The following is a 113,556-nucleotide window of genomic DNA, read 5'->3' on the forward strand; positions in this document are numbered from 1 at the left end:
TGTAGACGGCGAGATAGCCCTTCAGGCCGTTATGGTCGGGCACGTAATTGTACTTCTTGGAAAACTTGTCGCGGAACGCCTTGATCAGGTCGACCGGCGCGTCCGTGGTGAGGCCGACATGGCCACGCGCGCCGTTGGCGGCATCGCCGGCGAGCTCGATCACCTTCTGGCCGATCAGCGTAGTCTCGCCCATCAGGGGCGCGGTGACGCCCTGGCGCTTCAGCTCTTTCAGGATGCGCGCGCTCTCTTCTTCATTCAGGTAGACGAACACCGCATCGGGGTTGGCGGCCTTGATCTTGCCGACGTCGGCGGCGAAGTCGGCTTGTCCCGCTTCGGTCGAGAGATCGGCGACCACCTTGGAGCCAAGCCGGTCGAGTTCCTTCACGACGACGTCGCGACCGCCGCGGCCGAAGTCGTTGTTGACCCAGACCACCGCGACCGTCTTCGCCTTCATGTCGTCGTGGATGTATTTTGCGACCTTCGGCATCGACGATTGCTGGCCGAACGAGGTGCGGAACAGGAACTTGTTGCCGGCTTGCGTCAATTCGGCGGCTTCGCCGCCCATGATCTGAGCGATGCCGGCTTCGGCCGCGAGCGGCGCCGTCACCTTGACCGAGCCGGAATAGCCGGGCCCGAGCAGCACATAGGGCTCGGCGTCGAGCGCCTTCTGCACCTGGGCGCGGGCAACGCCGGGGTTGGACTGCGAATCGGCGTGTGTGACCTCCAACTTGCGGCCGAGCACGCCGCCCTTGGCGTTGATCTCTTCGATCGCGAGGTCGATGCCGTTCTTCCAGTTGGTGCCGACGGTGGCGCCGCCGCCCGAGAGCTCGGCGACGTCGGCGAGCTTGATCGCCTGCGCGTGGACGCTGGTTGCAGTCGCGAAGGCAAGCAATGCGCCTGCCACTAGGGTCAATTTCATGGTCACTCCTCCCATTTTTCGTTGATATTGTCCGCGGCCTTGTGTCCGGCCGCTTCGGTTACGCGGCGTGATAGGCCGCGCTTCGCGCCGCCATCACCTCGTCGAAAGCCTCTCCCATGACCTCGGTCGATGGGGCAAGGCCCGTGAACAGTTCGAAGGCATCGGCGGCCTGGTAGATCGCGAGTTCCCGCCCGGTCATGATCCGCGCGCCCTCGGCCTGTGCTGCTGCCAGCAGCGGCGTGATCAGCGGCGAATAGACGGCGTCCGCGACCCACATTTTCTCGTGCAGCAAGGTCGCCGGGACCGGCATGCCCCGGTTCGGCAGCATGCCGACCGGCGTGCCGTTGACGAGGCCGGTTGCGCCATCGAGCGCGTCCTCGACGCTTTTCGCCACCGTGGCGCCACCGTGCCTGGCAAGCAATGAAGCGAGCTTTTCGGCGCGCGCCGTCTCGCTGTCGAAAATGCGGAGGCCGGAGACCTTCAGGCTCGCCAGCGCAAAGGCGATTGCCTTGCCGACGCCGCCCGTTCCGATCACGGCGACTGCATTTCCGGACGGTGCCAACAGCGGCGCGACCGCGCGCGCAAACCCGGTCGTGTCGGTGTTGTGGCCGATCAGCCGGCCGTCCCTGACGACGACGGTGTTGACCGCGCCCATGGCGGCCGCGCCCGGCGCCAGCTCGTCGAGCAGCGGGACCACCGCTTCCTTGTAAGGGTAAGTCACGTTGACGCCGGCAAAGCCGAGCCGCCGCACGCCCTCGAGCATCATGCGGAGCCCGGCCGCATCGGCGCCGGCGACCTCGATGAGCTGGTAGTGACCGCGCAGGCCGAGCGCCTCGGCGGCCCGCTCATGCATGGCAGGGGAGGCGGAATGCGCGATCGGCGCCCCGATCAGGCCGGTGAGAAGCTTCTCGCTGGCGGCGTATCCGCGCTTGGACATGGTTGGCTATCGTCTCGTTGGGAGCGTTGGGTCCTGGCCATTAGCGGGGAAATCCGCACAATTCCAAGGGGGCTTCCAGTTGCGACGATAGCCTTTCCCGTGCCTAACACAATTACCCATTTATTGGGCAAACCTGACATAATGTTATTTCTTCCGCGCGCGTGCCGGGGCGGCGTTGCCCTCGCTGCGGGACGGCTCCACCGCGCGCATCTCGGCGCGCAGGGACTCGATGAAATACTCGACATGGAGCGACAGTGGCGCGCCGCGCTTCACCGCAATATAGGTCTCGAACCGCGTCGGCTCGGTGATCTTCAACAGCTCGATTCCCGGATAGCCGCCATGGGCCACCGTGAACTGGTCGATGATGGCGATGCCGAGCCCTGCCTTCACCAGCGCACACACCGTGGTGCCGAAGCGCGCGCGGATCGTGATGTTGTAGTCGAGCCGGTGGCGCGCAAAGATCCCGGCCATGATCCGGCCGTAGGGATCGTTGGGATCGATGCCGATCAGCGGATAGCGGGTGATCTCGGCCGCCGAGACCTGCTTGCGGCCGGCAAGCTCGTGACCCGGCGGCACGATGCAATAGAGCTCACCCGAGGCGAGCGGCATGAAGTCGAGCCCGGAATGCTCGAGCCGATAGCTCATCGCCACGCACTCGCCGCGGCCGAGCAGGAGGTAGTCGATGGCCTCCTCGAGCTTGAGGATGTTGATGTCGATGCCGAGATCCGGATAGCGGCGCCGGACGCGCTCGATCGCGCGCGGCACCATCACCTGGGAGATGCTCGGCACCGAGCCGATGCGCAATTCCGACAAACCGCCGCGGCCGATCTTGGAGATGAGCTCGGAGAGGTCGTCGACCTTCTTGTAGACGCCGTTGATCTGCTCAAAGATGTTCTCGGCTTCCGGCGTCGGGAAATAGCGCCCGTTCTGGCGCTGGAAGAAGCGGATGCCGAGCGTGCGCTCGGTGTATTTGACCAGCCGGCTGATCCCCGGCGCTGACACGTTGAGCAGCTTCGCCGCGCCGCCGATGGTACCCGTCACCATCACGGCACGGATCACTTCAATCTGGCGCAGCGTCATCATGTCGTGGGCATCCCAAAGAGGATCGTGGTGGCGATCATCTCACGAGAGCCGTGATGTCATCCAGCGGCAAGTGTGATGTGGGCGGAGCGGGCGGCGCTTCACCCTCCCCCTCCAGGGGAGGGTAAGAGCGCAGCTCGCTCACCGGCAACAATTGCTGATTAACTTCGCAGTCAGAATGTTTCGGCCAAAATCGGCACGTTCGAATGGAAGGGCGCCGCTCGCGCAGAACGTACGCCTCACCTGTAACCGCGTTCTAGCTCGCCGGGCTCTCGGGCGACGCGCTGCCGGGCCGCTCCGCGCGTTCGCGCTGCAGCACTTCGCGCGCGTACTCGATGATCTTCTGCTTGTTTGCCGTTTCGCGGACGGCGAAAAACACGCGGTTGAGTTCCAGGCCGAGCACGCTGTTGAGGGCGATGTCCTCGTCTTCCATCGTGATTTTCCCGCTTCAGACGCCATAGGTGTAACTTGACGTCACTTCCTCCACAAGTAGATTAAATCTCGGGTGCAGACGAGGGCCGGTAAACTACGGAAGCAGCGAATTGAGGCAGCTCCCAAATACGTGCTATACCTACGGCGAGGCTCAGGAAACGTACCGATGTCCGCCGTAGACGCCGTAGATTATGGCCGGGAAGCGCTCGACTTCATCGAAGGCCTGGGGACCTATCGCAAGGTACCGGACGCCATGAATGCGCTTGAGGCGGCGTTCGGTCGCTTCGGCTTCGAGACCATCATCGTGACGGGGTTGCCGAATCCCGATCAGCGGTTCGCGCAGATGGTGCTCGCCAAGCGCTGGCCGGCAGGATGGTTCAATCTCTACACCCAGAACAATTACGACCGCGTCGACCCCGTGGTGCGGCTGTGCCGGCAATCGGTCAATCCGTTCGAGTGGTCGGAAGCGCCCTATGATGCCGAGCTCGAGCCGAGCGCGGCCGAGGTGATGAACCGCGCCGGCGATTTTCGCATGTCGCGCGGCTTCATCGTGCCGATCCACGGGCTCACCGGCTACGAGGCGGCGGTGTCGCTCGGTGGCGTCCATCTTGACCTCAATCCCCGCAGCAAGCCGGCACTGCACCTGATGGCAATGTATGGCTTCGACCATATTCGCCGCCTGCTGGATCCGGCGCCGCATCTGTCGACGCGTCTCACCCCGCGCGAGCGCGAGGTGATCGCCTGGGCCTCGCAGGGCAAGTCGGCCTGGGAGATCGGTGAGATCCTGCACATCACGCAGCGCACTGCAGAAGAGCATCTTGCAACCGCCGCGCGCAAGCTCGGTGCCGTCAACCGTACGCATGCGGTTGCACTGGCGATTCGCAACAAGCTCATCAATCCCTAAGCGACGTACTGGGAAATTTCCCAATATCGAACCTGCCTCTTTTCGCAGAGGCTGCCCCTCATTCCGGCTGAATGGGGGTTTTCATGATTCACGCAATTTCTTCGGTCAATCGCCACCTTTACGAAGACGTACTCGAGCAGCACTTCCGACTACGCCACGACATCTTCGTCGAGGAGCGGCACTGGGAGACGCTGCGCCGGCCTGATTGCCGCGAGGTCGATTCCTACGACGACGAGGACACTGTCTATCTGCTTGCGCTGGAAGGCCGGCGCGTCGTCGGCGGTCACCGGCTCTACCCCGCCACCAAACCCTCGATGATGAGCGAGGTCTTCCCGCATCTGGCATCGGTTCGCGGCTGCCCTGCGAATCCGCTGGTCTGGGAATGGTCGCGCTACTTCGTCGTGCGCGATCGCCGCGACGGCACTCTCAACCTGCAACTGATGGCGGCGGTGCAGGAATTCTGCCTCGATCAGGGAATCGCGCAGGTCAGCGCGATCATGGAGACCTGGTGGCTGCCGCGCTTCCATGAGGCCGGCTTCGTCGTGACGCCGCTTGGTCTGCCCGAGCTGGTGGAGAACGCCTGGACCATGGCGGCGACCATCGACATTCGCCGCGAGACCCTCGATGCCCTGCATGATCGCATCGGCATGGATTCGATCGTACAACAGGACGGCCCGCGTCTGGACGCCGTCGCCCGTGCCAACCTCTGCGGCCTTGCTGCCGCGCAACGAAAGAGCGCCTGAAATGTCGAACATGATGCGGGACAGCCAGATCATGGCGCAGACCAAGGACGAGAATCTCGGCTACATGTCCGACATGGCGCTCGAGCTGGCGCAGATGGCGGAAGACACCGGATTGGCAACGCTCGCCTATCTGTTCCGGATGGCGGCGCTGGAAGCCTCGACGGCCAACAGCGTGCTGGCCGAGCCGGATGATCTTCCCCGGCAGATGACGTCGCACTAGACGCCTTCTCCTACTTCCGTCGACCTTCGCGCCCTCTCCCAGGCATGCCTGGGGGAGGGCGATCGTTTGGGTGCGGCAGGTTGACCCATCCTGTGCGGCAGCCTTCTTGCAGGGCCAATTTCGATCGCATGCACCGGCATGCAACAAAGTGCATGTCTGGTGTTGAATCGCTCTTGCCTCGGAACGATACTGCCATTACCCATTTTTCCGCCTTGAAGAGGCAGGGGGAGCTCTTTCACTGATGGCGACCGTGTTCGAACATCGGCGCGACACCGCGTGCGCCTGAAAGAGTTTTGATGCTGCTCGTCGTCGAACAGTTCTTGAACGGATTGCAGTTCGGCCTGCTCCTGTTCCTGCTCGCCGCCGGCCTGACGCTGGTGCTCGGGATCATGGATCTCGTCAACCTCGCGCACGGCTCGCTCTACATGATGGGCGCCTATTTCGCCGCGACCTTTGCGGCCTGGACCGGCAGCTTCCTGCTCGGTGCGCTGATGGCGTTAGGGGCGACTTTGGTGCTCGGCATCGTGCTGGAGATGTCGGCGCTGCGGCATCTCTACGGGCGCGATCATCTCGACCACGTGCTCGCGACCTTCGGCCTGATCCTGTTCTTCAATGAAGCGGTGCGGCTGATCTGGGGTCCGGCCGGGCTTGCGCTGCCGCTGCCGGCCTGGCTCACGGTGCCGGTGCCGATCCTGCCCGGCATCCACTATCCCGCCTATCGTCTCGCCATCATCGTGGTGGCGCTGCTGGTCGCGCTGCTGCTCTATCTCGGCGTGATGCGCACCCGCATCGGCATGCTGATCCGCGCCGGTGCCTCCAACCGCGAGATGATCGGCGCGCTCGGTATCAACATCAAGCTGCTCTACACGCTGGTGTTCGGCCTGGGCGCCGCGCTCGCCGGCCTCGCCGGCCTGATGCAGGCGCCGATCCTCACCGTGCAGATCGGCATGGGCGAGAACATCCTGATCCTCGCCTTCGTCATCATCGTGATCGGCGGCATCGGCTCGATCCGTGGCGCGTTCCTCGCCGCGATCTTCGTCGGCATGATCGACACGCTCGGCCGCGCCTTCCTGCCCAACCTGTTGCGGCAGGTGCTGAGCGGCGCCGCCGCCTCCACCGCCGCGCCCGCACTGTCGTCCATGCTGATCTATCTGCTGATGGCGATCGTGCTGGTGGTGCGGCCGGAGGGGCTGTTTCCGGCCAACCGTCGATGAAGGCTTTCACTGTGCGCAAGGCCGTCACGGCCCTGATGCTAGCGGGCCTCGTGCTGCTGCCGCTCTATTCGCAGCTGTCCGGCAACATCTTCATCCTGACGCTGTTTACCCGCATCGTCATCCTGGCGCTGGCGGCCGCGAGCCTCAACCTCATCATGGGTTTTGGCGGTATGATGAGCTTCGGCCACGCCGCCTATCTCGGCATCGGCGGCTACGCGGTCGGCATGCTCGCGCAGGAAGGCGTCGGCTCCGGCTTCATCCAGTTCTCGGTCGCGCTCGCAGCTTCCGCGATCTATGCGCTGGTGATCGGCGCGCTCTCGCTGCGTACGCGTGGCGTCTACTTCATCATGATCACGCTGGCGTTTGCGCAGATGGCCTATTACGTCGCCTCGGGCCTCGCGCGTTACGGCGGCGATGACGGTCTCACCGTCTACAAGCGCAGCGACTTCTCCGGCCTGATCAACCTGTCGAACCGCACGCAGTTCTATTATCTCTGCCTCGCCTGCCTGTTCGCCGTGATCGTCCTGATCTGGCGCATCACCAATTCGCGCTTCGGCCTCGTCTTGCAGGGCCTGCGCTCCAACGAGCAGCGGATGCAGGCGATCGGCTTTCCGGCAAAACGCTACCAGCTCGTCTGCTTCGTCATCTCCGGTATGATGTGCGGCCTTGCCGGCGCACTGCTCGCCAACAACACCGATTTCATCAGCCCGGCCGTGATGTACTGGACCCGCTCCGGCGACCTCATGGTGATGGTGATCCTGGGGGGCATGGGCACGCTGTTCGGCCCGGTGATGGGCGCGGTGGTGTTTTTGCTGCTGGAAGAATTCCTGTCGCAGATCACCGAATACTGGGCGCTGATCATGGGCCCGCTCTTGCTGCTGATCGTGCTGTTCGGCCGCGGCGGCATCATGGGCCTGCTCGGGAGGCTCAATCGTGGCTGAACCGCTGCTCCGCGTCGAAAAACTGGTGCGCCGCTTCGGCGGCATCGTTGCGACGGACAACGTCTCGCTCGACGTAGCTAGCGGCGAGCTGCACGCTATCATCGGCCCGAACGGTGCCGGCAAGACCACGCTGATTAGTCAGCTCACAGGGCACCTCGAACCGCATTCCGGCAGCGTCTCGCTCGGCGGTCGCGACATCACCTATCTGCCGGCCTATCGCCGCTGCGCGCTGGGGCTCGCCCGTTCGTTCCAGATCACCTCGCTGCTGCTCGACTTCACCGCCGCCGACAATGTCGCGCTGGCGGCGCAGGCGCATGCCGGCCACTCGTTCCGCTTCTTCGCCAATGCGCGCAAGGAGAAGGGCCTGCGCGATGCCGCCCATGCCGCGCTCGACCGCGTCGGGCTCGGCCATCGCGCCGATGTCCTGGTGTCCAGGCTCAGCCATGGCGAGCGCCGCCAGATCGAGCTCGCGGTCGCGCTCGCGAGCAAGCCGAAGCTGCTGCTGCTGGACGAGCCGATGGCGGGTCTTGGCGTCACCGAATCCCAGCGCATGGTGCAACTGCTTCAGGAGCTGCGGAAGGAAGTCTCGATCGTGCTGGTCGAGCACGATATGCCGGCGGTGTTCGCGCTCGCCGACCGCATCTCGGTGCTGGTCTATGGCCGCGTCATCGCCTCGGGCGATCCAGCCGCGATCCGCGCCAACGAGGACGTCAAGCGCGCCTATCTCGGCGACCAGCACGTGGTGACGCACCATGTCTGAAAAGGCGACGGCTGACACGCTGCTCGACGTCGACGGCATCGAGACCTGCTACGGCCTCTCCCAGGTGCTGTTCGGCCTGTCGCTGTCGATCAAGCCGGGCGAGATGGTCTCGCTGATGGGCCGCAACGGCATGGGCAAGACCACCACCATCCGCTCCATCATGGGCCTGACACCGGCGCGCGCCGGAACGATCCGCTTCGCCGGCGCAGAAGTGCGGCAGCTTCCATCCTACAGAATTGCAAAACTCGGCGTCGGCCTCGTCCCCGAGGGACGCCAGATCTTCCCGAACCTCACCGTGCGCGAAAATCTCGTCGCGGCCGCCGCCGATCGCTTCGCTAGCCCCAATCCCTGGACGCTGGCCGCGATCTACGTGATGTTCCCCCGCCTTGCCGAGCGTGCCTCCAACATGGGCAACCAGCTCTCCGGCGGCGAGCAGCAGATGCTCGCGATCGGCCGCGCGCTGATGACGAATCCGAAGCTGCTGATCCTGGACGAAGCGACCGAGGGTCTTGCGCCGCTGATCCGCGAAGAAATCTGGAACTGCCTGTCGCTGCTGAAGCGCCGGGGACAGTCGATCCTGGTCGTCGACAAGAACGTCGACCACCTCGCCCGCATCTGCGACCGGCACTACATCATCGAGCGCGGCAAGACGGTGTGGAGCGGCACGTCCGTCGAGCTGATGGCGGAGCCGGATCTGCAGCATAAATATCTGGGCATCTGACGCGCTCCTGGATCTGGTTGCCGTATCGTCCGTGCAGATCGCCTCGCGCGCAGAACCTCGTCGAGGACGTCAGTTTCGAAGCTCTCCAAACTGCGCGCAGAGGTCTTGAGTGCGCCGCCGCCAGCCGCCAATGTCGCGGCCTAGCGGATTCGATGCAGGACTTTTACAATCAAATTGCCGGACGGCCTGACGACGACATCATCGGCTCCGCACAGCGAGGCGCTTCGACAGCGCCTCAGTGGCTGGATTTCCCGGGCTGTGTGTTCATCAGAGGTGAGTTTCGCGCCGATCCCGATCGGCCGGCGATCGCAGGGCCGGGCTTGTTCATCTCCGTTGCGCTCGATGAAGGCGCAGGCCGCGGCATTCTGACGCGCACAACCGGTGCAGGGCAGATGACGGCGATTGCCGTGCGCGAATCCGTCGCCCTAGGAGGCTCGGTTCGCTGCGGCGAACGTCCTGCGATCGGCCTGGCGCTTCCCCAAGCCTCCATCGACGGGCTCGGACTCGGCGACGAGGTTCGGGCGCTGTTCAAGACCGACGCGTTGGGCACGGCCATCGTCTCTCTCCCGGCGTCTCCGCGCGTGCAGGCCCTCGCGGCAGAAATGTTCTCGCCACCGGTGGCCGGAAACGCGACGCAATTGCTGCTGTCGGCGCACGCCGCCGAGATCGTGGTCCACGCCTTGTTCGGCGAGCGCGGGATCGCGCTCGATCCTGCAGCCGACCTCCAGCGGGAGCGGTTGCAATCGGTCAAGGCGCGCATGGATGCCGATCTCGCTTATCCCTGGAGCATCGACGAACTGGCGCGGAATGCGGGGCTGAGCCGCCGGTCCTTCAATCAGAAATTCCAGATGGCGTATGGCGAGAGCGCGATCGACTATTTGCGGGCCCGCCGACTCGATGCCGCACGTGACCTTCTGATTCATCAACGGTTGTCGGTCACCGAGGCGGCCTTTCGGGTCGGCTATGCCCATCCGGCCAATTTCGCGACGGCGTTCCGCAGGCACTTCGGCTATTCGCCGAGCCGCTGTCAGTGAACTTGAACGCCTCCACGTGCGATCAAAGGTGATTTGCGCGCGCGCAAAGGCGGTGTGCGCCTCGATCTGGTTACTCCCGGGTTGTTCGAACACGGAACTCGGGGAAGACAATGACGCGCAACGACGGGCGGACGCTCGGCTGGGAACGGATGGCGAGAACTGGTCTGGGAGCGGCCGGCCTGGGAATAGTCCTGCACGCAACGCCGTCGGTCGCACAGACCGCCGGGACCAATTCGACGTCGACGGCGACGACATTGCCTCCCGTCACGGTGGAGGCACCGATCCAGGCGCGTCCACGCACCCAGCCCGCGCAGCGAGCTTCGCAGTCGTCGCGCGGCCGCGTCGCGACGCAACGCAATGCCGGGCCCGCGCCAGCCAGAAATCCGGGCGTGCGCGAGGCCGGTGCCGGTCGCGCCAACGCGTCGAGCGAGAGCAGCTATGTTGCAGACAGCAGTTCGGCGGGTACCAAGACCAACACGCCGTTGCTCGAGACGCCGCAGTCGATCTCGGTCGTGACGCGCAAGGAACTCAACGACCGCGCCGTCCAGACGCTGACGGAGGCGGTTGGCTATGAACCCGGCGTCCGCATCGATGCTTCAGGCTACGATCCGCGTTTCGACGCGATCGCGATCCGCGGCTTCGACATCACCTATAACGGCGTTTATCTCGACGGCTTGCGCCTCGTGGGAGCCGGTCTCAGCGTGTTCAAGACCGAGCCTTATGGGGTCGACAGCATCACTGTGGTCCGCGGGCCGAGCTCGGCACTCTACGGGCTCGGCTCGCCCGGCGGACTGATCGACCTGTCGAGCAAGCTGCCGACCAGCCAGCCGTTTCACGAAGTGCAGACGGTGTTCGGCGACCGCGATCGCGTTCAGGGCAATTTCGACCTGTCGGGCCCGGTCGATGCCAACGGTCAGTTTTCGTATCGGCTGACCGGCGTGATGCGCGACGCGAACGTGTTCGTGCCCGGCGGCAAGGATAACAGGACCTACATCGCGCCCGCCGTCACCTGGAAGCCGGATCAATCGACGACCCTGACGATTCTCGGGTCCTATCAGAAGTCGAAGACGCCCGGATCCATGTTCACCTACTCCACGGGCACCGGCACCGCCACGGACATCTTCACGGGCAGTCCGTCCTACAATTCGCTCGACCAGGAGCAGGGACGCGTGGGCTACCTGTTCGAGCACGCGTTCAACAACGACGTGACCGTCCGCCAGAAATTCCGTTACGTCGATGTCGACGCGGTCACCCGCTATGTGGGCTTTCTCGGCGCGCCGGTGGGCAATGTCGTCTCGCGCTACACCGGCTACGTCCACGACACGCTGCAATCGGCCATCATGGACAACCAAGTCGAGGCCAGGCTATCGACCGGGCCCGTGCAGCACACACTCCTGGTCGGCACCGACTACACCTCGTCGAAGTTCAACGACAAGCAGGGATTCGGCTTCGGCGTCTCCGATCTCAACCTGGCTGCGCCGGTCTACGCGCCGGAATCCATTCCCGATCCCGCGATCTCGTCCTCGACGGCCCAGCGGCAAACCCAATCCGGCGTGTATGTTCAGGACCAGGCTAGGCTCGATCACTCGATCCTGACATTGAGCGGCCGCAGCGACTGGGTCAGCACCACAGGTGAGGATCTGTTCGCGCTGACCCGGCAGACGCAGTCCGATCAGGCCTATAGCGGGCGAGCCGGGCTGACCTATGTGTTCGATTCCGGTGTTGCGCCTTACGTTGCCTATTCGACCTCATTCTTTCCCAATCTCGGTGTCGATCCGTCGGGCGCCTTCTTCAAGCCGACCACCGGCAAGCAGACCGAAGTCGGTGTGAAGTACCAGCCGCAGGGAACGAGGAGCTTCATTACCGCGGCGGTGTTCGATTTGACCCAGGACGGCGGCCTGGTCACGACGGGGACGGGCGTGACGGTCCAGCGTGGCGAGATTCAAAGCCGCGGCTTCGAATTGCAGGCGCTTGCCAGCCTGGGCGGTGGTTTCGACATCACCTCGTCGTACACCTATCTCGACATGGTGACCAAGCAGGCCGCTGACGACTCGCTGATTGGCAAGTTTCCCTCGGGCAATCCCCCGCATACCGCGACGCTGTGGGCGAACTACGCCCTGCCGCTGGCCGGACCGTTTGCAGGATTGAGCGTCGGTGGCGGCGCGCGTTACATGTCCTGGAGCTACGGCGATGATGCGAACACGTTCAAGAACAGCTCGGTAACCCTGATCGACGCGGCGCTGAAATATGATTTTGGCCAAGCGATGAAGGAGCTGAAGGGCCTCCAGTTCCAGGTCAATGCCAAGAACCTGTTCAACCTGCACTACACCACGTGCCAGGTCGGTTATTGCTACCGCGGCGCGCCGCTGACCGTCATCGCAACGCTCGGCTATCGCTGGTGAACCAGCTTGCGCCTGAGAAGCCCGGTTATCCGGTCAATATGTCTTACCCAAACCGCTGGCGCCGGCGACTAACGCGCCAGGTGGTGGGTACCGATTTCAACCAACGTGGTCCGGCAGGACAGGCGGTAGATCAGGCTGAACAATTGAACCCACATGATCGAACTCCACTGTTGATCACATGCAGGATATTAGGCCCCCAGTCTTTCCGGCCGTTTTCGAGGGACAGGGAAAATGGCTTCGTCGGCGAGCGCCGTGATGTCGTCGGAACAGACCGGACGAAGTCGCCTCACGCGGGCGTGAGACGTATCTCCGTCAAAACACCTCGAAATATTCGCGGTGCTCCCAGTCGGTCACCTCTGACAGGAAGCGGTCGATCTCGGCATTCTTGATGTGGGTGTAGTAGTCGACGAACTCAGGCCCGAACTTCTCGCGGAAGAACGGATCGTCCTTCAGCGCGGCGACCGCATCGCGCAAGCTCTTCGGCAACGGCGGCGCCTTGGTCTCGTAGGGCGTGTCGGCGGACGGGCCGGGGTCGAGCTTGCGGTCGACGCCGTCGAGGCCCGACAAAATTTGCGAGGCCATGTAGAGATAGGGATTGGCGGCGGGCTCGCCGATGCGGTTCTCCAGGCGCGTTGCGGCATCATTGGCGCCGCCGAGCACGCGGATCATCACGCCGCGATTGTCGCGGCCCCAGATCGCCCGGTCCGGCGCCAGCGAATAGGAGCGGTAGCGCTTGTAGCCGTTGATGGTCGGGGTGGTGAACACGGTCGAGGCGCGGGCATGGTCGAGCAGGCCGGCAAGGTACGCCCGGCCGAACGCGCTGAGCGGCTCGCTGCCGTCTTTCGCCATGAACTGATTTTCGCCAGACGCGCGCGAGACGATCGACTGGTGCAGGTGCCAGCCGCTCGCGAACACGTTCGGCAGTTTCGGCCGGCACATGAAGGTGGCGTGATAGCCGTGGCGGCGCGCGATCTGCTTCACGGCAGAGCGGAACAGCACCATGTTGTCGGCGGGCTCCAGCCCCTTCTTCGGTGCGAAGGTGAATTCGCACTGGCTCGGTCCGAACTCGACCTCGACCGAGCGCAAGGGCAGTCCGAGCGCGACGATATCGCGGCGAAGGATCTCCAGCACCGGCTCCATCTGATCGAAGCGCTGCTCGGTGAGGTATTGATAGCCGTGGCTGAGCAGGCTCACCGACGGCGGCGTCCCGGGCTGGCCGGCATCCTCGGGCCGCATATGCGCGTCGTCGAGCTTGAAGATGTGGAATTCAACCTCGAGGCCGGCGACGAAATCGTGGCCGCGGCCGCTGAGATCATCGAGCACCTTGCGGTAGAGGCCGCGGGTCGCGAATGGCACGGGACGGCCGTCGCCAAAATAGAGATCGCAGAGCACCCAGCCCGTCGCAGGCGCCCATGGCAGCACGCGGAACGTGGTTGGGTCGGCGACCATCAACACGTCGGCCGCGCCCTCCATCTCCTTCATGCCGAACCCGCCGCCTGACGTGAACACCGGAAACACCGTGCGGTGCGAGGTATCCTTGGCGAGCATGGTCGTGGTGATGGAGCAGCCGCTCTCCAGCGAGGCGATCGCCTCGGCGGCGATGATGGTCTTGCCGCGCAAAATGCCGTGCTGGTCCGGGAAGGCGAGGCGGATGACCTCGAGGTTCTTTTCCTCGACGATGCGGCGCAGGCGCGCTGCGGCGTCCCTCTGCTCATCCGACCACAGCGCATGACGCGCGACGAAAGTCACTCGGTTGCTCCTTCAGTCCGTGCTGTCATCGCCCGCGAAGGCGGGCGATCCAGTATTCCAGAGACGGCGACGTGTCCACGAGAGGCCGCGGCGTACTGGATGCCCCGCCTTCGCGGGGCATGACAGTGGAGTATGTGCCGCCTGCCGCTGATTGACGGCATTATCACTCCGCCGCCGTCAGCCGGTGCACGTTGTCGGCGATCTCCTTCGGCACCGGCGCGGCCCAAGGTGCGCCGCGGCGGCGCTTGACGTCGACCTCCATCCAGTAGAGCTCCCAACCCTGGGTCGGCCCGATGCCGTCCATGGTGGCCGGTCCCTGGATGCTGCGCGCCCTGCTCTCGTCCAGGAACAGCATCGGCTTTTCGCCGCCGCCGACCTTTTCGATCTCAGCCCGCAAAAGGCGGCGGTACTGCACGATCGCCTTGTCGCTCGAGCCGAGATGCTCCTTGGTGCGGTCCTGGATCGCGCCCATCGATTCCACCGCCCACTGGTCGTGGACGTTGATGTCGGTGCCCATGCCGGTATAGGTCGCGGTCGCCTGCTCGTGCGGATCGAAGCCGTAATCGTTGCCGCTGTTCTTGCGCGACTTGTAGTCGGGCAGCTCATAGAGCTCGAGCCGCTGATCGCGCATCTTCTGCTTGTCGACCGGGTTGGTGTAGCTGGTGAAGATCGCGTACCAGTAGCAGTTCTCGTCGTCGACCGGCACGTGCCACTGCGTGATCGTCATTTCCGTGCTCATGGGGATGACGAAGCCGTGCGGGAAGAGCTGGTTGGTGACGCGCACATGGGTGCGCTCCTCGTCGATCTCGCGCAGCGCGATCAGCCGCAGGCCATATTCGGTGTGCTCGACATTGATGATCGGACGGTCGTATTCGCGCAGGATCTTTGTCATCGGCAGGTCGCTGCCGGCGGAGGCGCCGCGGAACTGCTTGCCGTAAGCCGTCGACGTATCCTCGTCCTCGAAGAAGCGGTGCAGATAGGAGGCGTGCGCGGGATCGATGCCGACCTCGAGGGCCTGAAGCCAGTTGCAGGCCATGTGGCCCTTGAACGCAAAAGTGTGCGTGCCGGGCGCGACAAAGCAGTCGAGCTCCGGAAATGCCGGTGGTTCACCCCCGCCGAGATAAGCCCAGAGGATGCCGCTCCTCTCGACCACGGGATAGGAACGCTGGCGAATGTTCTGGCAGAGTTTTGAGTCCTTCGGCTCGGCCGGCGTCTCGATGCACTGGCCGGTGGCGTCGAACAGCCAGCCATGGAAGGCGCAGCGCAGGCCGCCATGTTCGAGACGTCCGAAGGCGAGGTCGGCGCCGCGATGGGCGCAGTGACGATCGATCAGACCGTAGCGTCCGCTCTCGTCGCGGAACAGCACCAGGTTCTCGCCGAGCAGTTTGACGGGACGGATCGGGCGCGCGCCCTCCAACTCGTCGACCAGCGCCGCCGGCTGCCAGTAGCTCCGCATCAGCTTGCCGCAAGGGTCCTTCGGACCGGTATGGGTGATCAGGTCGTTCTGCTCCTGGCTCATCATGGCGGGCGTCCTTTATCGGAGAGGCGTTTGTTCGCCTATTGAACGAATGGGCGAATTATGCCATGCCTTGTTCCCGCGGCAAGCAATATTTTGCAGGATGTTCCCGGACCTATGCCCAAGCTGAAGCGCAGCGAAAACGACGAGCGGGCGCCGGATTTCGTCGAGAGCCTCGATCGCGGCCTGCGCCTGCTGCAATGTTTCGGCGCGACCACCGGCCCGATGACGCTGAGCGATCTCGCCCGGGCCGCAGAGCTGCCGCGCGCCACTGCGCGGCGCATGCTGTTCACGCTTCAGCGCGGCGGCTTCGTCGCCGGCGACGGCAAGCTGTTCTCGCTGACGCCGCACGTGCTGACGCTCGCGGCTTCCTACCTGCGCTCCAGCCAGCTCGTCGCCGTGCTTCAGCCGGTGCTCGATCGCGTCGCCACAGCAGCGCAGGAAATCTCCTCGCTCGCGGTGCTCGACGGCGACGACGTCGTGTTTGTCGCACGCAGCAGCCCGGCGCGGATGTTCTCGGGTGGGCTCGAGATCGGCTACCGGCTGCCGGCGTTCTGCACCTCGGTCGGCCGCGCCATGCTCGGGCAGTTTGATGATGCAGCGCTTGCCGCACGCCTGAAGACAATGAAGCGCGAGATGTTGACGCCGCAGACGGTGACGGATCCCAGGGCGCTGCTGGCCAGCATCACAGCCGATCGCGACCAAGGCTATTCGCTGGTCGATCGCGAGGCAGAGCCGCATTTCCGCTCGATCTCGGTTCCGGTGCGCCGCTACGACGGCGTGATCGTCGCCGCCATCAACATGGGGGCCCATGTCGACCGCGTGCAGGCAGAGGAGCTGGTCGACCGGTTGCTCCCGCTGCTCCGCGAAGGCGCGGAATCCGTGCGGTCGCAGCTGTTATAGCAACGATCGTTGGCGCCGCCCGTCCGCGGGCCTATAATCTCGTCACGCAAGACAACAGGGAGGACGCCATGAAACACACCATGGTTCCCAGTGATCGCGTGGAGCACGTCTGCGTCTACGGGCGCGACGGCGCGAAGCTCGGCTCGATCGAGCGGCTGATGCTCGACAAGGTGACCGGCACGGTCGCCTACGCCGTGATCAGGACTGGCGGACTGCTCGGCACGCACCACCATTATCCTGTGCAGTGGGGCGCGCTGAAATACGATCCCGCGCGGCAGGCTTTCCGTGTCGAGGTGACGCAGGACGAACTCGCCAGCGGACCGTGCGAGTTCGACGGCGACGAATTCGACTGGGGCGATCGTTCGCGGCCCTACGCGCACCCAAATTATTGGTCGATCTGACGGCGCGATTGCGGCAGGCGTCGCGCGCTGAGCCGCCTCACTTGGTCGCGGTGCGCCGACGCGCTCGCTGTGTCAAAAGGCAAAAATGCCGCATGACACACCTCTCATCGCCACCATCGTCGTCGGACTTGGACTCGCCTTCGTACTTGGAACTATAGCGCAGCGGTTCCGCATTCCGCCGCTTGTCGGCTACCTGCTTGCCGGCGTTGCCGTCGGCCCGTTCACGCCAGGCTTCGTCGCCGACCAGGCACTTGCGACCGAGCTCGCCGAACTCGGCATTATCTTGCTGATGTTCGGCGTCGGCCTGCATTTTTCGCTCCAGGATCTGCTGAGCGTCCGGCACATCGCCGTTCCGGGCGCCGTCGTGCAGATTGCGGTCGCCACACTGATGGGGCTCGGCCTTTCATGGCTGATGGGGTGGAGCGTCGGTGCGGGACTCGTGTTCGGACTGGCGTTGTCGGTCGCGAGCACGGTGGTCCTGCTTCGCGCGCTGCAGGAGCGGCGCCTGATGGAGACCGATCGCGGCCGCATCGCGGTCGGCTGGCTCATCGTCGAGGACCTCGCGATGGTGCTGTTCCCGGCGATCGCAAGCCTTCAGGGCGGCGGCGACAAGCCAGCCTTCGAGCCGCTGGCCGCGCAGGCCGGCTTCGGGCTTGCCGGCATCGTGATGCTGACCCTGGCCAAGATCATTGTGTTCATCGGGCTGATGCTGGTGGTGGGGCGCCGGGTGATTCCCTGGATCCTGCACTACATCGCGCATACCGGCTCGCGCGAATTGTTCCGTCTGGGCGTGCTTGCGATCGCGCTGTGCATCGCGTTCGGGGCGACGAAGCTGTTCGACGTCTCGCTGGCGCTGGGCGCGTTCTTCGCCGGCATGATGCTGCGGGAATCGCCGCTCAGCGCGCGCGCCGCGCAGGAATCGCTGCCGCTGCGCGATGCCTTCGCGGTGCTGTTCTTCGTCTCGGTCGGCATGATGTTCGATCCGATGAGCGTGGTCCGCGAGCCCTGGCCGCTGCTGGCGACGCTGGCGATCATCATGCTCGGCAAATCACTCGCGGCGTTCCTGATCGTGGTGCTGTTTCGGCATCCGGTCGCGACCGCGCTGACGATCTCGGCGAGCCTGTCGCAGATCGGCGAGTTCTCCTTCATCCTGGCCGAGCTCGGCGTCGCCTCGCAGATCCTGCCCAGCGACGGTCGCGACCTGATCATGGCCGGCGCGATCCTCTCCATCATGCTCAACCCGCTGATGTTCGCGGCCGCCACCTGGCTCGCGCCGCGTCTCGACCCGCGCCGGGATTCACCGCAGGCCGAGGCAGCCGTGCCCGAACCGATCCGCACCACGGACCTGACCGACCATACGATCGTGATCGGCTATGGCCGCGTCGGCGCGCTCGTCGGCGATGCCCTGAAACAGCGGCAATTGCCGTTCCTTGTCGCCGAGGTCGGCGAGAGTGCACTGGCGAAGCTGAAGCAGGGCGGCATCGAGACCATCATGGGCAATGCCGCGCAGCCCGAAATTCTCGGCGCCACCAATCCGTCACGGGCGCGGCATCTCGTCATCGCGATCCCCGAGGCGTTCGAGGCAGGGCAGATCGTGCAGCAGGCGCGTGCGGCCAATCCGGATATCCGCATCATCGCGCGGGCGCATGCGGATGCCGAGGTCGATCATTTGAAGGGGCTGGGGGCGGATGTCGTCATCATGGGCGAGCGGGAGATCGCGCGCGGCATGATCGAGGAGCTGGAGAGGAGATATCCGGATGCTGCCCAGCAAGATCCCCGTGCGCTCGCGGTCGGTTCGATCGTTTGACCTGATCACGCCGCAGGGCCGGACCTACCGCTTCCCGCCGCCGACATTGTTGCAGCGGCTGTTGCGGTTGCTGTTCGCGCATGCGGAGACGGTGGCGATTTCGGCGGCGATCCTGGCGTTGATTTATGTGGCGGGCTTTGTGGCCGAGGCGCTGGATCGCTCGGTGTTTGACGCGTGCAATGACAGGGCTGGGGTGCGCAGGGTGGGTTAGCCTGCAGCTGCGCGAAGCGCAGTCCGCTGGAGTAGCCCACCGCGTCCCCGCCTCGCGTTCTGTGTCACTGCCGATTGCGCATCCAGTCGGCAAGGCCCGATATCGCCTTGTCGAGGTCCTGCCGCGCGGCGGCGTCCGTGACCGTCTCGTCCAGCGCGCCGCGCATGCAGAGTAGCCATGCATCGCGCTCGGCGTCGCCGATGGCAAAGCCCATGTGCCGCTGCCGCAGCCGCGGATGGCCCTTCTCGACGGAATAGAGTTTTGGGCCGCCGGTCCATTCGGTGAGGTAGCGCTTCAGCACGTTCCTGATCAGTCCGAGGTCATCCGCGTGCATCGCACGGATCATTTTCGCCTCCGGCAGCGTGTCCATGCGCTCGTAGAAGCGGTCGACCAGAAGGTCGATCGAGTTGCTGCCGCCGATCCGCTCGAACATGGAGATTGCGACGTCGCTGGAGGTCATCGTCAGTCCTGTCTGGTGCAAGGCTCTTCATATCGTCTCCCTTTGCGAAACGAAAAGGGGACGCATGGCGTAGCTGCGCGCTCAGCTCTGCTCCCTCCCCCCTTGCGGGGGAGGGCAGGGGAGAGGGGTCGCCCAGGAAATGGTATTGGTTGTCGCGACGAAGAAGAAGCGCGTTGCGCGATCGATGGAGTCCCCGTGTGGACCCCTCTCCCTAACCCTCCCCGCAAGGGGGGAGGGAACGCAGCGGAGGTCGGCGCGCGCGGATTGCCTTACAGCGCCACGCTGCGCAGGCCGAAACTCCGCGCTTCGTTCTGCAGCACCGGCCGCACCGCATCGATCAGCCTTGCAGCCGCCGCATCGACCGACAGCCCTGCCGTATCCACCACCGCCGTCGCGCGCGAATACAGCGGTTCGCGGCTCAGCAGGATGTTGCGCAACTCGGCCATCGCGGAGCGGTCGTCCGCCATCGGGCGCAGGTCGCCCTGGCGGCGCACGCGGGCCATGTGCTCCTCGGGCTCGGCCTTCAGCCAGATCGTGTAGAACGACGACAGGATCTGGTCGAAGGTCAACGGCTCCGACACGATGCCGCCGCCGGTCGCCAGCACCATCAGCTCGTTGCGCGCGAGCAGCTGTTGCAGCGCGGCCTGCTCCATGCGGCGAAAGCCTTCCTGGCCGTAGAGCGCGATGATCTCGGCGACCGAGAGCCCGTTCTGCTGCTCGACCTCCTTGTTGAGCTCGACGAAACTCCAGCCGACCTTCTTCGCCAGCATCCGCCCAAGCGTCGATTTGCCGGCGCCGCGCAGGCCGATCAGCGCGATGCCGCAGAAAGGTGCGCGCCGCGGCGCCGACGCGCTGCCGCCGGCGAGAACGTCCTTGGCCTGAGCGATTTGCGCCGGCGTCGCCTTGCGCAGGAGATCGCGAAACATCTGCCAGTCCGGCGTCGGGTCGGCCGAGGGAAGCAAATCTTCCAGATGCGCGCCCATCGCGTCCGAGACGCGGCGCAGCAGCACGATGGAGACGTTGCCCTTGCCGCTCTCGAGCTGCGCGATGTAGCGCTCCGAAATTCCTGATACCTTGGCGAGCACTTTTCGCGACATGCCGCGCAGCGCGCGCATGGTGCGCACGCGCTGGCCGAGCTGTTCGAGAAATCGGGATTCGGCGTCGGGACTGTCGGTCATGGACTGCAGATCATGGGCCTTCTTTAGCTGATGCCCTGCGGCGCGTTTTAATGAAACATAGTGCCTGCCAGCATTGACAGCAAGCCGCCGCGGTGTCTTTCTATGAATTATAATTCTAAATTCGGGGGAGAAGTCCGTGAGCGAGGGATCCTATAACGCGGTGACCTGGCTGCTCGACCGCAACGTCGAGGACGGCAGGGGCTGCAAGCTCGTCTTCGACGACACCGTCTCGCGGCTCACCTATGGCGAGCTCCAGCGCGAGACCCGGCGCGCCGCCAACATGCTGCGCCGGCTCGGGGTCCGCCGCGAGGAGCGCGTGGCGATGATCATGCTTGATACGATCGACTTCCCGATCGTGTTTCTGGGCGCGATCCGTGCCGGCATCGTGCCGGTGCCGCTGAACACGCTGCTGACATCAGATCAATACGCCTACATCCTCGCCGATTGCCGCGCGCGGGTGCTGTTCGTCTCCGAGGCGCTCTATCCCGTCATCAAGGACGTCGTCGGCCGCATGCCGGATCTCGAGCACGTCGTGGTCTCCGGCGCCAAGATGAACGGCCACAGGCAGCTCGCGGAAGAGATCGCCGGCGAGAGCGACCAGTTCACGACCGCCGCGACGCATCCGGACGAGCCTGCGTTCTGGCTGTATTCGTCGGGCTCAACCGGCATGCCCAAGGGCGTGCGCCACATCCATTCGAATTTGCAGGCGACCGCGGACACCTATGCGAGCCAGGTGCTCGGCATCCGCGAGAACGACGTCTGCCTCTCCGCGGCAAAGCTGTTCTTCGCTTATGGCCTCGGCAATGCGCTGACGTTTCCGATGTCGGTCGGCGCCACCGTGGTGCTGAACAGCGAGCGCCCGACGCCGGCGCGCATGTTCGACCTGATGAACAGGTACAATCCCTCGATCTTCTACGGCGTGCCGACATTGTTCGCGGCGATGCTCAACGACGAGACGATGAAAGCCGAGCGCGGCGGCAAGTCGCTGCGCATCTGCACCTCGGCCGGCGAGGCGCTGCCGGAATCCGTCGGCAACAGCTGGAAGGCGCGCTTCGGCGTCGACATCCTCGACGGCGTCGGCTCGACCGAACTCTTGCACATCTTCCTGTCGAACGCGCCCGGCGACATCAAATACGGCTCCTCCGGCAAGCCGGTGCCGGGCTATGCGGTGCGGCTCGTCAACGAGGCTGGCCAGGATGTCGCCGACGGCGAGGTCGGCGAGCTCCTGGTCGATGCGCCCTCCGCCGGCGAGGGCTACTGGAACCAGCGCCACAAGAGCCGCCGCACCTTTGAAGGTCCGTGGACCCGCACCGGCGACAAATATGTCAGGGATGGCGAAGGCCGCTACACCTTCTGCGGCCGCGCCGACGACATGTTCAAGGTCTCCGGCATCTGGGTCTCGCCGTTCGAGGTCGAGAGCGCGCTGATCACGCATCCCGCCGTGCTGGAAGCCGCCGTCGTGCCGGAAGCCGATCCGGAAGGCCTGCTGAAGCCGAAGGCCTTCGTCGTGCTGCGTCCGGGCGCGGCGACGGCGGACTTGCAGGAGATGCTGAAGGAGCACGTCAAGCAGAAGATCGGCCCCTGGAAATATCCGCGCTGGATCGACGTGGTGGAGTCACTGCCGAAGACGGCGACGGGGAAGATTCAGCGGTTCAAATTGCGCGAGGGCGCAAACTAGCAATCGGTCGTCATGGCCGGGCTTGACCCGGCCATCCACGTGCATCCGCGATTGAGGAAAGGCGTGGATGCCCGGGTCAAGCCCGGGCATGACGACGGAGAAAGAAGAGCGAAGAAATGACCAACCTCTCCCCCGCCGGCTTCCTCAGCATCGGCAGCGCCAGCCTCGAATACAAATGGCTCGCCCCGCAGGACGCCGATGCACCCACCATCGTCATGCTGCACGAAGGCCTCGGCTCGGTCGGTCTGTGGGGCGACTTCCCGGAAAAACTTCAGCAAGCCACCGGCGCGGGCATCTTCGTCTATTCGCGCGCGGGCTACGGCCAGTCGAGCCCGGTCACGCTGCCGCGGCCGCTCGATTACATGCAGCGCGAGGCGCTGGATGTGCTGCCGAAGATCCTCGATGCGATTTCCTTCAAGCGCGGCCTCCTGCTCGGCCATTCCGATGGCGCTTCGATCGCGACGATCTATGCCGGCGCGCATCAGGATCACCGTCTGCAAGGCCTCGCGCTGATGGCGCCGCATTTCATCGTCGAGGACATCTCGGTGAAATCCATCGCAGCGATCAAGACGACCTTCGAGACCACCGACCTCAAGGCAAAGCTGGCGCGCTGGCACAAGGATGTCGACAACGCCTTCTACGGCTGGAACCGTGCCTGGCTCGATCCGAAATTCCGCGACTGGGACATCTCGGAATACCTCGCCTACATCCGCGTTCCCATCCTGGTCGTGCAGGGCAAGGACGACCAATATGGGACACTGCGACAGGTCGATATTGCGCAGGAAGAGTGTTATTGTCCGGTAGATTTGAAAGTTATTTCAGACGCGGGACATTCCCCGCATCGTGAAGCGCCGGGGGCGACGCTTGACGCGATTGAGCAATTTGCAAGAGCGGCCCTGCGCGACGATCAGGGACTTCAGGGACGCGCCGCATGATCCTGCGGAGGCACATCCATGAATGTGCCTTCGGATGCGAGCGGCCCGTTGCCGTGGCCGCGATGGGCCTATGTGCCGGGCGAGACCGACGGGGTCGACGCGGATTACGAGACGCTTGACCTGGCCAAGGCGCTGGTGCCCCCGGCGTTCCGCGGCTACGTGCCGGCGCGCCATCCGGCGCTGCGCTATGGGCTCGCGCTCAACGACCGCGGCTATTTCTGGGAATCGCAGGAGGTGCTGGAAGCGGTCTGGGCCGCAGCCCCGCAAGGCGGCCGCGAGCGCATTCTGCTGCGCGCCTGCATTCACATCGCCAATGCCAATTTGCGACTGCGCATGCAACGCCTGCATTCGGCCGCGCGCCTGTTCGGCGACGCGCAGGTAGAGTTGCGGGCGCTGAACTCGCGCAAGGCGGCCGCGGGCGGCGACGGCTTTGTCGAGAGCTTCCCCATTCCGGCGCTGACGGCTCTGCTCCAGGCCAAGCTGGGCCGTTCCGAACTCTCCAAGGCGGACTGGATCACCCTCGGCGCCATTGTGCGGTCTCAATAGGTCTCATGAAACAAAGTGCATGCGGTGGCCGTTAAGGGCTAGACGCGTTCAAAAAGATGCATTATTGTGCATTTAACGCTACAGCCAAAACGCTTAACCAAGCTCAAGGGTGGCCCATGGCCGGGGAAGATCGGCGCCTCGCATGCGGCGCGACATTCATCGATTTCCAGACCGAACCGTCCCGCTACAAGCACTGGAAGCTCGCGGTCGATGGCGACGTCGCCACCCTGACCATGGACGTCGACGAGAACGGCGGCCTGTTCGAGGGCTATCTGCTCAAGCTCAATTCCTACGATCTCGGCGTCGACATCGAGCTGGCTGACGTCGTCCAGCGCCTGCGCTTCGAGCACCCCGAGGTGAAGGTCGTCGTGATGCGCTCGGCCAAGAACCGGGTGTTCTGCGCCGGCGCCAACATCCGCATGCTCGCGGGCTCGACGCATGCCCACAAGGTGAACTTCTGCAAATTCACCAACGAGACCCGCAACGGCATGGAAGATTCGTCGGAGAATTCCGGCCAGCGCTTCATCACGGTGGTGAACGGCTCGGCCGCCGGCGGCGGCTATGAGCTGGCGCTCGCGACCGACCACATCATCCTCGCCGATGACGGCTCGTCGGCCGTTGCGCTGCCGGAAGTGCCGTTGCTCGCGGTGCTGCCGGGCACCGGCGGCCTCACCCGCGTCGTCGACAAGCGCAAGGTGCGCCGCGACCACGCCGATTTCTTCTGCACCATCGAGGAAGGCGTGAAGGGCAAGCGCGCCGTGCAGTGGCGTCTCGTCGACGAGATCGCGCCGAACTCGAAGCTCGAGGCCAAGATCGCCGAGCGCGCCAAGGAGTTCGCAGGCCAGTCGAAGCACAAGGGCAGCGGCAAAGGTATTGCGCTGACACCGCTCAGGCGCGTCATCGACGAGACCAGCATCCGCTACGGTTTTGTCAGCGTCGACATCGATCGCACGGCGCGCATCGCCACCATCTCGATCAAGGCGCCGGAGGCCGCGCCGCCGGCCGACATCGACGGCATGATGGCGCAGGGATCTTCGTTCTGGCCGCTCCAGGTCGCGCGCGAGCTCGACGACGCCATCCTGCATCTGCGCATCAACGAGCTCGAGATTGCGATGCTCGTCTTCAAGAGCCATGGCGACCGCGCCCATGTGCTGTCATCCGACGCCTTCCTCGAAGCCAACAAGGCGCACTGGCTGGTCAACGAAATCAGGCACTATTGGAAGCGCGTGCTGAAGCGCATCGACGTCACCTCGCGCACGCTGGTGACGCTGGTCGAGCCCGGCTCCTGCTTTGCCGGCACGCTCGCCGAGCTCGTCTTCGCCGCCGACCGCTCCTACATGCTGATCGGCGCGCGCCAGGGCGACAACCGTCCGCCGCCGTCGATCGAATTGTCGGCCATGAACTTCGGTCCGTATCCGATGAGCCACGGCCTGACCCGGCTGGAATCGCGCTTCCAGGCCGATCCGTCCGACGTCGAGCGTGCGGAAGCCACCATGGGCACCGCGCTCGACGCCGAGCAGGCGGAAGAGCTCGGCCTCGTCACCTTCGCGCTCGACGACATCGACTGGGACGACGAGGTGCGCGTGTTCCTCGAGGAGCGCGCCAGCTTCTCGCCAGACAGCCTCACCGGCATGGAAGCGAGCCTGCGCTTCGTCGGCCCCGAGACGATGGAATCGAAGATCTTTTCGCGTCTGACCGCGTGGCAGAACTGGATCTTCCAGCGCCCGAACGCGGTCGGCGAGGAAGGCGCGCTGCGCCGCTACGGCAGCGGCCAGAAGCCGAAATTCGATATGACGAGAGTTTAGCGAGTCGGGAGTGGTGAATGGCGAATAGGGATTTCCATTCGCTACTCGCCATTCGCAAGCTCACGGTTCGATGCCAATCGTTGAATGAATCAGTCCCCCACGGGAGGTCCACCATGAACATCATGAACGTCGACTACTCGACCAAGATTCCGAACAACGTGAATCTCGCCGAAGACCGCCAGGTGCTGAAGGCGCTGGAAGGCTGGCATCCCGGCTATATGGACTGGTGGAGCGACATGGGGCCGGAGGGCTTTCAGGAGTCGCTGGTGTATCTGCGCACCGCCTATTCCGTCGATCCGCGCGGCTGGGCCAAGTTCGACTACGTCCGCATGCCCGACTATCGCTGGGGCATCCTGCTTGCGCCGCAGGAGGAGAACCGCGTCGTTCCGTTCGGTGAGCATTTTGGCGAGCCGGCGTGGCAGGAAGTCCCGGGCGAGTACCGCGCCATGCTGCGCCGCCTGATCGTGATCCAGGGCGACACCGAGCCGGCTTCCGTCGAGCAGCAGCGCCACCTCGGCAAGACCGCGCCCTCGCTCTACGACATGCGCAATTTGTTCCAGGTCAATGTCGAGGAAGGCCGCCATCTCTGGGCGATGGTCTATCTGCTCCAGAAGTACTTTGGCCGCGACGGCCGCGAGGAAGCGGATGACTTGCTGCGCCGTCGCTCGGGGGATGCCGATGCGCCGCGCATGCTGGGTGCCTTCAACGAGGCGACGCCGGACTGGCTGTCCTTTTTCATGTTCACCTATTTCACCGACCGCGACGGCAAGATGCAGCTGCACTCGCTCGCGCAGTCGGGCTTCGATCCCTTGTCGCGCACCTGCCGTTTCATGCTGACGGAAGAAGCGCACCACATGTTCGTCGGCGAGACCGGCATCACCCGCGTCGTGCAGCGCACCTGCGACGCGATGCGCGAAGCCGGCATCACCGATCCCACCGACATCGCCAAGGTCCGCGCGCTCGGCGTGATCGACCTGCCGACGATCCAGAAGAAGTTGAACCTGCACTATACGCTGTCGCTCGACCTGTTCGGCTCGGAGGTCTCGACCAACGCGGCCAACGCCTTCAACACCGGCATCAAGGGCCGTTATCACGAGACCCAGATCGACGACGATCACCAGCTCAAGAACGCCACCTATCCGGTGCTCAAGTTCATCGACGGCGAGATCAAGCTGGTCGACGAGCCGGCGCTGACTGCGCTCAACATGAGGCTGCGCGACGATTACAGCCAGGACTGCGTCAAGGGCATGCTGCGCTGGAACAAGGTGATCTCGACCGCGGGCTATAACTTCCAGCTCAAACTGCCCAACGTCGCTTTCCATCGCCATATCGGCGAGTTCAAGGGCATCCATGCGACGCCGGATGGTCTTTTGATCGACGACGCCACCTGGGCCAGGCGCAAGGACGATTGGCTGCCCTCGACCGCCGACGGCGACTTCATCACCTCGCTGATGCAGCCCGTCACCGAGACCGGCCAGTTCGCCTCCTGGATCTCGCCGCCGAAAGTCGGCATCGACAACAAGCCCGGCGATTTCGAGTACGTGAAGATCGAGTCGTAAGCTTCTTACCTCTCCCCGCTTGCGGGGAGAGGTCGGATCGCATCGCAGATGCGATCCGGGTGAGGTGGTACAGGTGCGGCGACAATCTCACGCGTGGAGAGAGGCCCCTCACCCCAACCCTCTCCCCGCAAGAGCGGGGCGAGGGAGCGCACCGTCCGCGCTGCAATAAGCTCGCCTACCCCGCGATCTCCAGCCCCGCATTCGCGTACACCACGCCGCCATCGACGGCGATGGTGTTGCCGACGACGTAATCGCCCGCGCGCGAGGCGAGGTAGATTGCCACGCCGGCCATGTCCTCATCGGTTCCGATACGCCGCGCCGGAATGCGCTTTGCGACCTCGTCCGCATGGTCGCGCGCGGCGCGGTTCATGTCGGACTTGAACGCGCCCGGCGCGATCGCGGTGACGTTGATGTTGTCCTTGATCAGTTTCGTCGCCATGCGCCGCGTCAGATGGATCACGGCGGCCTTGCTGGCGGCGTAGGAGTAGGTCTCGCTGGGATTGACGAAGATGCCGTCGACCGAGGCGATGTTGATGACCTTGGCGGGCCGCTCGTGCGAGGCCGCCGCGCGCAGCGGTTTTGCCAACGCCTTGGTCAGGAAGAACAGCGACTTGACGTTGAGGTCCATCACCTTGTCCCAGCCGCTCTCCGGGAATTCGTCGAACTCCGCGCCCCAGGCCGCACCCGCATTGTTGACGAGGATGTCGAGCTTCGGCTCCAGCTTGATGATCTCGGAGGCCAGCCTGTCGCAGCCTTCGATGGTCGAGATATCGATCGGCAGCGCGATGCATTCGCCGTCATATTGGGCGGAGAGTTCTTTCGCCGTGGCCTCGCATGGCCCGGCTTTGCGCGCGGTGATGTAGACCTTCGCCGCGCCTTGCGCGAGGAAGCCCGCCGCGATCATCTTGCCGATGCCGCGCGACCCGCCGGTCACGAGCGCGACACGGCCTTTGAGCGAGAACAGATCGTTGAACATGGTGCCTCCCTTGGTTGGCGACGTTTTGAGCGCGGCGGAGAGGGGAGTCAATCTCCGCCGTCACTCTTACGGAGCGCTTCTCAGGATGAGGTCTGAGTGATGGATCAGGCCGCCGCAATCCGGCGAAAGCCGTTCCACATTGCGGTCGCGGCGCCTGAGGTGAGCACCGGCAAAATTCGCGCGTCCTGGTAGTTGCCGTTGAGCGAGACGCGCGGCAGCGCGGTCATGTGGCCGGCGTTCTCGGCGAACAGCATGCCGGGCCGGGTCGTCACCGCGGTCTTGAAGCCGGCCGATGCAGCGAGAGCGAATTCGCGCTCGCCCGCGGCTTCGCGGTCGCCATAGGGGTAGGCGAAGTGCAGCACGGTACGGCCGAGCGCCTGCTCGATCCGAGCGCGGCTTACCGCCATCTCCTGTGCGGCGATCCCCTCGCTCTGCCTGGCGAGATTGCAATGGCTGATGGTGTGCGCGCCGATCGTGACCAGCGGATCGGCGGAAAATGCCTTCACCTCGTCCCAGGACAGGCACAGGCTGCGGCACAGTGCGGCCATGTCGACGTTGTATCTGGCGCAGAGCGCCTCGATCTCGCGCTTGAGATCATGTTCGCCCGGCAGCGCGCGCAGCCAATCGTGCAGGCGGTCGAACGCAACCTGTTTTGCGGCAGGGGTCGTTGCATCCAGCCGAAGCGCGGAATTGCTGATCTGGATGTCGATCTGTTCGGCCTTGGCGATCACGGTTTCCAGCGCGGTCCACCACAGACGTCCGGTGCCCTCGGCAAACTCGCTCGCGACATAGACGGCCAAGGGCGCGTCAAATTCGAGCAGAACCGGCAGCGCGAATTCGAGATTGTCGCGGTAACCGTCGTCGAGGGTGAAGGCGGCGAAGGGGCGGGTGAACCGGCCCTGCACCAGCCGCTCATGCAGCTCGTCCATGCTGACGATGTCGATCCCGCGAGAGCGCAAATGGCTCAGGGTGGCGCGCAGGAAATCGGGGGTGACTTCGAGGTGCCGGTTCGGCTGGAACGCGGCCTCGCGGGCCGGCCGCACGTGGTGCAGCATGAAAATGGCGCCGACGCCCGACAAGAGCGGGCGCAACAGGTGGTGCGCCCCGCTGAAATAGAGTGCCCCCAGCCCGGCGCGGATGACCTTGTTTCGGAGTTGTTTCATGACCGGCTGGCGAACTCTGGCATTCCAATTTCAACTTACGGAAGAACCCTTGAAGAAAAAGTTATTCCAATTGTCGACGCATGGCCTTCGGAAGGGCATCATTTCCGGTTTGACAGCCCGGCAAGGGTTTGTTTTGTCTCCGGTTCCAGAGTTCGGGTCGTTGAATGCAGAAGCTTTTCAGGTGGGCCAGCAAATGGTGGCCAGGGCTGATCCCCCTGGCCGTCATGTGGGGATTTGCGGCCTGGAATAATACCTTGCCGGTCGAGGCGGACCTGTCCGCCCGCAGCTCGGCGGCGCTCAAGGAGACCGTTCTGGACAAGACCCGGATCGCGGTGGACGGCCGGGACGTCGGCCTGGCCGCGGACGCCTTTTCCGAGGAGGGGCGCCGCGATGCCGTGATGGCGGTCGAGCTCGTCCCGGGCGTGCGCCTGGTCGACGACCGGACCCGCCTTGTTCCCGAAGCGACGCCCTTCGTCTGGAATGCCGAGCGTGACGTGGTGCGGGTGACGCTGTCCGGCTCCGCGCCCCTGCCGTCGATGAAGGCGCGCCTGACCGAGGCCGCGCGCAAGGAGGTCAACGGGACCGAGGTCGCCGATCAGATGGGTCTCGCGCGCGGCGCGCCGCCGCGGTTCGAGGCGGCCGCGATGCTGCTGCTCGACCAGATCGGCAAGCTCAAGGACGGCAAGATCACGATCACCGACACCAAGGTCAATCTGTCGGGCATGGCGCGCGACCTCGGCGGCCGTGAGGCGATCGCGGCCGCGCTCAAGAACCTGCCGGAGGGCTTTTCGGTCGCCGCCAACGATGTCAAGGCGCCGCCCTACATCTTCCAGGCCTACAAGGACCCGGTCGCCGCGACCGTGACGCTGACGGGCTACGTGCCTGACAACAACGTGCACGCGGCCATTGCAACGAGTGCCTCGCGAAAGTTCTTCACCGAAAAGGTCGTCGACAATCTCAAGGCCAGCGTCGGCGCACCCGGCTCCTTCAATACTGCCGTGGTCGCAGCGCTCGGCGGGCTGTCGCGGCTGTCGACCGGTACGCTCGTGGTGTCCGATCGCGAGGTGAAGCTGTCGGGCGACGCGCTCTATGAAGGGGCCGCCAACGACATCCGCGCAGGCCTCGGCAAGGACTTCCCGAAGAACTGGCAGTACAAGCCGGAGATTACGGTGAAGCCTGCCGCGGGTCCGGTCGACGGCACGGTCTGCCAGCAATTGTTCTCGGAACTCCTGAACAAGGGCAAGATCCGCTTTGCAACGAAACGCGCCGACATCGATCCGGATTCCGCCGGCATTCTCGACCACCTGATCGAGACGGCGCTGCGCTGCCCCACCACCAATATCGAGGTGGCCGGCCACACCGACGCCGATGGTGAGGACTCCTTCAACCAGGCTCTCTCGGAGAAGCGCGCGCAGGCCGTGATCGACTATCTGGTCAAGGCCGGGCTGCCGGCCACCCGCTTCACTCCGGTCGGCTATGGCGCCACGCACCCCCTCGCCGGCAATGACACCGACGAAGGCAAGGCGCAGAACCGCCGCATCGAATTTCTGGTGAGGTGACGATGCCCTATCTCGTCTCGTTCCATCTGGGCTGGCTGATCGGCTCGCTGCTGCTGGGCTTTTGCATGGGCTGGATCTCGGTGGTCCAGCGCGGCAACGGCACCTCGAAGGTGACCGCGCGCTGGCTCGCCGTGCTTGCCGCCGCCCTGGTCGCAGCCTCCTTCGCGCATGTGGTACCCGGCCGCTTCGGCTATTGGCTCGATCTCGGGCTGGTCATGTTCGCCTGCTACCTCGTCGGCTGCACCATCGGCGCTTGGCTGCGCGACAGGGTGGTCTCGCGGAGCCAGCCGGCCGCCTGAGCCCTTGGGCTCGCTCGGGGGCGGGCCTCTATCCAACATTACGATAACGGCTTGATCGGCAAGCAAATTGCCGAACAATCAGAACGCGCTTGACATCAATACGTACGTACGTATTATTTTCCTCATGCCAAAGCCCTCACTCAAAGACGCCATCCTCGATGCCGGCCTGAAGGTCATGTTCAGGACCGGCTATCACGGCACCAGCGTGCGCGACGTCACCGCTGCGGCGGGCGCGCCGCAGGGGTCCTTCACCAATCATTTTCGCTCCAAAGAGGTGTTCGCCTCCGAGGTGCTCGACCGCTACTTCGACACCACGAGGGGACTGGTCGCGGAGGCGCTCGACGACACCTCGCTGACGCCGCGCGCGCGGCTGCGGCGCTATCTCGACATCATCACCGGCCGGCTCGAGGCCGACGGCTATGGCCGCGGCTGCCTGATCGGTGATCTCAGCCTGGAGGCATCAGCCAGCAGCGAAATGCTGCGCGCCCGTCTCGCCGAAATCTTCGCGGAGTGGCGCGCGCCGTTCGCCGCCTGCATCAGGGGCGCCCAGACGTGCCGCGAGATCGCATCCGATTTCGAGCCCGAAGAGCTTGCCGATTTCCTGCTTGCGTCCTGGCAGGGCGCGATCCTGCGCATGAAGGTCGACCGCAATCCCAACGCCCTCGAACGTTTCAAGACCATCGCCTTTCAAACCGTCTTCAGGGAGCTGACATGAGCAAGCCAACTGAAATCGAGATTCTCAAAGCGTCTGTGCTGGGAAGCACGATGGCCTATCGCGAGGCGGGAGATCGCGATGCGCCCGCTGCCCTGTTCCTGCACGGCAACCCGACGTCGTCACATATCTGGCGCAACATCCTGCCGCTTGTATCGCCGGTCGCACATTGCATCGCGCCCGATCTCGTCGGCTTCGGCCAATCCGGCAAGCCCGACATCGGCTATCGCTTCGTCGACCACGTCCGCTATCTCGATGCATTCATCGAACAGCGCGGCATCAAATCGGCCTACCTCGTCGCGCAGGACTGGGGCACCGCGCTCGCGTTCCATCTCGCCGCGCGCCGGCCGGATTTCGTGCGCGGCCTTGCCTTCATGGAGTTCATCCGCCCGATGCCGACCTGGCAGGACTTTCACCACACCGAGGTCGCGGAGCAGCAGGACCACGCCGAGGCGGCGAGGGCGGCGTTCCGCAAATTCAGGACGCCGAGCGAGGGCGAAGCGATGATCCTCGAGGCGAACGCGTTCGTCGAACGCGTGCTGCCCGGTGGCATCGTCCGCAAGCTCGGCGAGGACGAGATGGAGCCTTACCGTGCGCCATTCCCGACGCCGGAGAGCCGCCGGCCCGTTCTCGCCTTCCCCCGCGAACTGCCGATCGCGGGCGATCCCGCCGACGTCTACGAGACGCTCCAATCCGCGCATGCGGCGCTGGCTGCATCGGCCTATCCGAAGCTGTTGTTCTCGGGCACGCCCGGCGCGCTCGTTGCGCCCGAATTCGCCGAGCGGTTCGCGGCCTCGCTGAAGCACTGCGCATTGGTCCGCCTCGGACCCGGGCTGCACTTTCTCCAGGAGGATAACCCCGAGGCGATCGGCCGCTCCGTCGCCGGCTGGATCGCCGGCATCGAAGCCGTGCGCCAGCAGCGCGCTGCCTGAAGGCGGGCGAGATGGCTGATGTGACCATCATCTATTGCCGTCCCTGCGGCCACGAGAAGCGCGCCAAGGACGCCGCTGCTGCGCTGCGGCAGCATCTGGCGCTGGAGGCGGCTCTCGTGCCCGCCGGGGGTGGGATCTTCCAGGTCAAGGTCGGCGACAGCATCGTCGCCAGCCGCAGCAAGGGCCACTTTCCCGGTACCGACGAAATCGTGGCCGCCGTCACTTCCGCGTGGCACTGATCCGGGGCGGATTCCGATCGCTTCCTGAGGCCGCCACCGTCGCCGCGGCCTTTCGGCCCACCTGAAATCCCTGAACAACAGCGCCAGCCACCCCCTCTTTCGCCAGGCGGGGGCGGCCCATAGATTGACGTCGGCTTAAGTCGTGACGGAACATTGTGCGGTCGAAATCATCAAAACTTCATGGCGCCTGCGCAGGATTGCCATGGAGATTCGCGTCAGTCTTGCCGCCGAAAGCGCCAATCCGTGCATCAGGAGCCCGCAACCCTGCCTAAAATATTGAAGGCACGAGTATTTGTTCGAATTGCTGAATTCCACTCCGCCCCAAAACGCGCTAGTGGAGGGGCATGGGGCATGCGCGATGCCGGAGCCGGCGGCAAGGGTTCGTTGAATGCCTGTGCGTCGTCCGCCTGTCCGCCGGCCACCCCGGCCGCTGAAGCGTTGTTCGAGGTCTAGATGCTGGAAGCCATACGCAGGGCGATGACGTTTCTGCGCCAGAAGCAAGTCCTGCATAAGCTTGGAGTTGTGATCAGCGTCGCCGTCATCGGCATCGCTTGCTATGTGCTCTACCACATGCTGCGGGGCATCGACGTCAACGAGGTCCTCGAAGCGATCAAGAGCACCGAGCCGAGCCAGATCGCGATGGCGGCGCTGTTCGTGGCCGCGGGCTATTTCACCCTGACCTTCTACGATCTGTTCGCCGTGCGCGCGATCGGCCACGCCCATGTGCCTTACCGCATCAATGCGCTCGCCGCCTTCACCAGCTATTCGATCGGCCACAATGTCGGCGCCAGCGTCTTCACCGGCGGCGCGGTGCGCTACCGCATCTATTCTGCCTATGGCCTGAACGCGATCGACGTCGCAAAGATCTGCTTCCTCGCCGGCCTGACCTTCTGGCTCGGCAATGCCGCGGTGCTCGGCCTTGGCATCTCCTACCATCCGGAAGCCGCTGCCGCGATCGACCAGCTTCCGCCCTGGCTGAACCGGATGCTGGCGATGATGATCATCGCGGGGCTGGTCGCCTATGTGGTCTGGGTCTGGACCCAGCCGCGGGTGGTCGGCCGCGGGCCCTGGACCGTGGTGCTGCCGGGCGGCCCGCTGACGCTGCTCCAGATCGCCATTGGCATCATCGATCTCGGCTTCTGTGCGCTCGCGATGTACGTGCTGGTCCCGGACGAGCCCAATCTCGGCTTCGTCGTGGTGGCGGTGATCTTCGTTTCGGCGACGTTGCTCGGTTTCGCCAGCCACTCGCCGGGAGGGCTCGGCGTGTTCGATGCCGCCATGCTGGTCGGCCTCTGGCAGATGGACCGCGAGGAACTGCTGGGTGGCATGCTCCTGTTCCGCGTCCTCTATTATCTCTCTCCCTTCGTCATATCTGTAATCTTGCTGACGTTTCGCGAGGTTATAATCGGCGCTCGATCGAAGCGCTTGCAGCAGGCGGCGCTCAAGCTCGACCCCGGCCCAGCGCGTGAAGCCGCCTATGTGAGAGAGCGCAGCGACACCGGCGCCTGACCGGCGCATCCCCTTTAGGAGAAGCCGCCGCGATGGCGATCGACGCCCCATCTTCTCCCTCCGCGCAGCCCTGGTCCGACCGGCTGCGGCACTCGACCGTCATCCTGATCGCCGCGGCGCTGGCGCTGTCGGTGGTGGTCTCGCTCGACGAATTGTCGGTGATGCGGGCGGCGACGGTGTTCCTCTGCATCGCGGCCGCGGCGCTGATCCCCTGGCGGCTGCACGACAATGCCGCCTCGCGCGACGACACCCGCCGCGTCAACCCGGTCGAGAGCGCGGCGGTGGCCGCGGTCGTCGCTGGCATGCCGGATCCGGCGGTGCTGCTCGACCGCGCCGGGCGTGTCATCCATCTCAATGCCGCCGCCGCCCAGCTGGCGCCGGCGCTGCGCAAGAACGAGCTCGCCCAGTTCGCGCTGCGCTCGCCGGAGATCATCACGGCGCTGCGGGAGTCGATTGCGACCACCGAGCCGCGGCGCACGACCTATCTCGACCATGTGCCGGTCGACTGCTGGATGGAGCTGACCATTACGCCTGTGCCGGTGCCGACCTCCTTCGGCGGCGCCGACAAATGCATGCTGATGACTTTCCACGACCAGACGCCGCTGCGACGGGTCGAGGAGATGCGCGCAGACTTCGTCGCCAATGCCAGCCACGAGCTGCGTACGCCGCTCGCCGCGCTGTCGGGCTTCATCGACACGCTCCAGGGCCAGGCCAAGGACGATCCCAAGGCACGCGAGCGGTTCCTCGGCATCATGCACAACCAGGCGACCCGGATGGCGCGCCTGATCGACGATCTGCTCTCGCTGTCGCGGGTCGAGCTGTCGGCCCATGTGCGGCCCGACACCCTGGTCGACCTGCTGCCGATCATCTTCCAGGTCGCCGACGGGCTCGAGCCGCTGGCGCGGGAGCGCCAGGTCGAGGTCGAAACCCATCTGCCTGAGACCCCGGTGATGATCGCGGGCGACCGCGAGGAATTGCTCCGCCTGTTCGAGAACCTGATCGAGAACGCGCTCAAATACGGGGCGTCGGGCGGACGTGTCATCGTGTCGCTGGCCGCGGCGGCAGCCACTGATGGAACTCAGGAAATCCGGGTCATGGTCCGCGATTTCGGCCCCGGCATCGCGCCCGAGCATCTGCCGCGACTGACCGAGCGGTTCTACCGGGTCGACGTCGGCGACAGCCGCTCGCAGGGCGGGACGGGGCTCGGATTATCGCTGGTGAAACATATTCTTAACCGCCATCGCGGCCGGCTTTTGATCGAGAGCGTGCCCAAGCAGGGCGCCGTTTTCACGGCCTGTTTTCCCCAGGCGAAGACCGCGGCTTCGACCTGATATTCGAGCGATTTCAATCGCTTGGCCGCGTCATCCAGCTGTCACGAAACCTTCGTAAAAGCACAGCCGACCGCTCCTAAAGGGGCGGCACGGGGAGCGCGATCGGGCGCGGATGGCGCTTCGCTCCCCTGTATGGAGACCACCATGAATTTCATCAAAACTATCGTCGCTGCCGGCTTGGTCGCCGCATCGGCGACGGCGGCGTTTGCTGCCGACATCACGGGTGCCGGTGCGACGTTCCCGTTCCCGATCTATTCCAAGTGGGCTGACGCCTACAAGAAGGAGACCGGCAACGGTCTGAACTACCAGTCGATCGGCTCCGGCGGCGGCATCAAGCAGATCCAGGCCAAGACCGTGACCTTCGGCGCCAGCGACGCGCCGCTCAAGGCCGAGCAGCTCGAAAAGGACGGCCTCGTCCAGTGGCCGATGGTGATGGGCGCCATCGTTCCGGTCGTGAACATCGAGGGCGTGAAGCCCGGCGAGCTGGTGTTCGACGGCGAGACCCTGGCCAGCATCTATCTCGGCAAGATCACCAAGTGGGACGACGCCGCGATCAAGAAGCTCAATCCGAACGTGAAGCTGCCGTCGGACGCGATCACCGTGGTCCGCCGCTCGGATGGTTCGGGCACCACCTTCAACTTCACCAACTATCTCGCCAAGGCCAGCGCGGACTGGAAGAGCAAGGTCGGTGAGGGCACCGCGGTCGAGTGGCCGGTCGGCGTCGGCGCCAAGGGCAACGAAGGCGTGTCGGGCAACATCAGCCAGACCAAGAACTCGATCGGCTACGTCGAGTACGCCTATGCCAAGCAGAACAAGCTGACCTACACCGGTCTCGTCAACAAGGCCGGCAAGCCGGTGCAGCCGACCGTCGAGGCCTTCCAGGCCGCGGCTTCCAATGCCGACTGGGCCAAGGCTCCCGGCTACTACGTCATCCTGACCGACCAGCCCGGCGACAAGTCCTGGCCGATCACGGCGGCGACCTTCATCCTCATGCACAAGGATGCCACTGACAAGGCAGCCTCGCAGGAAGCCATCAAGTTCTTCCGCTGGGCCTTCAAGAGCGGCGGCAAGGCGGCTGAAGAGCTCGACTACATCCCGATGCCGGACCCGGTCGTCCAGCTGATCGAGAAGACCTGGGCTGCCGAGATCAAGAGCTAAGCGCTCTGTGTCCCGGACTGGGCGCCGGGATCTCACAAGACCTCCGCTCCGGTTCGGCCTCGCGCCGCATCCGGAGCGCAAGACCAACAACAAGACCGACAACAAGCGTATATCAAACGGGCACAGGGGATCGGCGTGGCAGAGATGGCCGTTCAGAGCGATGTAATCGACGACGCCGGACCGTATGACCGCGCCAAGGCCTTGGGCGCCTTCAAGCTCGGCGACCTCACCTTCTACTGGATCACGCGGCTGTCCGCGATCTCGGTGCTGCTCATCCTCGGTGGCATCATCATCTCGCTGATCGTCGGCGCGTTCCCGGCGATGAAGGAATACGGCTTCGCCTTCCTGTGGACGCAGCGCTGGGCGCCGTCGGCAGATCCGCCCGTGCTCGGCGCGCTCGGCCCGATCTACGGCACGCTCATCACCTCCTTCATCGCGATGGCGATCGCCATTCCGGTCGGTCTCGGCATTGCGATCTTTCTGACCGAGCTCTGCCCGCAATGGGCGCGCCGCCCGATCGGCATGGCGATCGAGCTGCTCGCCGGCATTCCCTCGATCATCTACGGCATGTGGGGCTTCTTCGTGCTCGGCCCGTTCCTGGCCAACACGTTCCAGCCCTTCATGATCAAGATCTTCGACGGCGTCCCGGTGCTGGGCGCGATCTTCGCAGGCCCGCCGTCCTATCTCAGCCTGTTCAACGCGGCGCTGATCCTCGCCATCATGGTGCTGCCCTTCATCACCTCGATCTCGGTCGACGTGTTCAAGACGGTGCCGCCGGTGCTCAAGGAAGCCGCCTACGGCGTCGGCTGCACCACCTGGGAAGTCGTGCGCAGCGTGGTGATCCCCTACACCCGCGTCGGCGTCATCGGCGGTGTCATGCTGGCGCTCGGCCGCGCGCTCGGCGAGACCATGGCGGTGACCTTCATCATCGGCAACTCGTTCCGCATCTCGTCGTCGATCTTTGCCCCGGGCACCACGATCTCGGCGGCGATCGCATCGGAGTTCGCCGAGAGCGACGGCCTGCACCAGTCCGGCCTGATCCTGCTCGGCCTGCTGCTGTTCGTGCTGACATTCTTCGTGCTCGCGGCTGCACGGTTGATGCTGATGCGTCTTGAAAAGAAGGCGGGGAAGTAACATGAACCCGATCTACGCACGCCGCCGCCGCATGGACATCGTCATCCGTGTGCTCTGCCTGGCTGCCGCTGCCTTCGGCGTCACATGGCTCGCGCTGATCCTGATGACGCTGCTCTACAACGGCATTGCCGGCCTGAACCTGGAGCTCTTCGTTGCGGACACGCCGCCTCCGGGCTCGACCGAGGGCGGCCTGCGCAACGCCATCGTGGGTTCGATCATCATGACCGTGCTCGGCGTCGGCATCGGCGCACCGCTCGGTCTGTTCGCCGGTACCTATCTCGCCGAGTACGGCCGCAACGACCGCCTGACCTCGGTGATCCGCTTCATCAACGACATCCTGCTCTCGGCGCCCTCGATCATCATCGGCCTGTTCATCTATGGTGCGGTGGTGGTGCCGATGCGCGGCTTCTCGGCGATTGCCGGCTGCCTCGCGCTTGCGGTGATCGTCATCCCGGTGGTGCTGCGCACGACCGAGGACATGCTGCTGCTGGTGCCGAACGCACTGCGTGAGGCGGCCTCGGCGCTCGGCCTGCCGCGCTCGCTGGTGATCAAGCGCATCGCCTATCGCGCGGCGCGCTCGGGCCTCATCACCGGCGTGATGCTGGCCACCGCCCGCGTCGCCGGCGAGACCGCGCCGCTGCTCTTCACCGCGCTGTCGAACCAGTTCTTCAGCCTGGGTCTGAACAAGACGATGGCGAACCTGCCGGTCACCATCAACAATTTCGTGCAGAGCCCCTACGCCTACTGGAAGCAGCTCGCCTGGAGCGGCGCGCTGCTCATCACCCTGACCGTTCTTGCCCTGAATATTGGCGCGCGCATTCTGAGCGCCGAGAGGGCCGCAAAATGAGTGATCTTTCCGTATCGATGAGCGCGGCCGGTGGTTTGCCCCAGGCGCCGGTGCTGCCCGAAGCTCCGGCCAAGGTGACGGTGCGCAACCTCAATTTCTATTACGGCGAGCACCACGCGCTGAAGAACATCAATCTGGCGCTCGGCACCAACCGCGTCACGGCGTTCATCGGCCCGTCGGGCTGCGGCAAGTCGACCCTGCTGCGCATCTTCAATCGGATGTACGACCTCTATCCGGGCCAGCGCGTCACCGGTCAGCTCATGCTCGACCAGACCAACGTCCTCGACCCCAAGCTGGACCTCAATTTGCTGCGCGCCCGCGTCGGCATGGTGTTCCAGAAGCCGACGCCGTTCCCGATGACGATCTACGAGAACATCGCCTTCGGCATCCGCCTTTACGAGAAGATCTCGAAGTCCGAGATGGACGACCGCGTCGAGAAGGCGCTGCGCGGCGGCGCGCTGTGGAACGAGGTCAAGGACAAGCTCAACGCCTCCGGCCTGTCGCTCTCCGGCGGCCAGCAGCAGCGCCTCTGCATCGCCCGCACGGTCGCGGTGCGGCCCGAGGTGATCTTGTTCGACGAGCCCTGCTCGGCGCTCGACCCGATCTCGACCGCCAAGGTCGAGGAGCTGATCCAGGAGCTGTCCGAGAACTACACGATCGCGATCGTCACCCACAACATGCAGCAGGCGGCGCGCGTCTCCGACAAGACCGCCTTCATGTATCTCGGCGAGCTGATCGAGTTCGACGACACCAGCAAGATCTTCACGTCGCCGACCGACCGGCGCACGCAGGATTACATCACCGGCCGGTTCGGCTGAGGAGACGGAACATGGGTTCTGAACATACCGCAAAGGCCTTCGACACCGACCTCCAGGAGCTCACGCGCCTGGTCGCCGAGATGGGCGGCATCGCCGAGCGCATGATCGTCGATTCCGTCGACGCGCTGATCCGCCGCGACGTCGCGCTCGGCCAGCGCGTCGTCACCATCGACACCGAGCTCGACGCGCTCCAGAAGAAGATCGAGGAGCGCGCCGTGCTCACCATCGCGCGCCGCCAGCCGATGGCGGTCGATCTGCGCGAGATCGTCGGCGCCATGCGCGTCGCGACCGATCTCGAGCGGATCGGCGACCTCGCCAAGAACATGGGCAAGCGCGTCGCGGCGCTGGAGACGGATTTCCATCCGCTCAAGCTGTTCCGCGGTCTGGAGCACATGACCGACCTCGTGCAGCAGCAGGTCAAGTCGGTGCTGGATGCCTATGCCGCGCACGATCTGCCGGCGGCGATGGCGGTGTGGAAGGGCGACGAGGAGGTCGACGCCATCTGCACCTCGCTGTTCCGCGAGCTCCTCACCTACATGATGGAGGATCCGCGCAACATCTCGTTCTGCATTCATCTGATGTTCTGCGCCAAGAACATCGAGCGCATCGGTGACCACGCCACCAACATCGCCGAGACCGTGTTCTACATGATCGAGGGCCAGGCGATCACCGACAAGCGGCCGAAGGGCGACATGACGACCTTCGCCACGACGGTCGCGAACACTTAAGGAGCGACGAACACCATGGGCGCACGCATTATGGTGGTTGAGGACGAGGAAGCTCTCACCGAGCTTCTCCGCTACAACCTCGAAGGCGACGGCTATGACGTCGCGACGGTGATGCGCGGCGACGATGCCGACACCCGCCTCAAGGAGCATATCCCCGATTTGATCGTGCTCGACTGGATGCTGCCGGGCCTCTCCGGCATCGAGCTGTGCCGGCGGCTGCGCACCCGGCCCGAGACCAAGCAGCTCCCGATCATCATGCTCACCGCGCGCGGCGAGGAGAGCGAGCGGGTGCGGGGTCTTGCGACCGGCGCCGACGACTACATCGTCAAGCCGTTCTCGGTGCCGGAGCTGCTGGCACGCGTGAAGGGCCTGCTCAGGCGCGCGCCAGCCCGGAGCGGCTCGCCACCGTGCTCGCCTATGGCGACATCGAGCTCGACCGCGACAAGCGCCGCGTGGCGCGCTCGGGCCGGCCGATCGATCTCGGCCCGACCGAATATCGCCTGCTGGAGTTCTTCCTGGAGCATCCCGGCCGCGTGTTCTCGCGCGAGCAGCTGCTCGACAGCGTCTGGGGCCGTGACATCTACATCGACGAGCGCACCGTCGACGTCCATATCGGCCGCCTGCGCAAGCTGCTCAATCTCGGCCGCGAGCAGGACCCGATCCGCACCGTCCGCGGCGCGGGCTACGCACTGGACGATCGCTTTGCGAAGGCGGAGCAAGCGTAAGGGGTTGCTGTGGCAGACGTGATTTAGCGGGCTGCCACCGCATCCTCGATGTCGTCCCTGCGAACGCAGGGACCCATAACCACAGGGAGTGGTTTGGCGACGACTCGGAGTGATCATCCCGCGCAATAACTACGCGCCGGGATTATGGGTCCCTGCGTTCGCAGGGACGACACCGAGTGAGTTGAGCCGTCATCGCGTGACGGCGCCGTCTTCGTAGTCAGCTAATCCGATACCTCAGCGCGGACCCGGCTTCGCCGGCGCGCGCCGGCGATCGGCTGCGGGCTGATACGCCACGCGCGAGTGCTGGGCGCAGTAGGGCAGGCCGGAGAGCGCCTTGCCGCCGCAGAAGAAGAAATCCGGGCTCGAGGGATCGCCGACCGGCCAGTGGCAGGTCGCCTCGTTCAGCTCCAGCAGCGACAGCCGCTGGCTCATCGGCACGACGTTGTCGTAGGTGACCGGTTCGGCCTCGACCTCGACTTCGAAGGCTTGCGCCAGCGCGGTGTTGCCGCGTGCGATCGGGCGGGTCACCCGCATCATGTGCTGCGCCGGACGCGCCTTGCGCGGCCGCGGCGCTGCCGATGAAGGGCTCTTGGCGCGGCCCGACAGGCCGAGCCGGTGCACTTTGCCGATTACGGCATTGCGGGTCACATTGCCGAGTTCAGCGGCGATCTGGCTGGCCGAAAGTCCGGCCTCCCAGAGCTTTTTCAGCTGCTCGACGCGATCATCCGACCAGGTCAAAACGGTCATTGCACCCTTTCCTTCGCCGGCGCCTGCCATCCTGGCGGCCGCACGGCGAATGCCTAAGCTTCGAAAAACCCGTGCCGCCAGAATCCCTTAAGGCTCGCCGGGCGCACCAGATGCGCCCGAACGCTTACGCCGGTACATGAGGACTTAGAGGATCAGAACTGCTGCACGAGATGTCGTATCTGACAAGCCAAACGCTACAATATGGCGTGACTCACGCGCAAGAGTCCGCCGACTCGCTTCCACATGTTCCGTGGCGGAAATACGCAAAATCGCCACCGCAAGACTACGGATTCTGCGTTTCGCGAGGCTTTCCGGGCGGCATTGACACCGGTTTCACCAGGCATAAGATAGTCTCGCGTGCCGCCCTTAAAAGGCGGCACGTTTCGTTTTCCGGGCCGGTCAATGGTGCGTTGCGCAATGCACGCTCACGCCGTCCGCAACATTCAAGTGATCGTCATGACTAACAGCGCAGCGCCGCATTTGCTCCCCGTTTTCGCCAGGTCCGACCTCGGTTTCGAGCGCGGTGAAGGCTGCTGGCTGATTGCGACCAATGGCGATCGCTATCTCGATTTCACCTCGGGCGTGGCGGTGAATGCGCTCGGCCATGCTCATCCTGCGTTGGTCAAGGCGTTGCAGGAGCAGGCCACCAAACTCTGGCACATGTCGAACCTGTTCCAGAGCCCGGACGGCGAGAAGCTCGCCGCGCGTCTGTGCAACGAAAGCTTCGCGGACTTCGTGTTCTTCTGCAATTCCGGCGCCGAAGCGCTGGAAGGTGTGATCAAGCTCGTCCGCCATCATCACTTCTCCAAGGGTCATCCGGAACGTTACCGCATCATCACCTTCGAAGGCGCCTTCCACGGCCGCACGCTGGCAACGCTCGCCGCGACCGGTTCGGCAAAATATCTCGAAGGGTTTGGCCCGCCGATGGACGGCTTCGACCAGGTCCCGCATGGCGATATCGAAGCCGTCAAGAAGGCGATCGGTCCGCAGACCGCCGGCATCCTGATCGAGCCGATCCAGGGCGAGGGCGGCGTGCGTTCGGCAACGCCGGCCTTCCTGAGGGCGTTGCGCCAGCTCTGCGATGAGAAGGGCCTGCTGCTCGCGTTCGACGAGGTGCAGACCGGCATGGGCCGCACCGGCGATCTGTTCGCGCATCGCCGCACCGGCGTCACGCCTGACGTGATGTCGCTGGCCAAAGCGCTCGGTGGCGGCTTCCCGATCGGCGCGGTGCTGGCGACCGCGGATGCGGCTGCCGGCATGGGGCCCGGCTCGCACGGCTCGACCTTCGGCGGCAATCCGCTCGCGATCTCGGCTGCCAACGCCGTGCTCGACGTCATGCTCAAGCCCGGCTTCTTCGACCACGTGCAGAAGATGTCGCTGCTGCTCAAGCAGAAGCTCGCCTCCGTGATCGATCGTTATCCCGACATCGTCAGCGAAGTGCGTGGCGAAGGCCTTCTGATCGGCATCAAGGCCGTGGCGCCGTCAGGCGATCTCGGCGCGGCATTGCGCAACGAAAAATTGCTCACGGTCGGCGCCGGCGACAATGTCGTGCGCTTCCTGCCGCCCTTGATCGTCACCGAAGCCGAGATCGAGGACAGCGTCGGGCGGCTCGAACGCGCCTGCGCCGCGATCTCGTCCAGTCAGACCAAGCGGGCGACAAGCTGATGAGCAAGTCCCCGAAGCACTTCCTGGATATCAACGAGCTCCCGTTGTCGGAGCTCAAGAGCATGCTTGCGGCATCCTCCGCCATGAAGGCGAAGCAGAAAGCGCACCAGCCGGTGAAGCCGCTGGAAGGCAAGACGCTGGCGATGATCTTCGAGCGTCCCTCCACGCGCACCCGCGTCTCGTTCGACGTCGCCATGCGCCAGCTCGGTGGCGAGCCCATCATGCTGACCGGCGCCGAGATGCAGCTCGGCCGCGGCGAGACCATCGCCGACACGGCACGCGTGCTGTCGCGCTATGTCGACGCCATCATGATCCGCATCCTCAATCACGAGGCCCTGCTGGAGCTTGCGGAATATGCGACGGTGCCCGTCATCAACGGCCTGACGCGGCGCTCGCACCCGTGCCAGGTGATGGCCGACCTCATGACCTACGAAGAGCATCGCGGCCCGATCGAGGGCAGGACGGTGGCCTGGACCGGCGACGACAACAATGTGCTGGCGTCCTGGGCGCATGCCGCCGAGCGCTTCAAGTTCAAGCTCAATGTCGCAACGCCGCCGGAGCTTGCGCCGAAAAAGGTAATGCGGGACTTCATCAAGGCCACCGGCGCGCCGATCGTGCTCGGCACCGATCCCGAGGCCGCCGTGAAGGGGGCCGACTGCGTCGTCACCGACACCTGGGTGTCGATGGGCGACAAGGAAGGTGAGCACCGTCACAACGTGCTCAAGCCCTATCAGGTCAATTCGAAGCTGATGTCGCTGGCCAAGCCCGATGCGCTGTTCATGCATTGCCTGCCCGCCCATCGCGGCGAGGAGGTCACGGACGAAGTGATCGACGGCCCGCAATCGGTCGTGTTCGACGAGGCCGAAAACCGCCTGCATGCGCAGAAGGGCATTCTGGCCTGGTGCTTTGACGCGGTGAAGTAATCTCACTTGTAGCCCGGATGGAGCGCAGCGAAATCCGGGTTTGTGTCCGCAGTTGGAGTGGTCCCGGATTGCGCTACGCTCCATCCGGGCTACGCGGGCTATCGCGTAATCCTGTGGCTATGGGTCCCGTATCAGCGCTTTGCGCGCGCCGGGACGACATCGAATTTGCAGGATCCTGTGCGATCATAAGTGCATCCGGAACACACCACCCTTGCGCCCTCTTCCATTTTCCTTCATCGACCCGAGATAAAGCGCCATGGTTTCCCAATCCCCTGACATGAATACCGGGCCTGAAGGCCCGGTTCGCGCACCATCAGCGGTTCCCATCGATGACGCCGTGCTGCCTTACGAGGTCGACGCACTCGACGTGCGCGGCCGCCTCGTGCGGCTCGATCCCGCGCTCGACGAGATCCTGACCAAGCACGATTATCCCGCTGCCGTGGGCAAGCTGCTCGGCGAGGCCATCGTGCTGACGACGCTGCTCGGCTCGGCGCTGAAGTTCGAGGGCCGCTTCATCCTCCAGGCCCAGACCGACGGTCCGGTGTCGTTCCTGGTCGTCGACTACATGGCGCCGGATCGCCTGCGCGCCTATGCGCGCTACGATGCCGAGCGCCTCGGCGAGACAAAGGATTCCGGCACGCTCCTCGGTAACGGTCATCTCGCCATGACCATCGACCAGGGTCCCGACATGAGCCGCTACCAGGGTCTGGTCGCGCTCGACGGCGGCAGCCTGGAAGATGCCGCCCACGAATATTTCCTGCGCTCCGAGCAGATCCCGACGCGCGTGCGTCTCGCGGTCGGTGAGGAGTGGCGCTCGAACGACGGCGGCAAGCATCGCTGGCGCGCCGGCGGCATGCTGATGCAGTTCCTGCCGAAGGCGCCCGAGCGCGCGCGTCAGGCCGATTTGCATCCCGGCGATGCGCCCGAAGGCGCCGAGGTGCATGCTGTCGCCGAAGACGACGCCTGGGTCGAGGCGCGTTCGCTGATCGAGACCGTTGAGGACGTCGAGCTGATCGACCCCGAACTCTCCGGCGAGCGGCTGCTGTTCCGCCTGTTCCACGAGCGTGGCGTGCGCGTGTTCAATCCGCTGGTGCTGAAGGCGCAATGCTCCTGCTCGCGCGACGCGGTCGGTGCGATGCTGAAGAGCTTCTCGCCCGACGACCGCGCCGCGATGGTCAAGGAAGACAAGGTCGTCGTGACCTGCGAATTCTGCTCGTCGGTGTACCAGTTCACGCCGCACGAGGCGGGCGTGGAAGACGCGTAGGCGTCGCATCCTCCCTCGTTGCGCGCGCAGCGAAGCAATCCAGTCGTAGGGTGGGCAAAGCGCAGCGTGCCCACCATCTTATGCGCCACGTTTGGAATGGTGGGCACGGCGCTTTGCGCCTTTGCCCACCCTACGGCGCCGCGCTAGTTCAACACCCGCTTGTTGTCCGGGCTGTCCAGCGAGAATGTCGGCACGTCGATCTCGAAGCGTTCGCCGCTTTCGCTGACCATCTGGTAGCGGCCGGTCATGAAGCCCGAGGCGGTCGCGAGCGGCACGCCGGAGGTGTATTCGAAGCGCTCGCCGGGAGCCAGGGTCGGCTGCTCGCCGACGACGCCCTCGCCCCTGACCTCCTGCTGGCGGCCGGTGGCGTCGGTGATGATCCAGTGCCGCGTCTTCAGCTGCACGGTTTCGTCGCCGGAATTGGTGATGACGATGGTGTAGGACCAGAAATAGTGGGAGCGGTCAGCCGACGACTGCTCCGGAATAAAGTTCGGCTCGACGGTCACTTCGATCTGGCGGGTCACGGCGCGATACATGGCGGCCATCATAACGAAAACCCGGCCGGGAACCAACGCCCGCAGGCGGTTTTGGTGACATCGTGCCGCCAGAATTGCCGAGGAAGTAGACCCAATGTGATCCGGCCGCTTTGCAAGACGACGGCCGGACCTGTACACTCCATGACACGTTGCGATTTGCGGAAGGGTTTCGAACCCCCGATGACCATTGCCGACCAAGTGACGGGATCGACGATCGCGGGAACCGGCAAGCCTGCGGAGGCCAGACCTGCGGAGGCGAAGCCGCGCTCCGCCGCGCCGGCCATCACGCTGCCCGCCATCGGCGAGCGCGAGCTCCGGCTCGACCTGTTCCGCGGGCTCGCGCTGTGGCTGATCTTCGTCGACCATCTGCCGCCGAGCCTTTTGACCTGGTTCACGATCCGCAATTACGGCTTCAGTGACGCCACCGAGATCTTCATCTTCATCTCCGGCTATACCGCGGCGTTCGTCTACGGTCGTGCCATGCTCGAAAGCGGCTTCGTCGTCGCCACCGCGCGCATCCTGCGGCGCGTCTGGCAGATCTATGTCGCCCACGTCTTTCTGTTCACGATCTTCCTCGCCGAAATCTCCTACGTTGCGACCAGGTTCGAGAACCCGCTCTACACCGAAGAGATGGGCATCATGGATTTCCTCAAGCAGCCCGACGTCACGATCGTGCAGGCGCTGCTGCTGCGCTTTCGTCCGGTCAACATGGACGTGCTGCCGCTCTATATCGTGCTGATGCTGGCGCTGCCCTTGATCTTGTGGCTGATGAAATGGCGGCCCGACGTGACGCTCGGCCTCTCGGTTCTGCTCTACGCGGTGACCTGGGAATACGACCTCTATCTGTCGGCCTATCCGAACGGCTTCTGGGCGTTCAATCCCTTCGCCTGGCAATTGCTTTTCGTATTCGGCGCATGGTGTGCGCTCGGAGGTGCGCGACGCATGTCGCGCATCCTGGCGTCCCGCGTCACGATGTGGATATCGATCGCCTATCTGGTCGCGGCGTTCTACGTGACGCTGACCTGGTATGTGCCGCAGCTCTCCCACTTCATGCCGAGGCGGCTCGAGCAGTGGATGTATCCGATCGACAAGGCCGATCTCGACGTGCTGCGCTTCACGCATTTCCTGGCGTTCGCCGCACTCACCGTTCGCTTCCTGCCCCGGGAATGGCCGGGCCTGAAATCGCCCTGGCTGCGGCCGCTGATCCTCTGCGGCCAGCATTCCCTGGAGATCTTCTGCCTCGGCGTCTTCCTCGCCTTCGCCGGCCATTTCATCCTGGCCGAAGTCTCCGGCGGCGCAGCCATGCATGCGCTGATTAGTCTCTCCGGAATCCTGATCATGTGGGGCGTTGCCTGGGTGATTTCGTGGTACAAGCGCGTGGCTGACAAGAGCGGTGCGAAAACCAAAAACGCCGTCGGCAACGCCGATCTGGCGGGAGGGGGCTGATGAAGGCGAAGGTTCTCCTGAGCCTGGTCCTGCTGTGCGGTAGCCTCGCCGCGCCCCTGGCGCGCGCGGGCGATGCTGTGTCGCCTGCTCCGGCCGCGCCCCCGGCCTGCGAATTGCCATCCTACCTGCTCACCACTGAAAACCAGCTTCCGAGGGTCGCCGATGCCATCAAGGCCGGCAAACCGCTCGAAATCCTGGTCATCGGCAGCCGTTCGACCACGATTCCGGCCTCGGAGGACAGCTCCTATCCGGCGCGCATGCAGGCCATCCTGCAGGACAGGCTGCTGCCGTCGGAGACCGTGCACGTCTCCGTAGAAATACAGAGCAAGAAGACGGCCGAGGAGGCGGCCGCCACCTTCGTTAAGCTGATGGAAGCAAAAAGGCCTACTTTGGTCATCTGGCAGACCGGGACTGTGGATGCTATCCGAGCGATTGATCCCGATGATTTTCGCGGGGCGGTGACCGAAGGGGTTTCCGCGCTGCAAAAAGCAGGGGCTGACGTCGTGTTGATGAACTTGCAGTACAGCCCGCGTACCGAAACCATGATCTCGGTGCCGCCCTATCTCGACAATATGCGGGTGGTGGCGCAGGAGCATGACATCCCGCTGTTCGACCGTTTCGCGATCATGCGGCAGTGGAATGATCAGGGTCAGTTCGACCTGTTCAGCCCGTCCCGCGGGCCAGAGCTGGCGAAACAGGTCCATGACTGCCTTGGCCGGGCGTTGGCACAGTTTGTGATCGACGCAGCCCATCTGGGGCCGGCCCAGCAGCAAAATTGAGGTCTAGCGTTAATGAGTTCTCTCCGCCCTTTTTGGTTGACGGCATGGCTGGCTGCGCCCGCGGCGGCTCTGCTGCTCCTGACGCCGGTGTCGCTGGCACCAGTGCAGGCGCAGGCCACGCAAGCAACGCCCGCGCCGCAGCAGGCCGCTAGTCCGGCTTCCGCTTCGCCCTCCCAGACCACCGTCGCCGCGACGTCCCACGAGCAGCGCGGCGTGACCGCCCGCGCCATCGACAAGGTGAAGCAGGTCGCGAAATCCGCCGGGGACATTTTCAGCCGCGTGCCCTGCCTCACGCCGAAGGGTGGCTCGAAGGCGATGGGCTCGCTGCCGCATGTCGCGGGCAAGCTCGTCGCCGGCAAACCCGTCGTGATCGTTGCGTTCGGCTCGTCGTCGACGGCAGGCTATGGCGCGAGCTCGCCCGATTTCAACTATCCGAACCGTCTCGCCGCGCAGCTCCGCCGGCAATATCCGACCGCCGACATCACCGTCATCAACGCCGGCGTCGGCGGCGAGGACGCGCCCGAGATGATGAAGCGCCTCCAGAAGGAGGTGATCGACGTGCATCCGGATCTCGTGATCTGGCAGGTCGGCACCAATGCGGTGCTGCGCAATCTCGATCCCGGTGACACCGCCAAGATGGTCGAGGACGGCATCTCCCGCATCCAGGCCGCTGGCGGCGCCGACATCGTGCTGGTCGATCCGCAATATTCGCCAGCCGTCAACCAGCGCAAGGAGAGCGCCGGCAAGATGGTGCACCTGCTCGGCAAGGTCGCCGAGCTCCGTCACGTCGGCATCTTCCCCCGCTTCGAGGTGATGCGCGACTGGCACGAGAATCAATCGATCCCGGTCGAGAGTTTCGTGATCGCCGACGGCCTGCATATGAACGATTGGGGCTATGCCTGCTTCGCGCAGATCCTCGGCGACGACATCATCCGCTCCGTCGGCCAGATCAAGCTCGGCGTCAACGTGCCCGCGGACGTGCGGACTTATCGGCCGATGTGAGCTTCCGTAGGGTGGGCAAAGGCGCGCCCTTCGCGCGCCGTGCCCACCATCTATTGTCAGTGTGATCGTGAATGGTGGGCACGCTTCCGCCTTCGCTCTTCGAGCTACGGCGGACAAGTCGCTTTGCCCACCCTACGATTCCTAGCTCGTGGAGCCCTCACGCCTTCTCCAGCGCCGCGGTCAGATCCTCGATCAGATCATCCACATGCTCGAGCCCCGCCGAGAAGCGGATGAAGCCCTCGCTGATGCCGAGCGCGGCGCGGTCTTCCGGCTTGAGGCGCTGATGCGTCGTGGTCGCCGGATGCGTGACGAGGCTCTTGGCATCGCCGAGATTGTTCGAGATTTTTGCAAGCTTGAGCTCGTTGAGCACGCGGAACGCACCCTGCTTGCCGCCCTTGACCTCGAAGCCGACCAGCGTCGAGCCGCCGCGCATCTGCTTCTTCACGAGAGCTGCCTGCGGATGATCGGCGCGGCCGGGATAGACCAGCCGCGAAATCTTCGGATGGCTCGCCAGCACGTCGGCGATGCGTCCCGCCGTCTCGGTCTGCGCGCGCACGCGTACGCCCAGCGTTTCCAGGCCCTTGAGCAGGACCCATGCGTTGAACGGCGAGATCGACGGGCCGGTCTGGCGCATGAAATTGTGGATGTGCTCGGCGATAAACGCTTCCGACGACAGGATGATGCCGCCGAGACAACGGCCCTGGCCGTCGATGTGCTTGGTCGCGGAATAGACCACGACGTCTGCCCCTAGCGCGAGCGGGCTCTGCCAGATCGGCGTCGCGAACACGTTGTCGACGACGAGCCGCGCGCCGCCGCTGTGCGCGATCTCGGCGATCCCTGAAATGTCGAGCACGTCGAGCGTCGGGTTGGTCGGGCTCTCCAGGAAGAACGTCTTGGTGTTCGGCCTCAAGGCGCGCTGCCACTGGTCGAGATCGGCTCCGTCGACCAACGTCGTCTCGATGCCGTAGCGCGGCAACAGATCCTGGATGACGTAGAGACACGAGCCGAACAGGGCGCGCGAGGCCACCACGTGATCGCCGGCCTTCAGCGGCGCCAGGATCGCGGTCGTCACCGCGGCCATGCCGGTCGCGGCCGAACGCGCGGCTTCGGCGCCTTCGAGCTCGATCATGCGGCGCTCGAACATCGAGATGGTCGGGTTGGAATAGCGCGAATAGATGAAGCCGGGGTCCTCGCCCTTGAACCTCGCCTCGCATTCCTCGGCGCTGTTGTAGACGTAGCCCTGGGTCAAAAACAGCGCCTCCGACGTCTCGCCATATTGCGAGCGCAGGGTGCCGGAATGGACCAGGCGGGTTTCGGGACGGTATTGCGTGGTGGACGCCGGGGACTTCGGGGACTTCGACATAGGACCTCCTCTGCGTGACCATCGAAAATGGTCACAAAAAAACCGGCCTGGATAACTTCCACGGGCCGGGATCACAGAGGTCCCCGGCCTGTTTAGCGACTTATTTAACGTGGCTGCAAGCCGGCCGGCTCAAATCACCACGGGATAAGTGATGCTCATATTCCGCAATGGCCTTTCCGTCAAGGCGTCCATCGGATAGCCGTAAAAGGCTGCTATTTCCCGCATGTCCGGATGCATTTGACCCCTGACGAGGACCCCCCCGGTTGAGCTTCACGGTTGCCGCCGACGCCAATGGTATCCTGCCCGACCGCATGATCGCGGCGATGGCGAAGGCGGGCCTCATCCTGCCCGCTTATGACTTCGTCGAAAGCCAGATCCAGCCGGCGAGCCTCGACCTTCGCCTCGGCGACATCGCCTATCGCGTTCGCGCCAGCTTCCTGCCGGGGCCCGGCGCGACCGTCGCCGAGCGCATCGACGAGTTGAAGCTGCATGAGTTCAGCCTTGCCGATGGCGCGGTGCTGGAGACCAACTGCGTCTACATCGTGCCGCTCCTGGAAAGCCTGGCGCTGCCGCCGGAGATCGTCGCGGCCGCGAACCCGAAAAGCTCGACCGGCCGGCTCGATGTCTTCACCCGTGTCATCGCCGACGGCACCCGCCGCTTCGACATGATCGGCGCCGGCTATCATGGCCCGCTCTACGCCGAGATCAGCCCGAAGACGTTCCCCGTGCTGGTCAGCGAGGGCTCGCGCCTGAGCCAGGTGCGCTTCCGCACCGGAGATGCCATCCTCAACATCGACGAGCTCGAGGCGCTGCATGCGACCGAGCGTCTCGTCGATCTCGACGATGCCGATCTCACCGGCGGCGTCGCCGTCTCCGTCGATCTCTCCGGCGAGAAGGCCAACGGCTTCGTCGGCTATCGCGCCAAGCGCCACACCGGCGTCGTCGACGTCGACCGCCGCTCCGGCTATGCGGTGGAGGATTTCTGGGAGCCGATCTCGGCGCGTCCCGACGGCAGCCTGATCCTCGACCCCGGCGAGTTCTACATCCTCGCCTCCAAGGAAGCCGTGCAGGTGCCGCCCGATTACGCCGCGGAGATGGTGCCGTTCGATCCCCTGGTCGGCGAGTTCCGCGTGCACTATGCCGGATTCTTCGATCCCGGCTTCGGCTATGCCGGCGCCGGCGGGCAGGGATCGCGCGCCGTGCTCGAAGTGCGCTCGCGCGAGGTGCCGTTCATTCTCGAGCACGGCCAGATCGTCGGCCGTCTCGTCTACGAGAAGATGCTGGCGCGCCCCGACGCGATGTACGGCCAGCGCATCGGCTCGAACTACCAGGCGCAGGGCCTCAAACTATCGAAGCATTTTCGGGTGTAGCTCCACACCCTACTGTCATGCCACGGCTTGACCGGGGCATCCAGTACGCCGCAACCTATCGGCTCTAACAACAGATGCCTCTGGAATACTGGATCGCCCGATCCGGGCGATGACACCGAATGTGTGTCAGGATGCGAAGCGAAATCCAGCTACGTGCGAGGCGGTGAGATGACAGATCAACTCGACGCAAGAATCCTCGAAGGCGTCGCGGACGCGCTGATCTATTCGGATCGCGCCGGCACCATCACGCGCTGGAATCGCGCATCGACCACACTGTTCGGCTTCTCGGCGGACGAGGCGCTCGGCCAGAACCTCGATCTGATCATTCCCGAACATCTGCGTGCCGCGCACTGGAAGGGCTTCGAAGCTGCGCTTGCCACCGGGGCGATGAAGCTCGCGGGCAGGCCGACGCTGACCCGCGCGTTGCACAAGAGCGGACGCAAGCTCTACATCGAGATGACCTTCGCGCTGGTGCGCGATGCCGGCGGTGCCGTGGTCGGATCGGTCGCGATGGCGCGCGACGTCACCGAGCGCGTCGAGCGCGAGCGCGCGGCCAGGCTTGCGCAAAATTCGTGATGCGGAATTGACGGGCTGGCGTGCAGGGCGCTCTGCCTGAGCGTCAGGTTGCCTCGCACCGGTCGCGGTGACACACTCGATCAAAACAACGATCGGGAGCGAACATGACCGCCGCAACAGACGCAGCACAAGAAGCGCAATGGAAGTGCTGGCGTGCGGTCGCCGAGCTCTATCACGCTTATTTCACCGGCCTCATCCTCACCGTCGTCACGCGGCGCGGCACTGCGGATGCCGCCGAATTCGTCTTCCGCGTGTTTCGCCGCCAGCAGCAGGAGCGCTTCCTGCCGGGGCTCGAAAAGCTCGGTCTCAGTCATCTGCCGCCGGCGGTGGCCGCCGCGCAATATCATTATCTCTCCAACTGGATCGGCGGCGTGCATGTCGAGTACATGTATGAGAGCGACCGCAAAGCCTGGATCCGCTATCCGCCGCCGCGCTGGATCTGGAAGGGCACCGCGATCTGCGGCGTGCCGGGCGAGGTCTCGCGCGCGATGCTGCGCGGCTGGCACGCCAACAATGGCGTCGCGCTCGGCGATCTCAGGCTCGGCTTCGTCTGCACCAAGCAGAGCGTCGACGGTCAGGACGGGCTCGAAGGCTATTATCATCAGTACGACCACCCGCTCGAGTTGGACCAGCGCCTGGTGTTCGCGCGCCATCTGGAAGCGCCGTTGTTCGACGCCAAGACCGCGCCTGCCTTGCCCGTCGCGAGCTGGCCGAAGCCGCGGCTGGAAAAAGCCTACCGCAACTACGCGATGGAATATGTACGCACCGCCGCGCCCGTGATGGTGCAATTGTTCGGCCCGGAAGACGCCGGCTACCTCCTTCACCTCACCGGCAAGCTGATCGGGATGCAGTATTTTGACGAGGTCGCGGCGGCGCTGTCTATGCGCCGCGGTGGCGCACGCGAGTTCGCAGCGTTCCTGAATGCGCTGTTTGCCGCGCAGGATGACTCTGCCGAGACGACGGCATCAGAAGGCACGTTTGAATTTCACCAGCAGAGCTGGAAGCTGATGGATGACGTCGCCGACTATCATCGCGCCTGCACCAAAGTGCTGGAAGGGTTGTTCGAGGGGCTCGCTGCCGGATGCGGGCGGCGCATCGGCGTGCACCTGCGCCCGACAGCGGGCGGTCGGCCGCCGCTGGTGTGGACCATTGAGTAATTCCACCACTTGAAATGCGCTGCCGCAGGGCACGCCTGCATCCGGCGCAGGAGGAATCGGCAATTGCCGTGCTAAGCCTGTCGTCGCGCCTTCCGCGCGAAGAAATTTATTGGCACACCTACGCATTGCCGCGCCGCGAATGGCCTGCGCCCGGGAGAGGACATGTCCGACATCGCCGAAATCCCGGTCGATGAACAAGAGCGTCCGTTGCCGCCGCCTCCGCGGCCGGTACGAAGCGCGCTGATGGACGGGCCGATTCTGCGCACGCTGCTCGGCCTCGCCTGGCCGAACGTGGTCGCGCTGTCGGCCGGCACCTGTGTGGTGATCGCGGAGACCTCCTATATCGGCCGGCTCGGCGTCGAGGCGCTGGCGGCAATGGCGCTGGTGTTTCCGACAGTGATCCTGACCATGACGATGTCCGGGGGGGCCATGGGCGGCGCCGTGGCGTCGGCCATCGCGCGGGCGCTCGGCGGAGGCGATCGCGAGCGCGCCGGCACGCTCGCCGCGCATGCGCTCTTGATCGGCATCACCTTCGGCCTCGTCTTCATGCTGGGCATGCTGATCTTCGGGCCCAAGGTGCTGGAGATGCTCGGCGGACGCGGGGATGTGCTGACGCATGCGGTCGCCTACACACAGGTGTTTTTTGGCGGGGCCGTGCTGCCGTGGCTGCTCAACACCATGGCCGGCGTGTTGCGCGGCACCGGCAACATGAAGCTGCCCTCGCTGTTGATGCTGAATTCCGCGGTCATGCAGGTCGTGCTTGGCGGCACGCTGGGCCTCGGGCTCGGGCCCGTGCCGCAGTTCGGCATGCGCGGCGTCGCGGCCGGCTCGCTGATCGCCTATTCCATGAACATCTGTGTGATGGGCTGGTACCTGTTCTCCGGCCGCGCCCGAATCGTACCGAAACTGCGCGGGCTGCGCGTTCAATGGGCGATGTTCTTCGATATCCTGAAGGTCGGCGCCATCGCCTGCTTCTCGCCGCTGCAATCGGTGCTGACGATCTCGATCTTCACCCACATGCTGGCAAAGTTCGGCACTGCGATCCTCGCCGGCTACGGCATCGGCGCGCGGCTGGAATTTTTGCTGACCTCGATCGCGTTCTCGTTCGGCATCGCTTCGGTGCCGATGATCGGCATGGCGATCGGCGCGGTGCGCATCGCGCGCGCCCGGCGCATCGCCTGGATCGCCGGTGCGAGCGCGTTCGTCGCCGTCGGCGTGCCGGCGTGCCTCGTCGCGCTGTTCCCAGATCTCTGGGTCAACATCTTCACCGACAGCGCCACCGTGCGCGCGACCAGCCATGAATATCTGTCGACGGTGGCGCCGTTCTACGCCTTCATCGGGCTCGCCTCGACGATGTATTTCTCGTCGCAGGGCGCGGCCAAGGTGATCGGGCCGGTGCTGGCGCAGACCGCGCGCCTGATCTACATCGCTGCGATCGGCTGGTGGCTGTCGACGCACGACGCCACCGCGCAGAGCTTCTTCTGGCTGGCCGCCAGCTCGATGGTCGTGCTCGGCCTGCTCTCGTGCTCCAGCGTGGTGCTGACACGCTGGGGGCCGCGCGAGACGAAACCTACGATCAGGCCGGCTCTTTCGGCTGCCGACTAGCGATGCCGGTGGCGGCGATGGCCGCCACCGCCGACATTGGCGAGCCGCATCAGCTGCGGAATCATCGCCATCATGTCGCCGCCGCCGGAGCCGCCGAGCCCCATCGGCATGGTGCCGCCTGCGCCCATCGGCGTGTAGCCGCCGTAGTTCGGCGCGCCGAAGCCACCGCCGAAATTGCCGCCACTCAGGCTGCCGCCGCCCCCCATCATGCCGCCGAGCCCGCCGCCGCCGTTCTCCATCATGCGGCTCATCATCGGACCCATGGTCTGCATCAGCATGGCGAAGCGGCGCTTGCCCATCTTCGCCTTCATCATCTCCAGCATCGGCGCCATCTGGGTCATCATGTCCTCGCCGCCGGCGCCTCCGCCGCCGAGGAACTGCGCCTTTGCCGGCGCGCTCGAGATCGAAAATAGCAGCAGCACGGCGGCCGCCTGGCAGATCACCTTATCCGCACCTCTCATGGCCTGCTCCTCGCGTGCGTGGCTCCGCCGGGAGAGCGGAGCCAACCGGACGCACGCGGCCATGGTTAGGGCCGGCGAGGGCAGGGCTCTGTGAGAAAGATCACGCAGCCACAGCCGGGAACGCCCGGTGTATCGCGGCGACGGCGTCCTTGGTCTGCCCCTGGACGTAAGCCGCAAGCTCGTTCGGCAGCATGTCGATGATCCAGACAAGGCGGCAGCTCGCCTCGCCCTCGGCGATCACCTGCACCGAGGCGCTGTAATGCCTGAGCCGCTCGTTGTTGATGGCGTAGACCAGCCGCTGTCGCGCATCGTCGCAATCGACCAGCACCTCGCGCGCCACTGATCCATTGGCGAAGGTGACGATGCGTGCATCACCGTCGAGCGTGCAGGCGGTGACGAAGCCCGGCGCCAGCCGCTGAGGCAGCGCGCCGAAATCGCGTACGGCGTCCCAGACGTCGCGGGCGGGAACGGGGAGGGGGATGTCGTTGTGGATGGAGGCCATGGTTGATTCCTATAATTTGGAGAAACAAGCGAGCCATCATCTCAGGTGTCATCGCCCGACTTGATCGGGCGATCCAGTATTCCAGAGGCCGCTGTGATTTGAATCGAGAAGCCGCGGCGTACTGGATGCCCCGGTCAAGCCGGGGCATGACAGCTTGTGAGGCGATGGCGGCCGACGCTCACACGCAAACCGCCTCGACGTTGTTGCCATCGGGATCAATCAGGAACGCCGCGTAGTAGGTCGGGCTATAGTCCTTCCGCGGGCCGGCGCCGCCATTGTCGCGGCCGCCGCTCTTTAGGCCCTCGCTGTGGAATGCCTTGACCGCATCATGGTCCTTGGCGCGAAACGCGATATGCGCGCCGTCGGCCTTGCGTCCCTTGTTCAGGTGCAGCCAGAGCGCCGGCTCGCCCTTCGGCCCGAAGCCCGCATAGCCGTCGCCGCTGGAGCACAGGGCGTAGCCGAGCGGGGCCAGCACCGCGGTGTAGAAGCGCGTGGCGGCGTCGAGGTCGGCAACACGCAGTCCGATGTGGTCGTACATGATCGTCTCCATTGCAAAGCGCGCCGCAACTGGCGCGCGCCGGAGACGACCCTATTCAGTTGAGGGTCGCGCGCTCTTGGAGAATCTTGCGCTCGCCCTTCGACGCCTGCCGGAACTTCGTCGGCGACACGCCGGCGGCGCGATGGAAGGTGCGGACGAAATTGGAGAGATCGCCGAAGCCGACGTCATAGGCGATGTCGGTGACCGCGATGTCATCATCTGTCAGCAGCCGCGCCGCATGGCGTAGCCGCGAGCGCACCAGATATTGATGCGGGGTGACGCCGAGCACGGCCGAAAACAGCCGCAGGAAATGGAACGGGCTGAGGCCCGTCTGCCGCGCCGCCTGTTCGAGGTCGACCTCGTCATGCGAGTTGGCGTCGATCCACAGCGCGGCTTCGACTGCGCGGCGGCGGTCGCGTGCGGTGGGCGTGGCCGGCTTGCGCGCCTTGCCCGAGACGACATCGATGAAGCGGCCGGCCAGAATTTGACCGACCTCGTCGAGACCGAGGTCGCTGTTGCCATCTGCCGCCGTCTGGGCGAGCTCGCCCAGCACCATCAGCTCGGGCAGCGGCGGTGTCGCGCCGACCTGCCAGATCTCGCGCCGTCCCCCGAGGGCATCGACCAGGTCCTCGCTGAAGAAGAAGCCCAGGCAGACGTCGCCGCTGACGTGCTCATGCGTGCAGATGTATTCCTCGCGTGGAGCGCCGACCAGCATCGAGCCCGCCACCAGCTCGAAGAAGCCGGCGCGGCACTGGCAGCCGAAGCTGCCGGAGCGGACATAGGCAATGGAATGCCCGGTGCGGCACTCCGCGAACGGCTTGTCGTCCGGTCCCGCATCGCAGCGAAACTCCGAGACCGTCATCGATTGCGTGGTCAGCAGCGTGGTCGCATCCATGCCACCTATCTAGGCATGGTCCGGACAAGTGTGTAGCGGTTGTCCGACAAGATCATGCCAAAAAAAACAAAGCTAAGGTGCGATTGCGATCGCGCCTTAGCTGGGCCTCGTTGGCGCAACGGGCAGCAGCACCTCGAACAGCGTCTTGCTCGCGACCGGATGGGCGCCCTCGAGCGCCAGCAGCCGCCGCTTGGAGATCACCCCGCCGTAAGGCGAGAGTCGGTCGGCGTAATTGTCGGCCTCCAGCACCCGGTGACAGGGCACGATCAGCATGTAGGGATTTTTGGCGATCGCCTGCGCCACCGAATGCGCGGCGCCGGAGGCGCCCAGCGCCTTGGCGATCTCGTGATAGGTGCGGGTCTCCCCGCGCGGAATGGCGCAGGCGGCTTCATAAACGCGCCGATGGAAGCCGGGGACGCCGCCGGCGTCCAGGCTGACCTCGGAAAAATCAGGGTCGCCGCCCTGCAGCAAGCCTGCGATGCCCTCGATCGCAAGCTCGGCATTCAGCGGAGGCTGCTGCTCGCGCGCCTCGGGATGGACCGCGAAAATCCGGCGGCGGGTATCGATCTCCCGCGCCTCCGGCAATTGCACGGCGACCACGCCGGTGCTGCTCCAGACGATGCCGCAGCGCCCTATGGCCGTGTTGAATATCGTGTAGCCACGCCCCAGCATGCACACGCCCCACTCAGTGCACGTCTCTCCCCAGACGCGCGATCATAACACCGCCACAATCCGGCGCACCTGGAATCTTGCCAGGACGTTAACAACCGTCCGGCCGGCCGCGCCAAAGCGCTTGGCGAGCGGCGCCGTCTCGGCTAATCAGGGTTGGCGTGAGACGCGCATTCGCGGGCGTAGTTCAATGGTAGAACGGCAGCTTCCCAATCTTTTGTGAAGCCTCTCCACCGTTCCACATAGTGTCCGGAAACCCCGTGTTTTGCAGTGGTTTCTGCGACTCGACCGTCATATACTTCGGCATGGTTATCCGCCTCAATCCACGTGAAAGGCGTGCCAAATCGTGCCAATTCTTGGACTCACAGATCTCTCTGTCCAGTCACTGAAGCCCGGTTTGTACATGGACCGGAAGACGCCGGCTTTTGGATTGCGTGTCGGCAAACGTCGAAAGACCTGGATCGTCCTTAAGGAGCCCAACCGCACCAAAATCCGGTTGGGTCACTATCCGGATCTGAAGCTCGCAGAAGCGCGCCGCCGCGCCTTTGTTGCGTTGGGCACGCCTGTCGGCGAGAAGGAAATCAGCATCGAGTTCGAGCAAGCGAAGCTCGCCTTCGTTGAGGAGAACTACAAAGGCAAAGCCGAGCGCACCAAATCTGAGACGCTTCGTCTCCTTAACCGCTTGAACTTCAGATGCACGCTCGCTGACCTCGACGATGCAGCGATTGAACGTGAGCTCGGAAAGCTCGGTGATGTGCCCAGTGAGCAGCTTCACGCATTCCGCGCACTCCGGACAATGCTCCGGTGGTGCACGAAACCTCCGCACCGTTACATCAAGCGCAGTCCGCTTGAAGGTTATCCGGCTCCGGGGAAAGATAAGAAACGCAGCCGTATTTTGAATGACGCCGAGCTCAGAAATATTTGGCAAGCATGCGAGGGCTTCTTCGGGGATATGATCCGGCTCATCATCTTGTGGGGATGCCGGAATGGCGAAATAGGACGGTTACAACGCGCCTGGCGAGAGGGGCGTGTGATCACCATTCCAGGTGAATTCACGAAGAACGGACGCGCGCACGCAATTCCGATCCTACCCATGGCGCGCGCGATTATGGATCGTCAAGATATGCTCGGTGACAATTGGCGAGACAAGAACACCGATTACTACTTCCCTGGTCACATAAAGGGCACCCACTTTAATGATGGCTCGTGGGGCAAACTCAAGAGGGAGCTGGATAAGCAATCGGGAGTGACCGGATGGCAAGTGCGAGATCTTCGCCGCACTTTCCGCTCTAGCCTAGCCCGCTTGGGAATCTCGCGTGAGATCGCTGAGATCATGCTCAACCACGTGACCGGTGGAGGCAAAACCGATCTCGACGAGATTTACGACAGGTATGACTATCTACCCGAGAAGCGCACTGCGCTGCAGAAGCTCGAAGCTCACCTTAAAAAGGTAGTGGGTAGGTAGCCTGACCAGCTGCCGCCGACCACAATTGCAGGGCACACCGGGAAATGAACGGTCAAGTCACGTGTTCTGACGCGCGGAAATCTGAGTTTCATACCTAACCCGCAGGGCGCCGCTCCTCAAAATTCTCCTTCCCCTGTTCTGGGGGATCCGGAAAGAGGAACGTCAGAACGCGCATGGCGGGGTGTCCTGTGAGCTGTGTGATCAATTCTCGACGTTTGTCGTAGAGCAGTTTAAGCGGATCGGGTATATCGGCTGCAGGCGGTCGCTCCCATATCTCATTCCAAAAGCCGAGAACCTCAGTGCAAAAAACGCTCATGCATACTTCTGAAAGCAGATACTCGCGCTCGTAGTTCCGCTCTCGTTCCGGTGATGCGCCGAGACCATAACGTCCGACCCGCTGCCGAACGAAGGCTTCGATCGTTTGCGACAATAGCTCGTCACTCAGTATCGCATCTTGCAGGCGGCGCGCGAAATCCGAATACTGTGTGGCATCTGCGATTTCATCCCAGCAGACGATCGTCCCGCGCGCTCCCGCTTTGGATGACATCCGGCGGATGAGGGCCAGGATCTGCCTAGCCTCATTCTTTGCCTTCTTGATTGCCGACGAGAGCGTCCAGTAACGGCCAGTCATCAAGCGATCCAGAACGAGAAGGCGATCCGCGACCACTATCAGGTGATCATGGTCCCGCAGCGCGTACTTGTCAAAAAGCGCCCCGATCCCGGCTGATGTACGGTACTTTGTGTGCGGGTACAGGCACACCGGGATGAAGTATCGGGCTTCGGAGGACATCCGTCGCATCCTCTCAATCAGTGGGGCGCAACACTGGTGGTTGCTTCTGCTGGGGACGTTCGCGGCGCTGGCGGTTCGGTCTTTGGCGGTGTTTCACCGGGAGGGGGCTGTTTAGTGCTAGCATCGGCGCTCGTTCGCACGTTGAGCTGGACAACGAAGTCGGGCGTGCCGGAGAAGCGCTCCGCGTAGCCTTCGTATATAAGTGAATCACCGAAAGCGGAGATTAGGCCGAAACAACCAGCCTTTGCGCAATCATCAACTTCCCTGTCCCATTTTACGGCTGTGCCTTCAGGGAATTGCTGCCACCGTCCCTGGCATAGGACCGCCGAACTCTTGAGACCACCACGGTGCGGGGGGCGCAGACATGCTGTACCATCTTTATTGAGGAACATACAAAATTGACGACCCTGCCGAGTCGAGCCTTCAATGTACTTTCCCGCGAATGAGCGCGCCCCGTCCGTGTATAGCTCGGACATCTGCACGACGACGCACAGCACTACCGTAACTAGCCCAATCTGAGCCGCGATAAACAAGCTCATGTAGATGGTCGCTGCGCCGTGGTCATGAACGTTTCGGTAGGCAATGCTACTCGTCAGGTATCCTGCAAACATCATGACGAGGCTGCCTACCGCGGCGCGAGCGACGAGCCTGCCATATGAGGGCTGTTCAGTGCCAAATCGGCTGTCGCTCAGCGAGATCGCAATGGCTGCGATGACGATTGCAAGAGGAGCCCACGGCAACGTTTGACCAACAACCTCGACGAGCACATCCCCGATATCATCAACTTTCTTGATTTTGAACAGGGGCCCGCCGAGTAGGCCGATGATGACCAGTGCGACATATCCGAGGGCACCACCGAGAAGAATTGATTTCGCGTAAACCGGGATAGGCCGTTTTCGTTCTAGGTCATTGATGTCGAACCACTCGCGCCGGCCAACATGAACGCTGCGAATAACGAGTGCTCCAAAAATTGCGAAGAAGTAAAAAGCTGCCGTTGTCCAAGACCAGTAAAACTGCCAAAACAAGCCAGTTGGCACCCGGAATGCATCGATTAACTTCGGATCATTTTTCAAGACCTGCTCTATGAAGACCTGCGTCGCCCATACAGCGAATACCGACAGAATTAGGAGCGCAACGACTGAGAGCCACCCGAGCGCCGCGATATTGCCTTCATCACGCTTTTGCGGCTTGATCGCAAAACCAAGCCGGCTGATGGCATCCAAGCTCTCCGCGTCATTCGTTACACTGGATCGAATGCCACAAGCCACGAAAGTGTATAGCCGGTCGCGCAGATTCTTAACTTCCCGGAATACTGCGGGGTCGGGAACGACGTCAGGTGAGGAGTTTGTACGCAAAAGTTCAGCAAAGTACTTACGCACCGGCGGGGCGAGCGCAATGTGCCTGTCGCAAACACTGTCAAGTTCGTCCTTGTAGGTCTCGTAGAAGAGCGGATCAATTCCAGTGTTCGTTTGGTTATTTTCCGATAATGCGGAGAGCACGCATCCAATGCTGTACCAAATATGTAGGAGGTCATCCTCGAAGATGAGCTTACTCAAGAGGGCCGGCTGTGGAGCGCCCTTGCCAATCTGCATGTTAAGTTTACGTGTCTGACAAGCGACCGCGCCGGGACTGCAATTGAACGAGGAGCCACGCAGTTGCGCTACGGTTCTGCGGATCGACTCAGGTATACGCGCAACCGAATGAAGAATGCCGCGGATCCGGCGTTCTCCTTCATTGAGCCGTGGGATCGTTTGGAACGCCACCATTATCAAAGCAATACCGAGCGGAAGCGTCGTTTCGCTAGGCTTTGGTACGTTATCCGGAAGCAGTGCGTAGAAGAGTTCCGGCGCCGCTGAAAAGACAACAAAGACAATGAGGATCGCGCATTCATAGCCGAGCTTGGCGCGCGCGTAGCGCCGACGCGAGGTCGAAAACCTAGGCTTGTAACGGGTGAAATATTCTGCAGTGCCATTGTAGCTCGGCTCGTCGAAGCGCGACCAGCAGCACACGCCAACGATGATTGCGCCAAAGCCTAACGCTTCTAGCCAGTGCAAATTGTTCCAAATCCAGCTAAACATGGCGGCCCTCTCCTATCGAACGTGGAGCGATCCGCGACAGCCCACGTATCGCTACCGGCAAGGCTCGATCGTGTATGGTGCTACTGCAATGGTAGCATGCGAGCCCGGAATGCATCTGTGAACTGCATTACACTGTGTGGCCCTTTCGTCGAGTTCGGGCGCGGCATGTTCCGAGAAGCGGGTGAATCGAGCAAAATCTCGAGAATTTTTGGCTGCAATATCGGGGGATGTCCCGATCGCTGTTGAACTACGTCGGGTCGACGTTGCCGGAATGAATATTACGCAGCCCTCGTGACGTGGGCAACGGACTTGATTGTCATGCGATCGTGGTGAGCTTGAAGGGCCGCACGCAGAACCGACAATTGCTTATGCGCCTTCAATCGTCGGAAGCCCTTGTTGGCCTCGATCATACCGGCCGCGACCCATCGCAAGGCCATACCGGCATCCCGCCAGCGTTTAACGTTGCGCGTGACGCGGCGAATGGTGCCCATCATGTTCTCGGCGATATTGGTACAGGCGAGCGATCGGCGAAGCTCCTTCGGCAACTTCAACCGGACGACAGTCAGGATTTCGTCGAGGCCTTCGAGGATACTGGCCGCAACGCCGGGCCATTGCTGGTCGAGTCGACGCGCGAGATTGCGGATCAATTTTTCAGCCTTGTCGGCGTCATCGAGCTCCCAGGCCTGGCGCAGCACCCGGCGGGTGGCCGCATGATGCTCTTTCGGCAGGCGTTCCATGATGTTGCGCGCCTTGTGGATCTGGCAGCGCTGGATCGCAGCGGCCGAACCGAAGGTGCGGCGGATCGCCTTCGACAACGCCTTCGCGCCGTCGGCGATGAACAGTCTTGGCACCGTCGGGTCGAGCCCGCGCGAGACCAGGTTGTCCAGCAGGGCCTGAACCGTTGCTGCATTCTCGGTCGCCCCTTCCACCAGCGCCAGCGGATGCTTGTTGCCTTCGCCGTCAACCCCGATCGCGGCCACCAGCACGAGATCGTCGTCGAGATGCAGCCCGTCGATTTGGACCACCAGAAGGTCGAGCGCGGACAGATCGGCAGCCATGAAGTCGGCCAGCCGCGCCGCCGACAGAGCCACGAACCTCCGCGAGGCCGCCGACTTCGAAATCCCCGATCCGGGCGGTGCCGGCACGTCACCCTCGGGCAGCCGGACGGCGCGGCCGAACCGGCGCGTCGACACATTGATCAGCATCAGGTTCATCGCCCAGCGACCGAGCCAGTCCTCCTGCGCCGCCGTTTCCCAGCTCGGGATCGTGACCTCGCGGCCGTCCATGCCCCGGACCCGCGGGCGATCGACCTCGATCTTGCCGCCGTGGAAACCGATCCGCCCCCGCGTTCGGCCCCAACGGTGCGCCCGCCGCGCCGCATCACGACCGTGGCGCGGCCCGCAGGCCGCTGTCACATCCGCCTCCATCATCGTGCCGAGCGCCTCGATTCCTGCCGCAAGGCAGAACCGATCGAAGCTCGCTCGCACTTCCGCAAATGATTTCTCCACAGCCCCGGTCGCCGGCCAACCAGCCGGTGTGATATCTCTCGTCATGGCGTTGCTCTCCTTTGTGGAATCAGCACCCCGAGCCTACCGGCTCAAGGTGGGCAACGCCGACCTCTTCAGAAATTCAACAGAACCCGGGACATCCCCCAATATCGGGGCGTTCGGACTTAGCCTTACGTCCCAATCTTGGGCGCGCCTACTGTTTCGGAGTCAGTCCAGGCAACGATGCAGGGCTGGTACCTTTTGGCGAGCCTTGCATCGCACTTGTGGCGATAACCCCCGCCTCTTCGCGCGCCTTCTAAGCTGCTATGGATGCCTGCGCCGGTGCTCGCGTTAGCGCGGCGACCAATTCCTTGACGTCCGGGTCCCCCAATCCGGTGACGCGGAATAACCGGCAGTTGCTTTAAACTCGCCATTGCTGCCAGCCGTAATGTCCCGGAAGCACCCAATGCCGTTGAGCGGGTAAATCAACGGGTTCAAGTAAGAGAGCGGAGGCAATCCGGCCTTTTGGCGCGCCTCATTGATGAGAGCGCAGAAGCCGGCCCAAACGGGCGCGGCCCAACTTGTTCCGCCAATTCCGGTGGGCTGTCCATGCAGGACCAAAAATGCCCCTTCATTTGGATCAGCGGCGGCACTCACATCAGGGACCGACCGTTTGCTCCCGGTCGGTACGCCTTCGCCTTTCTGCCAGGCAGGGCGGCTGAAGAAGATGCTGTCGCCGCCTCCACTGCCCGGCCAATACGTCCTCGTGCGCAACGGTCCCGTCCCCTCGCGTAAGCCCTAAGCTTTTGCCGCCGACCGCGACAACTGCCGCATCGGAAGCTGCACATTCCGCCTGAGCCGGGCCGTTGGCGGTCTGCCCGTCGCTGTTCGGATTGGATCCGGCGTCACCCGCTGGATACGAAAACATTTACGCCCATTGCCGCGAGCCTGAGGAATTTCTGATGCTGTGTTGCCACCTCGCCATTTGGTGCCCATGAAGGTTTCTGCAAGCCCCAGGCTAATCGACAATTGTCTCAGGCTCGGATCGCTCGATGCGTCTGCAATGATCCGATCGAGCGCTCGATCGAGCGCCACAAACTGAAGTGAACCGGTCGCGTAGATTATCGCCCCAGGGGCGATCCCGCTGGTCCAGGAGACATCCAGAAGGGTCGATAGCCAAAGCGGCGGCGCTCCTGGGCGATCGCCCTCACGCGCTGGCGAAAGCCGGCATCGTCCGCCCGGGTTGTCTGGTATCTCATCGTCATGCGGCAGCAGCCGATGGCTTTACACGCCCGCCGTTCGCTCATCCCGTGGGCATCCACGAGATGCGCGACAGCTTTCCGCTTCCCCGCGGGCGTCACCACTAGACTGTATGTCCCCTCCACAAAATGAGGCGACTCACCCTCGATGTTGCAACGAGGGTTTCCCGGATGGACCGGGTAGAGCCTCAAACAAGGAGGGCGAGTCGTGGAGCATCATACCGAGGCCTTTGTCGGAATCGATACGTCAAAATTGCGTAATGCAGTGGCAATTGCCGATAGCGGCCGTGGCGGCGAGGTCCGGTATCTCGGGGAGTTTCCTGCCACGGAGGCGGCGATCCAAAAGCTCGTGGCAAAGCTTGCAACGAAATACCGTCATCTGACGTTTTGCTATGAAGCAGGGCCGACAGGATATGGTCTCTATAGGCTGCTCAAGAGCCTTAGCCACGAGTGCCTGGTGGTAGCTCCCTCGCTGATTCCGAAGAAGGCCGGTGATCGCGTGAAGACGAACCGACGCGATGCAGTAAGCCTCGCCAAGCTGTTACGCGCGGGCGAACTCACCGCGGTGTGGGTGCCGGACGAGCGGCATGAAGCCATGCGCGATCTCTCGCGCGCCCGTCAGGCAGTGAAGAAGGACCTCCAGGGCAAGCGCCAACAGATCTCGTCATTGATGCTGCGGCTGGGACGCATCTATCCGGGCAAGACGACGTGGGGACCAGCCCATATGAGATGGCTGATATCGCAGAAGCTCGAGCATCGCGAGCAGCGCATCGCATTCGAAGAGTTACTTGAGGGGATACGCCAGGAAAGTGAGCGGATGGAGCGTTTGGAAGGTGCCATCCGCGAGGTGGTACCCGAGTGGTCGCTCGCCGAGGTTGTCGCGGCCCTGCAGGCGATGCGGGGGATTGATCTCATTGCGGCTGTTGGGGTGCTGGCCGAGATCGGTGATCTCTCCCGCTTTCAAAATCCGCGCGAGCTGATGGGCTATCTGGGTCTGGTACCCACAGAAAACTCGACCGGCGACAAGGTCAAGCGAGGCGGCATCACCAAAGCCGGTAATGGGCGGGCGCGACGTATTCTTGTGGAGGCGGCCTGGAGCTATCGATATCCGCCGCGCGTGAGCCGAGACAAGCAGCCAAAGGTGGAGGCCGCACCGAGACGCGCGCGCGAGATTGCGTGGAAAGCGCAAACCAGATTGTGCGGGCGCTTCCGCTCACTCGAGCGGAAGGGCAAGCGGCGATCACGAGAGACACGCACAAGACTATTTCGTCTATGACTTGTCGCTCTTCCACGGACTGACATTGTTGAGGAACGACGTACGCCAACGGCAATATCCGAATGTCACAGACACACCAACATTAGTCGTTTCTCACAATCCGGATCATTTAGCTGATGCGCGGTTTATCTCAACCTGGAGCCTGAGTCGCGACGTTCCAATCGTTATTCATTTGCATTGTCAGTTTAACTACTTTCCGAAACGGTGTCCGATCGGCGTCCCCTCCTTTTCGAACAGGGAAAATATAGAACATTGCATCCAGTGCGCGCATACAGTGATAGTCCCGGCTAGTTTCATGGTCGACGATCTAAGTGTCTGTTCCAAAACATGTTGAGTCGAATGAATCGGTTGTGATTCAAGGTGAGCGGCCTGATTCGATGGGGACGCGCCGCCAATGTGGACTACCGAGAACCGTGCACGCTACGACCGCAGCCGCCTGCGCTATCCGAGCGACTTGACCGACGAGGAGTGGGCGCTGATCGCGCCTCGCATCCCGCCGGCCAAGCGCGGCGGCAACAAGCGTACGGTGGACCTGCGCGAGATTGCCAACGGGCTGATGTACATCCTGAGCACAGGTTGCCAGTGGCGCGCGATCCCCAAGGACCTGCCGCCGCGCTCGACGCTGTATGGCTACTTCGATCTGTGGAGCTGGAACGGCACGCTCGATAAAATTCATCACGCCCTCTATGTCGAATGTCGCGAAAGGGCCGAGCGCGAGGCTTCTCCCACCGCCGCCATCATCGATAGCCAGAGCGTGAAAAGCGCTGAAAAAGGGGGCCTCATGATCTCCATGGCTACGACGCGGGCAAGAAGATCAAGGGCAAGAAGCGGCACATTCTCGTCGACACGCAAGGCCTCTTGATGCACGCCATCGTGCATGCGGCGGACATCCAGGATCGCGACGGCGGCGTGCTCCTGATGGCAACGTTGTTCGGCCTCTATCCCTTTCTTCTGAAGCTCTACGCCGACGGCGGATATCAAGGGCCACATTTCCAGAAGGGGCTGCGTAGCGCTCTGAAGCGCGTGAACCTCGAAATCGTCAAACGCTCCGATCAGGCTCACCGTTTCGTCGTCTTGCCCAAACGCTGGATCGTCGAGCGTACCTTTGCCTGGCTCGGGCGATGCCGAAGACTGTCCAAAGATTGGGAATGCTTCAATCACAGGGCGCTCGCCTTTCTCAAGCTGGCCTCCATCCGACTCATGCTGCGAAAGCTATGCAATCCAAGGTAATCTTTCCGGACAGACTCTAAGATTTCATATTCCAAATTTGAGAAACGACATCAGATTTGAGGTCGTATCAAACGGCGCCCGGAAGTCACTGTATTACCCGTCGACTCTGGCTCAACGGAGGAAGTTTCGAGCGGACGTCGACAAAATTACGAACCTTCCGGAACAAGGGCAGATTCTAGCGGAAAAGAAGCTCATCGGTTTTGTCGGCCGTGTGGAGAACAGCAAAGGCTTGCAGCTGCTGCATGAGCTGTCAACTTTGAACTCAAAGGGAGACGGTCTGGGTGACGCCAGCTTGTTCGTGCAGTTTCGCTTTCAGCCCGCGTCGAGGGAATATGAGGCCTGTCAGAATCGCGCCAGACAGTTGCGAGAGACGAATAAGGATTTTGTTTGGATTTATGCCGATCAAGCGCCACGTGGGGCCAACCGGCCGATGCGCCATTTTGACGTTTTGCTTTTGCCGTCGTTGAGCGAAGTGCAGCCAATGGTCGTATTAGAAGCTTTGTCATCTGGAGTGCCCGTAGTTGCGACACGTTCGACAAAGTTTTTCGACGAGCTACGAAAGCTGGGCTTCGATTCGACCGAAGTCAAAGTGGTGGATCTTCCAGCGAGCTTGCGCGATGGCTCTGCTGGAATTGCAGATATTGCTTCGGGTGATGCTATCAAGATAGGCCGGGAGCTTAAGGACGCCATCGAAGCTATTCCGCGGTACACAGATGCTCAGAGAGTAGCACTTTCAAAGAAAGCGGAGCTCGCGGGCTTTTCGGATGCGACGATGTACAAGCGCTACTTACGTCTTTACGATGACACGATTGATGACTTTGGCAAGCGTCATCCAGAAGCATCTGTGATGTCTCGCGTGACAGTGCCGACAGAATTGGATGGAGACGCTGAGCGCAAGAGAAAAACCCGGAATTAGGTCCCGGGTTTTGAAACTGATGCCTCTGCGGAAGCATGAGTTACCACGCGTTTGGCAGACTGACGTAGAAAAAAAGCGGCGAGCTCAGCAACCCTCAGCGCTAGCGACTCCGCCTGAAGTTCGAACTCCAAATGGGGCTCGTGTTTAAGAACTAGCTTGCGCACCTCTTCCAAGGCAACACGGTCGAGCTTCTCCCAGACGTCTTTCATTTCCCTGCCGGTGAAGCGCTTAGAGAGATTAGGATCGAACTCACTTTCTGCGAGATTGGATCTTGGTAAATGAACGATATTTCCTGAGCCCATGCTTGCCTCCTGCCAGCAGAGACCGCCCGAAACATTCAGGGAGCCTTCAGCGGGCAGGAAAGCATAGCCTCCGTTAAGAGAACCTAAATCACTGTAATATAAGCATAATTTACTTTCAACTGCCCGGCCCCCAACAGTTGGCGCGCATTCGATGTGGACTGACCCGTCTCGCTCCAATCATGGAAACACATGGTTTGCGCCGTCCACCTCGATGGTCAAGCGACATGGGCGCCTTGAGCTCCCCATGAGTGTCCACAGGCACTTGGTTGTAGTCACTCTCTGAAATCCGGCGCGCAGTGGCGTTAGACTTGAGGCGAGCGGGCCTTTGCCTGCCTGCGAGATTGCAAAATGCGACGCGGTTTGGTCTAAGTATGCCGTCTACGGACCGCCGTGTCCGTGCCAAAATCGTGCCAAGCAAATTCGGCTCGATCGCGAAAGACAAGCAATCTCAAAGGATTGCGGGCGTAGTTCAATGGTAGAACGGCAGCTTCCCAAGCTGCATACGAGGGTTCGATTCCCTTCGCCCGCTCCATTCAAAAATTGATGGCCGCTGATTTGGCGTGTTGGATGTTTCTCCGACCCCTGGCCACGTTCATCTTGGCGTATCCGGAAGCATGAAGGGGCCAAAGATCCGCCAAATGGCGTCGGTCTCCCCAGCGTCGGTTCAAGTGGCCAATTTTTGGCGATGGCAATTCTTGGCGATGTAACGGATCACCGCTCGCGCTGCATTTCAGAATGGAGCGGCTTATTCATCCCGACGGCACGAGATCACCCTGAGGGGTGCTATGCGCGCTCGCAGCCCGGTGCGGATGCGCATCGGTGAAAGACTATTGGTGCAGTCTGATTGCTTGTCGTGCAGCGGGGCAGCCGACGACGCTCCGTCTGATCCCGCCCGGCTGCATCAAGCGTTCGTCATCCAAGGGCACTAAACTTGCTTTGGTCAGCAGGGACTCATTGGCGCCGCGTTCTTGTTTCTGATCATCGAACAAAACATTCGGACCCGGCCTGTTGCCGGGCAAACGGAGGCATTGATGACAAATTCAGCACCTGTTTTCACCGCTGGCGGTGGCAGCGACGATGCGTTCACGCGCGCGTCGACCAGCGCAACCGGGGCGCAGGCGGATGGCGCGAGTTTCCAGGCCGCGTTCTCGCCCGACGGCACGAAAGTCGCGTTCGAATCCTATGCCGACAATCTGGTGCCCGGCGATACCAACGGCGCACCCGACGTCTTTGTGAAGGACCTGACGACTGGCGCGATCACGCTCGTGTCGACCAATGCCAGCGGAGTTCAGGGGGATGGCTGGAGCTACCAGCCGGTTTTTTCGCCCGATGGCACCAAGTTGGCGTTCGCATCGGGCTCCGACAATTTGGTGCCGGGCGATACCAATCAAGCTTTGGACATCTTCGTGAAGGACCTGGCCACCGGTGCCGTCACGCGCGTGTCGACCAGTGCCAGCGGGGCGCAGGCGGACGGCTTATTGACCACCAACCCGATATTCTCGCCTGATGGCACCAAGGTTGCGTTCTATTCCGATGCCGACAATCTCGTGCCTGATGATACCGACCACGTGCGCGACATCTTCGTGAAGGACCTGACCACTGGCGCGATAACGCTCATAGCGCCCAGTCCATACAACGGAGGACCCGGCGGCGGCGGGCTTGAGAATGGCTTTACCTTCCCCCCCTCGTTCTCGCCCGATGGCACCAAAATCGTGTTCGGGTCGGCCACAGTGCGCGGCGACACCACCGAGATCTACATCAAGGACCTTTCCACCGGGGCCACCACACTGGTGTCGGAGAGCGCCAGCGGCGCTCGTGGGGATCGCGGCAGCTTCGACCCGGTGTTCTCGCCAGATGGCACCAAGGTGGCGTTCTATACCTTTGCCGACAATCTTGTGCCGGGTAGTTCTAACAACCTAATCGGCAACATCGTCATTAAGGATCTGACCACAGGCGCGGTCACGCTGGTATCGACCGATGCCGACGGAGTCCCGCAGAACAACGGCGAAGCCCAGGAACCCGTGTTCTCGCCTGATGGCACCAAGATTGCGTTCTATTCCAGTGCCACCAATCTCGTGCCGGGTGTCAATGCCGATCAGGTCGTCTATGTGAAGGACCTGGCCACGGGTGCCATCACGGCCGTCTCGACCAATGGGGGCAGGCCGTGGGAATTCGGAGGCGGCAGCCGGCTTCCCGTGTTCTCGCCTGATGGCACCAAGGTGGCATTCGAGTCCTTATCCAGCATTCTGGTGCCGGGCGATACCAACCATACCTACGACATCTTTGTAAGAGATCTTACTACGCCTTCCTTCACCGCAGCGAAGCTGACGGACAATGGCGCTGCCCATGTTTCGACATCGCAGGCGGGTTTCTTTGCCGGTGCCCACACGGTCGCGGTGGCACCGCAAGACGGCAATCTCGGCACACTCACGGCCACCATCGACGTTGCCGATGGCAAGGTGACGTGGAGCTATGATGTCTCTCATGCCAACATCGCTCCGCTCTCGGCCGGACAGACCCATACCGACATCTTCATCTTGGTCCTCGACGGCTTCTACGGGACACAGGGCATCACCGTGACGCTGACGGGAATCGATGATGCGCCCGTGATCAGCTCGGGCACGACGGCAAGCTTCGCGGAGAATGGCTCTGGCGTTGCCTACCACGTCGCGGCGACCGATGTGGACAGTCCCGCGCGGACCTATTCGCTGTCCGGCACTGACGCGGCTCTGTTCGACGTGTCGGCGACGGGCGATGTGACGTTCAAGTCCGCGCCCGACTTCGAGGCGCCGAAAGACGCGAACCACGACAACGTCTACGACGTCACCGTCGCGGTCAGCGACGGGACAGAGATCGCGACAAAGAACGTCGCGATCACGGTCACTGACGTGAATGACACCAGCGGCGGCGGTGGCGTTCTGACGGTCACCGGCTCGACCGGCTTCACGTCGATTGACCGGGCCACGATCAATATCAGCGTGACCGGCAATTTGCACGAGACCGCCAGCGCCGGTGTGATCAGCAACAGCACGATCAACAATCTCGGTTCACTGAGCGAAACCCAGGCGATGCTCGCGTTCGTGAACGATACGATCTTCGGCGGTTCCCTCGGTGCGATCGTCGCCAATGGCGGCACCATCACCTTCGACAACGTGCATCTCGACGGGACGTCGCTGGATGCGACATCAGGCGGACTCATCGAATCCGTTGCAGGCAGCGCCAACAGCTTCAACAACGTGACGCTCAAGGCCGGCGCCGTGTTTGACGACAGTGCCGCAAGCGCTCTGCATGTCAGCGGCACGCTGAACAATGGCGGCAAGATCGAGTTCTTCAATTTCGCGAAAGCCATCCTGACCGGCGACACCACGGTCATCGGCAATGGCGAGATCAAGCTCGATCCGGGCTCCTCGATCCTGAACAGCGGTGCACATCACACGCTCGACCTTGACGGCGGCACGATCGACGGCGCCGGCACGATCGGAAACGGAGATCACAGCCTCACCTTGGATATCGGCGTCTCCGGCACGCTCGAGGCGAACGGGTCCCAGCCGCTTGCGGTGAATACCGGCAATTCCGTCACCAGCAGCGGCCTGATCGAAGCCGTGCATGCCTCGCTCGATTTCGACGACGCCGTTTTCAACACCTTTGGAACGATCACCGCAGATCAGGGCGGCACGATCGATTTCGGGAATGGCTTGACCAATGGCGGCATCGTCAATGTCCACGCCGGCAGTGAGGTGGATGTTTCGGGCAACCTCGTCAACAACGGCACTGTCCTGGATAGTGGCGTGCTCAAGGTCGATAATTTAAGCGGGACTGGCGCTGTCAACGTCAACAACGGGACATTGGTGGTCACTGGCAATCTAAGCAGCAATGTCGTTCTGACGGGTACGGACTCATTTGTCTTCGGACCCGATGCCAAACAAACATCCGGCGTCATCTCAAACTATCCCGTCTTATTCGTCAGAGGGCGCCTGAGAGGCTGGCGAGCGTGGTGTAAAGCGCTGATGCGGCGTAGGATTCGGTTGCAAAGCCAACCCCATCACCTTCAGCCGCGAACACCAGGCCCGCCATGACCGATGATACGATTCTGCCCTTCTCGTTTCCAGCCGTTCACGCCAAGAAAGTCACAGCTGCCTTCGATGGCGGTCGGCTGACCTCGAACGGGGGCGTGATGCTTCTGGCGATGGCCGAGCGGCGTCTCGGCTTGGCCGACAATTTGGCCCGGGTGTTCCCGGATCGGCGCGATCCGACGCGGGTCGTGCACAGCCTTGTCGATATGTTCCGCGCGCGCATGTTCGCGATCTGCTGCGGCTACGAGGACGCCGACGACCTCGATCATCTGCGGTCCGATCCGGCATTCAAGCTGGCCTGCGGACGGCTGCCGGACACGGGTCGCGATCTGTGTTCCCAACCGACGCTGTCGCGTCTGGAGAATGCTCCGCGCCTGCGCGACGTGATCCGACTGACCTACACTTTGGTCGACGCATGGATGGATAGCTACCCGCGCGAGCCGGCATCCGTCACGCTCGACATCGATGATACCTGCGATGTCGTCCACGGCCATCAGCAGCTCTCGCTGTTCAACGCTCATTATGACGAACGCTGCTTCCTGCCGATCCACGTCTACGACACGGAGAAGAGCCGGCCCGTGGCGGTCGTGCTGCGGCCCGGCAAGACGCCGGGCGGCGTCGAGGTGCGTGCCCATCTGCGCCGCCTGGTACGGCATATCCGGACGCGGTGGCACAACACGCGAATTACGTTCCGTGGCGACGGGCACTATGCCCGGCCGGAGGCAATGGCGTGGTGCGAGACCAACGGCATCGACTACATCTTCGGTCTGTCCGGCACCAAGCCGCTCGCCAGAAAAGTCGACGCGGTCGCCGACGACATCCGCACGCGACGCGCCATCGAGAACCTGCCGGTTCTGCGCGGCTATACCGAGACGCGCCACAAGGCAAAGTCCTGGGATCGCGAACGACGCACCGTCGCCCGTATTGAGGCGACGATGCTCGGCCTCGACATCCGCTTCGTCGTCACCAGCCTCGATGTCGGCTCGGCCGAGTGGATCTACGACAGCCTGTATTGCGCGCGCGGCCAAGCCGAGAATCTGATCAAGCTGCATAAGACGCAGCTCGCCTCCGATCGCACCAGTTGCCGTTCGGCGCTCGCCAATCAAGTCCGCCTCGTTCTCCATACCGCCGCTTATTGGCTGATGCTGACCGTGCGCGACGCCATTCCCAAAGTCCGGGAATTGGCCACTGCCGAGTTCGCGACGCTGCGTCTTCGGCTCTTGAAAATCGCCGCCCGGGTTGTCGAGACCAAGAGCCGCATTCGCCTTGCGTTCGCCGCGGCATGTCCCGAAGCCGACCTGATCCGCAGCTTGCCCGGCGCGCTGCTGCCGCTCGGTCCTTGACCGGTGGGGCGTCCGCCCGCGTTCACCCAACCCATCCCTCAAGCGCGTTGCAAAGTACCGGTCGTCAGGCGGTGAAAAGCCGAAGGCAATCCTGTGCGCCTCGTCAGCGGAGGTGTGCGGATGCACCAGTCGGACCAAAATACCGCGCTCTCACGAATAGGGCGGGCTATACGCCAGGCACAACGTTGGTGCTGGATGGCTTCGACACCACGGTGAACGCGGCATTTGACGCTCAGACCGGTATTTTGACACTGACCGATGCGGATCATCATGCGATGACGCTTCACCTCGCGCCTGGATCCTTGATCCCGCAAGCCCATGGCGCGGCGCCGGATTTTCTTGTCTAGCGAATTTCCACGAGGACACTTTGCCGAGCCCGCCATGTCCAGGCGGGCTGTGGCAATTCGCCAGGGAATTTGCCGCGCAAAAATTCTAATATATTAGCTCTTCGCATCCGGCATGCGCGCCCCGCCCGGCTTAAGCTTCTCCCGCCCTGATGGGTGCGGTCCTCCTGTCGGGCAATATTCGGATGAAAGCCATGGACCAGCAGAAACTCGACCGTGCGATCGGTCGTCGCTTGAAGACGTTGAGGACGCAGGCGGGCATCACGTTGAACGAACTCGCGACGCGCTCCGGTGTCAGCCGGGCCATGATCGGGAGGGTGGAGCGGGCGCAGAGCAGCGCCACCGCTGCGCTGCTCAACAAGCTCTGCGCGGCGCTCGATGTCACCCTCAGTGACGTCGTCGCGCTCGCCGAGAAACCGCCGGAGCGGTTGATGCGGCTTGCCGACCAACCGCTTTGGCGCGATCCCGACAGCGGCTACCGTCGGCGGCACGCCTCGCCGCCGGATGCGGCAAGTGGCATCGAGATCATCGTCGTCGACCTGCCGGCCGGTGCGCGCGTCTCCTACAGCCCCTGGGGCCGCAACGCGTTCACCCAGCAGCTGCTGATGCTGGAGGGCGCGGTCTGCGTGCATATCGACGCCAAGACCGTGCGGCTGCGCGATGGCGATTGTCTCGATTTCGACGTGATGCGGGCGGTGACCTTCGAGAACGAAACCAAACAGGATGCGCGCTACGTCATCATCACGCGGCGCGGCACATCGTACGGGAAAATGTGATGTCGCTGATCGTGCGGGACGCCACGCTGGAGGATGCCGAAGATATTTTGGCCATCTACAATTACGCCGCGATCAACACCACGGCGGTATGGACCGACGGACCGGCTGATCTGGCCTCGCGGCGCGAGTGGATGCGCGCGCGGCAAGCGGCCGGCTATCCCGTGCTGGTCGCGATGAAGGGCAGGGACGTCGTCGGCTTCGCGTCATTCGGCGATTTCCGCCCTTGGCCCGGCTATCGCCACACGGTCGAGAATTCGGTCTATGTCGGCGAGCAACATCATCGGCTCGGCGTCGGCCGCTGCCTGATGGCCGCGCTGATCGAGCGCGCTATCGCGCTCAACAAGCACACGATGGTCGCCGCGATCGAGGCCTCGAATTCCGCCTCGACCGGGTTGCACGCGTCGTTCGGCTTTGCCGAGGTTGGCCGTATGCCTGAGGTCGGCTGCAAGTTCGGCCGCTGGCTCGATATGGTCCTCATGCAGAAGCGGCTTTCAAGTGAGGTGAGGCCGTGACGATGCAGGTCCGCACCGGCGATACCTTCGATCCGCGCGTCATTGCGCTGCTCGACCATCACGTCACGGCTGCGCGGGCGCAGACCGCGCCGGGCAGCGCCCATGCGCTCGATCTCGCGGGGCTCCGCGCGAGCGACGTCGCGTTCTGGACCGGCTGGGACGGCGAGACGCTGGTCGCCACCGGCGCGCTGAAGCTGCTCTCGGCCGACCATGGCGAGGTGAAGTCGATGCACACGCTGCAAGCCACGCGGAGGCGCGGCTTCGGTGGCCAAATGCTCCGCCGCATCATCGCTGAGGCCCGCGCGCGTGGCTTGCAGCGGCTCAGCCTCGAGACCGGCTCCTGGGACTATTTCAAGCCCGCGCATGCGCTCTATCAGGCGCGCGGCTTTGTGCTCTGCGGCCCGTTCGAGGGGTATGTCGAGGATCCCAACAGCCTGTTCCTGACGCTCGACCTGACCGGCGGCTGAGGCCGCGCGGTGTTAACCCGGGCGCGAAAACATCGTCGTGTGCCTCAAAATGAGTTGCGCACCTCAAAACACCTCGATAACCTTCAGCCATGGCCGATACTCTCACCGCGACCGCGCTGACGCTGAAGGACATCGCCCGCGAGGCGGGCGTCAGCCTCGCGACGGTCGACCGCGTCCTGCACAACCGCCCGGGCGTGCGGCCCGATACGGTCCGGCGGGTCAAGGCGGCGATCGAGCGCAACGCCTTCCAGCCGCACGTTGCCGCCGCCGAGCTCGCCCGCAGCCGTGCCCGCCGCTTTGCCTTCGTGATGCCGGCGGGGCCGAACCCCTTCATGCAGCAGATCGAGGCCTATCTCGGCGAGATGTCGGCCTGGCTCTCAGCCCGCCGCCTCGGCGTCGAGGTGGTCGCCACGGATGTGTTCGACCCGTCCGTGCTCGCGGCCTCGCTGGAGGCGCTGTCCGGCGATTACGACGGCGTCGCCGTGGTGGCGCTGGACCATCCCGGGGTCCGCGCCGCGATCAACGATCTCGTCGACGCCGGGACCAGGGTCGTGACGCTGGTCTCGGACGTGCCGTCCTCGCGTCGCCACCATTATGTCGGCATCGACAACATTGCCGCGGGGCGCACCGCCGGCGCGCTGGTCGGTCGGCTGGTCGGCCAACGGTCCGGCAAGGTCGCGATCGTCGCGGGCTCGCAGGGCCTGCGCGACCATTCCGAACGCACCTTCGGCTTCAGCCAGGTGATGGCGTCGGAATTCCCCGATCTCAGCGTGCTGCCGGTGCTGGAAGGGCGCGACGAAGACGGCCGTTCGGAACAGGTCCTGGCGCAGCTGCTCGGCAGGCATGCTGACATTGTCGGCCTTTATAACGTCGGCGCCGGCACGCAAGGCGTCGCCAAAGCGTTGAGCGATGCCGGCCGCGGCAAGCAGGTGGTATTCGTCGGACACGACGCACCGTACTGACGCGCCGGCTGCTGTTGCAGGGCGTGATGGATGCCGCGATCTCGCAGAACCCCGGGCATGAAGCGCGCGCCGCCGTGCGCGTGCTGCTCGCGCTTGCGCGCGGCGAGCCGATCTTGCGCGAACAGGAGAAGATCAGGATCGACATCGTGATGCGGGACAATTTGCCCTAGGGGCGGGTGGATTTCGAAACGGTCCGTTGCGGAAAGGGCGACCTCAAGAGCGCGCACCGCAACAGGCGAAAGGGAGGACGGCGTGTATCTCGGTATCGACATCGGCACATCCGGTGTGAAAGCGGTGCTCGTGAGCGAAACCGGCGCGATTGTCGCGACGGCCGCGCGCGAGCTTGCGCTGTCGCATCCCGCGCCGCTGTGGTCCGAGCAGGATCCCGACGCCTGGGTCAATGCGGCGGTTGGCGCCGTCGACGATCTCGCCGCCCGCCATCCGCGCGAGGTCGCTCAGGTGCGCGGCATCGGGCTGTCCGGCCAGATGCATGGCGCGACGCTGCTGGACGAGGATGGACGGCCGCTGCGCCCCGCTATTCTGTGGAACGACGGCCGTTCGCACGCCGAATGCGTCGCGCTCGAGCGGCGCTGCCCGTCGCTGCACACGATCGCCGGCAATCTGGCAATGCCCGGCTTCACCGCGCCCAAGCTGCTCTGGGTCGCGCGGCACGAGCCGCAGATCTTCGAGCGCGTGGCGAAGGTGCTGCTGCCGAAGGCCTATGTGCGTTATCGCCTCACCGGCGAGATGGTCGAGGACATGTCCGACGCCGCGGGCACGCTGTGGCTCGACGTCGGTCTGCGCCGCTGGTCGGCGCTGCTGCTGCATGCCGTCGGGCTCGATCTCCACCACATGCCGCGCCTCGTCGAGGGCAGCGAGGTCAGTGCAGTGCTCGCGCCGGAATTCGCGCGGCGCTGGGGCATGGCGAATGATGTCGTGATCGCCGGCGGTGCCGGCGACAATGCCGCGAGCGCCATCGGGCTCGGCGCGATCGCGCCGGGCGATGCGTTCCTGTCGCTCGGCACATCCGGCGTGGTGTTCCGCGTCACCGACCGGTTTGCACCGGCACCGGCTTCGGCCGTGCATGCGTTCTGCCATGCGCTGCCCGGCCTCTGGCATCAGATGGGCGTGATGCTGTCGGCCGCGGCTTCGCTGGCCTGGCTCGCGGGTGTGATGGAGACGCCGGCCGCCGCGCTCCTGGCGCCGCTCGGCGAGCGTGTCGACGGACCGAGCTCCATAAAATTCCTTCCCTATCTCGACGGCGAGCGCACGCCGCACAACGATGCCGCCGCCAGCGGCGCCTTCGTCGGCCTGCGCGGTGCGACCGGGCGCAGCCAGATCGTGCAGGCCGTGCTGGAAGGCGTCGCCTTCGCCGCGCGCGACAACCTCGCGGCTCGCCGCCACAGGCGAACATCCCGCGGAAGTGTGCAAGCGCCCGCGGCGGCTCGCGAGCTTTGCGCCCCGCGCATCCGTCACTGCGGCCTATGACGACGCCTATCGGCGGTGGCGCGAACTTTATCCTGCGTTGAAGGAGAGTCTTAAGTGAACGCACCAGCAAAATTCTTCGATGCAAGCGCCCCTGTCGCCTTCGGCGGCAAGGATGCGGGAAACACGCCCACCTTCCGATGGTACGACAAGGACCGGCTCGTGCATGGCCGCAGGCTCGAGGATCACCTGCGCTTTGCGGTCTGCTACTGGCATTCGTTCTGCTGGCCGGGCGGCGATCCCTTCGGCGGCGAAACCTTTCTGCGCCCGTGGCATCAAGGTGCCGATGCGATGGCGCAGGCACGCGCCAAGGCCGATGTCGCCTTCGAGCTGTTCCGCCTGCTGGACGTGCCCTTCTTCACCTTCCACGACGTCGATGCGGCGCCGGAAGGCACTTCGCTCAGCGAGTCCGTCGCCAATCTCAACGCGATCGCCGATCTGTTCGAAGCGAAGATGGCCTCCGCAAAAGTCCGGTTGCTGTGGGGCACGGCCAATTTGTTCACGCATCGCCGCTACATGGCGGGTGCCGCGACCAATCCGGACCCCGAAATCTTCACCTATGCCGCCGGCCAGGTCCGCGCCGCGCTGGAGGTGACGCACCGGCTCGGCGGCCAGAACTACGTGCTGTGGGGCGGCCGCGAGGGCTACGAGACGCTGCTCAACACCGATCTCAAGCGCGAGCTCGACCAGCTCGGCCGCTTCATCTCGCTGGTCGTCGAGCATAAGCACAAGATCGGCTTCAAGGGCCCGATCCTGATCGAGCCGAAGCCGAAGGAGCCGACCAAGCATCAATATGATTTCGACGTCGCCACCTGCTACGGCTTCCTGGAGCGCTACGATCTCCTGAACGACGTCAAGCTCAACATCGAGCAGAACCACGCCATTCTCGCCGGCCACTCCTTCCATCACGAGGTCGCGCTCGCCGAGGCGCTCGGCATCTTCGGCTCGCTCGACGTCAATCGCGGCGACGATCTGCTCGGCTGGGACACCGACCAGTTCGCGATGAACGTGCCGGAGCTGGCTCTGGTGTTCCACGAGATCCTGAATCGCGGCGGCTTCACCTCGGGCGGGCTCAATTTCGACGCCAAGATCAGGCGGCAGTCGATCGACCCTGACGATCTGATCCATGCCCATGTCGGCTCGATGGATGCCTGCGCGCGCGCGCTCCTCGCCGCCGCCGACATGCTCGATGCCGGCGCCCTCACCGCACCGCTCGCGCAGCGCTACGAGGGATGGGCGGGGCCCGAAGGCCGGGCCATTCTCGGCGGCCAACGCTCGCTCGCCGAACTGGCCGACCGTGCGCTCAGCCCCGGCTTCGACCCGCGGCCGCGCTCGGGGCGGCAGGAATATCTGGAATCCCTGGTCAACCGCTACGTCTGAGGAAGGCCGCTGATGACAAATGCTGAAGCGACACCGGTCCTCGAACTGACCGGCATCGGCAAGGAGTTCGGCGCAATCCGCGCGCTGCACGGCGTCGACCTGCAGGTCCAGCCCGGCGAGGTCGTCGGCCTGATGGGCGACAACGGCGCGGGCAAGTCCACGCTGGTCAAGATCATCGCCGGCAATTTCCGTCCCAGCCATGGCGAGATCCGCTTTGCCGGCAACGCGGTCCATTTCAACCGGCCCGTCGATGCCCGCGGCGTCGGCATCGAGGTCGTCTACCAGGACCTCGCGCTTGCCGACAATCTGACGGCTGCTGCCAACGTTTTCCTCGACCGCGAGCTGAAGCGCAGGTTCGGCCCGCTCGCATTGCTCGACCACAAGGCGATGGCGGCGCGTGCGCTGGAGCTGTTCGGCGAATTGCGCTCGGAGACGCGCCCCGACGATCTCGTCAAGCAGATGTCTGGCGGCCAGCGCCAGGCGGTTGCGATCGCGCGGACGCGCCGCTCCAACGCGCGGCTGGTCATGATGGACGAGCCGACCGCCGCGATTTCGGTACGCCAGGTCGAGCAGGTCCTCGGCCTGATCCACCGGCTGAAGGAGCAGGGCGTCGCCGTCATGCTGATCTCGCACCGCATGCCCGATGTGTTCGCGGTGTGCGACCGCGTGATCGTCATGCGTCGCGGCGAGAAGCGGGCCGACAAGCCGATCCACCAGACGTCGCCCGAGGAAGTCACCGCCCTGATCACCGGCGCGAAGGAGGCGGCGTGATGGCCATGCCCTTGGAATCTCCGATCAGCTTCACCAATGTCGGCCGGATCAGATGGTGGCAGCGCGGCATCTTCGCCTCCCAGACCGGCTATGTCCTGCTCGCGCTGGCGATGCTGCTGGTGGTGATGCATTTCGCCAGCCCCTATTTCTTCACCGAAGGCAACATGCAGAACGTGGCGAAGAATTTCTCCTTCATCGCCATCGCCACCCTCGGCGTCACCTTCGTGATCATCACCGGCGGCATCGATTTGTCGGTCGGCTCGATGATGTGCTTCTCCGCCATGATCACCTCGATGGTCATGACCGAGCTGTCGGCGCCCGGCTCGCCCGCAGGCTCGCTGTTCGTGCATATGGCCGCCGACGGCAAGACCGTGCTGGCCAACGTGCCGGGTCTGATCCTGCTGATCTCCATCCTCGCGGGGCTCGGCGTCGCGCTGATTGCGGGCCTCGTCAACGGCTTCTGTATCGCCGTGCTCGGCCTGTCGCCCTTCGTCACCACGCTCGGCATGCTCTCGATCGTGCGTGGGCTCGGCTATGTCGTCTCCAACGGTCGCGGCAGTTTTCCTGGCGGGCCGGACGCTGATTACTTCTACGCGCTCACCTCGGGCGACGTGCTCGGCGTGCCCGTACCCTTCATCTACCTCGTGATCCTCGCGCTGGCGATGGCTGTGGTCCTGCACCACAGCTCGTTCGGCCGCCACGTGTTCGCGCTCGGAGGCAACGAGAAGGCCGCCGAACTCACGGGCATACCGGTCGTGCGGGTGAAGATCGAGGTCTATGTGATCTGCGCGCTTGCCGCAGGGCTCCAGGGCATCATCATCTCCGGCTGGCTCGGATCCGCGCCCGCCAACATGGCGACGTCCTACGAGCTCAACGTGATCGCGGCGGCCGTCATCGGCGGTGCCAACCTCGCCGGCGGCATCGGCGGTCCGTTGGGGGCCATCGTCGGCTGCGTGCTGCTGGAAGTGATCCGCAACGGCCTCGTGCTGGCACAGGTCAGCTCCTACTGGCAGCAGACGCTGGTTGGCGTGATCATCATCCTGGCGGTGCTGGTCGATCGCATCCGCTCGCGGATGATCTGAACTGACGTCGTTCCGGGAGGGCAACGAAAATGTCGCCTGTCCGCTCCCCGGACGATCTTGAGAGGATGGGCGCCAGAGAAGGGTGGAGGAAACAATGAGGAAACTTCTTCTTGCCGGCATCGCGGTCGCGATGATGGCGACGCCGGCGTTTGCCGCGAACTACCGTTTCGTGATCGTGCCCAAGGCGATGAACAATCCGTTCTTCGACTTCGCGCGCGATGGCTGCCTGAAGCGTGCCAAGGAGCTCGGCAACATCGAGTGCATCTACAAGGGGCCGGTGGAGCATGAGCCGGCGACGCAGGCGCAGATCATCCAGGACTTCGTCACCCAGAAGGTCGACGGCCTCGCCATCTCGGTCGCCGACGTTGCGGCCATGACCAAGTCGATCGAGGCGGCGACCGCGGCCGGCATCCCCGTCATCACCTTCGATGCCGATGCGCCTGGCTCCAAGCGGATCGCCTATATCGGCACCAACAACAAGGAGTTCGGCGTCGCGCTTGGCAAGGAGCTCTTGAAGCTGCGGCCCGATGGCGGCAAATACGCGATGGTCTCGGGCGGTCCGGGCGCCAAGAATCTCGCCGAGCGCGTCGACGGCGTCCGCGAGGCGCTGAAGGGCTCGAAATGGACCGAGGTCGCGGGCTCGCCGACCTTCTGCAACGACGATCCGGCGCTGGCGGTCCAGCAGATGACGGATATGCGCACCGCCACGCCCGACCTCGCCTCGATCGTTCCCATCGGCGGCTGGCCGATGTTCGCCCCCGAAGGCTTCAAGGCCTTCGCCTCCAGGAACAAGAAGGACATCGACTCCGGCAAGTTCACGCTGGTCGTCGCCGATACGCTGAAGATGCAGCTTGAACTGCTGCGCGACGGTTACGCCAATGCGCTGGTCGGCCAGCGACCGTTCGAGATGGGCGAGAAGGCGATGGATACGCTGCTCGCCATCAAGAAGGGCGAGAAGGTACCCGAGATCGTCTATACCGGCCTCGATCTCGTGACCAAGGACAACGTTGCGCAGATGTTGAAGTAGGAGCGTCGCCAGCCCCGTGCTCCTGCGATCCTCTCCCGCTTGCGGTTTCCGCAAGCGGGGGAGATGATTTGGACGGTTGGAAGGAAGACTTTTGGAAGGCAATGGGAATGAAACGATCGCGGCTCGGCTCCCTCGACGTCACCTCTATCGGTCTCGGTTCGGCCCCGCTCGGCGGATTGTTCACCGCCGTCAGCGATACCGATGCGTTCGCCACGATCGAGCGCGCCTGGTCGGCCGGCATCCGCTTCTACGACACCGCGCCGCTCTACGGCTTTGGCCTCGCCGAACGGCGGATCGGCGCTTTCCTGCTGCAGCAGCCGCGCGACTCCTACGTCATCTCGACCAAGGTCGGTCGTCTGCTGCGCGCGCCTGATGGCGCGGCCGCCGAGGACGCGCACTACAAGGGTACGTCGCGCGAGCGGCCGGTGTTCGACTTCTCCTATGACGGCGTGATGCGTTCGGTGGAGGAGAGCCTGACGCGCCTTGGGCTCGACCGCATCGATGTCCTGCTCGTGCATGATCCCGACGATCACTATGACGACGCCGTGGCCGGCGCCTTCCGCGCGCTCCAGCGCCTGCGCGCCGACGGCACGGTCAAGGCGATCGGTGCCGGCATGAACCAGTCGGAAATGTTGGTTCGTTTTGCCCAGGCCGTTGCGGTCGACTGCTTCCTGCTCGCCGGCCGCTACACGCTGCTCGACCAGGGCGCGCTGGATGCGCTATTTCCGGTCTGCCGCGAGAAGAACATCGGCATCCTGCTCGGCGGCATCTACAACAGCGGCATTCTGGCCAATCCGCATCCCGGCGCGAAGTTCAACTATCAGGACGCCGACGCGGCGCTGATCGCGCGTGCGCTCGAGCTCGACGAGCTCTGCCGCAAGCACGGGACCGAGCTGAAGGCCGCCGCGCTCCAGTTCTGCATGGCCCATCCGGCGGTCACAATTGCCGTGCTAGGCGCGCGCAACGCCGCGGAAGTTTCCGACAACATCGCGATGTCGGAGAAGGCGGTGCCGCAAGCCTTCTGGCAGGAGCTGCGTGCGCGCAAACTCGTCGACGCACGCGCGCCGTTGCCGGGCGGAGCGTGAGGGCATGATCATCGACGGCCATCAGCATTTCTGGGATCCGTCGCGCGCCGACTATCCCTGGATGGACGCGCCGGAATTGGCCTCGATCCGCCGCGCCTTCGGCCCCGCCGATCTCGCGCCGCTGTTGAAAGCAAACGGCATCGACGCGAGCATCGTGGTGCAGTGCCGCTCCGCGCTGGAGGAGACCGAGGAATTCTTGCGGATCGCGCATGCGACGCCCTCGGTGATTGGCGTCGTTGGCTGGGCCGATCTGACGGACGGTGCGCTTGGCGACACGCTCGACCGCTTGCGCGCTTCGCCCGGCGGCGACAGGCTGGTCGGCATTCGTCACCAGGTGCATGACGAGGCCGATCCGGACTGGCTGCTGCGCGAGGACGTTCAACGTGGCCTCACCGCAACGTTCGCCCGCGATCTCGCCTACGATTTTCTCGTCCGCACCCGCGAATTGCCTGCCGCGATCGCAACTGCGCAGGCCTTTCCGCAAGCGCGTTTCGTGCTTGACCACGCCGCAAAACCGCCGATCGCCGATGGCGGAAGCGCCGAATGGGCCGATCGCATCGCGGCTCTCGCGGCCTGCGGCAATGTCTGGTGCAAGATTTCGGGCCTCGCGACAGAAGCGGTGTGGAGTGACTGGGATGCCGAGCGGCTGTTTCCGTTCGTCGAACATGCCGCAACATGTTTTGGCGAGGATCGCCTGATCTTCGGCTCGGACTGGCCGGTGTGTCTGCTTGCCGGGAGTTATGGCGAGATCAAGGGGGCGCTGGAAGCGTGCCTGGCGAAGCTGGGTCCGAATGTTCGAGAGAGGGCATTTGGCGTGAATGCGAAGAGAGCCTATCGGCTGGCAACTGCAAGCTAAGGGCCGGGCTCTTGCTTACCCTCCCCTGGAGGGGGAGGGTCGATCGCGCGTAGCGCGAGCGGGGTGGGGTGATCTCTCCGCTCGAGCACCGCATTGGTGGAGAGACTGTCACCCCACCCCGTCTCACATTTCGCTGCGCTCAATGTGAGCCGACCCTCCCCCTCCAGGGGAGGGTAAGAGACGTCACGCGCCCGCGGGCACCTGGTCCAGAAATCCCGTGATGCTCCTGATGCGCCCGTCCTTCAGCACGGCGAAGTCGGTGCCCTTGATCGGGCTGTCGACACCGTCGGGACCAAGGCCCCACGAAAAGCGGACATGCTCGCCGTAGCCGTTGGGCTCGCCGATCAGCGTGAACTTGAAGTCGGGGAAACGCTGCTGCACGCCCGCGATCAGCGCGTCGATGCCGTCCCGGCCGTCACCCTTCATCAGGGGATCGACATAGCTCGCATCCGCCGTCCAGTTTTCGCTGAGCAGTTCGCGACGGCGGCCTGCGGCGCGCTCGTTCCAGAGCTCGATATAGCGGCGGGCGATGGTGACGGGGTCGGTCATGGTGCTCTCCTTCGATGGCGCCGTGTTCGGCTGTCTCGACTATCGAAGGTTCGCACGCGCAGATCGATTACCTCGGAGGTCATGCGTACGCAGAAAAGAAGCGCGATGATGCTCTCATCGCGCTTCGGACGTTCGCAACAATCTCAGCGCGAATTTACTGCGCCGCGGTGACCATGATCTCGACGGTGTACTGTGCAGCCGCGAGCTTGGCTTCGACGGTGGCGCGAGCCGGGGTGTTGCCGGGCGAGACCCAAGCGTCCCACACCGCGTTCATCTCGGCAAAGGTCTTCATGTCGGTGATGTAGATCGTGGCCGAGAGCAGCTTCGACTTGTCGGTGCCGGCCTTGGCGAGATGGCTGTCGATGGTCGCCAGGATGTCCTGGGTCTGCTTCGTGACGCTTTCACCGGCGGCCTTGTTGGCGACGACGCCGGCGAGATAGACGGTGTTGCCGTGCACGACGACCTGGCTCATGCGCGGGCCGGTTTCGAAACGCTGAATGCTCATTGGGGGATCTCCTGGTGGGAATGGCGGCCCTGTCTAGCCCAGCGCCCCCTGCTCTGCCACCCCGGGCACGCATGCGTTGCCGGGCACGCATGCGTTGCTCGCTGATGCACGCGTCGTTCACGGAAACTGACTGAAAAACGACCAGATCGTCTCGGCGCCGTCGATGTCGCGGTTCTGCGGCCCGAGCAGGCTGGTTGCAACCTTCGGGAAGCGGGCATCCGGAGCGTTGCCGGGCATGCGGTGGCCGCCATGGTTGATGCGATAGAGCACGACGTCGTGCCCTTTGGGACAGCGTGAGGAGATCCGTGTGACCGTAGACTGATCCGCGGGTGCCTTCTCGGGCAAATCGGTCACCTCGGCGTCATCGGTCTCGCAGCCATTGAGCTTGCGCCAGAAGGCCAGTGTCTCTTCGGTGGACCAGAACCCGTCTGCGGCATAATAGCTCGATCCGCGTCCGCCCTCGTAGGGGACCAGCGGGTCGGCCGTGCCGTTGATGAGCAGCATCGGCAGCGGCCGCGATGGATGGCAGGTGACTGCGGCCTCGTCCGTGAGATTCATGATCACGCTTGCGCCCGCCGCAAACAGATCGGCGCGCGCGCAAACCAGCGTCATCGCCATGGCGCCGCCATTGGAGGTGCCGGCGATATAGACACGCTTCGGGTCCGCCGTGCCGTTCGTCACCAGCGTCTCGACCAGCTTTGCGATGAAGGCGACATCGTCGGTGCCTTCGGGCGGGCCACGCAGCGCCGGTCCAGCTTTCGTCCGCGCATCGGCCCAGGCATGGTTGAGGCCATCAGGAAAGACCACGGCAAAACCCTCGCGCTTCGCGACCTGCGGCCACGCTGTGCGCGCGACCATGTCAGCGCCGCGCTGGGTCTTGCCGTGCAGCACGACCACGAGCGGCACCAGCCGCTTCGCCGGCAGTTGCGCGGTGTAGGATCGCTTCACGCCGTTGACGTCGATCGTATCGGCGGATGCAGCAGAAGCTGCGGCCAATGCCGCAAGAAGCGCCCCGATCTGCATCCACCTCCGCATGATCTAGCCCACGGCCTTCGCCGCGGCGCGGCCGGCATTGCGGCCCGAGAACAGGCAGCCGCCGAGGAAGGTGCCTTCCAGCGAGCGATAGCCGTGCACGCCGCCGCCGCCGAAGCCTGCGGCTTCGCCGACCGCATAGAGGCCGGGAATGACGCTGCCCTCGCTGCCGAACACGCGCGAGTCGAGATCGGTCTCGAAACCGCCGAGCGTCTTGCGGGTGAGGATGTTGAGCTTGACCGCGATCAGCGGCCCCTGCGCGGGATCGAGGATGCGGTGCGGAGAGGCGGTGCGGATCAGCTTGTCGCCGATATAGCGCCGCGCATTGTGGATGTTCATCACCTGCGCATCCTTGACGTAGGGGTTGGCGATCTCGCGGTCGCGCGCCTCGATCTGCATCCTGATGTGCTCGAGCTTGAGGAGGTCGCTGCCGGCGAGCTTGTTCATGGCCGCGACGAGATCCTCGATCTTGTCGCGTACGATGAAGTCGACACCATGGCTTTTGAATGCCTCCACCGGCGCCGGCGCGCCCTTGTTGGTGGCGCGGCGCAGGGTCATCCGCCAGCTCTTGCCGGTCAGATCAGGATTCTGCTCCGAGCCCGACAGCGCAAATTCCTTCTTGATGATGCTCTGGGTCAGGATGAACCAGGAATAATCATAGCCCGTGGACATGATGTACTGGAGCTGGCCGAGCGTGTCGGAGCCGGGAAACAACGGCGCCGGCAGCCGCGTGCCTGTTGCGTCGAACCACATCGAGGACGGGCCGGGCAGGATGCGGATGCCGTGGCGCGGCCAGATCGGATTCCAGTTCTGGATGCCTTCGACATAATGCCACATGCGGTCGCGGTTGATCAGCCGCGCGCCCGATTTCTCGGTGATGCCGATCATGCGGCCGTCGACATGCTCGGGCACGCCGGAGATCATGAACTTCGGCGGCTCGCCAAGCCGCTTCGGCCAGTTCTGCCGCACCAGCTCGTGATTGCCGCCGATGCCGCCGGACGCCACGATCACGGCCTGTGCCTTCAGCGCGAACTCGCCGACCACGTTGCGCGACGAGCTCTTGCCACGCTCGACATTGTCAGGGGCGAGCACGGCGCCGCTAATGCCGTCCACCGTGCCGTTGGTGATGGAGAGCGCATCGACGCGATGGCGGAACCTGAAGGTCAGCCGGCCGCTCTTCACGGCCTCGCGCGCACGGCGCTCGAACGGCTCGACGATGCCGGGGCCGGTTCCCCAGGTGACGTGGAAGCGCGGCACCGAATTGCCGTGGCCCATCGCGTCATAGCCGCCGCGCTCGGCCCAGCCGACCACCGGGAAGATGCGATGCCCCATCGCGCGCAGCCAGTCGCGTTTCTCGCCCGCCGCAAACGCCACATAGGCCTCGGCCCATTGGCGCGGCCAGAAATCCTCGTCGCGGTCGAAGCCGGCGGTGCCGAGCCAGTCCTGCATTGCGAGATCGAAGGAGTCCTTGATGCCGAGCCGGCGCTGCTCGGGAGAGTTGACCAGGAACAGGCCGCCGAACGACCAGAACGCCTGGCCGCCGAGCGACTGCTCGCCTTCCTGGTCGACCACGATCACCCGCTTGCCGGCGTCGGCGATCTCGGTTGCCGCCACCAGTCCCGATAGTCCCGCGCCGACGACGATGACGTCTGTCTCTTCCGCCATAGGTTCCCCCCTGTAGTTGTCCGGATTGAAGCCAGCCGTTGCAACTGAGATCAAGGGCTTGGCGCGTAAGACATCGTTAACTTGTTCCGGTTTGGGACCGAGTCGGACCTGGTGCAGCGCGGGCGCAACACTGGATTTGAATTTGTTTTGAGCCAGCCGGCGTGCCTAGACAAAACCACGGTTACGACGGACGCTAGCAACGCATCACCACCTGACACGCAGATTCGAATTCGACTGGGGCGGGGGACAATGAAGTTTCTGACGGGGTTGCTCGCGGCGGTTCTCCTGATCGCGGGCATGGGGGCTTCTCACGCAGTGGTTCGGATTGCGGATGACCGCGGTGGCCGGATCGGAACCTACGTCGACAGATACCAGGACCTGCGCCAGTCAGGTGACACCGTCATCATCGACGGCCTCTGTGCCTCGGCCTGCACCATCGTCCTCGGCGCCATCCCGCGCGACCGCATCTGTGTGACCTCGCACGCGACGCTCGGCTTCCACGCCGCCTGGGATTTCGGCACCAACGGCCGCGCCGTCACCAATCCCGAAGCGACCCAGATGCTCTATGCGATGTATCCCTCGCAGGTGAAGCGCTGGATCAACCAGCGCGGCGGCCTCACCCCGCACATGCTCTTCCTGAGGGGCAAGCAGCTCCAGGCCATGTACAAGCCCTGCTACCTCGACGCGCAAGCCTCGACCAACCGGCCCCTGCGCCGGGCTCTCCCACAGGCGGAAGAGCTGGAGTCCGCTCGGGGCCAGCTGCTTCGCTGACGTCATCGGCGCGATCTGACTCCGGGAAGTATTCCTTGGAACACCCGCGGCGCTTGCCCGGGCCCGGGCCAACGCCTATTTGAATGGCAAGGGAACCGGGGCCTTCGCCTCGATCGTTGTCATGGCTCAACCACTGCACCCGGCCCAACCGCTACAGGACAATTCGCCCACTGCCGGCCGGCTGCCGTTCGTGCTGCTGTTGGCTGGCGCGGGGATCGGCGGTCTGGTCGTGCTCGGCGCGCTGGCGCTCTGGTTCCACTACGGCAGCCAGGTGTTCTTCGAAATGATCAGGACCGGCTTTGCCGCCTGCTTCTGACCTGCGACAGGAAGTTTTCCGCTCATGAGCTCCACCGCCCGTCCGCTGGTGATCGCGACCGCCTTCGCTGCAAGCCTCGTCGTCGGACTATTGATCGTGTTCTGGGCGATGGGCGGGGTCAGCAAAGTGGCGCAGCCGGCCGCGATCGGCGGCCCGTTCCAGCTCACCGACCAGCACGGCAAGGCCGTCACCGACAAGAACCTGAAGGGCAAGCCGACCCTGATCTTCTTCGGCTACACCCATTGCCCCGACGTCTGCCCGACCTCGTTGTTCGAGATTTCGGAGGTGCTGCGCGCGATGGGCAAGGATGCCGACAAGGTCAATGCCGTCTTCATCTCGGTCGATCCCGAGCGCGATACGCCGGCGACGATGAAGGACTATCTGTCGAGCTTCGACCCGCACCTCGAAGGGCTCAGCGGCGACCCCGCCGAGACCGCCAAGGTGATCACCTCCTACCGGGTCTATGCCAAGAAGGTCCCGACCAAGGACGGCGACTACACCATGGACCACGCCGCGCTGATCTACCTGATGGACCGCGACGGGCGGTTCGTATCGCCGTTCAACATGAAGCGAACGCCGGAAGAGGCCGCGGCCGATTTGAAGCGGTATCTCTGAGGGCCCTTTCGGGCGCAGTCCTCTCCACATCGTCATGGCCGGGACAAGCCCGGGCATGACGGCTGAGAGACCTTTACCCATCCCGCAATCGGCGCTCGCGTTCCCGGTGGGATGGTCTATAACGCCTTCCGATCCCAATGAAATTCGCTCATTTCCGGCCGATGGCTCCATCGCAACAGGCGAAATCGTCCAAATCTGCCCGTGGCTTGCTGACAGGGTTGGCCGTCGCGGCATGCCTGCTAGCAGGCATGCCCTCCGCAAAGGCGCAGGCGCCCGCCAAGCAGCCCCCGGCGGCACCCCAGGCCACGCCGCAGGTCGCCCCTCAAGCCGCTCCCCAGGCTGTGCCCGGCTTCTGGGACCCGCGGCGGCGGCCGGAGCGGCCCGACCTGTCGCGCCTGACCGTGATCCGCTTCCTGACCGAGACCGACTATCCGCCGTTCAACTACACCGGCGCCGACGGCAATCCGGCCGGCTTCAACGTCGATCTCGCCCGCGCGCTGTGCGAGGAGATCAAGGTCACCTGCACGGTGCAGATGCGCCGCTTCGAGACCCTGGTCGACGCGCTCTCCTCCAACCGGGGCGATGCCATCATCGCCTCGATGGCGGTGAGTCCGCAGCTCCGCGTCCGCGTCGATTTCACCGATCCCTATTACCGCGTGCCGGCGCGCTTCGCCTCGCGCAAGGATGCGGTGATGCCGGAGATCCGGCCCGAATACCTCGAGGGCAAGAAAGTCGGCGTCATCGCCGGCTCCGCGCACGAAGCCTATCTCAAGGCGATGTTCACCGACGCCGAGCTGCACCCCTATCCCAACGACGACGCGATGCGCGCCGCCTTGCGCAAGGGCGAGGTCGACTTCATCTTCGGCGACGCCATCTCGCTGGCGTTCTGGATCAACGGCACGGATTCCGGCGATTGCTGCGCCTTCTCCGGCGGCCCCTTCGTCGAGAGCCGCTTCTTCGGCGAGGGCATCGGCATCGCCGTCCGCAAGGGCAACGACGTGCTGCGCCAGGCCCTGAACTGGGCCCTGTTCCGCGTCTGGGAGAAAGGCCGCTACACCGATCTGTGGCTGCGGTATTTTTCGGTGAGCCCGTTTTAGTGCCTGGGTGGGCAAAGGCGCGCTAGCGCCGTGCCCACCGTCTTTGGCAGTGGTGGGCACGCTTCGCTTTGCCCACCCTACGATTCCACGATAAAGGCGCTGCTACTTTTGCATTCTGCCCGGAAATCGCTATTTTCCGCGGCCCGGAGGCCCCTGAATGTCTGTCATCGATCTTGCCGCGAACCCGAGCGACCTGCGTGCGCTCGCCGAACAATCCAACGCCTGGCCGTTCGAGCAGGCGAAGGCCATTGTCGCGCGGCTGAAGAAAAGCCCGAAGGACGAGGTGCTGTTCGAGACCGGTTACGGCCCGTCCGGCCTGCCGCATATCGGCACGTTCGGCGAGGTCGCGCGCACCTCGATGGTGCGCCATGCCTTCCGCGTGCTGACCGAGGACAAGATCAAGACGCGCCTGCTGGCGTTCTCCGACGACATGGACGGCCTGCGCAAGGTGCCGGACAACGTGTCGAATAAGGCACCTCTGGAAGCCAATCTAGGCAAGCCGCTGACGCGCGTGCCCGATCCGTTCGGCACGCATGACAGTTTTGGCGCGCACAACAACGCGCGGCTGCGCGCGTTCCTCGATCATTTCGGCTTCGACTACGAGTTCGCGAGCTCGACCGACTATTACACGTCCGGCCGCTTCGACGCGACGTTGCTGAAGATGCTCGCGGCCTACGACAAGGTGATGGCGATCATCCTGCCGACGCTCGGCCCCGATCGCCGCGCCACCTATTCGCCGTTCCTGCCAATCAGCAAGACCACCGGTGTCGTGTTGCAAGTGCCGATGATCCGCCGCGACGTCGCGGCCGGCACCGTGACCTATGTCGATCCAGACACGAACCAGGAAGTCGAGACGCCGGTGACGGGCGGCAACGTCAAGTGCCAGTGGAAGGCCGACTGGGCGATGCGCTGGGTCGCGCTCGGCGTCGACTACGAGATGGCCGGCAAGGACCTGATCGACTCCGTGAAGCTGTCAGGCGCGATCGCCAGGGCGCTCGGCGCCACGCCGCCCGAAGGCTTCAACTACGAGCTTTTCCTCGACGAGAAGGGCCAGAAGATCTCGAAGTCGAAGGGCAACGGCCTGACCATCGACGAATGGCTGCGCTATGCGTCGCCGGAATCGCTGTCGCTGTTCATGTATCGCGAGCCGAAGGCGGCCAAGCGGCTGTATTTCGATGTCATCCCGCGCAACGTCGACGACTACCAGCAGTTCATCGACGGCTTTGCGAAGCAGGATGGCAAGCAGCAGCTCGGCAATCCGGTCTGGCACGTCCACAACGGCCATCCGCCGAAGGGCGACATGCCCGTCACGTTCCAGCTCCTCTTGACGCTGGTGTCGTCGTCGAATGCGGAGAATGCCGAGACGCTGTGGGGCTTCATCGGTCGCTATCGTCCCGGCGTGAGCCCGCAGACGCATCCGAAGCTCGATGCGATGGTCGGCTATGCCATCAACTACTATCGTGACTTCGTGGCGCCGACGAAGCAGTTCCGCGAGCCGACCGAGGTTGAGCGCGCCGCGTTGCAGGATCTGCGCGATGCGCTGTCACAGCTTCCGCAGGAATCCTCGGCCGAGGACATCCAGAACGTCGTCTACGAGATCGGCCGCCGCGAGCCGTTCCTCGACCAGGTCAAGAAGGGCAAGGACGGCCGTCCGGGCGTGACGCTCGACTGGTTCAACATGCTCTACCAGGTGCTGCTCGGCCAGGAGAAGGGCCCGCGCTTCGGCTCCTTCGTTGCGGTCTACGGCGTGCAGAACGCGGTGAACATGATCGACGGCGCGCTAGCGCGAAGCGCGTGAGGAGCGCGTAGCCCGGATGTCGCTACGCTCATCCGGGCTACAGATTTGAAGAGCGCCTCAGATCGAGCGCAGCACGAAGCGCCGGTTGTCCTTCTGCACCGGGCGCGCGTTCATCGGATAGAGCTTTGCGAACGCAGCGACGTCGGTGGCTGACACCTGGATCGGGTCGGTCAGCAGCAGCCATTCGACCACCTCCGAGCAGGGCGGAGTCGTCAGCGAGCCGGAGTAGCGGAAGTAGCTCAGCCTGTGCGGCAGCATGGCGTGGGGATCGATGGCCGCGTCGGCTTTCACCGCGGGCCCTTCCGCCGCCGGCATGGTCTTGACGATCTTGCCGAAGGCCGTGTTCTGCTTGCCTTCCGCCATCAGCACGCCGACCACGGCGAGCCCGCCGGCATCGTTGCGATGCACGAAGTGCGCTTCCATCGGAAAGTTCTTGCCGCCGATCGTGTGTTCGCTCGGCCGGTGGAAGTGCACCTGGAGCAGCTTGTATTTGACGTCGCCGAGCGTGAGCGTGCTGCCTTCGGCGAAGTTGAGCTGGATCGTGTGCCCGTTGTTGACGATGGTGTCGGCGCTCTTGCCCCAGTTCAGCTTCAGAACAGGCAATTGCGACTTGATCGTCCCCTCGATGTCGATCGGCGATTGTTGCAGGCCGACCGCGCAGGCCTTGTTGGCTGCGTCGAGATCGCCCCATTTGGCCGGGCCGCCGGCGCCCTCGTAGCTCCAATGCGTGCCTTCGGCGGCAAAGGCCGGCTTGCACAGCGGACAAAGCGCGAGACCCGCCAGGGCCTTCAATGCGTGACGGCGATTCATCATATCCCCCTGCGATGAATTTGATCGGAAAAATCGGCCGCAACCTATGCGAGAGGGACGGTGAGCCGCAAGGTCGCCGGGGCCGAGAAGCGGCGCGGCCGGCGTCATGGTCCGGTCACGACGCAATCACTGGCTCGCCCACACGATTCGCGCGATCCAGCCGACGTCGCTCGGCGCCATCGTGTGCTCCGCCTGCGATGCATCGAGCGGCTGCAATTCCAGTGCCTTTGCCGTGCGGCGCTTCAGCGTCGCGACCGTCACCTCGCCCGCCTTGGTCTTCACCACCACGCGATCGCCTCTGCGGATCGGCGCGCGGGGCGAGATCAGGATGACGTCGCCGTCGCGATAGGCCGGGGCAAGCGCATCGCCGGAAATCTCCAGCGCAAAGGCGCGACTGTCCTCGGCAGTGGGAAGCGCAAGTTCGGTCCAGCCCTTGCCGGATGGAAAGCCGGATTCGTCGAAAGCTCCGCTCGCGCCGGCTAGCGCGAGGCCGAGCAGCGGCACCGAGCGGCCGTCGCTGGCGTCGTCACCGGTCAACCCGGCAAAGGTGTCCATCGAGGAGCCGGCCGCCGCCAGCGCTTTCGCGATCGATTCGGTGGATGGCCAGCGCTCGCGCCCATCGGGGGTGACGCGCTTGGACTTGTTGAAGGTGGTGGGATCGAGCCCGGCCCGCTTGGCGAGGCCGGACGGCGACAGGCCGGCACGCTCCGCCAGCCGATCCAGCGCTCCCCAGATCTGGTCGTGAGTCAGTATCCTCTGCGCTTTGGCCTGTCTGACCATGGAAGGTCCAGCCCGTCGTAACTCAGGAAAACTGTCCTCAAATCAACCGGTTTTCCGTTTTTCGCGCAAGGGGTGGCGGGAGAAGCATTTTCAAGCGAAGCGGATACCGGTTCGCGTCAAGAAAACGCGTCAAAACAAGAATTTAAAGCCCCGTTCCGATTTCATCGGAACGGAAATGGCTCTAAGCCTTGAGTTCGGAGGGGGCGGCCATTACGGTCGCGCCCGGGTTTTGAGGACCCGCACGAGACGAAAAAACCCAAAAGACTCAAAGAGCAAACAGGGCTGCGTGAGCGGTGGTCAAGATCTACAAAATCTGTCCGGCCTCGGCCTGGCGCGAGGCGGAACGGCAGGGTGTCTACCGGGGCAGCGCGGACGATTCGCGCGACGGTTTCATCCATTTCTCGACCGCGCCCCAGGTTCCCGAGACCTTGCGCAAGCACTATTTCGGGCAGCGCGCGCTGTTCCTGGTCGAGGTCGACGGCGACGCGCTCGGCAGCGCATTGCGCTGGGAGCGCTCGCGCAATGAGGAGCTGTTTCCGCACCTCTATGGCGAGCTCGATTTCGGCGCGGTGCTGTCGGTGATGAACCTCAACATGCGTTCCGATGGCGGCCACGACGTTCCGGAGCTTATCCCGTGATCCGCGCCTTCGACGCCTTTTCGCTGCCGGTGCTGCGCTGGCTCGATCCGGAGGATGCGCATCGCCTCGCGATCCAGGGCCTGCGCTTCCTGCCGCCGGTCAAGCCGCGGCCTGACGATCCCAAGCTTGCGGTGCGTGCCTTCGGGCTCAACTTCCCCAATCCGATCGGCATGGCCGCGGGCTTCGACAAGAGCGCCGAGGTGCCGGATGCGCTGCTGCGGCTCGGCTTCGGCTTCGTCGAGATCGGTTCGGTGACGCCGAAGCCGCAAAGCGGCAATCCACGGCCGCGGCTGTTTCGCTTGGAGCGCGACGAGGCCGTGATCAACCGCATGGGCTTCAACAACGACGGCGCTGAAGTCGCGCTGCGCAGGCTCGCGGCGCGTGCGCAGCACGGCGGCATCATCGGGGTCAATGTCGGCGCCAACAAGGATTCGCCGGATCGCGTTGGCGATTACGTCAAGCTGATCGAGACCTTTGCACCGGTCGCGAGCTATTTCACCGTGAACGTCTCCTCGCCGAACACGCCGGGCCTGCGCAATTTGCAGGAAGGCGCGCTGCTGGACGATCTCCTCGCCAGGGTGATCGACGCGCGCGAGCGGGTGCGCCAGAAGGCCGGCGACACGCCGGTGCTGCTCAAGATCGCGCCTGATTTGAGCCTCGCCCAGCTCGACGACGTCGTGCAGGTGGCGCGCTCGCGCCGGGTCGACGGCATGATCGTGGCGAACACGACGATCGCGCGGCCGAGCACGCTGCGCGAGGAAATGCGCGCCAAGGAGCAGGGTGGCCTCTCCGGCCGGCCGCTGTTCCGCCTGTCGACGCGCATGGTCGCGGAGACCTATGTGCGTGTCGAGGGCGCGTTCCCCTTGATCGGCGTCGGCGGCGTCGATTCCGGCGGCGCCGCGCTGACGAAGATCCGCGCCGGCGCGAGCTTGATCCAGCTCTATTCGTCGCTGGTCTACAAGGGCTTGGGCCTCGTCGACGAGATCAAGCGCGACCTGACATCGACGCTGCTGCGGACGGGGCGGGATTCGCTGTCCGAAATCGTCGGCGCCGACGCGGCGACACTGACGGCGGAAGACTGGCCTGGGCTATAGGCCCGCGCTGCGTAGCCCGGATGGAGCGAAGCGCAATCCGGGAATCTGTCCGCGGGCACGAAGGCCCCGGATTACGCTGCGCTCCATCCGGGCTACGGCTTCGGGAACGTCGCCCTGTACAGCGCCGGATAGCGCGCGCCCTGCAATCCGCCGCGGGCGACGTAGAAGGCGATCAGCGCGCTCCACAGCCCGGCATTGCCGAACGATTGCAGCGCCCACCAGGCGCCGATAAAGATCGTGAACGATAACAGCATTAGATTGCGCATCTCGCGCGCCCAGGTCGCGCCGACATAGATGCCGTCGAAGCCGAAGGCGAACACGCCGGGGATCGGCGCAAGCACGATGAACGGCAGGAATTCGCGCGCGGCGCGGCGGACGTCCTCGCTCGCTGTCATGACATTGATCAGGTTCGGCCCGACCAGCGCGAACAGCACCGCGACGACCAGCGCGAAGCCGAGGCCCCACAGCAGCACCAGCCGGGTCGAGTCCGCAAAGCCCCTGGAATCGCGCGCGCCAAACGTGCGGCCGCAGAGCTGCTGGGCTGCGTTCGCAAGACCGTCGAGGAAGAAGGCGCTGACCAGCAGGAAATTGTTCAGCACGGAATTCGCCGCCAGCGTGACATCACCGGCGCGCGCGCCCTTGGCGGTGAAGAACAGGAACACGGCGATCAGCGCCGCGGTGCGGATCATGATGTCGGAGTTCACCGCCAGCAGCCGCATCAGTTTTGCCTGGTCGAGCAGCGTGGCAAGGGGCACCGCAAAGCCGCCATCCGCATAGCGCCGGCAGACGATCACGCCGAGCACGAAGCCAATCGTCTCCGAGATCAGTGCGGCGATCGCCGCGCCCGCGATGCCGGTGTCGTAGACCAGCACCAGCAAGATCGTCGCGGCCATGTTGATGAGGTTGATGACGACCTGCAGCAGCAGCGCCGGATTGGCGCGCGCCTGCCCAACCAGCCAGCCGAGAATGACGTAGTTGGCGAAGGCGAACGGCGACGACCAGATCCGGATCATGAAATAGGTCTTTGCCGCGCGCGTAACGCCTTCGCTGCCGCCCATCAGGTCGAACAGCCCGGCGGCCAGCGGCAATTGCAGCACGATCAGCGCGGCGCCGATCAGGCCCGCGACGATGAAGCCGCGCACCAGGATCACGGTCTGCTCGCGCGTTTCGCCCGCGCCCATCGCCTGCGCCGTGAAGGCGAGCGTGCTCATGCGCAGGAAGCCGAACAGCCAGAACAGGCAGTCGAAGATGACGGAGGCCATCGCGACACCGCCAAGCAGCGCGGCATCGTCGAGCCGCCCGATCGCGGTGGTCGAGACTACGCCGATCAGCGGCGTGGTGAGGTTCGCGACCATCGCGGGACCGGCGATGGTGAAGACCTGGCGGGAACCGATCCTGGGATGAACGGGCGCGTGCATGTCAGAACACGACCACCATGCCGTCTTCGGCGGCGAGATGCGGTACGTCGTCCAGGCGCGACAGCACGTCGTCGCTCATATGGGTGAGGACCAGGCGTTTCGCGCCGATTGCTGGCAGATGCTGTTCCAAGGTCTTCAGGCTGAGATGGTTCTTGACCACCTTCTCGTACATATAGGCTTCAGCAATGAAAAGGTCCGCGCCATGCGCCAGCGGAATGAGCGCCTCCGTCCATTCGGTGTCGGCGCTGTAGGCGAGCGTGCGGCCTTCAACCTCGACGCGGTAGGCCAAGAACGGCCCGCCGGATTCGCCGTGCACCACCGGGTAGGGCGTCACATTCACCCCGCCGAAGGTTTGGCTTCGCCCGGGCGCAAGTTCGATGAGGTTCAGCTCGAAGCGCTGCTTGGTCTTCGAGGAGTGCTCGAACAGCGCCTCCATCACTTGGCCGAGCCGCGTCTCGAGGCCTTGCGGGCCCGCGATCGTCAGCGGCCGGGTCCGCCGCGAGAATTGCGCATCGAGCAGGACAAACGGCAGCCCGGCAAAATGGTCGCCGTGGAAATGCGTGATGAGAATGAGGTCGATCTCGTTGCGGTCGATCTCGAGTCGCTTCAGCGCCGGCAGAGCCGACGCGCCGCAATCGATCAGGAAGTTGGCCGCGCGCCCCGAGACGTGGAAGCAGGTGTTGAGCCTGCCGCCCGAGCCGAAGGCGTCGCCGCAGCCGACAAAGCGCAATTGCATCGGCTGCGGGCTCCCAAATCCTTACCTGTTGCGCGGCGCGCCGAATACGCGCGACAGCAGCCAGATCGGAATCACGATGACGGCGCCGAGCAGGAAGTAGCGCCACAGCCAGTTCACCGCGTCGAAGCCGAGATCCCAGAGGCGCTGGAACAGCAAGCGGATGCTGTAGATGATATTCCAGGGATCGAAGCCGATCGCGGCGAGCACGACGCCGACCAGGATCGAGAGCAGGACCAGGCGAAACGCGACCGCCAGCGGCGAGCCGCCGAGAAAGCGGTTCAGCCCATCGCTGCGGCCGGCCGGCAAATCTCTGACGTCTTGGACCATCTCAAACTCCTCGCGGGGATTCGACCCCATTATAGGTCACGGCGGGGCACATGGGGAACCCGCATTCCCTCGTCAATGGCTGTCGGCGGAAGCCGCAACCTTAATTGTTGGTAGGGATTCGTCAGCCTTCAGCATCTTTTCCAGCGTTTCCAGCCGGTCAGCCTCGCGCGGCGGCTTGTCCCAGCGCAGCCGGCTGATGCGGGGAAAGCGCATCGCGACGCCGGATTTGTGCCGCGGGGAACGCTGCAGCCCCTCGAACGCCACCTCCAGCACCAGCCCCTTGTCGCGCTCGTGCACGACATGGCGCACGGGGCCGAATTTCTCGGTGGTGTTGCGGCGGACGAAACGGTCGATCTGCAAGAGCTCCTCGTCGGTGAAGCCGAAATAGGCTTTTCCGACCGGCACCAGCTCCTCGCCGGCTTCGCCTTCGGTCCAGACGCCGAAGGTGTAATCGGAGTAATAGGACGAGCGCTTGCCGTGGCCGCGCTGCGCATACATCAGCACGGCATCGATGATGTGCGGATCGCGCTTCCACTTCCACCACTGGCCTTTTGGCCGCCCCGGCAGGTAAGGCGCATCGCGCCGCTTCAGCATGACGCCTTCGACGGCATCGGCATCTTCGCCCGCGCCGGCACTCGCGGGATCGGCGCGCGCCGCGGTCAGCGCCTGCCAGCTTGCGAACGGCACGGTGGGCGACAGGTCGATGCGGGGATCGTCGAGCTTGCCGATGAACGTCTCCAGCCGTTCGCGCCGCTCCGCGAAGGGCAGCTCGCGCAGATCGTTCTCGTCGTCGCCGAGCAGATCATAGGCGCGCAAATGGATCGGAAACTCCTTGATCAGCTTTGGCGAGACGATTTTGCGGTTGAGCCGCTGTTGCAGGACGTTAAAGCTCTGTACGCGGCCTTCGCGCAGGATCAGCAGCTCGCCGTCGATCGCGCCTGCCAGCCGCAGCGACGGCACGAGATCCGGAAAGCTCCCCGTGATGTCCTCGCCGGTGCGCGAATAGAGCCGCGCCGTGATCTGTCCGCGCTCATCGCGGCCCGCCACCGCCTGCACACGGATGCCGTCCCATTTCCATTCGGCGATGTAGTCGGCGGGATCGAGCGCGGCGAAATCCGTGTCCTCGATCGCGTGCGCGAGCATCACCGGGCGGAACGGCGCGGGATCGCGATTGACCGGCTTTTCGCCGCGGCCTTCCAGCCAGGCGAACAGGTCGAGATAGGGAGGGCTGAGCCCCGGCCAGATCAGCTCGACCTCATGCGGGTCCTTGTCGCCGAGCGCCGCGGCCGCGGTCTTCGCCAGCCGCGCGGAGATGCCGATGCGCAGCGCGCCGGTGACGAGCTTCAGCAGCGCCCAGCGGCCGGTCTCGTCAAGCTCGTCGATCCAGCGTTCGAGCTGCTTTGGCAGCTCGGTCTTGCCGAGCGTGCGCAGCGTGGTGACGACTTCGGTGAGGGTGGGGGGCGGTGGGTTGTTGTGGTTGCTTGGATGTGTGGACTCATGAGCATCCCGCCCGCGGTACCCCTCTCCCTGCCCCTCCCCCGCATCCGCCTTCGCTCTTCGAGCTACGGCGGACAAGAGGGGGGAGGAAGTATGTTCCTGATGCGAAATTGACTCGCCCGCGTTTATCGGCGTCTTGCTTGTCGATTGCTCCGCGCTCTGTCCCTCCCCCCTCTTGTCCGCCGAAGCTTTAGCGAAGGCGGATGCGGGGGAGGGTTGGGGAGAGGGGTGGCCCGGAAAAGACTCTTCGTTGTTTGCGCTGCGCTTCAGCCACATCAGCGCCACGGTCTCCGAGAGATCGCCGACGTAGTCATACGACAATCCGAACAACACCTCATCCGTGCGCGACGCAATCAAATCCCGGATCAGCGCCGGCTTTGCGTGCTTGAAACTGAGCGCGCCGGTCAGCGCGGCCAGCGCGTAGCCGCGGTCGGGATCGCCGACCTCGCGGAAATAGCCGGTGATCAGCCGCAGCTTGTTGTTGCGGCCGGGCTCGTAGGCGAGGCGGTCCAGCAGTTCGGCGAAGCGGTTCATGCTTCGGCCTCATCTTGAAGCGGCGTCTCGCTCTCCTCCTCGTCGCCATAGCCGACGAGATCGAGCGGCCGCGCGCGAAGACCTTGCGACTTGCACCAATGCACCAGCGCGTCTTCCTGGCCGTGCGTCACCCAGATCTCGCCGGCGCCGGTCGCGGCGATGGTCTTGGTGAGGCCGTCCCAATCGGCGTGGTCGGAGATCACCAGCGGCAGCTCGATGCCGCGCTGTCGTGCGCGGGCGCGCACCCGCATCCAGCCCGAGGCAAAGGCGGTGACGGGGTCGGGAAAGCGCCGCGTCCAGAGGTCCGAGGTGGCCGACGGCGGCGCCAGCGTGATGGTGCCGGCGAGCGCCGCCTTCTTTACGCCCATCACCGGCTTGAGCTCGCCGAGATCGATCCCGCGGCTCTGATAGTACTCGGTGATCTTCTCCATCGCGCCATGCAGGTAGATCGGTGCCGCATAGCCGGCCTGCCGCAACAGCGCGATCACGCGCTGCGCCTTGCCGAGCGAATAGGCGCCGACCAGATGCGCCCGCTCGGGAAACAACGCAACGGAGGCCAGCAGCTTCCTCACCTCGCCGGCGGCATCGCCATGGCGAAACACCGGCAGGCCAAAGGTGGCTTCGGTGATGAAGACGTCACAGGGCACGAGCTCGAACGGCGTGCAGGTCGGGTCGGGCGCATCCTTGTAGTCGCCGGAGGCGACGATGCAGGTGTCCTTGCAGGTGACGGCGATCTGCGCCGAGCCCAGCACATGGCCGGCCGGGTGAAACCTCACGCGGACGTCGCCGAGCCGGATCTCCTCGCCATAGCGGATCGCTTGCGTTGAGCCGGCAAAGTTCTCGCCATAGCGCAGCCGCATCATGTCCAGCGTTTCCTGCGTCGCCAGCACCGCGCCATGGCCGGCGCGGGCATGGTCGGAATGGCCGTGGGTGATCACGGCCCGCTCGACCGGGCGGACAGGGTCGATGTGGAAGTTGCCCGGCTTGCAGCACAGGCCGTCAGCAGTTGGCAGCAGGATGTCTTGCGGACGCATGGTTCTCATATAAGCACCGGCGCCCGATATTCACCCGCCATGCGCGGGCTTGACCCGCGCATCCATCCTCTTAAACAGTTCCCTTTTTGATGGATTGCCGGGTCGAGCCCGGCAATCACGAGCCGAGTTCCTATGCCCCTGCGCCTGTTCCACTCCTCCGGCGATCTCATGGCCGACCGCCGTTTCGAGTTCGCGCGCGACCTCCAGCTCAAGGGCGATCTGCCCGCCGCCGCCGACCTCATCGAGCAGGCGCTCGAGCTCGCGCCTGACTTCACCTCGGCCTGGTTCACGCTCGGCGAGATCCGCCAGCAGCTCGGCGAGCGCGACAAGGCGATCGCGGCGTTCCGGAAAGCACGCGACTGCGACCCTGAGGACCAGCACGGCTCCGGCCTGCATCTGATGCGGCTCGGCGACGCGCAGATGGCGGAGATGCCCAAGGCCTATGTGCAGGCCCTCTTCGATCAATATGCGCCGCGCTTCGAGCACACGCTGATCAACGATCTCGACTATCGCGCACCGTCGCTGATCTTCAAGGCGGTGGTGGCCGCGCGCGTCGTCGCCAAGAAGCCGGCCTTGTTCAAGCGCGCCATCGATCTCGGTTGCGGCACCGGGCTCGCCGCGGCCGCCTTCGCCAAGCAGGTCGATCATTTCATCGGCATCGATCTGTCGACCGGCATGATCAAGGAGGCGCGCGCCACCGAGCTCTATGCCGAGCTCGAGGTCGCCGACATGATCGAAGGCCTGCGAACCAAGGGCGATACGAGCGCGAACCTCGTCGTCGCCGCAGATGCGTTCGTCTATCTCTCCGATCTCGCGCCGGTGCTCGTCGAAGCCAAGCGCGTGCTCGTATCCGGCGGCGTGGTCGCTTTCACGCTGGAGACGCATGACGGCAGCGGCATCGTGCTCGGCGAAGGCCTGCGCTATGCCCATTCGGCGGAATATGTGCGCGGGGCGATGGCGAAGGCCGGGCTCAAGCTGCTGACATTGGAGCGGGCATCGCCACGCATCGAGAACAACGAGCCGGTGCGCGGCCTCGTCGTCGTCGCCGAGAAAACTTGAGTTTAGGCGCTAAAAGCCCCGCGATTTAAGCGTCATTGCGTCGCAAAGCGGCGTCTTCCTACTTGCGAGCCGTGCTGCGTTGCCAGCACAATGCGCGCACTAGGGAGAAACAAATAATGACCAAGAATCCATCGCGGCGCGATTTCAGCGCCGGTGCGCTCGCAACCATGGCAGCATCCACATTGCCTGCGCCGTATGTCTGGGCCGCGGAGAAGAAATACGATGCGGGCGCCAGCGACACCGAAATCAAGATCGGCCAGACCGTGCCGCATTCCGGCCCCGGCTCGCTGTACGGCGTGTTGGGGCGCATCGGCGAAGCCTATTTCCAGATGCTGAACGAGAAGGGCGGCATCAACGGCCGCAAGGTCAAGTTCCTCACCATGGACGACGCCTACAGTGCGCCGAAATGCGTCGAGGCGACGCGGCGCCTGGTCGAGCAGGAAGAGGTGCTCGCGCTCTATGGTTCGCTCGGCACCGCGCCGCAGACCTCCGTGCACAAATACCTGAATTCGAAAGGCGTGCCGCAACTGCTGCTCAACACCGGCGCGTCCAAGTGGAACAATCCGAAAGAGTTCAAATGGACGATGGCGGGCCTGCCGCTCTATCCGACCGAAGCGCGCATCCTGGCGCGGCACGTCCTCAGCGTGAAGCCGAATGCCAAGGTCGGCATTCTCTACCAGAACGACGATTTCGGCCGTGACTTCCTCGGTCCGTTCAAGAAGGTGCTGGCGGATGCCGGGGGCACCGCGCAGGTGATCATGGAGCAGACCTACGATCTGACCGATCCGACCGTCGATTCCCAGCTCATCAATCTCTCGAAATCGGGCGCCGACGTCTTCTACAACATTTCCACCGGCAAGGCGTCGTCGCAGTCGATCCGCAAAGTGGCCGAGCTCGGCTGGAAGCCGCTGCAATTGTTGTCAGCCGGTTCGACCGGTCGTTCGATCCTCAACGCAGCAGGCCTCGAGAACGCCACCGGCATCGTCGCCATCCGCTACAACAAGGAGGTCGGCCTGCCCAAATGGGAGAAGGACCCCGACGTGATGGCGTTCGAGGAGCTGCGCAAGAAGTACACGCCGGCGATCGATCAAGACAACACCATCGCGTTTGCCGGCTACGGCCAGGCCGTCACCATGGGCGAGATCCTGCGCCGCTGCGGCGACGATCTCACCCGCGCCAACGTGCTGAAGCAGGCGTCCACGCTCGCAGGCTTCCACTCGCCCTATTTCCTCGACGGCGTCACCTACAGCTACACGCCCGAGGACTACACGCCGATGAAGACGCTCTTCATCTCCACCTTCAGCGGCAAGGACTGGGACATCTCCGACAAGCCGATGTCGGAGTAGGTCGCGCTTTCTTCCTTCTCCCCTTGTGGGAGAAGGTGGCGCGAAGCGCCGGATGAGGGGTCTTTCTCCACGTACGCGAAAGAGAATGACGCGCGGAGAGATACCCCTCACCCGTCTCGCCGCTGTCGCGGCGAGCCACCCTCTCCCGCAAGGGGAGAGGGAAGAGCGGCGCCCCGCTATTCACATCCCCACCCCTCGACGAACCCACCCCCACGGCTTACCTGTGATGCCGTGCCGCCCCGCATCCTCAAAATCCCGGCCGAGCCGGCCACGCTGCTGCCCGACCGCTTCCAGGCGTGGTTCGCGGCCCGCGGCTGGTCGCCGCGTGAGCATCAGCTCGCGCTGCTGGACAAGGCGCGTGAGGATCGTTCCGCACTGCTGGTCGCGCCCACCGGCGCGGGCAAGACGCTGGCGGGATTTCTGCCGACGCTGGTGGAGCTCTCGACGCAGCCGGTCGAGCGGGACGGAAGGACGAAGCAAAGCCTCGTCTCCACCGGCCGCGATGTTCGCCGCAGCGATGGCCTGCACACGCTCTACATCTCGCCGCTGAAAGCGCTCGCCGTCGATATCGCCCGCAATCTCGAGCGGCCGATTGCGGAGATGGGGCTGCCGATCAAGGTCGAGACCCGCACCGGCGACACGCCGGTGTCGCGGCGACAGCGCCAGCGGCGCTATCCGCCCGATATCCTGCTGACGACGCCTGAGCAGGTCGCGCTGTTGCTCTCCTCCGACGACGCGCCGTTCCTGTTCTCCTCCTTGAAGCGCATTGTGCTCGACGAGCTCCACGCGCTGGTGACGTCCAAGCGCGGCGATCTGCTTTCGCTGGGTCTGGCACGGCTCTGGCGGCTGGCGCCGCAGCTGCGCGCGATCGGCCTGTCGGCGACCGTGGCCGAGCCGGACCAGCTTGCGCGCTTCCTGGTGCCGCAGCCCGGCGGGAAGGAGGCGGCCGCCGACATTGTCGTCGCCGGCGGTGCCGCGCCGCCGCTGGTCGAGATGCTGGATACGCGCGAGCGCCTGCCCTGGGCAGGCCACAGCGCGCGCCACGCGCTTCCCGAAATCTACGAGCTGATCAAGGCGAACAAGACCACGCTCGTCTTCGTCAACACCCGCAGCCAGGCCGAGATGCTGTTCCAGAATCTCTGGAGCATGAACGACGACAACCTCGCGATCGCGCTGCATCACGGCTCGCTCGACGTCGCCCAGCGCCGCAAGGTCGAGGACGCGATGTCGGCGGGCAGATTGCGCGGCGTGGTCTGCACCTCCTCGCTCGACCTCGGCGTCGACTGGGGCGATGTCGATCTTGTCGTCAATATCGGTGCGCCAAAAGGCTCTTCGCGTCTGATGCAGCGGATCGGCCGCGCCAATCACCGCCTCGACGAAGCCTCGCGCGCGGTGCTGGTGCCGGCCAACCGGTTCGAGGTGCTGGAGTGCCGCGCCGCGATCGATGCGATCGCCGAGAATGCACAGGATACGCCACCCTTGCGCACCGGCGCACTCGACGTGCTGGCCCAGCACGTGCTCGGCCGCGCCTGCGGCGAGCCGTTTCTGAGCGATGATCTCTACGGCGAGGTGCTCACGGCGGCGCCCTACTCAAATCTCGCCCGGCAGGATTTCGACGACGTCGTCGATTTCGTCGCCTCCGGCGGCTACGCGCTGAAGACCTACGAGCGCTTCGCTCGCATCAAGCAGGACAAGCAGGGCCGCTGGCGTGTCGCCAATCCAAAGGTGCGGCAGAGCTATCGTCTCAATGTCGGCACCATCGTCGAGGAGCCGATGCTGAAGGTGCGGCTCGTTCGCGGCCGCTCCACCGGCAGCGGCTCGACCGGTGCCATTGCGCGCGGCGGCCGCGTGCTCGGCGAAATCGAGGAATATTTTATCGAGGGCCTGACCGCCGGCGACACCTTTGTATTCGGCGGCGAAGTCGTGCGCTATGAGGCGTTGGCCGAGGATCAGGTCTATGTCTCCCGCGCCAACGACAAGGACCCCAAGGTGCCGTCCTATATGGGCGGCAAATTTCCGCTCTCGACCTATCTTGCCGAGCGCGTGCGGCGCCTGCTCGACGACCGCCGTGCATGGAACGGTCTGCCTGAGCAGGTGCGCGACTGGCTGTCGTTGCAGAAAGACGTCTCACGTGTGCCCGGCGTGCGCGAGCTGCTGGTCGAGACCTTTCCACGCGGCAACAAGCATTATCTCATTTGCTATCCCTTCGAGGGCCGGCTCGCGCACCAGACGCTGGGCATGCTGCTGACGCGGCGGCTGGAGCGGATGCGCGCCCGGCCGCTCGGCTTCGTCGCCAATGAATATGCGGTGGCGATCTGGGGGCTTGGCGATGCCTCCTTCATGATCCGCAACGGCCAGCTCGATCTGGACGCGCTGTTCAACCCGGACATGCTCGGGGACGATCTCGAAGCCTGGCTCGCGGAATCCGCGCTGATGAAGCGCACCTTCCGCAATTGCGCGCTGATCTCCGGCCTGATCGAGCGGCGCTTCACCAGCGAGGACAAGAGCCGCCGCCAGGTGCTGTTCTCGACCGACCTCGTCTACGACGTCCTGCGCAAGCACCAGGCCGATCACGTGTTGCTGCGCGCCGCCCGTGCTGATGCCGCTACCGGCCTGCTCGACCTGCGCCGTCTCGGCGCCATGCTTGCCCGCATCCAGGGCCGTATCACGCATCGGGAACTCGATCACGTCTCTCCGCTCGCCGTCCCCGTTATGCTGGAAATCGGCCGCGAGTCAGTCTATGGCGAAGCTGGTGACGAGCTGTTGGCCGAAGCCGCCGACGAGCTGGTCAAAGAGGCGATGTCGTAGAGAATTTTACCAGTGGTGCGCGCAACTCCGTCCACATCGTCATGCCCGGGCTTGACCCGGGCATCCACGTCTTTGCTTCCGCGGCAAGAACGTGGATGGCCGGGACGAGCCCGGCCATGACGGAGCAAGTGGCACTATCGATCTCATCGACACGCACTTTGGATGTGGCTGGCATCGCGCTCCACGCCGATCTCTCCGGTGCGCTGTTCTGGGAAGAACAGCGCCTGCTCGTCGTCTCCGATCTGCATCTGGAAAAAGGGTCCAGCTTCGCCACGCGCGGTGTGCTGCTGCCGCCTTACGATACGTTGGCAACGCTGAGCCGTCTCGCTGCTGTCATCTCCCGCCATAATCCGCGCACGGTCATCGCTCTCGGCGACAGCTTTCACGACCGAACCGCGCATGAGCGGTTGTCGTCCGACGATCGCGATGCTGTTGCCGCACTCCAGACCGGCCGCGACTGGATCTGGATCTCGGGCAATCACGATCCGATGCTGCCGCGCGATCTCGGCGGGACCGTCGCCGACGAAGTCGCGATCGGCCCGATCACCTTCCGTCACGAGCCGACCGGTGCGCGCGGCGAGATCGCCGGCCATCTGCATCCGAAGGCGCGCGTCTCCGCACGCGGCCGCTCGATGGAACGCCGCTGCTTCGCCAGTGACGGAATGCGCGCCGTGATGCCCGCCTTCGGCGCCTATGCCGGCGGTCTCAGCATCCGCGATGCCGCGTTCGCAAAGATCTTTCCCAGCAATGGTTTTGTCGCCCATCTGCTCGGTGACCGCCGCGTCCACGCCATTGCGGCCTCGCGCTGTTATTGAGATCCCGGCCTCGTGCGAACCCGGATCCATCGGGCCCGTCAACGGAAAATAGGACAGGACTACGTCCAGTACTTATCCGGAATCGCCTAAGTCCATAGGTACCTCTAACTTGCCAAATTGCCGGGGCTGGATTTCATCCCGAACACGATTGCAACCGGCAAAGGGGTCGCTGCGAGGCGGCCCCTTTCGATTCCGCCAGTCGGACTTTGTCCCCTGTTCCGGAACGAATTAAGAACACTTTAGCAAGTCTTTGATATATCATTGTGATTCGGCGCGTTGCCGACACAATATCTAGCGTCCGTCAGACTTTGCGAGGACTACATGTCCACCATCGCCTTTGATCAATTTGCCCTCACCCGGATCGCCGATTTCGCGCGCTCGCTGTCGCGGCTGCATCAGGCCGCGCGGCGCTACGCGGTCGATGACGACCAGTTCGACCGCGAGTTCAACGCGGTGTGCCAGTCGATCTGGGGCTACACCATCGACGACGTCAGCGACGATCTGTTCTCGACCGAGGATCATCTGTTCCTCGACACGCTGGACGAAGCGCATGCGCGCATCTTCGCAGCCGAGCAGGGTTACGATCTCATCGGCGAGGCGGGCATGCTCACCGACTGGTGGGGCTTCTGCTGGATGATCCTGGCCGAGAAGCGCGGCCTGCTGACTCAGGAAAACCGTGCCGCCGCGCGCGCGGCGATCGAGGAGAAATATCTGGCGGCCCCGAACGTGATCGGCGTGATCATCGGGAGATGACGCAGCACTCTCCGTCACTGCGAGCGTAGCGAAGCAATCCATAATCTGTTCGCGGTGACAGACCGGATTGCTTCGCTGCGCTCGCAATGACGACTTTGATTCAGTTGGGGCTTAGTCCAGCCCCGCCCGCTTCGCCGGCTTCTGTGCAGGGGTCTTCGGCACCGTCACGTCAGGCAGCGCCTCGCGCACGATCTCGACTGAGGCCGGCGCATCTGCCGCGACCGTCTCTGCGCGCACCGGGGCCACCTTCATCTCGCCGAGCCGCGCGCGGACCTGCGCGGTGAGTCCGGGGTAGGAGGCAACCGGCGTGAAGTCCGCAGCCTGGTCATTGCCGACGCGGATGCCGGTATAGGCGACGAGGCCGTCGCTGGTCGCGATCACGTCGCCGGCTTTCAGCGAGGAATCCAGCGCGAGATCGACCGGGGCGAGGCCGACCGGCTCGCGGCCGTTGCAGGTGCAGTCGGCACGCAGCGCCTTGCGATAGGCGAACGCGTTTTCGCTGTCGGCGTAGCGCTCGCCGGTCTGCGAAGCGGCGCCGTCGATCGAAGAGCCGAAATAGACCTTTGTCGTGGTGGCAGGACAGAACGCCTGACACATCTGGGCGGGCGAGGCGAGGCCGCGCATCAGCGGAAAATATTTGCCGTCGCAGGTGCGCACGCAGAAGGCCGGGCCCGAGCCGCCGGCGGCCGCCGCGCGTGTCGGTGGCACATATTGCGGGTTTGCGGGATTCTGCTGGCTGGCGAAGGGATCGGCAAAGGAGTTCGACTGCTGCGGCACCTCACGCTGCGGCCGGGGCCGCTGCATTCCGCCGAAGAAGAAGTCGAACAGGCCTTCGGCCGAAACCGGGGTTGGAGCCGCAAGCAGCGGGGCCGCCAGGCTGGCGGCCATAAGCATCGCGCGACGCGCATGGGACAAGGCTGTACGCAATGCTCACTCCGACGCTACTGAACCGGCCGGAACCTTCCGAGGTCTCGGCACATGATTCACCATAGTGCTGGATGGTAAATGAGCAGTTGAGCGGAGGCGATTTCAAGTCGAGGCCGTGACCTCTTCAAGGCCAGGCACAGCTTCCGGCGGATGGTTGCTTCCGGGCAACGCCCGGGCATGGACGGACTGTCTCGCGGCCTTAAGCCTTCAGGAACTCCGACGCCTTGTACAGCGAGCGGAACGGCAGGCCGGCCGCGCCAAACGTATCGGTGGCGCCTTCCTCGCGGTCGACCATGGTCAGCACCAGCACCACTTCGGCGCCGGTCTCGCGCACCGATTCCACCGCCTTCATCGCCGAGCCGCCGGTGGTGGTGACGTCCTCGACGATCACGACGCGCTTGCCTTCGAGCGTCTCGCCCTTGGGCAGACCTTCGATCGCGAGCTTCGCGCCGTGCTCCTTCGGCTTCTTGCGCACGAAGAACGCCGCGATTGGATGGCCCTTGATCCAGGAGATCTGCGCCAGCGCGCCGGCCAGCGGCACCGCGCCCATCTCGAGCCCGCCGATGAAGTCGAGCTGGTCGTCCTTCAGCGCCTCATAGGTCAGCTCGGCGAGCAGCGTCGCGCCCTCGGGGTCGAGCATGGTCGGCTTGAGGTTGAAGTAGAAATCGCTCTTGCGGCCCGACGCGAGCGTGACGTCACCGCGGCCGAAGGAGCGCCGGCGGATGATTTCGAACAGGCGGGCGCGGGAGGCAGATTTCGACACGGCGGTCCCTCGGGGCTTTTTGGAGGTGGCGGAATTTATCCGCGACGGCCGCGACATTCCAGAGGGGACCGGTCGAGTCAACAGGGATCGGCCATCCCGGTCCGCCAGTTGTGGCGGGTGCAACCTTCTGGAGTAGTTGGATGCCAGATATCTCGGGGAAGGAAATGCCTGAATGACCATCGAGCTGCACACCTGGAACACGCCGAACGGCCGCAAGATCTCGGTCGCATTGGAAGAAATGGGGCTGCCTTACAAGGTGGTCCCGGTGAACATCACCAAGGGCGAGCAGATGGCGCCGGGCTTCCTGAAGCTCAGCCCCAACAACAAGATCCCCGCGATCGTCGACCCCGAGGGCCCGGACGGCAAGCCCGTCAGCATCTTCGAGTCCGGTGCGATCCTGCTCTATCTCGGCGAAAAGACCGGTAAATTCCTGCCGAAATCGCTTGCCGGGCGCATCCCCGTCTATGAATGGCTGATGTGGCAGATGGGCGGCTTCGGCCCGATGCCCGGCCAGGTGCACCATTTCATCGCGCTCGAGAACGAGCAGGATCGCGCCTATGGCCTGAAGCGCTATATGGCGGAGACGCGCCGGCTCTACGGCGTGCTGGACCGCCGGTTGGAAGCCTACGACTTCGTCGCCGGCGACCTCTCGGTTGCCGATTTTGCCATCCTGGGCTGGGCCTGGCGCCACCCTCGCCACAAGGTTGAGCTGGCCGATTTTCCCAACGTCAAGCGCTGGTATGAGGCGCTGATGGCCCGTCCCGCGGTGAAGCGGGGCATGGACGCGAAGCTGGATTGATTGGGCGGTGTCATCGCCCGACTTGCCGCCTTCGCTAAGGCTTCGGTGGCCGAGTGAGTTCTTGGCCCGGCGGAGCCTTGGCGGAGACGGGATCGGGCGATCCAGTATTCCAGAGGCGGCGGTGATTGAGCCGAGAGGCCGCGGCGTACTGGATGCCCCGGTCAAGCCGGGGCATGACAGTGTGCCTCACACCTTCTTCGCTTCCACCGCCATCCGCACCGCAAGCCCGGCCAGCATCGTGCCCATCAGCCAGCGCTGCACCAGCATCCAGCTCGGCCGGCTCGCCAGGAACAGTGCGATCGATCCGGCGGCAAGCGCGATCATCGCGTTGACGCTGACGCTGATCGCGATCTGGATCGCCCCCAACACCACCGACTGCGTCAGCACGCTGCCGGCGGTGGGATCGATGAACTGCGGCAGCAGCGCCAGATACAGCATCGCGATCTTCGGATTGAGCAGATTGGTGACAAAGCCCATCGCGAACAGTTTGCGCGGGCTGTCGATCGCGAGCTGCTTCACCTGGAACGGCGAACGTCCGCCCGGTTTCACCGCCTGCCAGGCCAGCCACAGCAGATAGCCGGCACCGGCGAAACGCAGCGCGTCATAGGCAAAGGGAACGGCGAGCAAGAGCGCGGTGATGCCGAACGCCGCGCACAGCATGTAGAAGACGAAGCCGAGTGCCACCCCGCCGAGCGAGACGATGCCCGCCGCCGGCCCCTGCGTGATCGAGCGCGAGATCAAATAGATCATGTTCGGCCCCGGCGTGAGCACGAGACCAAGGCAGACGAGGGCGAAGCCGAGCAGGGCGGAGGTGTGGGGCATGCGTGAACCGGTGTGGGAGACGACACCGTTCTAATGTGCGCCGCGCGGCGGAGCCATCGCGCAATTGCACGGAGGACAATTCGAGTCCCGCATCTCACCCCAACGTCGTCCCCGCGAAAGCGGGGACCCATACCCCCAGAGAGGAGTTTGAGGCTGGATCGTCATGGGCAATCTTCGCCTAACTCGATCCTGTGGTTATGGGTCCCGGCGTTCGCCGGGACGACACCGTGCTGGTGGGGACATCAATGCGCCTCGTCCCAATTCTTCGCCGCGCGCGCATCGACATGCAGCGGCACCGACAGGTTCACGGCCGGGAACGGCGCGTCCTGCATCACGTGCTGCACCACCGGCAGCGTCGCCGCGACCTCGGCGTCAGGCACCTCAAAAATCAGTTCGTCGTGCACCTGGAGCAGCATCTGCGCCGTCAGCTTCTTCTGGACCAGGGCGTCCTCCATCCGCGTCATGGCGCGGCGGATGATGTCGGCGGCGGTGCCCTGGAGCCGCGCGTTGATCGCGGCGCGCTCGTTGAACGCGCGCACCGAGGCGTTCGAAGCCTTGATGTCGGGATAGTACATCTTCCGGCCGAACAGCGTGGTGAC

At 64.2% G+C, this 113,556-nt stretch carries 104 protein-coding genes, 1 tRNA gene, 6 pseudogenes and 1 riboswitch (2 of these 112 only partly in view); of the genes and pseudogenes, 73 read left to right on the forward strand and 38 right to left on the reverse strand.

Features of this window, described 5'->3' with window-relative positions:
• The 4 genes from HAP41_RS45960 to HAP41_RS45975 all read right to left on the reverse strand — a co-directional run.
• Window positions 1-919 carry the 5' portion of an ABC transporter substrate-binding protein gene (locus tag HAP41_RS45960; protein WP_166069916.1) on the reverse strand. It extends 212 nt beyond the left edge of the window, so only the first 919 of its 1,131 coding nucleotides appear in the window; its start codon is at window positions 917-919; its stop codon lies off the left edge, out of view.
• Between the two features lie 58 nt (window positions 920-977).
• Complete coding sequence (locus HAP41_RS45965; protein WP_166069876.1) at window positions 978-1,856, reverse strand: shikimate dehydrogenase; 879 nt, start codon at window positions 1,854-1,856, stop codon at window positions 978-980.
• 144 nt (window positions 1,857-2,000) lie between these two features.
• Window positions 2,001-2,939: a LysR family transcriptional regulator gene (locus tag HAP41_RS45970; protein WP_166069789.1), complete on the reverse strand. Its 939-nt coding sequence runs from the start codon at window positions 2,937-2,939 to the stop codon at window positions 2,001-2,003.
• Window positions 2,940-3,192: 253 nt separating this feature from the next.
• Complete coding sequence (locus tag HAP41_RS45975) at window positions 3,193-3,369, reverse strand: hypothetical protein (RefSeq protein ID WP_014491261.1); 177 nt, start codon at window positions 3,367-3,369, stop codon at window positions 3,193-3,195.
• 165 nt (window positions 3,370-3,534) lie between these two features.
• Here HAP41_RS45975 and HAP41_RS45980 point away from each other — a divergent pair, with 165 nt between their 5' ends.
• The 9 genes from HAP41_RS45980 to HAP41_RS46020 all read left to right on the forward strand — a co-directional run bounded on the left by HAP41_RS45980 (window position 3,535) and on the right by HAP41_RS46020 (window position 12,307).
• On the forward strand, window positions 3,535-4,272 hold the full coding sequence (locus tag HAP41_RS45980; protein WP_063979905.1) for a helix-turn-helix transcriptional regulator: 738 nt from the start codon (window positions 3,535-3,537) through the stop codon (window positions 4,270-4,272).
• 83 nt (window positions 4,273-4,355) lie between these two features.
• Complete coding sequence (locus HAP41_RS45985; protein WP_166069757.1) at window positions 4,356-5,015, forward strand: acyl-homoserine-lactone synthase; 660 nt, start codon at window positions 4,356-4,358, stop codon at window positions 5,013-5,015.
• 1 nt (window position 5,016) lies between these two features.
• Window positions 5,017-5,235: a hypothetical protein gene (locus HAP41_RS45990; protein WP_008540920.1), complete on the forward strand. Its 219-nt coding sequence runs from the start codon at window positions 5,017-5,019 to the stop codon at window positions 5,233-5,235.
• Between the two features lie 296 nt (window positions 5,236-5,531).
• The gene (locus HAP41_RS45995; RefSeq protein WP_166069752.1) at window positions 5,532-6,449 is read left to right on the forward strand and encodes a branched-chain amino acid ABC transporter permease; all 918 of its coding nucleotides are present in this window, start codon (window positions 5,532-5,534) and stop codon (window positions 6,447-6,449) included.
• Complete coding sequence (locus tag HAP41_RS46000; RefSeq protein ID WP_166069743.1) at window positions 6,446-7,390, forward strand: branched-chain amino acid ABC transporter permease; 945 nt, start codon at window positions 6,446-6,448, stop codon at window positions 7,388-7,390. The genes HAP41_RS45995 and HAP41_RS46000 overlap by 4 nt, the downstream gene beginning before the upstream one ends.
• Window positions 7,383-8,150, forward strand: a complete 768-nt coding sequence (locus tag HAP41_RS46005) for an ABC transporter ATP-binding protein (protein WP_063979902.1) — start codon at window positions 7,383-7,385, stop codon at window positions 8,148-8,150. The genes HAP41_RS46000 and HAP41_RS46005 overlap by 8 nt, the downstream gene beginning before the upstream one ends.
• Entirely contained in the window at window positions 8,143-8,871 is a 729-nt protein-coding gene (locus tag HAP41_RS46010; RefSeq protein WP_166069714.1) for an ABC transporter ATP-binding protein, read from the forward strand. Before HAP41_RS46005 ends, HAP41_RS46010 begins: the two co-directional genes overlap by 8 nt.
• Window positions 8,872-9,131: 260 nt before the next feature.
• Window positions 9,132-9,905, forward strand: a complete 774-nt coding sequence (locus tag HAP41_RS46015; protein ID WP_224580559.1) for a helix-turn-helix transcriptional regulator — start codon at window positions 9,132-9,134, stop codon at window positions 9,903-9,905.
• Between the two features lie 110 nt (window positions 9,906-10,015).
• Window positions 10,016-12,307, forward strand: coding sequence for a TonB-dependent siderophore receptor (locus HAP41_RS46020; RefSeq protein WP_166069637.1), 2,292 nt, complete (start codon window positions 10,016-10,018; stop codon window positions 12,305-12,307).
• Window positions 12,308-12,619: 312 nt separating this feature from the next.
• Here HAP41_RS46020 and HAP41_RS46025 read toward each other — a convergent pair whose 3' ends face one another.
• Window positions 12,620-14,056, reverse strand: a complete 1,437-nt coding sequence (locus HAP41_RS46025) for a glutamine synthetase family protein (protein ID WP_085399247.1) — start codon at window positions 14,054-14,056, stop codon at window positions 12,620-12,622.
• A 163-nt stretch (window positions 14,057-14,219) separates the two neighbouring features.
• Entirely contained in the window at window positions 14,220-15,578 is a 1,359-nt protein-coding gene (locus HAP41_RS46030; RefSeq protein ID WP_166069619.1) for an aromatic ring-hydroxylating dioxygenase subunit alpha, read from the reverse strand.
• Window positions 15,579-15,689: 111 nt separating this feature from the next.
• Between HAP41_RS46030 and HAP41_RS46035 the strand changes: the two genes are divergently transcribed.
• From HAP41_RS46035 to HAP41_RS46050, 4 genes are all read left to right on the forward strand, one after another.
• On the forward strand, window positions 15,690-16,475 hold the full coding sequence (locus HAP41_RS46035) for an IclR family transcriptional regulator domain-containing protein (protein WP_166069564.1): 786 nt from the start codon (window positions 15,690-15,692) through the stop codon (window positions 16,473-16,475).
• A gap of 68 nt (window positions 16,476-16,543) precedes the next feature.
• Window positions 16,544-16,876, forward strand: a complete 333-nt coding sequence (locus HAP41_RS46040) for a PRC-barrel domain-containing protein (RefSeq protein ID WP_014491274.1) — start codon at window positions 16,544-16,546, stop codon at window positions 16,874-16,876.
• 85 nt (window positions 16,877-16,961) lie between these two features.
• The gene (gene ybaL, locus HAP41_RS46045) at window positions 16,962-18,683 is read left to right on the forward strand and encodes a YbaL family putative K(+) efflux transporter (protein ID WP_166069534.1); all 1,722 of its coding nucleotides are present in this window, start codon (window positions 16,962-16,964) and stop codon (window positions 18,681-18,683) included.
• Window positions 18,634-18,894, forward strand: a complete 261-nt coding sequence (locus HAP41_RS46050) for a hypothetical protein (RefSeq protein ID WP_166069518.1) — start codon at window positions 18,634-18,636, stop codon at window positions 18,892-18,894. Before ybaL ends, HAP41_RS46050 begins: the two co-directional genes overlap by 50 nt.
• A 64-nt stretch (window positions 18,895-18,958) precedes the next feature.
• Here the strand turns inward: HAP41_RS46050 and HAP41_RS46055 are convergent, their stop codons facing one another.
• Together HAP41_RS46055 and HAP41_RS46060 are read right to left on the reverse strand one after the other, a co-directional pair.
• The gene (locus HAP41_RS46055; protein ID WP_166069499.1) at window positions 18,959-19,354 is read right to left on the reverse strand and encodes a group II truncated hemoglobin; all 396 of its coding nucleotides are present in this window, start codon (window positions 19,352-19,354) and stop codon (window positions 18,959-18,961) included.
• A gap of 269 nt (window positions 19,355-19,623) precedes the next feature.
• Window positions 19,624-20,532, reverse strand: a complete 909-nt coding sequence (locus HAP41_RS46060) for a helix-turn-helix transcriptional regulator (RefSeq protein WP_028148043.1) — start codon at window positions 20,530-20,532, stop codon at window positions 19,624-19,626.
• A gap of 136 nt (window positions 20,533-20,668) precedes the next feature.
• Here HAP41_RS46060 and HAP41_RS46065 point away from each other — a divergent pair, with 136 nt between their 5' ends.
• The 5 genes from HAP41_RS46065 (at window position 20,669) to boxB (ending at window position 27,055) form a co-directional block, all read left to right on the forward strand.
• The gene (locus HAP41_RS46065; protein ID WP_166069480.1) at window positions 20,669-22,210 is read left to right on the forward strand and encodes a benzoate-CoA ligase family protein; all 1,542 of its coding nucleotides are present in this window, start codon (window positions 20,669-20,671) and stop codon (window positions 22,208-22,210) included.
• 116 nt (window positions 22,211-22,326) lie between these two features.
• A complete protein-coding gene (locus HAP41_RS46070; RefSeq protein ID WP_166069479.1) occupies window positions 22,327-23,145 on the forward strand; it encodes an alpha/beta fold hydrolase in 819 nt (272 codons plus the stop codon).
• 18 nt (window positions 23,146-23,163) lie between these two features.
• Entirely contained in the window at window positions 23,164-23,691 is a 528-nt protein-coding gene (locus HAP41_RS46075; RefSeq protein WP_166069445.1) for a DUF309 domain-containing protein, read from the forward strand.
• Window positions 23,692-23,807: 116 nt separating this feature from the next.
• Window positions 23,808-25,496, forward strand: coding sequence for a 2,3-epoxybenzoyl-CoA dihydrolase (gene boxC, locus HAP41_RS46080; protein WP_166069415.1), 1,689 nt, complete (start codon window positions 23,808-23,810; stop codon window positions 25,494-25,496).
• Window positions 25,497-25,618: 122 nt separating this feature from the next.
• Entirely contained in the window at window positions 25,619-27,055 is a 1,437-nt protein-coding gene (gene boxB, locus HAP41_RS46085; RefSeq protein WP_166105365.1) for a benzoyl-CoA 2,3-epoxidase subunit BoxB, read from the forward strand.
• A gap of 175 nt (window positions 27,056-27,230) precedes the next feature.
• Here boxB and HAP41_RS46090 read toward each other — a convergent pair whose 3' ends face one another.
• Complete coding sequence (locus HAP41_RS46090) at window positions 27,231-28,031, reverse strand: SDR family oxidoreductase (protein WP_028155161.1); 801 nt, start codon at window positions 28,029-28,031, stop codon at window positions 27,231-27,233.
• A 104-nt stretch (window positions 28,032-28,135) separates the two neighbouring features.
• Window positions 28,136-29,194 carry a polysaccharide deacetylase family protein gene (locus tag HAP41_RS46095; RefSeq protein WP_166069403.1) on the reverse strand — a complete coding sequence of 353 codons (1,059 nt, stop codon included), beginning with the start codon at window positions 29,192-29,194 and terminating at the stop codon, window positions 28,136-28,138.
• 164 nt (window positions 29,195-29,358) lie between these two features.
• On the opposite strand from HAP41_RS46095, the gene HAP41_RS46100 reads away from it, so the two are divergent.
• From HAP41_RS46100 to phoB, 13 genes and pseudogenes are all read left to right on the forward strand, one after another.
• On the forward strand, window positions 29,359-30,753 hold the full coding sequence (locus HAP41_RS46100; protein ID WP_166069371.1) for an OmpA family protein: 1,395 nt from the start codon (window positions 29,359-29,361) through the stop codon (window positions 30,751-30,753).
• Window positions 30,754-30,755: 2 nt separating this feature from the next.
• Window positions 30,756-31,052, forward strand: a complete 297-nt coding sequence (locus tag HAP41_RS46105) for a hypothetical protein (protein ID WP_063979886.1) — start codon at window positions 30,756-30,758, stop codon at window positions 31,050-31,052.
• Window positions 31,053-31,176: 124 nt separating this feature from the next.
• Entirely contained in the window at window positions 31,177-31,767 is a 591-nt protein-coding gene (locus tag HAP41_RS46110; RefSeq protein WP_166069349.1) for a TetR/AcrR family transcriptional regulator, read from the forward strand.
• Complete coding sequence (locus tag HAP41_RS46115) at window positions 31,764-32,696, forward strand: haloalkane dehalogenase (RefSeq protein WP_166069339.1); 933 nt, start codon at window positions 31,764-31,766, stop codon at window positions 32,694-32,696. Before HAP41_RS46110 ends, HAP41_RS46115 begins: the two co-directional genes overlap by 4 nt.
• A gap of 11 nt (window positions 32,697-32,707) precedes the next feature.
• Complete coding sequence (locus tag HAP41_RS46120) at window positions 32,708-32,935, forward strand: Rdx family protein (RefSeq protein WP_166069333.1); 228 nt, start codon at window positions 32,708-32,710, stop codon at window positions 32,933-32,935.
• A gap of 453 nt (window positions 32,936-33,388) precedes the next feature.
• Window positions 33,389-34,444, forward strand: coding sequence for a putative bifunctional lysylphosphatidylglycerol flippase/synthetase (locus HAP41_RS46125; RefSeq protein ID WP_063979882.1), 1,056 nt, complete (start codon window positions 33,389-33,391; stop codon window positions 34,442-34,444).
• 32 nt (window positions 34,445-34,476) lie between these two features.
• Window positions 34,477-35,775, forward strand: coding sequence for an ATP-binding protein (locus tag HAP41_RS46130; RefSeq protein WP_166069315.1), 1,299 nt, complete (start codon window positions 34,477-34,479; stop codon window positions 35,773-35,775).
• A gap of 144 nt (window positions 35,776-35,919) precedes the next feature.
• Window positions 35,920-36,933 (forward strand): phosphate ABC transporter substrate-binding protein PstS, encoded by a 1,014-nt coding sequence (gene pstS / locus HAP41_RS46135; protein ID WP_063985930.1) that lies wholly within the window; start codon window positions 35,920-35,922, stop codon window positions 36,931-36,933.
• Window positions 36,934-37,077: 144 nt separating this feature from the next.
• Window positions 37,078-38,067, forward strand: a complete 990-nt coding sequence (gene pstC, locus HAP41_RS46140) for a phosphate ABC transporter permease subunit PstC (protein ID WP_063979880.1) — start codon at window positions 37,078-37,080, stop codon at window positions 38,065-38,067.
• A gap of 1 nt (window position 38,068) precedes the next feature.
• The gene (pstA, locus tag HAP41_RS46145) at window positions 38,069-38,914 is read left to right on the forward strand and encodes a phosphate ABC transporter permease PstA (protein WP_166069304.1); all 846 of its coding nucleotides are present in this window, start codon (window positions 38,069-38,071) and stop codon (window positions 38,912-38,914) included.
• Window positions 38,911-39,732, forward strand: coding sequence for a phosphate ABC transporter ATP-binding protein PstB (gene pstB, locus HAP41_RS46150; RefSeq protein WP_063979878.1), 822 nt, complete (start codon window positions 38,911-38,913; stop codon window positions 39,730-39,732). Before pstA ends, pstB begins: the two co-directional genes overlap by 4 nt.
• Before the next feature lie 11 nt (window positions 39,733-39,743).
• Entirely contained in the window at window positions 39,744-40,460 is a 717-nt protein-coding gene (phoU, locus tag HAP41_RS46155; protein WP_166069259.1) for a phosphate signaling complex protein PhoU, read from the forward strand.
• 15 nt (window positions 40,461-40,475) lie between these two features.
• Window positions 40,476-41,185, forward strand: a pseudogene (gene phoB, locus HAP41_RS46160) (phosphate regulon transcriptional regulator PhoB).
• Window positions 41,186-41,419: 234 nt separating this feature from the next.
• Here the strand turns inward: phoB and HAP41_RS46165 are convergent.
• Window positions 41,420-41,932, reverse strand: coding sequence for a GcrA family cell cycle regulator (locus tag HAP41_RS46165; RefSeq protein WP_014491301.1), 513 nt, complete (start codon window positions 41,930-41,932; stop codon window positions 41,420-41,422).
• Between the two features lie 456 nt (window positions 41,933-42,388).
• Between HAP41_RS46165 and HAP41_RS46170 the strand changes: the two genes are divergently transcribed.
• From HAP41_RS46170 to HAP41_RS46180, 3 genes are all read left to right on the forward strand, one after another.
• Window positions 42,389-43,597 carry an aspartate aminotransferase family protein gene (locus HAP41_RS46170; protein ID WP_166069182.1) on the forward strand — a complete coding sequence of 403 codons (1,209 nt, stop codon included), beginning with the start codon at window positions 42,389-42,391 and terminating at the stop codon, window positions 43,595-43,597.
• Window positions 43,597-44,520 carry an ornithine carbamoyltransferase gene (gene argF, locus HAP41_RS46175; RefSeq protein WP_014491303.1) on the forward strand — a complete coding sequence of 308 codons (924 nt, stop codon included), beginning with the start codon at window positions 43,597-43,599 and terminating at the stop codon, window positions 44,518-44,520. The genes HAP41_RS46170 and argF overlap by 1 nt, the downstream gene beginning before the upstream one ends.
• 256 nt (window positions 44,521-44,776) lie before the next feature.
• The gene (locus HAP41_RS46180; protein ID WP_166069160.1) at window positions 44,777-45,784 is read left to right on the forward strand and encodes an Hsp33 family molecular chaperone; all 1,008 of its coding nucleotides are present in this window, start codon (window positions 44,777-44,779) and stop codon (window positions 45,782-45,784) included.
• A gap of 143 nt (window positions 45,785-45,927) precedes the next feature.
• Here the strand turns inward: HAP41_RS46180 and apaG are convergent, their stop codons facing one another.
• The gene (gene apaG / locus HAP41_RS46185; protein WP_166069118.1) at window positions 45,928-46,320 is read right to left on the reverse strand and encodes a Co2+/Mg2+ efflux protein ApaG; all 393 of its coding nucleotides are present in this window, start codon (window positions 46,318-46,320) and stop codon (window positions 45,928-45,930) included.
• Window positions 46,321-46,500: 180 nt separating this feature from the next.
• Here apaG and HAP41_RS46190 point away from each other — a divergent pair, with 180 nt between their 5' ends.
• From HAP41_RS46190 to HAP41_RS46200, 3 genes are read left to right on the forward strand one after another with little or no spacing between them, the layout of a single operon-like run.
• The gene (locus tag HAP41_RS46190) at window positions 46,501-47,766 is read left to right on the forward strand and encodes an OpgC domain-containing protein (RefSeq protein WP_166069104.1); all 1,266 of its coding nucleotides are present in this window, start codon (window positions 46,501-46,503) and stop codon (window positions 47,764-47,766) included.
• Window positions 47,766-48,545 carry an SGNH/GDSL hydrolase family protein gene (locus HAP41_RS46195; protein WP_166069076.1) on the forward strand — a complete coding sequence of 260 codons (780 nt, stop codon included), beginning with the start codon at window positions 47,766-47,768 and terminating at the stop codon, window positions 48,543-48,545. Before HAP41_RS46190 ends, HAP41_RS46195 begins: the two co-directional genes overlap by 1 nt.
• A gap of 12 nt (window positions 48,546-48,557) precedes the next feature.
• Window positions 48,558-49,547: an SGNH/GDSL hydrolase family protein gene (locus tag HAP41_RS46200; RefSeq protein ID WP_071909137.1), complete on the forward strand. Its 990-nt coding sequence runs from the start codon at window positions 48,558-48,560 to the stop codon at window positions 49,545-49,547.
• A 157-nt stretch (window positions 49,548-49,704) separates the two neighbouring features.
• Here HAP41_RS46200 and HAP41_RS46205 read toward each other — a convergent pair whose 3' ends face one another.
• Window positions 49,705-50,910, reverse strand: coding sequence for an O-succinylhomoserine sulfhydrylase (locus HAP41_RS46205; RefSeq protein WP_166069067.1), 1,206 nt, complete (start codon window positions 50,908-50,910; stop codon window positions 49,705-49,707).
• Between the two features lie 71 nt (window positions 50,911-50,981).
• Window positions 50,982-51,061: riboswitch (SAM riboswitch) on the reverse strand.
• 160 nt (window positions 51,062-51,221) lie between these two features.
• Here HAP41_RS46205 and HAP41_RS46210 point away from each other — a divergent pair.
• The 4 genes from HAP41_RS46210 to HAP41_RS46225 all read left to right on the forward strand — a co-directional run bounded on the left by HAP41_RS46210 (window position 51,222) and on the right by HAP41_RS46225 (window position 55,618).
• Window positions 51,222-52,280, forward strand: coding sequence for a 2'-deoxycytidine 5'-triphosphate deaminase (locus HAP41_RS46210; RefSeq protein WP_414643397.1), 1,059 nt, complete (start codon window positions 51,222-51,224; stop codon window positions 52,278-52,280).
• Between the two features lie 168 nt (window positions 52,281-52,448).
• The gene (locus tag HAP41_RS46215) at window positions 52,449-52,856 is read left to right on the forward strand and encodes a PAS domain S-box protein (RefSeq protein ID WP_166069052.1); all 408 of its coding nucleotides are present in this window, start codon (window positions 52,449-52,451) and stop codon (window positions 52,854-52,856) included.
• Between the two features lie 104 nt (window positions 52,857-52,960).
• Entirely contained in the window at window positions 52,961-54,013 is a 1,053-nt protein-coding gene (locus tag HAP41_RS46220) for a hypothetical protein (RefSeq protein ID WP_166069027.1), read from the forward strand.
• Window positions 54,014-54,175: 162 nt separating this feature from the next.
• On the forward strand, window positions 54,176-55,618 hold the full coding sequence (locus HAP41_RS46225; protein WP_166069009.1) for an MATE family efflux transporter: 1,443 nt from the start codon (window positions 54,176-54,178) through the stop codon (window positions 55,616-55,618).
• Here HAP41_RS46225 and HAP41_RS46230 read toward each other — a convergent pair.
• From HAP41_RS46230 to HAP41_RS46250, 5 genes are all read right to left on the reverse strand, one after another.
• Window positions 55,615-56,079 carry a hypothetical protein gene (locus HAP41_RS46230; protein WP_166069000.1) on the reverse strand — a complete coding sequence of 155 codons (465 nt, stop codon included), beginning with the start codon at window positions 56,077-56,079 and terminating at the stop codon, window positions 55,615-55,617. The two genes, HAP41_RS46225 and HAP41_RS46230, sit on opposite strands and share 4 nt — an antisense overlap.
• 100 nt (window positions 56,080-56,179) lie before the next feature.
• Window positions 56,180-56,581, reverse strand: a complete 402-nt coding sequence (locus HAP41_RS46235) for an SRPBCC family protein (protein WP_166068950.1) — start codon at window positions 56,579-56,581, stop codon at window positions 56,180-56,182.
• Between the two features lie 178 nt (window positions 56,582-56,759).
• Window positions 56,760-57,119, reverse strand: a complete 360-nt coding sequence (locus tag HAP41_RS46240) for a VOC family protein (RefSeq protein ID WP_071917072.1) — start codon at window positions 57,117-57,119, stop codon at window positions 56,760-56,762.
• A gap of 55 nt (window positions 57,120-57,174) precedes the next feature.
• On the reverse strand, window positions 57,175-58,014 hold the full coding sequence (locus HAP41_RS46245) for a helix-turn-helix transcriptional regulator (protein WP_166068898.1): 840 nt from the start codon (window positions 58,012-58,014) through the stop codon (window positions 57,175-57,177).
• Between the two features lie 96 nt (window positions 58,015-58,110).
• Window positions 58,111-58,686, reverse strand: coding sequence for a methylated-DNA--[protein]-cysteine S-methyltransferase (locus HAP41_RS46250; protein ID WP_166068831.1), 576 nt, complete (start codon window positions 58,684-58,686; stop codon window positions 58,111-58,113).
• A gap of 400 nt (window positions 58,687-59,086) precedes the next feature.
• Here HAP41_RS46250 and HAP41_RS46255 point away from each other — a divergent pair, with 400 nt between their 5' ends.
• A complete protein-coding gene (locus HAP41_RS46255; protein ID WP_248577160.1) occupies window positions 59,087-60,148 on the forward strand; it encodes an integrase arm-type DNA-binding domain-containing protein in 1,062 nt (353 codons plus the stop codon).
• A 94-nt stretch (window positions 60,149-60,242) separates the two neighbouring features.
• Here the strand turns inward: HAP41_RS46255 and HAP41_RS46260 are convergent, their stop codons facing one another.
• The 4 genes and pseudogenes from HAP41_RS46260 to HAP41_RS46275 form a co-directional block, all read right to left on the reverse strand.
• Complete coding sequence (locus HAP41_RS46260) at window positions 60,243-60,938, reverse strand: hypothetical protein (protein ID WP_166068742.1); 696 nt, start codon at window positions 60,936-60,938, stop codon at window positions 60,243-60,245.
• 17 nt (window positions 60,939-60,955) lie between these two features.
• On the reverse strand, window positions 60,956-63,016 hold the full coding sequence (locus HAP41_RS46265) for a hypothetical protein (protein WP_166068731.1): 2,061 nt from the start codon (window positions 63,014-63,016) through the stop codon (window positions 60,956-60,958).
• Between the two features lie 278 nt (window positions 63,017-63,294).
• On the reverse strand, window positions 63,295-64,569 hold the full coding sequence (locus HAP41_RS46270; RefSeq protein WP_166064748.1) for an IS256 family transposase: 1,275 nt from the start codon (window positions 64,567-64,569) through the stop codon (window positions 63,295-63,297).
• A gap of 1,103 nt (window positions 64,570-65,672) precedes the next feature.
• Window positions 65,673-65,867 (reverse strand): annotated as a pseudogene (locus tag HAP41_RS46275) (IS3 family transposase); the annotation flags it as partial.
• Window positions 65,868-65,970: 103 nt separating this feature from the next.
• Between HAP41_RS46275 and HAP41_RS46280 the strand changes: the two are divergent.
• The 3 genes and pseudogenes from HAP41_RS46280 to HAP41_RS46290 form a co-directional block, all read left to right on the forward strand.
• Window positions 65,971-66,999 (forward strand): annotated as a pseudogene (locus HAP41_RS46280) (IS110 family RNA-guided transposase); the annotation flags it as partial.
• Window positions 67,000-67,432: 433 nt separating this feature from the next.
• A pseudogene (locus HAP41_RS46285) lies at window positions 67,433-68,268 on the forward strand (IS5 family transposase).
• A 37-nt stretch (window positions 68,269-68,305) separates the two neighbouring features.
• Entirely contained in the window at window positions 68,306-69,184 is an 879-nt protein-coding gene (locus tag HAP41_RS46290) for a glycosyltransferase (RefSeq protein WP_166068679.1), read from the forward strand.
• Here HAP41_RS46290 and HAP41_RS46295 read toward each other — a convergent pair.
• Window positions 69,181-69,486: a hypothetical protein gene (locus HAP41_RS46295; RefSeq protein ID WP_166068671.1), complete on the reverse strand. Its 306-nt coding sequence runs from the start codon at window positions 69,484-69,486 to the stop codon at window positions 69,181-69,183. The two genes, HAP41_RS46290 and HAP41_RS46295, sit on opposite strands and share 4 nt — an antisense overlap.
• Window positions 69,487-69,944: 458 nt before the next feature.
• Between HAP41_RS46295 and HAP41_RS46300 the strand changes: the two genes are divergently transcribed.
• The 15 genes and pseudogenes from HAP41_RS46300 to HAP41_RS46370 all read left to right on the forward strand — a co-directional run bounded on the left by HAP41_RS46300 (window position 69,945) and on the right by HAP41_RS46370 (window position 85,649).
• Window positions 69,945-70,018, forward strand: a tRNA-Gly gene (locus HAP41_RS46300).
• Between the two features lie 436 nt (window positions 70,019-70,454).
• On the forward strand, window positions 70,455-73,562 hold the full coding sequence (locus tag HAP41_RS46305) for a VCBS domain-containing protein (protein ID WP_224580558.1): 3,108 nt from the start codon (window positions 70,455-70,457) through the stop codon (window positions 73,560-73,562).
• Entirely contained in the window at window positions 73,559-74,902 is a 1,344-nt protein-coding gene (locus HAP41_RS46310) for an IS1380 family transposase (protein WP_166053720.1), read from the forward strand. The genes HAP41_RS46305 and HAP41_RS46310 overlap by 4 nt, the downstream gene beginning before the upstream one ends.
• 188 nt (window positions 74,903-75,090) lie before the next feature.
• Window positions 75,091-75,249: a hypothetical protein gene (locus tag HAP41_RS46315; protein ID WP_166068640.1), complete on the forward strand. Its 159-nt coding sequence runs from the start codon at window positions 75,091-75,093 to the stop codon at window positions 75,247-75,249.
• Window positions 75,250-75,440: 191 nt separating this feature from the next.
• Entirely contained in the window at window positions 75,441-76,022 is a 582-nt protein-coding gene (locus tag HAP41_RS46320) for a helix-turn-helix domain-containing protein (protein ID WP_071917075.1), read from the forward strand.
• On the forward strand, window positions 76,022-76,534 hold the full coding sequence (locus tag HAP41_RS46325; RefSeq protein WP_166068635.1) for a GNAT family N-acetyltransferase: 513 nt from the start codon (window positions 76,022-76,024) through the stop codon (window positions 76,532-76,534). The genes HAP41_RS46320 and HAP41_RS46325 overlap by 1 nt, the downstream gene beginning before the upstream one ends.
• A gap of 2 nt (window positions 76,535-76,536) precedes the next feature.
• Window positions 76,537-77,001 (forward strand): GNAT family N-acetyltransferase, encoded by a 465-nt coding sequence (locus HAP41_RS46330; protein ID WP_166105361.1) that lies wholly within the window; start codon window positions 76,537-76,539, stop codon window positions 76,999-77,001.
• A gap of 89 nt (window positions 77,002-77,090) precedes the next feature.
• Window positions 77,091-78,133 (forward strand): annotated as a pseudogene (locus HAP41_RS46335) (LacI family DNA-binding transcriptional regulator).
• 82 nt (window positions 78,134-78,215) lie between these two features.
• A pseudogene (gene xylB / locus HAP41_RS46340) lies at window positions 78,216-79,509 on the forward strand (xylulokinase).
• Complete coding sequence (xylA, locus tag HAP41_RS46345) at window positions 79,506-80,828, forward strand: xylose isomerase (protein ID WP_166068626.1); 1,323 nt, start codon at window positions 79,506-79,508, stop codon at window positions 80,826-80,828. The pseudogene xylB and the gene xylA overlap by 4 nt, the downstream one beginning before the upstream one ends.
• Window positions 80,829-80,840: 12 nt before the next feature.
• Window positions 80,841-81,599, forward strand: a complete 759-nt coding sequence (locus HAP41_RS46350) for an ATP-binding cassette domain-containing protein (protein WP_166068624.1) — start codon at window positions 80,841-80,843, stop codon at window positions 81,597-81,599.
• Window positions 81,599-82,681 (forward strand): ABC transporter permease, encoded by a 1,083-nt coding sequence (locus tag HAP41_RS46355; protein ID WP_166068609.1) that lies wholly within the window; start codon window positions 81,599-81,601, stop codon window positions 82,679-82,681. Before HAP41_RS46350 ends, HAP41_RS46355 begins: the two co-directional genes overlap by 1 nt.
• A gap of 94 nt (window positions 82,682-82,775) precedes the next feature.
• Window positions 82,776-83,708: a sugar-binding protein gene (locus HAP41_RS46360; RefSeq protein WP_063985925.1), complete on the forward strand. Its 933-nt coding sequence runs from the start codon at window positions 82,776-82,778 to the stop codon at window positions 83,706-83,708.
• 107 nt (window positions 83,709-83,815) lie between these two features.
• Entirely contained in the window at window positions 83,816-84,793 is a 978-nt protein-coding gene (locus HAP41_RS46365) for an aldo/keto reductase (RefSeq protein WP_166068585.1), read from the forward strand.
• 4 nt (window positions 84,794-84,797) lie between these two features.
• Window positions 84,798-85,649, forward strand: coding sequence for an amidohydrolase family protein (locus HAP41_RS46370; protein ID WP_166068583.1), 852 nt, complete (start codon window positions 84,798-84,800; stop codon window positions 85,647-85,649).
• Between the two features lie 183 nt (window positions 85,650-85,832).
• Here the strand turns inward: HAP41_RS46370 and HAP41_RS46375 are convergent, their stop codons facing one another.
• From HAP41_RS46375 to HAP41_RS46390, 4 genes are all read right to left on the reverse strand, one after another.
• Complete coding sequence (locus tag HAP41_RS46375) at window positions 85,833-86,198, reverse strand: nuclear transport factor 2 family protein (protein ID WP_028147997.1); 366 nt, start codon at window positions 86,196-86,198, stop codon at window positions 85,833-85,835.
• Window positions 86,199-86,352: 154 nt separating this feature from the next.
• Entirely contained in the window at window positions 86,353-86,703 is a 351-nt protein-coding gene (locus HAP41_RS46380) for a RidA family protein (protein ID WP_166068572.1), read from the reverse strand.
• 117 nt (window positions 86,704-86,820) lie between these two features.
• The gene (locus HAP41_RS46385; protein ID WP_175617973.1) at window positions 86,821-87,738 is read right to left on the reverse strand and encodes an extracellular catalytic domain type 1 short-chain-length polyhydroxyalkanoate depolymerase; all 918 of its coding nucleotides are present in this window, start codon (window positions 87,736-87,738) and stop codon (window positions 86,821-86,823) included.
• A 3-nt stretch (window positions 87,739-87,741) separates the two neighbouring features.
• Window positions 87,742-89,400, reverse strand: a complete 1,659-nt coding sequence (locus HAP41_RS46390) for an FAD-binding dehydrogenase (protein WP_166068550.1) — start codon at window positions 89,398-89,400, stop codon at window positions 87,742-87,744.
• 249 nt (window positions 89,401-89,649) lie between these two features.
• On the opposite strand from HAP41_RS46390, the gene HAP41_RS46395 reads away from it, so the two are divergent.
• The 5 genes from HAP41_RS46395 to HAP41_RS46415 all read left to right on the forward strand — a co-directional run bounded on the left by HAP41_RS46395 (window position 89,650) and on the right by HAP41_RS46415 (window position 93,997).
• Entirely contained in the window at window positions 89,650-90,171 is a 522-nt protein-coding gene (locus tag HAP41_RS46395; protein ID WP_014491335.1) for a Clp protease/crotonase-like domain-containing protein, read from the forward strand.
• A gap of 121 nt (window positions 90,172-90,292) precedes the next feature.
• Window positions 90,293-90,487 carry a hypothetical protein gene (locus HAP41_RS46400; RefSeq protein ID WP_028160269.1) on the forward strand — a complete coding sequence of 65 codons (195 nt, stop codon included), beginning with the start codon at window positions 90,293-90,295 and terminating at the stop codon, window positions 90,485-90,487.
• Between the two features lie 24 nt (window positions 90,488-90,511).
• Window positions 90,512-91,102 carry an SCO family protein gene (locus tag HAP41_RS46405; RefSeq protein ID WP_166068534.1) on the forward strand — a complete coding sequence of 197 codons (591 nt, stop codon included), beginning with the start codon at window positions 90,512-90,514 and terminating at the stop codon, window positions 91,100-91,102.
• A 161-nt stretch (window positions 91,103-91,263) separates the two neighbouring features.
• The gene (locus HAP41_RS46410; RefSeq protein ID WP_166105357.1) at window positions 91,264-92,199 is read left to right on the forward strand and encodes an ABC transporter substrate-binding protein; all 936 of its coding nucleotides are present in this window, start codon (window positions 91,264-91,266) and stop codon (window positions 92,197-92,199) included.
• A gap of 157 nt (window positions 92,200-92,356) precedes the next feature.
• Entirely contained in the window at window positions 92,357-93,997 is a 1,641-nt protein-coding gene (locus HAP41_RS46415) for a lysine--tRNA ligase (RefSeq protein WP_166068527.1), read from the forward strand.
• A 57-nt stretch (window positions 93,998-94,054) separates the two neighbouring features.
• Here the strand turns inward: HAP41_RS46415 and HAP41_RS46420 are convergent, their stop codons facing one another.
• Window positions 94,055-94,807 (reverse strand): carbonic anhydrase, encoded by a 753-nt coding sequence (locus tag HAP41_RS46420; protein ID WP_166068482.1) that lies wholly within the window; start codon window positions 94,805-94,807, stop codon window positions 94,055-94,057.
• A 126-nt stretch (window positions 94,808-94,933) separates the two neighbouring features.
• Window positions 94,934-95,587, reverse strand: coding sequence for a S24 family peptidase (locus HAP41_RS46425; protein ID WP_071909156.1), 654 nt, complete (start codon window positions 95,585-95,587; stop codon window positions 94,934-94,936).
• Between the two features lie 293 nt (window positions 95,588-95,880).
• On the opposite strand from HAP41_RS46425, the gene HAP41_RS46430 reads away from it, so the two are divergent.
• Window positions 95,881-96,225, forward strand: a complete 345-nt coding sequence (locus tag HAP41_RS46430) for a DUF952 domain-containing protein (RefSeq protein ID WP_166068471.1) — start codon at window positions 95,881-95,883, stop codon at window positions 96,223-96,225.
• A complete protein-coding gene (locus HAP41_RS46435; protein WP_166068392.1) occupies window positions 96,222-97,319 on the forward strand; it encodes a quinone-dependent dihydroorotate dehydrogenase in 1,098 nt (365 codons plus the stop codon). The genes HAP41_RS46430 and HAP41_RS46435 overlap by 4 nt, the downstream gene beginning before the upstream one ends.
• 92 nt (window positions 97,320-97,411) lie before the next feature.
• Here the strand turns inward: HAP41_RS46435 and HAP41_RS46440 are convergent, their stop codons facing one another.
• The 5 genes from HAP41_RS46440 to HAP41_RS46460 form a co-directional block, all read right to left on the reverse strand.
• Window positions 97,412-98,737, reverse strand: coding sequence for an MATE family efflux transporter (locus tag HAP41_RS46440; protein ID WP_166068359.1), 1,326 nt, complete (start codon window positions 98,735-98,737; stop codon window positions 97,412-97,414).
• A 1-nt stretch (window position 98,738) separates the two neighbouring features.
• Complete coding sequence (locus HAP41_RS46445; protein ID WP_166068338.1) at window positions 98,739-99,473, reverse strand: MBL fold metallo-hydrolase; 735 nt, start codon at window positions 99,471-99,473, stop codon at window positions 98,739-98,741.
• 21 nt (window positions 99,474-99,494) lie between these two features.
• Window positions 99,495-99,800: a DUF6460 domain-containing protein gene (locus tag HAP41_RS46450; protein ID WP_014491345.1), complete on the reverse strand. Its 306-nt coding sequence runs from the start codon at window positions 99,798-99,800 to the stop codon at window positions 99,495-99,497.
• Window positions 99,801-99,872: 72 nt separating this feature from the next.
• Window positions 99,873-101,831, reverse strand: coding sequence for an ATP-dependent DNA ligase (locus tag HAP41_RS46455; RefSeq protein WP_176400480.1), 1,959 nt, complete (start codon window positions 101,829-101,831; stop codon window positions 99,873-99,875).
• The gene (locus HAP41_RS46460; protein ID WP_166105355.1) at window positions 101,828-102,865 is read right to left on the reverse strand and encodes a ligase-associated DNA damage response exonuclease; all 1,038 of its coding nucleotides are present in this window, start codon (window positions 102,863-102,865) and stop codon (window positions 101,828-101,830) included. The genes HAP41_RS46455 and HAP41_RS46460 overlap by 4 nt, the downstream gene beginning before the upstream one ends.
• A 132-nt stretch (window positions 102,866-102,997) precedes the next feature.
• On the opposite strand from HAP41_RS46460, the gene HAP41_RS46465 reads away from it, so the two are divergent.
• The 5 genes from HAP41_RS46465 (at window position 102,998) to HAP41_RS46485 (ending at window position 109,646) form a co-directional block, all read left to right on the forward strand.
• Window positions 102,998-103,924, forward strand: a complete 927-nt coding sequence (locus tag HAP41_RS46465) for a class I SAM-dependent DNA methyltransferase (RefSeq protein WP_166068317.1) — start codon at window positions 102,998-103,000, stop codon at window positions 103,922-103,924.
• A 116-nt stretch (window positions 103,925-104,040) separates the two neighbouring features.
• A complete protein-coding gene (locus tag HAP41_RS46470; protein ID WP_166068308.1) occupies window positions 104,041-105,270 on the forward strand; it encodes an ABC transporter substrate-binding protein in 1,230 nt (409 codons plus the stop codon).
• Between the two features lie 231 nt (window positions 105,271-105,501).
• The gene (locus HAP41_RS46475; protein WP_166068254.1) at window positions 105,502-108,078 is read left to right on the forward strand and encodes a ligase-associated DNA damage response DEXH box helicase; all 2,577 of its coding nucleotides are present in this window, start codon (window positions 105,502-105,504) and stop codon (window positions 108,076-108,078) included.
• A 116-nt stretch (window positions 108,079-108,194) separates the two neighbouring features.
• The gene (gene pdeM / locus HAP41_RS46480; protein ID WP_224580557.1) at window positions 108,195-108,893 is read left to right on the forward strand and encodes a ligase-associated DNA damage response endonuclease PdeM; all 699 of its coding nucleotides are present in this window, start codon (window positions 108,195-108,197) and stop codon (window positions 108,891-108,893) included.
• Between the two features lie 321 nt (window positions 108,894-109,214).
• Entirely contained in the window at window positions 109,215-109,646 is a 432-nt protein-coding gene (locus HAP41_RS46485) for a hypothetical protein (protein ID WP_014491352.1), read from the forward strand.
• Between the two features lie 111 nt (window positions 109,647-109,757).
• Here the strand turns inward: HAP41_RS46485 and HAP41_RS46490 are convergent, their stop codons facing one another.
• Together HAP41_RS46490 and pyrE are read right to left on the reverse strand one after the other, a co-directional pair.
• Window positions 109,758-110,540, reverse strand: coding sequence for a DUF2865 domain-containing protein (locus tag HAP41_RS46490; protein ID WP_166105353.1), 783 nt, complete (start codon window positions 110,538-110,540; stop codon window positions 109,758-109,760).
• 232 nt (window positions 110,541-110,772) lie between these two features.
• Window positions 110,773-111,336, reverse strand: coding sequence for an orotate phosphoribosyltransferase (gene pyrE / locus HAP41_RS46495; protein ID WP_014491354.1), 564 nt, complete (start codon window positions 111,334-111,336; stop codon window positions 110,773-110,775).
• A gap of 172 nt (window positions 111,337-111,508) precedes the next feature.
• On the opposite strand from pyrE, the gene HAP41_RS46500 reads away from it, so the two are divergent.
• On the forward strand, window positions 111,509-112,135 hold the full coding sequence (locus HAP41_RS46500) for a glutathione S-transferase family protein (protein ID WP_166068174.1): 627 nt from the start codon (window positions 111,509-111,511) through the stop codon (window positions 112,133-112,135).
• Window positions 112,136-112,321: 186 nt separating this feature from the next.
• On the opposite strand, the gene HAP41_RS46505 is transcribed toward HAP41_RS46500, so the two are convergent.
• Together HAP41_RS46505 and polA are read right to left on the reverse strand one after the other, a co-directional pair.
• Window positions 112,322-112,957, reverse strand: a complete 636-nt coding sequence (locus tag HAP41_RS46505; protein WP_166068142.1) for a LysE family translocator — start codon at window positions 112,955-112,957, stop codon at window positions 112,322-112,324.
• A gap of 242 nt (window positions 112,958-113,199) precedes the next feature.
• On the reverse strand, window positions 113,200-113,556 hold the end of the coding sequence (polA, locus tag HAP41_RS46510) for a DNA polymerase I (protein ID WP_166068111.1). 2,697 nt of this gene lie beyond the right edge of the window; only the last 357 of its 3,054 coding nucleotides appear in the window; its start codon lies off the right edge, out of view; the stop codon is at window positions 113,200-113,202.

It is taken from the genome of Bradyrhizobium barranii subsp. apii (assembly GCF_011516635.5).
Taxonomy (GTDB): Bacteria; Pseudomonadota; Alphaproteobacteria; order Rhizobiales; family Xanthobacteraceae; genus Bradyrhizobium; species Bradyrhizobium barranii.

Coding starts and splice junctions, on each gene's coding strand:
- HAP41_RS46020 (WP_166069637.1), top strand. CDS start 10,016: ATGACGCGCAACGACGGGCGGACGCTCGGCTGGGAACGGATGGCGAGA.
- pstB (WP_063979878.1), top strand. CDS start 38,911: ATGAGTGATCTTTCCGTATCGATGAGCGCGGCCGGTGGTTTGCCCCAG.
- HAP41_RS46350 (WP_166068624.1), top strand. CDS start 80,841: ATGACAAATGCTGAAGCGACACCGGTCCTCGAACTGACCGGCATCGGC.
- HAP41_RS46505 (WP_166068142.1), bottom strand. CDS start 112,957: ATGCCCCACACCTCCGCCCTGCTCGGCTTCGCCCTCGTCTGCCTTGGT.
- HAP41_RS46000 (WP_166069743.1), top strand. CDS start 6,446: ATGAAGGCTTTCACTGTGCGCAAGGCCGTCACGGCCCTGATGCTAGCG.
- HAP41_RS46205 (WP_166069067.1), bottom strand. CDS start 50,910: ATGTCGAAGTCCCCGAAGTCCCCGGCGTCCACCACGCAATACCGTCCC.
- HAP41_RS46360 (WP_063985925.1), top strand. CDS start 82,776: ATGAGGAAACTTCTTCTTGCCGGCATCGCGGTCGCGATGATGGCGACG.
- HAP41_RS46455 (WP_176400480.1), bottom strand. CDS start 101,831: ATGAACCGCTTCGCCGAACTGCTGGACCGCCTCGCCTACGAGCCCGGC.
- HAP41_RS46070 (WP_166069479.1), top strand. CDS start 22,327: ATGACCAACCTCTCCCCCGCCGGCTTCCTCAGCATCGGCAGCGCCAGC.
- HAP41_RS46465 (WP_166068317.1), top strand. CDS start 102,998: ATGCCCCTGCGCCTGTTCCACTCCTCCGGCGATCTCATGGCCGACCGC.
- HAP41_RS46240 (WP_071917072.1), bottom strand. CDS start 57,119: ATGTACGACCACATCGGACTGCGTGTTGCCGACCTCGACGCCGCCACG.
- HAP41_RS46310 (WP_166053720.1), top strand. CDS start 73,559: ATGACCGATGATACGATTCTGCCCTTCTCGTTTCCAGCCGTTCACGCC.
- HAP41_RS46060 (WP_028148043.1), bottom strand. CDS start 20,532: ATGACCGACAGTCCCGACGCCGAATCCCGATTTCTCGAACAGCTCGGC.
- phoU (WP_166069259.1), top strand. CDS start 39,744: ATGGGTTCTGAACATACCGCAAAGGCCTTCGACACCGACCTCCAGGAG.
- pstC (WP_063979880.1), top strand. CDS start 37,078: ATGGCCGTTCAGAGCGATGTAATCGACGACGCCGGACCGTATGACCGC.
- HAP41_RS46470 (WP_166068308.1), top strand. CDS start 104,041: ATGACCAAGAATCCATCGCGGCGCGATTTCAGCGCCGGTGCGCTCGCA.
- HAP41_RS46245 (WP_166068898.1), bottom strand. CDS start 58,014: ATGGATGCGACCACGCTGCTGACCACGCAATCGATGACGGTCTCGGAG.
- HAP41_RS46410 (WP_166105357.1), top strand. CDS start 91,264: ATGGCTCCATCGCAACAGGCGAAATCGTCCAAATCTGCCCGTGGCTTG.
- HAP41_RS46055 (WP_166069499.1), bottom strand. CDS start 19,354: ATGACCTCCAGCGACGTCGCAATCTCCATGTTCGAGCGGATCGGCGGC.
- HAP41_RS46420 (WP_166068482.1), bottom strand. CDS start 94,807: ATGAATCGCCGTCACGCATTGAAGGCCCTGGCGGGTCTCGCGCTTTGT.
- HAP41_RS46255 (WP_248577160.1), top strand. CDS start 59,087: ATGGACCGGAAGACGCCGGCTTTTGGATTGCGTGTCGGCAAACGTCGA.
- HAP41_RS45990 (WP_008540920.1), top strand. CDS start 5,017: ATGTCGAACATGATGCGGGACAGCCAGATCATGGCGCAGACCAAGGAC.
- apaG (WP_166069118.1), bottom strand. CDS start 46,320: ATGTATCGCGCCGTGACCCGCCAGATCGAAGTGACCGTCGAGCCGAAC.
- HAP41_RS46390 (WP_166068550.1), bottom strand. CDS start 89,400: ATGGCGGAAGAGACAGACGTCATCGTCGTCGGCGCGGGACTATCGGGA.
- HAP41_RS46220 (WP_166069027.1), top strand. CDS start 52,961: ATGACCGCCGCAACAGACGCAGCACAAGAAGCGCAATGGAAGTGCTGG.
- ybaL (WP_166069534.1), top strand. CDS start 16,962: ATGCCGCATGACACACCTCTCATCGCCACCATCGTCGTCGGACTTGGA.
- HAP41_RS46380 (WP_166068572.1), bottom strand. CDS start 86,703: ATGAGCATTCAGCGTTTCGAAACCGGCCCGCGCATGAGCCAGGTCGTC.
- HAP41_RS46490 (WP_166105353.1), bottom strand. CDS start 110,540: ATGCTTATGGCCGCCAGCCTGGCGGCCCCGCTGCTTGCGGCTCCAACC.
- HAP41_RS46355 (WP_166068609.1), top strand. CDS start 81,599: ATGGCCATGCCCTTGGAATCTCCGATCAGCTTCACCAATGTCGGCCGG.
- HAP41_RS46385 (WP_175617973.1), bottom strand. CDS start 87,738: ATGCGGAGGTGGATGCAGATCGGGGCGCTTCTTGCGGCATTGGCCGCA.
- HAP41_RS45980 (WP_063979905.1), top strand. CDS start 3,535: ATGTCCGCCGTAGACGCCGTAGATTATGGCCGGGAAGCGCTCGACTTC.
- HAP41_RS46105 (WP_063979886.1), top strand. CDS start 30,756: ATGCCCTATCTCGTCTCGTTCCATCTGGGCTGGCTGATCGGCTCGCTG.
- HAP41_RS46165 (WP_014491301.1), bottom strand. CDS start 41,932: ATGACCGTTTTGACCTGGTCGGATGATCGCGTCGAGCAGCTGAAAAAG.
- HAP41_RS46365 (WP_166068585.1), top strand. CDS start 83,816: ATGAAACGATCGCGGCTCGGCTCCCTCGACGTCACCTCTATCGGTCTC.
- HAP41_RS46075 (WP_166069445.1), top strand. CDS start 23,164: ATGAATGTGCCTTCGGATGCGAGCGGCCCGTTGCCGTGGCCGCGATGG.
- pdeM (WP_224580557.1), top strand. CDS start 108,195: ATGACGGAGCAAGTGGCACTATCGATCTCATCGACACGCACTTTGGAT.
- HAP41_RS46170 (WP_166069182.1), top strand. CDS start 42,389: ATGACTAACAGCGCAGCGCCGCATTTGCTCCCCGTTTTCGCCAGGTCC.
- HAP41_RS46180 (WP_166069160.1), top strand. CDS start 44,777: ATGGTTTCCCAATCCCCTGACATGAATACCGGGCCTGAAGGCCCGGTT.
- HAP41_RS45995 (WP_166069752.1), top strand. CDS start 5,532: ATGCTGCTCGTCGTCGAACAGTTCTTGAACGGATTGCAGTTCGGCCTG.
- HAP41_RS45970 (WP_166069789.1), bottom strand. CDS start 2,939: ATGATGACGCTGCGCCAGATTGAAGTGATCCGTGCCGTGATGGTGACG.
- HAP41_RS46120 (WP_166069333.1), top strand. CDS start 32,708: ATGGCTGATGTGACCATCATCTATTGCCGTCCCTGCGGCCACGAGAAG.
- HAP41_RS46425 (WP_071909156.1), bottom strand. CDS start 95,587: ATGGTCAGACAGGCCAAAGCGCAGAGGATACTGACTCACGACCAGATC.
- HAP41_RS46460 (WP_166105355.1), bottom strand. CDS start 102,865: ATGCGTCCGCAAGACATCCTGCTGCCAACTGCTGACGGCCTGTGCTGC.
- HAP41_RS46330 (WP_166105361.1), top strand. CDS start 76,537: ATGCAGGTCCGCACCGGCGATACCTTCGATCCGCGCGTCATTGCGCTG.
- HAP41_RS46050 (WP_166069518.1), top strand. CDS start 18,634: ATGCTGCCCAGCAAGATCCCCGTGCGCTCGCGGTCGGTTCGATCGTTT.
- boxC (WP_166069415.1), top strand. CDS start 23,808: ATGGCCGGGGAAGATCGGCGCCTCGCATGCGGCGCGACATTCATCGAT.
- HAP41_RS46190 (WP_166069104.1), top strand. CDS start 46,501: ATGACCATTGCCGACCAAGTGACGGGATCGACGATCGCGGGAACCGGC.
- HAP41_RS46040 (WP_014491274.1), top strand. CDS start 16,544: ATGAAACACACCATGGTTCCCAGTGATCGCGTGGAGCACGTCTGCGTC.
- HAP41_RS46115 (WP_166069339.1), top strand. CDS start 31,764: ATGAGCAAGCCAACTGAAATCGAGATTCTCAAAGCGTCTGTGCTGGGA.
- HAP41_RS46320 (WP_071917075.1), top strand. CDS start 75,441: ATGGACCAGCAGAAACTCGACCGTGCGATCGGTCGTCGCTTGAAGACG.
- HAP41_RS45985 (WP_166069757.1), top strand. CDS start 4,356: ATGATTCACGCAATTTCTTCGGTCAATCGCCACCTTTACGAAGACGTA.
- HAP41_RS45975 (WP_014491261.1), bottom strand. CDS start 3,369: ATGGAAGACGAGGACATCGCCCTCAACAGCGTGCTCGGCCTGGAACTC.
- HAP41_RS46030 (WP_166069619.1), bottom strand. CDS start 15,578: ATGATGAGCCAGGAGCAGAACGACCTGATCACCCATACCGGTCCGAAG.
- HAP41_RS46395 (WP_014491335.1), top strand. CDS start 89,650: ATGAAGTTTCTGACGGGGTTGCTCGCGGCGGTTCTCCTGATCGCGGGC.
- HAP41_RS46230 (WP_166069000.1), bottom strand. CDS start 56,079: ATGAGAGGTGCGGATAAGGTGATCTGCCAGGCGGCCGCCGTGCTGCTG.
- HAP41_RS46485 (WP_014491352.1), top strand. CDS start 109,215: ATGTCCACCATCGCCTTTGATCAATTTGCCCTCACCCGGATCGCCGAT.
- HAP41_RS46370 (WP_166068583.1), top strand. CDS start 84,798: ATGATCATCGACGGCCATCAGCATTTCTGGGATCCGTCGCGCGCCGAC.
- pstS (WP_063985930.1), top strand. CDS start 35,920: ATGAATTTCATCAAAACTATCGTCGCTGCCGGCTTGGTCGCCGCATCG.
- HAP41_RS46405 (WP_166068534.1), top strand. CDS start 90,512: ATGAGCTCCACCGCCCGTCCGCTGGTGATCGCGACCGCCTTCGCTGCA.
- boxB (WP_166105365.1), top strand. CDS start 25,619: ATGAACGTCGACTACTCGACCAAGATTCCGAACAACGTGAATCTCGCC.
- HAP41_RS46010 (WP_166069714.1), top strand. CDS start 8,143: ATGTCTGAAAAGGCGACGGCTGACACGCTGCTCGACGTCGACGGCATC.
- HAP41_RS46195 (WP_166069076.1), top strand. CDS start 47,766: ATGAAGGCGAAGGTTCTCCTGAGCCTGGTCCTGCTGTGCGGTAGCCTC.
- HAP41_RS46400 (WP_028160269.1), top strand. CDS start 90,293: ATGGCTCAACCACTGCACCCGGCCCAACCGCTACAGGACAATTCGCCC.
- HAP41_RS46500 (WP_166068174.1), top strand. CDS start 111,509: ATGACCATCGAGCTGCACACCTGGAACACGCCGAACGGCCGCAAGATC.
- HAP41_RS45965 (WP_166069876.1), bottom strand. CDS start 1,856: ATGTCCAAGCGCGGATACGCCGCCAGCGAGAAGCTTCTCACCGGCCTG.
- HAP41_RS46325 (WP_166068635.1), top strand. CDS start 76,022: ATGTCGCTGATCGTGCGGGACGCCACGCTGGAGGATGCCGAAGATATT.
- HAP41_RS46450 (WP_014491345.1), bottom strand. CDS start 99,800: ATGGTCCAAGACGTCAGAGATTTGCCGGCCGGCCGCAGCGATGGGCTG.
- HAP41_RS46200 (WP_071909137.1), top strand. CDS start 48,558: ATGAGTTCTCTCCGCCCTTTTTGGTTGACGGCATGGCTGGCTGCGCCC.
- HAP41_RS46260 (WP_166068742.1), bottom strand. CDS start 60,938: ATGTCCTCCGAAGCCCGATACTTCATCCCGGTGTGCCTGTACCCGCAC.
- HAP41_RS46090 (WP_028155161.1), bottom strand. CDS start 28,031: ATGTTCAACGATCTGTTCTCGCTCAAAGGCCGTGTCGCGCTCGTGACC.
- HAP41_RS46100 (WP_166069371.1), top strand. CDS start 29,359: ATGCAGAAGCTTTTCAGGTGGGCCAGCAAATGGTGGCCAGGGCTGATC.
- HAP41_RS46250 (WP_166068831.1), bottom strand. CDS start 58,686: ATGCTGGGGCGTGGCTACACGATATTCAACACGGCCATAGGGCGCTGC.
- HAP41_RS46440 (WP_166068359.1), bottom strand. CDS start 98,737: ATGCACGCGCCCGTTCATCCCAGGATCGGTTCCCGCCAGGTCTTCACC.
- HAP41_RS46375 (WP_028147997.1), bottom strand. CDS start 86,198: ATGACCGACCCCGTCACCATCGCCCGCCGCTATATCGAGCTCTGGAAC.
- HAP41_RS46095 (WP_166069403.1), bottom strand. CDS start 29,194: ATGAAACAACTCCGAAACAAGGTCATCCGCGCCGGGCTGGGGGCACTC.
- HAP41_RS46110 (WP_166069349.1), top strand. CDS start 31,177: ATGCCAAAGCCCTCACTCAAAGACGCCATCCTCGATGCCGGCCTGAAG.
- HAP41_RS46235 (WP_166068950.1), bottom strand. CDS start 56,581: ATGGCCTCCATCCACAACGACATCCCCCTCCCCGTTCCCGCCCGCGAC.
- HAP41_RS46270 (WP_166064748.1), bottom strand. CDS start 64,569: ATGACGAGAGATATCACACCGGCTGGTTGGCCGGCGACCGGGGCTGTG.
- argF (WP_014491303.1), top strand. CDS start 43,597: ATGAGCAAGTCCCCGAAGCACTTCCTGGATATCAACGAGCTCCCGTTG.
- HAP41_RS46215 (WP_166069052.1), top strand. CDS start 52,449: ATGACAGATCAACTCGACGCAAGAATCCTCGAAGGCGTCGCGGACGCG.
- HAP41_RS46210 (WP_414643397.1), top strand. CDS start 51,222: ATGATCGCGGCGATGGCGAAGGCGGGCCTCATCCTGCCCGCTTATGAC.
- HAP41_RS46130 (WP_166069315.1), top strand. CDS start 34,477: ATGGCGATCGACGCCCCATCTTCTCCCTCCGCGCAGCCCTGGTCCGAC.
- pstA (WP_166069304.1), top strand. CDS start 38,069: ATGAACCCGATCTACGCACGCCGCCGCCGCATGGACATCGTCATCCGT.
- HAP41_RS46445 (WP_166068338.1), bottom strand. CDS start 99,473: ATGCAATTGCGCTTTGTCGGCTGCGGCGACGCCTTCGGCTCGGGCGGC.
- HAP41_RS46295 (WP_166068671.1), bottom strand. CDS start 69,486: ATGGGCTCAGGAAATATCGTTCATTTACCAAGATCCAATCTCGCAGAA.
- HAP41_RS46125 (WP_063979882.1), top strand. CDS start 33,389: ATGCTGGAAGCCATACGCAGGGCGATGACGTTTCTGCGCCAGAAGCAA.
- HAP41_RS46225 (WP_166069009.1), top strand. CDS start 54,176: ATGTCCGACATCGCCGAAATCCCGGTCGATGAACAAGAGCGTCCGTTG.
- HAP41_RS46415 (WP_166068527.1), top strand. CDS start 92,357: ATGTCTGTCATCGATCTTGCCGCGAACCCGAGCGACCTGCGTGCGCTC.
- HAP41_RS46035 (WP_166069564.1), top strand. CDS start 15,690: ATGCCCAAGCTGAAGCGCAGCGAAAACGACGAGCGGGCGCCGGATTTC.
- HAP41_RS46265 (WP_166068731.1), bottom strand. CDS start 63,016: ATGTTTAGCTGGATTTGGAACAATTTGCACTGGCTAGAAGCGTTAGGC.